This is a genomic window from Paenibacillus vulneris, from assembly GCF_039543185.1.
Taxonomy (GTDB): Bacteria; Bacillota; Bacilli; order Paenibacillales; family NBRC-103111; genus Paenibacillus_S; species Paenibacillus_S vulneris.
In genome coordinates this window covers 1-115,343 of sequence record NZ_BAABJG010000026.1, presented here as the reverse complement: position 1 = coordinate 115,343, position 115,343 = coordinate 1, and the positions used below count along the sequence as shown (strand labels likewise).

Annotated in this window: 108 protein-coding genes and 2 riboswitches (1 of these 110 running past the window's edge); of the genes, 88 read left to right on the top strand and 20 right to left on the bottom strand. The window is 49.2% G+C overall.

The annotated features are described in order from the left end of the window. The 9 genes from ABEA66_RS22870 to gyrA form a co-directional block, all read left to right on the top strand. Nucleotides 1-4: the final stretch of a dynamin family protein gene (locus ABEA66_RS22870; protein ID WP_345591106.1), read on the top strand. 3,668 nt of this gene lie to the left of the window's left edge; only the last 4 of its 3,672 coding nucleotides appear in the window; its start codon lies beyond the left edge, outside the window; the stop codon is at nucleotides 2-4. Between the two features lie 336 nt (nucleotides 5-340). Next, nucleotides 341-2,188, top strand: a complete 1,848-nt coding sequence (locus ABEA66_RS22865; protein WP_345591104.1) for an ABC transporter ATP-binding protein — start codon at nucleotides 341-343, stop codon at nucleotides 2,186-2,188. Then, on the top strand, nucleotides 2,185-4,029 hold the full coding sequence (locus ABEA66_RS22860) for an ABC transporter ATP-binding protein (protein WP_345591102.1): 1,845 nt from the start codon (nucleotides 2,185-2,187) through the stop codon (nucleotides 4,027-4,029). Before ABEA66_RS22865 ends, ABEA66_RS22860 begins: the two co-directional genes overlap by 4 nt. 334 nt (nucleotides 4,030-4,363) lie before the next feature. Further along, complete coding sequence (locus tag ABEA66_RS22855) at nucleotides 4,364-5,737, top strand: peptidoglycan DD-metalloendopeptidase family protein (RefSeq protein ID WP_345591100.1); 1,374 nt, start codon at nucleotides 4,364-4,366, stop codon at nucleotides 5,735-5,737. A 262-nt stretch (nucleotides 5,738-5,999) separates the two neighbouring features. After that, on the top strand, nucleotides 6,000-6,824 hold the full coding sequence (locus ABEA66_RS22850; RefSeq protein WP_345591098.1) for a GDSL-type esterase/lipase family protein: 825 nt from the start codon (nucleotides 6,000-6,002) through the stop codon (nucleotides 6,822-6,824). A 46-nt stretch (nucleotides 6,825-6,870) separates the two neighbouring features. After that, nucleotides 6,871-7,833 (top strand): ABC transporter ATP-binding protein, encoded by a 963-nt coding sequence (locus ABEA66_RS22845; protein ID WP_345591096.1) that lies wholly within the window; start codon nucleotides 6,871-6,873, stop codon nucleotides 7,831-7,833. Then, nucleotides 7,826-8,818 carry an ABC transporter permease gene (locus tag ABEA66_RS22840; protein ID WP_079909008.1) on the top strand — a complete coding sequence of 331 codons (993 nt, stop codon included), beginning with the start codon at nucleotides 7,826-7,828 and terminating at the stop codon, nucleotides 8,816-8,818. Before ABEA66_RS22845 ends, ABEA66_RS22840 begins: the two co-directional genes overlap by 8 nt. Nucleotides 8,819-8,879: 61 nt before the next feature. Then, entirely contained in the window at nucleotides 8,880-10,853 is a 1,974-nt protein-coding gene (parE, locus tag ABEA66_RS22835) for a DNA topoisomerase IV subunit B (protein ID WP_192701458.1), read from the top strand. Between the two features lie 7 nt (nucleotides 10,854-10,860). Continuing rightward, the gene (gene gyrA / locus ABEA66_RS22830) at nucleotides 10,861-13,296 is read left to right on the top strand and encodes a DNA gyrase subunit A (protein ID WP_079909010.1); all 2,436 of its coding nucleotides are present in this window, start codon (nucleotides 10,861-10,863) and stop codon (nucleotides 13,294-13,296) included. Here gyrA and ABEA66_RS22825 read toward each other — a convergent pair. After that, entirely contained in the window at nucleotides 13,293-13,460 is a 168-nt protein-coding gene (locus ABEA66_RS22825) for a hypothetical protein (protein ID WP_345591090.1), read from the bottom strand. The genes gyrA and ABEA66_RS22825 overlap by 4 nt on opposite strands. Before the next feature lie 260 nt (nucleotides 13,461-13,720). On the opposite strand from ABEA66_RS22825, the gene ABEA66_RS22820 reads away from it, so the two are divergent. From ABEA66_RS22820 to ABEA66_RS22805, 4 genes are all read left to right on the top strand, one after another. Beyond that, entirely contained in the window at nucleotides 13,721-14,128 is a 408-nt protein-coding gene (locus tag ABEA66_RS22820) for a MarR family winged helix-turn-helix transcriptional regulator (RefSeq protein WP_079909011.1), read from the top strand. A gap of 38 nt (nucleotides 14,129-14,166) precedes the next feature. Continuing rightward, nucleotides 14,167-14,248, top strand: a riboswitch (ZMP/ZTP riboswitch). Between the two features lie 63 nt (nucleotides 14,249-14,311). After that, entirely contained in the window at nucleotides 14,312-15,148 is an 837-nt protein-coding gene (locus ABEA66_RS22815) for a bifunctional 5,10-methylenetetrahydrofolate dehydrogenase/5,10-methenyltetrahydrofolate cyclohydrolase (protein ID WP_345591087.1), read from the top strand. Nucleotides 15,149-15,379: 231 nt separating this feature from the next. After that, nucleotides 15,380-16,141: an ABC transporter ATP-binding protein gene (locus ABEA66_RS22810; RefSeq protein WP_345591085.1), complete on the top strand. Its 762-nt coding sequence runs from the start codon at nucleotides 15,380-15,382 to the stop codon at nucleotides 16,139-16,141. Beyond that, entirely contained in the window at nucleotides 16,134-16,883 is a 750-nt protein-coding gene (locus ABEA66_RS22805; RefSeq protein WP_079909013.1) for an ABC transporter permease, read from the top strand. Before ABEA66_RS22810 ends, ABEA66_RS22805 begins: the two co-directional genes overlap by 8 nt. Nucleotides 16,884-17,057: 174 nt before the next feature. Here ABEA66_RS22805 and ABEA66_RS22800 read toward each other — a convergent pair whose 3' ends face one another. From ABEA66_RS22800 to ABEA66_RS22790, 3 genes are all read right to left on the bottom strand, one after another. Then, nucleotides 17,058-17,771 (bottom strand): RluA family pseudouridine synthase, encoded by a 714-nt coding sequence (locus ABEA66_RS22800; RefSeq protein WP_345591083.1) that lies wholly within the window; start codon nucleotides 17,769-17,771, stop codon nucleotides 17,058-17,060. A 3-nt stretch (nucleotides 17,772-17,774) separates the two neighbouring features. Then, the gene (locus ABEA66_RS22795; protein ID WP_345591080.1) at nucleotides 17,775-18,638 is read right to left on the bottom strand and encodes a class I SAM-dependent methyltransferase; all 864 of its coding nucleotides are present in this window, start codon (nucleotides 18,636-18,638) and stop codon (nucleotides 17,775-17,777) included. Between the two features lie 125 nt (nucleotides 18,639-18,763). Further along, entirely contained in the window at nucleotides 18,764-19,888 is a 1,125-nt protein-coding gene (locus ABEA66_RS22790) for a peptidylprolyl isomerase (protein ID WP_345591078.1), read from the bottom strand. Nucleotides 19,889-20,218: 330 nt separating this feature from the next. Between ABEA66_RS22790 and glgB the strand changes: the two genes are divergently transcribed. The 5 genes from glgB (at nucleotide 20,219) to ABEA66_RS22765 (ending at nucleotide 26,854) form a co-directional block, all read left to right on the top strand. Continuing rightward, nucleotides 20,219-22,144, top strand: a complete 1,926-nt coding sequence (glgB, locus tag ABEA66_RS22785; RefSeq protein WP_345591076.1) for a 1,4-alpha-glucan branching protein GlgB — start codon at nucleotides 20,219-20,221, stop codon at nucleotides 22,142-22,144. A 4-nt stretch (nucleotides 22,145-22,148) separates the two neighbouring features. After that, nucleotides 22,149-23,315, top strand: coding sequence for a glucose-1-phosphate adenylyltransferase (locus ABEA66_RS22780; RefSeq protein WP_079909018.1), 1,167 nt, complete (start codon nucleotides 22,149-22,151; stop codon nucleotides 23,313-23,315). A 15-nt stretch (nucleotides 23,316-23,330) separates the two neighbouring features. Further along, nucleotides 23,331-24,431: a glucose-1-phosphate adenylyltransferase subunit GlgD gene (gene glgD / locus ABEA66_RS22775; RefSeq protein WP_225948023.1), complete on the top strand. Its 1,101-nt coding sequence runs from the start codon at nucleotides 23,331-23,333 to the stop codon at nucleotides 24,429-24,431. 63 nt (nucleotides 24,432-24,494) lie between these two features. Then, nucleotides 24,495-25,925: a glycogen synthase GlgA gene (glgA, locus tag ABEA66_RS22770; protein WP_079909019.1), complete on the top strand. Its 1,431-nt coding sequence runs from the start codon at nucleotides 24,495-24,497 to the stop codon at nucleotides 25,923-25,925. An 89-nt stretch (nucleotides 25,926-26,014) separates the two neighbouring features. Further along, nucleotides 26,015-26,854, top strand: a complete 840-nt coding sequence (locus ABEA66_RS22765) for an HAD family hydrolase (RefSeq protein WP_345591071.1) — start codon at nucleotides 26,015-26,017, stop codon at nucleotides 26,852-26,854. Here ABEA66_RS22765 and ABEA66_RS22760 read toward each other — a convergent pair. The 3 genes from ABEA66_RS22760 to ABEA66_RS22750 form a co-directional block, all read right to left on the bottom strand. Beyond that, nucleotides 26,849-27,079: a hypothetical protein gene (locus ABEA66_RS22760; RefSeq protein WP_079909021.1), complete on the bottom strand. Its 231-nt coding sequence runs from the start codon at nucleotides 27,077-27,079 to the stop codon at nucleotides 26,849-26,851. The two genes, ABEA66_RS22765 and ABEA66_RS22760, sit on opposite strands and share 6 nt — an antisense overlap. A gap of 323 nt (nucleotides 27,080-27,402) precedes the next feature. Continuing rightward, nucleotides 27,403-28,017: a nitroreductase family protein gene (locus tag ABEA66_RS22755; RefSeq protein WP_079909022.1), complete on the bottom strand. Its 615-nt coding sequence runs from the start codon at nucleotides 28,015-28,017 to the stop codon at nucleotides 27,403-27,405. 424 nt (nucleotides 28,018-28,441) lie between these two features. Beyond that, nucleotides 28,442-28,696 carry a hypothetical protein gene (locus ABEA66_RS22750; protein ID WP_079909023.1) on the bottom strand — a complete coding sequence of 85 codons (255 nt, stop codon included), beginning with the start codon at nucleotides 28,694-28,696 and terminating at the stop codon, nucleotides 28,442-28,444. A gap of 131 nt (nucleotides 28,697-28,827) precedes the next feature. On the opposite strand from ABEA66_RS22750, the gene ABEA66_RS22745 reads away from it, so the two are divergent. Then, nucleotides 28,828-29,529: a PIG-L deacetylase family protein gene (locus ABEA66_RS22745; protein ID WP_144027761.1), complete on the top strand. Its 702-nt coding sequence runs from the start codon at nucleotides 28,828-28,830 to the stop codon at nucleotides 29,527-29,529. Between the two features lie 32 nt (nucleotides 29,530-29,561). Further along, nucleotides 29,562-29,735: a hypothetical protein gene (locus tag ABEA66_RS22740; protein WP_179135889.1), complete on the top strand. Its 174-nt coding sequence runs from the start codon at nucleotides 29,562-29,564 to the stop codon at nucleotides 29,733-29,735. Between the two features lie 33 nt (nucleotides 29,736-29,768). Here ABEA66_RS22740 and ABEA66_RS22735 read toward each other — a convergent pair whose 3' ends face one another. After that, nucleotides 29,769-29,939 carry a hypothetical protein gene (locus ABEA66_RS22735; RefSeq protein ID WP_179135890.1) on the bottom strand — a complete coding sequence of 57 codons (171 nt, stop codon included), beginning with the start codon at nucleotides 29,937-29,939 and terminating at the stop codon, nucleotides 29,769-29,771. A 131-nt stretch (nucleotides 29,940-30,070) separates the two neighbouring features. Between ABEA66_RS22735 and ABEA66_RS22730 the strand changes: the two genes are divergently transcribed. From ABEA66_RS22730 to ABEA66_RS22680, 11 genes are all read left to right on the top strand, one after another. Beyond that, nucleotides 30,071-30,538: a DUF2306 domain-containing protein gene (locus ABEA66_RS22730; RefSeq protein WP_079909025.1), complete on the top strand. Its 468-nt coding sequence runs from the start codon at nucleotides 30,071-30,073 to the stop codon at nucleotides 30,536-30,538. Between the two features lie 157 nt (nucleotides 30,539-30,695). Then, on the top strand, nucleotides 30,696-31,238 hold the full coding sequence (locus ABEA66_RS22725) for a histidine phosphatase family protein (protein WP_179135891.1): 543 nt from the start codon (nucleotides 30,696-30,698) through the stop codon (nucleotides 31,236-31,238). 115 nt (nucleotides 31,239-31,353) lie between these two features. Continuing rightward, nucleotides 31,354-33,054 (top strand): molecular chaperone HscC, encoded by a 1,701-nt coding sequence (locus ABEA66_RS22720; RefSeq protein WP_345591062.1) that lies wholly within the window; start codon nucleotides 31,354-31,356, stop codon nucleotides 33,052-33,054. Beyond that, nucleotides 33,054-35,027, top strand: a complete 1,974-nt coding sequence (locus ABEA66_RS22715; protein ID WP_345591060.1) for a tetratricopeptide repeat protein — start codon at nucleotides 33,054-33,056, stop codon at nucleotides 35,025-35,027. The genes ABEA66_RS22720 and ABEA66_RS22715 overlap by 1 nt, the downstream gene beginning before the upstream one ends. 23 nt (nucleotides 35,028-35,050) lie before the next feature. Then, a complete protein-coding gene (locus ABEA66_RS22710; protein ID WP_345591057.1) occupies nucleotides 35,051-35,698 on the top strand; it encodes a DUF1266 domain-containing protein in 648 nt (215 codons plus the stop codon). A gap of 414 nt (nucleotides 35,699-36,112) precedes the next feature. After that, complete coding sequence (gene thyX, locus ABEA66_RS22705) at nucleotides 36,113-36,838, top strand: FAD-dependent thymidylate synthase (protein ID WP_345591054.1); 726 nt, start codon at nucleotides 36,113-36,115, stop codon at nucleotides 36,836-36,838. A gap of 6 nt (nucleotides 36,839-36,844) precedes the next feature. Further along, nucleotides 36,845-37,246: a GNAT family N-acetyltransferase gene (locus tag ABEA66_RS22700; protein ID WP_345591052.1), complete on the top strand. Its 402-nt coding sequence runs from the start codon at nucleotides 36,845-36,847 to the stop codon at nucleotides 37,244-37,246. Nucleotides 37,247-37,297: 51 nt separating this feature from the next. Further along, complete coding sequence (locus ABEA66_RS22695; protein WP_192701480.1) at nucleotides 37,298-37,648, top strand: VOC family protein; 351 nt, start codon at nucleotides 37,298-37,300, stop codon at nucleotides 37,646-37,648. Nucleotides 37,649-37,752: 104 nt separating this feature from the next. Continuing rightward, the gene (locus ABEA66_RS22690) at nucleotides 37,753-38,148 is read left to right on the top strand and encodes a DoxX family protein (protein WP_192701481.1); all 396 of its coding nucleotides are present in this window, start codon (nucleotides 37,753-37,755) and stop codon (nucleotides 38,146-38,148) included. Between the two features lie 469 nt (nucleotides 38,149-38,617). Continuing rightward, nucleotides 38,618-40,807 (top strand): ABC transporter ATP-binding protein, encoded by a 2,190-nt coding sequence (locus tag ABEA66_RS22685; RefSeq protein WP_345591049.1) that lies wholly within the window; start codon nucleotides 38,618-38,620, stop codon nucleotides 40,805-40,807. After that, entirely contained in the window at nucleotides 40,807-41,304 is a 498-nt protein-coding gene (locus ABEA66_RS22680) for a DUF1854 domain-containing protein (protein WP_345591047.1), read from the top strand. The genes ABEA66_RS22685 and ABEA66_RS22680 overlap by 1 nt, the downstream gene beginning before the upstream one ends. Nucleotides 41,305-41,407: 103 nt before the next feature. Here the strand turns inward: ABEA66_RS22680 and ABEA66_RS22675 are convergent, their stop codons facing one another. Further along, the gene (locus ABEA66_RS22675) at nucleotides 41,408-42,139 is read right to left on the bottom strand and encodes a TylF/MycF family methyltransferase (protein ID WP_079909037.1); all 732 of its coding nucleotides are present in this window, start codon (nucleotides 42,137-42,139) and stop codon (nucleotides 41,408-41,410) included. A 336-nt stretch (nucleotides 42,140-42,475) separates the two neighbouring features. Here ABEA66_RS22675 and ABEA66_RS22670 point away from each other — a divergent pair, with 336 nt between their 5' ends. Further along, nucleotides 42,476-42,970 (top strand): P-loop nucleotide/nucleoside kinase family protein, encoded by a 495-nt coding sequence (locus tag ABEA66_RS22670; RefSeq protein WP_144027763.1) that lies wholly within the window; start codon nucleotides 42,476-42,478, stop codon nucleotides 42,968-42,970. 422 nt (nucleotides 42,971-43,392) lie between these two features. Here the strand turns inward: ABEA66_RS22670 and ABEA66_RS22665 are convergent, their stop codons facing one another. Next, the gene (locus ABEA66_RS22665) at nucleotides 43,393-44,379 is read right to left on the bottom strand and encodes an ABC transporter substrate-binding protein (protein WP_345591041.1); all 987 of its coding nucleotides are present in this window, start codon (nucleotides 44,377-44,379) and stop codon (nucleotides 43,393-43,395) included. A gap of 226 nt (nucleotides 44,380-44,605) precedes the next feature. Between ABEA66_RS22665 and ABEA66_RS22660 the strand changes: the two genes are divergently transcribed. The 8 genes from ABEA66_RS22660 to ABEA66_RS22625 all read left to right on the top strand — a co-directional run bounded on the left by ABEA66_RS22660 (nucleotide 44,606) and on the right by ABEA66_RS22625 (nucleotide 52,716). Beyond that, nucleotides 44,606-45,172 carry a TetR/AcrR family transcriptional regulator gene (locus ABEA66_RS22660; RefSeq protein ID WP_345591039.1) on the top strand — a complete coding sequence of 189 codons (567 nt, stop codon included), beginning with the start codon at nucleotides 44,606-44,608 and terminating at the stop codon, nucleotides 45,170-45,172. A gap of 225 nt (nucleotides 45,173-45,397) precedes the next feature. Next, the gene (ybiA, locus tag ABEA66_RS22655; protein WP_345591037.1) at nucleotides 45,398-45,955 is read left to right on the top strand and encodes a riboflavin biosynthesis intermediates N-glycosidase; all 558 of its coding nucleotides are present in this window, start codon (nucleotides 45,398-45,400) and stop codon (nucleotides 45,953-45,955) included. Between the two features lie 167 nt (nucleotides 45,956-46,122). After that, complete coding sequence (locus ABEA66_RS22650; protein ID WP_345591129.1) at nucleotides 46,123-48,261, top strand: ABC transporter transmembrane domain-containing protein; 2,139 nt, start codon at nucleotides 46,123-46,125, stop codon at nucleotides 48,259-48,261. Nucleotides 48,262-48,443: 182 nt separating this feature from the next. Next, nucleotides 48,444-49,319, top strand: a complete 876-nt coding sequence (locus ABEA66_RS22645; RefSeq protein ID WP_345591035.1) for an AraC family transcriptional regulator — start codon at nucleotides 48,444-48,446, stop codon at nucleotides 49,317-49,319. Nucleotides 49,320-49,528: 209 nt separating this feature from the next. After that, nucleotides 49,529-50,656 carry a sensor histidine kinase gene (locus ABEA66_RS22640; RefSeq protein ID WP_079909045.1) on the top strand — a complete coding sequence of 376 codons (1,128 nt, stop codon included), beginning with the start codon at nucleotides 49,529-49,531 and terminating at the stop codon, nucleotides 50,654-50,656. Between the two features lie 93 nt (nucleotides 50,657-50,749). Continuing rightward, on the top strand, nucleotides 50,750-51,331 hold the full coding sequence (locus tag ABEA66_RS22635) for an SUKH-3 domain-containing protein (RefSeq protein WP_345591032.1): 582 nt from the start codon (nucleotides 50,750-50,752) through the stop codon (nucleotides 51,329-51,331). Nucleotides 51,332-51,404: 73 nt separating this feature from the next. Further along, on the top strand, nucleotides 51,405-52,217 hold the full coding sequence (locus tag ABEA66_RS22630; RefSeq protein ID WP_345591030.1) for a DUF6597 domain-containing transcriptional factor: 813 nt from the start codon (nucleotides 51,405-51,407) through the stop codon (nucleotides 52,215-52,217). 76 nt (nucleotides 52,218-52,293) lie between these two features. Further along, entirely contained in the window at nucleotides 52,294-52,716 is a 423-nt protein-coding gene (locus tag ABEA66_RS22625; RefSeq protein WP_345591028.1) for a VOC family protein, read from the top strand. Nucleotides 52,717-52,783: 67 nt separating this feature from the next. On the opposite strand, the gene ABEA66_RS22620 is transcribed toward ABEA66_RS22625, so the two are convergent. Beyond that, the gene (locus tag ABEA66_RS22620; protein ID WP_345591026.1) at nucleotides 52,784-54,100 is read right to left on the bottom strand and encodes an ABC transporter substrate-binding protein; all 1,317 of its coding nucleotides are present in this window, start codon (nucleotides 54,098-54,100) and stop codon (nucleotides 52,784-52,786) included. Between the two features lie 369 nt (nucleotides 54,101-54,469). On the opposite strand from ABEA66_RS22620, the gene ABEA66_RS22615 reads away from it, so the two are divergent. The 5 genes from ABEA66_RS22615 to ABEA66_RS22595 all read left to right on the top strand — a co-directional run bounded on the left by ABEA66_RS22615 (nucleotide 54,470) and on the right by ABEA66_RS22595 (nucleotide 59,670). Next, a complete protein-coding gene (locus tag ABEA66_RS22615) occupies nucleotides 54,470-56,545 on the top strand; it encodes a thioredoxin domain-containing protein (RefSeq protein ID WP_345591024.1) in 2,076 nt (691 codons plus the stop codon). Between the two features lie 111 nt (nucleotides 56,546-56,656). Further along, a riboswitch (cobalamin riboswitch) is annotated at nucleotides 56,657-56,843 on the top strand. Between the two features lie 140 nt (nucleotides 56,844-56,983). Next, the gene (locus ABEA66_RS22610; RefSeq protein ID WP_345591022.1) at nucleotides 56,984-57,751 is read left to right on the top strand and encodes an energy-coupling factor ABC transporter permease; all 768 of its coding nucleotides are present in this window, start codon (nucleotides 56,984-56,986) and stop codon (nucleotides 57,749-57,751) included. Next, nucleotides 57,748-58,032 (top strand): energy-coupling factor ABC transporter substrate-binding protein, encoded by a 285-nt coding sequence (locus ABEA66_RS22605; protein WP_079909052.1) that lies wholly within the window; start codon nucleotides 57,748-57,750, stop codon nucleotides 58,030-58,032. Before ABEA66_RS22610 ends, ABEA66_RS22605 begins: the two co-directional genes overlap by 4 nt. Beyond that, nucleotides 58,025-58,828 carry a cobalt ECF transporter T component CbiQ gene (gene cbiQ, locus ABEA66_RS22600; RefSeq protein ID WP_345591018.1) on the top strand — a complete coding sequence of 268 codons (804 nt, stop codon included), beginning with the start codon at nucleotides 58,025-58,027 and terminating at the stop codon, nucleotides 58,826-58,828. The genes ABEA66_RS22605 and cbiQ overlap by 8 nt, the downstream gene beginning before the upstream one ends. After that, the gene (locus tag ABEA66_RS22595; protein ID WP_345591016.1) at nucleotides 58,825-59,670 is read left to right on the top strand and encodes an energy-coupling factor ABC transporter ATP-binding protein; all 846 of its coding nucleotides are present in this window, start codon (nucleotides 58,825-58,827) and stop codon (nucleotides 59,668-59,670) included. Before cbiQ ends, ABEA66_RS22595 begins: the two co-directional genes overlap by 4 nt. Nucleotides 59,671-59,885: 215 nt before the next feature. Here ABEA66_RS22595 and ABEA66_RS22590 read toward each other — a convergent pair whose 3' ends face one another. The 3 genes from ABEA66_RS22590 to ABEA66_RS22580 form a co-directional block, all read right to left on the bottom strand. Next, on the bottom strand, nucleotides 59,886-61,817 hold the full coding sequence (locus ABEA66_RS22590) for a glycosyl hydrolase family 18 protein (RefSeq protein ID WP_345591014.1): 1,932 nt from the start codon (nucleotides 61,815-61,817) through the stop codon (nucleotides 59,886-59,888). 153 nt (nucleotides 61,818-61,970) lie between these two features. Then, nucleotides 61,971-62,246 carry a YxcD family protein gene (locus tag ABEA66_RS22585; RefSeq protein WP_079909055.1) on the bottom strand — a complete coding sequence of 92 codons (276 nt, stop codon included), beginning with the start codon at nucleotides 62,244-62,246 and terminating at the stop codon, nucleotides 61,971-61,973. Between the two features lie 30 nt (nucleotides 62,247-62,276). Next, entirely contained in the window at nucleotides 62,277-62,714 is a 438-nt protein-coding gene (locus ABEA66_RS22580; RefSeq protein WP_079909056.1) for a hypothetical protein, read from the bottom strand. 155 nt (nucleotides 62,715-62,869) lie between these two features. Here ABEA66_RS22580 and ABEA66_RS22575 point away from each other — a divergent pair, with 155 nt between their 5' ends. From ABEA66_RS22575 to ABEA66_RS22555, 5 genes are all read left to right on the top strand, one after another. Continuing rightward, complete coding sequence (locus ABEA66_RS22575; protein ID WP_345591011.1) at nucleotides 62,870-63,406, top strand: DUF309 domain-containing protein; 537 nt, start codon at nucleotides 62,870-62,872, stop codon at nucleotides 63,404-63,406. Then, nucleotides 63,403-64,143, top strand: coding sequence for a response regulator transcription factor (locus ABEA66_RS22570; RefSeq protein WP_345591009.1), 741 nt, complete (start codon nucleotides 63,403-63,405; stop codon nucleotides 64,141-64,143). The genes ABEA66_RS22575 and ABEA66_RS22570 overlap by 4 nt, the downstream gene beginning before the upstream one ends. Next, the gene (locus ABEA66_RS22565) at nucleotides 64,136-65,572 is read left to right on the top strand and encodes a sensor histidine kinase (protein ID WP_345591007.1); all 1,437 of its coding nucleotides are present in this window, start codon (nucleotides 64,136-64,138) and stop codon (nucleotides 65,570-65,572) included. Before ABEA66_RS22570 ends, ABEA66_RS22565 begins: the two co-directional genes overlap by 8 nt. 265 nt (nucleotides 65,573-65,837) lie before the next feature. Next, on the top strand, nucleotides 65,838-66,443 hold the full coding sequence (locus tag ABEA66_RS22560; protein ID WP_345591005.1) for a SadB/YajI family lipoprotein: 606 nt from the start codon (nucleotides 65,838-65,840) through the stop codon (nucleotides 66,441-66,443). A gap of 126 nt (nucleotides 66,444-66,569) precedes the next feature. Next, the gene (locus tag ABEA66_RS22555) at nucleotides 66,570-67,124 is read left to right on the top strand and encodes a beta-class carbonic anhydrase (RefSeq protein WP_345591003.1); all 555 of its coding nucleotides are present in this window, start codon (nucleotides 66,570-66,572) and stop codon (nucleotides 67,122-67,124) included. Nucleotides 67,125-67,194: 70 nt separating this feature from the next. Here ABEA66_RS22555 and ABEA66_RS22550 read toward each other — a convergent pair whose 3' ends face one another. Continuing rightward, on the bottom strand, nucleotides 67,195-67,521 hold the full coding sequence (locus tag ABEA66_RS22550; RefSeq protein ID WP_345591001.1) for an iron-sulfur cluster biosynthesis family protein: 327 nt from the start codon (nucleotides 67,519-67,521) through the stop codon (nucleotides 67,195-67,197). Between the two features lie 142 nt (nucleotides 67,522-67,663). Between ABEA66_RS22550 and ABEA66_RS22545 the strand changes: the two genes are divergently transcribed. From ABEA66_RS22545 to ABEA66_RS22510, 8 genes are all read left to right on the top strand, one after another. Beyond that, nucleotides 67,664-69,184 (top strand): carboxypeptidase M32, encoded by a 1,521-nt coding sequence (locus tag ABEA66_RS22545; RefSeq protein WP_345590999.1) that lies wholly within the window; start codon nucleotides 67,664-67,666, stop codon nucleotides 69,182-69,184. Between the two features lie 209 nt (nucleotides 69,185-69,393). Further along, nucleotides 69,394-70,401, top strand: coding sequence for a FecCD family ABC transporter permease (locus ABEA66_RS22540; RefSeq protein ID WP_345590997.1), 1,008 nt, complete (start codon nucleotides 69,394-69,396; stop codon nucleotides 70,399-70,401). Nucleotide 70,402: 1 nt separating this feature from the next. Further along, entirely contained in the window at nucleotides 70,403-71,446 is a 1,044-nt protein-coding gene (locus tag ABEA66_RS22535) for a FecCD family ABC transporter permease (RefSeq protein WP_345590995.1), read from the top strand. Nucleotides 71,447-71,468: 22 nt separating this feature from the next. Next, entirely contained in the window at nucleotides 71,469-72,344 is an 876-nt protein-coding gene (locus tag ABEA66_RS22530) for an ABC transporter ATP-binding protein (protein WP_345590993.1), read from the top strand. A gap of 228 nt (nucleotides 72,345-72,572) precedes the next feature. Then, nucleotides 72,573-73,586: an ABC transporter substrate-binding protein gene (locus ABEA66_RS22525; protein ID WP_345590991.1), complete on the top strand. Its 1,014-nt coding sequence runs from the start codon at nucleotides 72,573-72,575 to the stop codon at nucleotides 73,584-73,586. A 45-nt stretch (nucleotides 73,587-73,631) separates the two neighbouring features. Beyond that, nucleotides 73,632-74,423: an ABC transporter ATP-binding protein gene (locus tag ABEA66_RS22520; RefSeq protein WP_345590989.1), complete on the top strand. Its 792-nt coding sequence runs from the start codon at nucleotides 73,632-73,634 to the stop codon at nucleotides 74,421-74,423. Next, the gene (locus ABEA66_RS22515; RefSeq protein ID WP_345590987.1) at nucleotides 74,416-75,276 is read left to right on the top strand and encodes an ABC transporter permease; all 861 of its coding nucleotides are present in this window, start codon (nucleotides 74,416-74,418) and stop codon (nucleotides 75,274-75,276) included. The genes ABEA66_RS22520 and ABEA66_RS22515 overlap by 8 nt, the downstream gene beginning before the upstream one ends. Before the next feature lie 373 nt (nucleotides 75,277-75,649). Continuing rightward, nucleotides 75,650-76,618, top strand: coding sequence for an aromatic acid exporter family protein (locus ABEA66_RS22510; RefSeq protein WP_079909070.1), 969 nt, complete (start codon nucleotides 75,650-75,652; stop codon nucleotides 76,616-76,618). A 78-nt stretch (nucleotides 76,619-76,696) separates the two neighbouring features. Here ABEA66_RS22510 and ABEA66_RS22505 read toward each other — a convergent pair whose 3' ends face one another. Continuing rightward, a complete protein-coding gene (locus ABEA66_RS22505) occupies nucleotides 76,697-77,332 on the bottom strand; it encodes a hypothetical protein (RefSeq protein WP_079909071.1) in 636 nt (211 codons plus the stop codon). A 223-nt stretch (nucleotides 77,333-77,555) separates the two neighbouring features. On the opposite strand from ABEA66_RS22505, the gene ABEA66_RS22500 reads away from it, so the two are divergent. From ABEA66_RS22500 to ABEA66_RS22435, 14 genes are all read left to right on the top strand, one after another. Beyond that, nucleotides 77,556-78,596: a YheC/YheD family endospore coat-associated protein gene (locus ABEA66_RS22500; protein WP_345590983.1), complete on the top strand. Its 1,041-nt coding sequence runs from the start codon at nucleotides 77,556-77,558 to the stop codon at nucleotides 78,594-78,596. Between the two features lie 282 nt (nucleotides 78,597-78,878). Then, nucleotides 78,879-79,445, top strand: a complete 567-nt coding sequence (locus ABEA66_RS22495) for an outer spore coat protein CotE (protein WP_079909073.1) — start codon at nucleotides 78,879-78,881, stop codon at nucleotides 79,443-79,445. Nucleotides 79,446-79,587: 142 nt separating this feature from the next. Continuing rightward, complete coding sequence (locus ABEA66_RS22490) at nucleotides 79,588-81,027, top strand: putative amidoligase domain-containing protein (RefSeq protein WP_345590980.1); 1,440 nt, start codon at nucleotides 79,588-79,590, stop codon at nucleotides 81,025-81,027. A 74-nt stretch (nucleotides 81,028-81,101) separates the two neighbouring features. Beyond that, the gene (mutS, locus tag ABEA66_RS22485) at nucleotides 81,102-83,876 is read left to right on the top strand and encodes a DNA mismatch repair protein MutS (RefSeq protein ID WP_345590978.1); all 2,775 of its coding nucleotides are present in this window, start codon (nucleotides 81,102-81,104) and stop codon (nucleotides 83,874-83,876) included. Nucleotides 83,877-83,918: 42 nt separating this feature from the next. Then, nucleotides 83,919-85,373: a S41 family peptidase gene (locus ABEA66_RS22480; RefSeq protein ID WP_345590976.1), complete on the top strand. Its 1,455-nt coding sequence runs from the start codon at nucleotides 83,919-83,921 to the stop codon at nucleotides 85,371-85,373. A gap of 5 nt (nucleotides 85,374-85,378) precedes the next feature. Next, the gene (mutL, locus tag ABEA66_RS22475; RefSeq protein WP_345590974.1) at nucleotides 85,379-87,454 is read left to right on the top strand and encodes a DNA mismatch repair endonuclease MutL; all 2,076 of its coding nucleotides are present in this window, start codon (nucleotides 85,379-85,381) and stop codon (nucleotides 87,452-87,454) included. Then, entirely contained in the window at nucleotides 87,455-88,252 is a 798-nt protein-coding gene (locus ABEA66_RS22470; protein WP_345590972.1) for a class I SAM-dependent methyltransferase, read from the top strand. Continuing rightward, nucleotides 88,246-89,217, top strand: a complete 972-nt coding sequence (miaA, locus tag ABEA66_RS22465; protein WP_377740741.1) for a tRNA (adenosine(37)-N6)-dimethylallyltransferase MiaA — start codon at nucleotides 88,246-88,248, stop codon at nucleotides 89,215-89,217. Before ABEA66_RS22470 ends, miaA begins: the two co-directional genes overlap by 7 nt. Before the next feature lie 11 nt (nucleotides 89,218-89,228). Further along, entirely contained in the window at nucleotides 89,229-89,468 is a 240-nt protein-coding gene (gene hfq, locus ABEA66_RS22460) for an RNA chaperone Hfq (protein ID WP_028548519.1), read from the top strand. 287 nt (nucleotides 89,469-89,755) lie between these two features. Then, complete coding sequence (locus ABEA66_RS22455; RefSeq protein WP_345590968.1) at nucleotides 89,756-92,587, top strand: transglycosylase domain-containing protein; 2,832 nt, start codon at nucleotides 89,756-89,758, stop codon at nucleotides 92,585-92,587. A 161-nt stretch (nucleotides 92,588-92,748) separates the two neighbouring features. Further along, the gene (locus ABEA66_RS22450) at nucleotides 92,749-93,453 is read left to right on the top strand and encodes a peptidylprolyl isomerase (protein WP_345590966.1); all 705 of its coding nucleotides are present in this window, start codon (nucleotides 92,749-92,751) and stop codon (nucleotides 93,451-93,453) included. A 193-nt stretch (nucleotides 93,454-93,646) separates the two neighbouring features. After that, nucleotides 93,647-94,609 (top strand): ADP-ribosylglycohydrolase family protein, encoded by a 963-nt coding sequence (locus tag ABEA66_RS22445; RefSeq protein WP_345590964.1) that lies wholly within the window; start codon nucleotides 93,647-93,649, stop codon nucleotides 94,607-94,609. Next, a complete protein-coding gene (locus ABEA66_RS22440) occupies nucleotides 94,609-95,004 on the top strand; it encodes a VOC family protein (RefSeq protein ID WP_079909593.1) in 396 nt (131 codons plus the stop codon). Before ABEA66_RS22445 ends, ABEA66_RS22440 begins: the two co-directional genes overlap by 1 nt. After that, the gene (locus tag ABEA66_RS22435) at nucleotides 95,004-95,711 is read left to right on the top strand and encodes a YdcF family protein (RefSeq protein ID WP_345590962.1); all 708 of its coding nucleotides are present in this window, start codon (nucleotides 95,004-95,006) and stop codon (nucleotides 95,709-95,711) included. Before ABEA66_RS22440 ends, ABEA66_RS22435 begins: the two co-directional genes overlap by 1 nt. A gap of 74 nt (nucleotides 95,712-95,785) precedes the next feature. Here ABEA66_RS22435 and ABEA66_RS22430 read toward each other — a convergent pair whose 3' ends face one another. Then, complete coding sequence (locus tag ABEA66_RS22430) at nucleotides 95,786-96,568, bottom strand: GNAT family N-acetyltransferase (RefSeq protein ID WP_345590960.1); 783 nt, start codon at nucleotides 96,566-96,568, stop codon at nucleotides 95,786-95,788. A 303-nt stretch (nucleotides 96,569-96,871) separates the two neighbouring features. On the opposite strand from ABEA66_RS22430, the gene ABEA66_RS22425 reads away from it, so the two are divergent. The 8 genes from ABEA66_RS22425 (at nucleotide 96,872) to ABEA66_RS22390 (ending at nucleotide 104,989) form a co-directional block, all read left to right on the top strand. Next, nucleotides 96,872-97,465 carry a histidine phosphatase family protein gene (locus tag ABEA66_RS22425; protein WP_345590958.1) on the top strand — a complete coding sequence of 198 codons (594 nt, stop codon included), beginning with the start codon at nucleotides 96,872-96,874 and terminating at the stop codon, nucleotides 97,463-97,465. 258 nt (nucleotides 97,466-97,723) lie between these two features. Continuing rightward, nucleotides 97,724-98,722 carry a stage V sporulation protein K gene (gene spoVK / locus ABEA66_RS22420; protein WP_079909082.1) on the top strand — a complete coding sequence of 333 codons (999 nt, stop codon included), beginning with the start codon at nucleotides 97,724-97,726 and terminating at the stop codon, nucleotides 98,720-98,722. Then, nucleotides 98,719-100,041 (top strand): GTPase HflX, encoded by a 1,323-nt coding sequence (gene hflX, locus ABEA66_RS22415; protein WP_079909083.1) that lies wholly within the window; start codon nucleotides 98,719-98,721, stop codon nucleotides 100,039-100,041. The genes spoVK and hflX overlap by 4 nt, the downstream gene beginning before the upstream one ends. Then, on the top strand, nucleotides 100,034-101,281 hold the full coding sequence (locus ABEA66_RS22410) for a methionine gamma-lyase family protein (RefSeq protein ID WP_345590954.1): 1,248 nt from the start codon (nucleotides 100,034-100,036) through the stop codon (nucleotides 101,279-101,281). The genes hflX and ABEA66_RS22410 overlap by 8 nt, the downstream gene beginning before the upstream one ends. A 99-nt stretch (nucleotides 101,282-101,380) precedes the next feature. Then, nucleotides 101,381-101,794, top strand: a complete 414-nt coding sequence (locus ABEA66_RS22405) for a MerR family transcriptional regulator (protein WP_079909085.1) — start codon at nucleotides 101,381-101,383, stop codon at nucleotides 101,792-101,794. Between the two features lie 95 nt (nucleotides 101,795-101,889). Next, nucleotides 101,890-103,227: a type I glutamate--ammonia ligase gene (glnA, locus tag ABEA66_RS22400; protein ID WP_079909086.1), complete on the top strand. Its 1,338-nt coding sequence runs from the start codon at nucleotides 101,890-101,892 to the stop codon at nucleotides 103,225-103,227. Between the two features lie 179 nt (nucleotides 103,228-103,406). Then, the gene (locus ABEA66_RS22395; RefSeq protein ID WP_345590950.1) at nucleotides 103,407-104,021 is read left to right on the top strand and encodes a TetR/AcrR family transcriptional regulator; all 615 of its coding nucleotides are present in this window, start codon (nucleotides 103,407-103,409) and stop codon (nucleotides 104,019-104,021) included. A gap of 56 nt (nucleotides 104,022-104,077) precedes the next feature. Continuing rightward, complete coding sequence (locus ABEA66_RS22390; protein WP_345590948.1) at nucleotides 104,078-104,989, top strand: alpha/beta hydrolase; 912 nt, start codon at nucleotides 104,078-104,080, stop codon at nucleotides 104,987-104,989. A gap of 74 nt (nucleotides 104,990-105,063) precedes the next feature. On the opposite strand, the gene lexA is transcribed toward ABEA66_RS22390, so the two are convergent. Further along, complete coding sequence (gene lexA, locus ABEA66_RS22385; RefSeq protein WP_345590945.1) at nucleotides 105,064-105,687, bottom strand: transcriptional repressor LexA; 624 nt, start codon at nucleotides 105,685-105,687, stop codon at nucleotides 105,064-105,066. A 146-nt stretch (nucleotides 105,688-105,833) separates the two neighbouring features. Here lexA and ABEA66_RS22380 point away from each other — a divergent pair, with 146 nt between their 5' ends. The 4 genes from ABEA66_RS22380 to ABEA66_RS22365 all read left to right on the top strand — a co-directional run bounded on the left by ABEA66_RS22380 (nucleotide 105,834) and on the right by ABEA66_RS22365 (nucleotide 108,147). After that, on the top strand, nucleotides 105,834-106,196 hold the full coding sequence (locus ABEA66_RS22380; RefSeq protein WP_256865240.1) for a LysM peptidoglycan-binding domain-containing protein: 363 nt from the start codon (nucleotides 105,834-105,836) through the stop codon (nucleotides 106,194-106,196). Nucleotides 106,197-106,349: 153 nt separating this feature from the next. Further along, nucleotides 106,350-106,535 carry a DUF896 domain-containing protein gene (locus ABEA66_RS22375; RefSeq protein WP_179135935.1) on the top strand — a complete coding sequence of 62 codons (186 nt, stop codon included), beginning with the start codon at nucleotides 106,350-106,352 and terminating at the stop codon, nucleotides 106,533-106,535. Between the two features lie 249 nt (nucleotides 106,536-106,784). Further along, nucleotides 106,785-107,294 (top strand): hypothetical protein, encoded by a 510-nt coding sequence (locus ABEA66_RS22370; protein WP_079909091.1) that lies wholly within the window; start codon nucleotides 106,785-106,787, stop codon nucleotides 107,292-107,294. 58 nt (nucleotides 107,295-107,352) lie between these two features. After that, a complete protein-coding gene (locus ABEA66_RS22365; RefSeq protein WP_079909092.1) occupies nucleotides 107,353-108,147 on the top strand; it encodes an HAD family hydrolase in 795 nt (264 codons plus the stop codon). A 131-nt stretch (nucleotides 108,148-108,278) separates the two neighbouring features. Here ABEA66_RS22365 and ABEA66_RS22360 read toward each other — a convergent pair whose 3' ends face one another. After that, nucleotides 108,279-108,821, bottom strand: a complete 543-nt coding sequence (locus ABEA66_RS22360; RefSeq protein WP_192701527.1) for a 1,2-dihydroxy-3-keto-5-methylthiopentene dioxygenase — start codon at nucleotides 108,819-108,821, stop codon at nucleotides 108,279-108,281. A 264-nt stretch (nucleotides 108,822-109,085) separates the two neighbouring features. Here ABEA66_RS22360 and metH point away from each other — a divergent pair, with 264 nt between their 5' ends. After that, nucleotides 109,086-112,529 (top strand): methionine synthase, encoded by a 3,444-nt coding sequence (gene metH / locus ABEA66_RS22355; RefSeq protein ID WP_345590934.1) that lies wholly within the window; start codon nucleotides 109,086-109,088, stop codon nucleotides 112,527-112,529. A gap of 81 nt (nucleotides 112,530-112,610) precedes the next feature. Then, complete coding sequence (rnz, locus tag ABEA66_RS22350; protein WP_345590932.1) at nucleotides 112,611-113,576, top strand: ribonuclease Z; 966 nt, start codon at nucleotides 112,611-112,613, stop codon at nucleotides 113,574-113,576. Between the two features lie 283 nt (nucleotides 113,577-113,859). Here rnz and tlp read toward each other — a convergent pair whose 3' ends face one another. After that, the gene (tlp, locus tag ABEA66_RS22345) at nucleotides 113,860-114,087 is read right to left on the bottom strand and encodes a small acid-soluble spore protein Tlp (protein ID WP_345590930.1); all 228 of its coding nucleotides are present in this window, start codon (nucleotides 114,085-114,087) and stop codon (nucleotides 113,860-113,862) included. 118 nt (nucleotides 114,088-114,205) lie between these two features. On the opposite strand from tlp, the gene ABEA66_RS22340 reads away from it, so the two are divergent. Then, entirely contained in the window at nucleotides 114,206-114,562 is a 357-nt protein-coding gene (locus ABEA66_RS22340; protein WP_345590928.1) for a CidA/LrgA family protein, read from the top strand. Beyond that, complete coding sequence (locus ABEA66_RS22335) at nucleotides 114,549-115,241, top strand: LrgB family protein (RefSeq protein ID WP_345590926.1); 693 nt, start codon at nucleotides 114,549-114,551, stop codon at nucleotides 115,239-115,241. Before ABEA66_RS22340 ends, ABEA66_RS22335 begins: the two co-directional genes overlap by 14 nt. Nucleotides 115,242-115,343: the final 102 nt, after the last annotated feature.

The window sequence follows — 115,343 nt, the reverse complement described above, 5'->3', positions numbered from 1 at the left end:
GTAAAAAACGGTTATAATGAAACATTATCTTTTTTCAAAGCGGTGGAAGAAATCGGTTGTCCAAGTCAGGACAGCCGATTTTGCCTGTTTTGTTGAAAGGGTTTTCATTTGGCGAGATATGCCAATAATCCTATGATATAAGTGGATTGTTCTGGCATTTTGTGAGGAAATGCGTTATTTTCTCCCGTTAAGGAGATTTATGACAGCATTGGATGTTGCTGTACCCCAGGGATGATGATAATATTCAAAAAAGCGAACGCTTTCGAACGCAGAAACTAGCTGCCTCGAAAGCAATTTTTGCTTAAAGCGGCCTTTAGTGCTGCTAATGGAGGGGGACACCATGGAAGTCTTTAGGCAGTTAAAGGAGTTTTACTGGTCAGAGAAGAAGTATCTGTTCGCATCGATCTTCTCATTAATGACCGCAACGGCGCTTGGTTTGGTCTATCCGAATCTGCTTCGTTACTTGATTGACGATGTGATTGCGAAGAAAAATTTTTCCGTGGTGCCGTACTTGTCTTTGCTGGTTGTCGGGGTCGTAAGCTGTAAGGCGCTGTTTCAATTTCTTCACGGAATGAGCAGCGGGAAATTAGGGAACAAGACCGCATTTAATCTAAGGAATGCGCTGTACAAGAAGCTGCAGTATTTGTCGTTTCAGTACTACGACAAAGCCCGGACAGGGGATTTGATGTCTCGTCTGACGGCGGATTTGCAAGCGGTAAGGGATTTTGTCGGATTCGGCTTCGTGCAAATTTTAAACGTTTTCATGATGTTTACCTTCGGGACGATTATGATGATGACGATCAACTGGAAGCTGACTCTCGTTACGATGATCTTTATGCCGTTTCTTGTTTTTACCGCGATCCGGTTTGAAGGCAAGATTCATCCGGCGTTTCGTTCGATTCGAAAATCGATGAGTTCCATGACAACCTCCGTTCAGGAAAATATTACTGGGGTTCGTACCGTGAAATCGTTTGCCCGCGAGCCGCATGAGATCGACAAGTTCTCGGAGCGAAACGAGGAATACAAGGTTAACAACGTAACGACTTCGGGAATATGGGCAAAGTACTTTCCTTTGATGGAGCTGTTTGCGAATATGAGCGTCGTCGTCCTGTTAGGGATCGGCGGCATGATGGTCATCAACCATTCAATCTCGCTTGGCGAGCTTGTTGCCTGCTTCAGCTTAATTTGGTACATCATTGGTCCCATGTGGGGAATCGGATTCCATATTAATAACTTTACCCAATCCAAGGCGGCTGGGGAGCGGATACTCGAAATCCTGCACCAATACGTCCACGTGAAGGATAAGGACAACGCTATTGCCTTGACTTCGGAACAAGTAAGCGGACATGTGCATTTTGAGAACGTAACGTTCGCTTATACGGATAAACAGCCGGCGCTGCAAAATTTTGAGCTGGACGCTCCTGCCGGTTCTGTTATCGGTCTGCTGGGGGGGACGGGTTCAGGGAAATCAACGGTCATTCAGCTGCTGCTTCGTGCTTATAACGTCAAGGAAGGGCGCATAACGCTGGACGGACGGGATATCCGCGATGTTACCTTGGAAAGCCTGCGTGACCAGATGGCCATCGTGTTCCAAGAGACATTCCTCTTCTCGTCGACGATTCGTAATAACATCGCTTATGGCGTAAAAAATGTATCGATGGATCAAATCATACACGCCGCCAAGCTGGCAAAGGCCCATGATTTCATTATGGAGCTGCCGCTCGGCTACGATACCATTGTCGGTGAACGCGGACTGGGACTTTCCGGCGGGCAGAAGCAGCGGATCGCTATTGCGAGGGCCCTGCTCAAAAATCCAAAAATTTTGATCCTCGATGACGCCACGAGCGCGGTGGATATGGAGACGGAGCATGAGATCCAGCAAGGCTTCCAGGAAGTGATGAAAGGCCGGACGACATTCATCATTGCCCATCGTATCTCTTCGCTGCGTCATGCGGATGAAATCCTCGTACTGGATCAGGGACGTATCGTGCAGAGAGGCACACATGAACAATTAATGCAGCAGGAAGGTCCTTATCTGGACACGTACCATATCCAATTCGCCGATCATCCCGATGAATCGGAAGAACCAATCGCGGCAAACGATACACAAGGACATCCTGAGCCGCAGCAGGCCGCGAATCAGGTGGCAGCAGCAGGACATGTCAAAATGAGGGGGTACGCACAGTGAGCAAGTCTGCAAAATCGGCGACCGCAAAGGCTAACCCGACTGGGCAGGAAGGTCAAAGGTTTGTCTATCAGGACGACGAGCAGTTAGATAAAGAATTCGACTGGGTCCAGGTGAAGCGGCTCAGTCAGTACATAAAGCCCTATTCGAAGCAAATTCTTCCCGTCATCATTACGATGATGATCGTAGGCGCCCTTACCAAGCTGCTAAATCCGCTGCTGATCGCGTACGCGATCGACCATGCGCTGCGTGAAGGAAACACGAAGCTGCTTCTGCTGTGTGTGAGCGGGATGCTGGCGCTGTATCTGATTCAGTGGGCCGCCAACAATTACCGCATTCGTTACACCAACATGATAGGGCAAAAGGTCATCTATGATTTGAGACATGATTTGTTCAGCCATGTACAGAAGCTCTCCTTCAAATTTTTCGATAAATGGCCGGCAGGCTCGATTCTGGTAAGGATTACGAACTATGTCAACTCCCTGCAGGATTTGTTTACAAACGGGGTTGTCAACCTGCTTATTGACTGTGTTCAGCTCATTGGTATTATCGTGATTCTCCTGTTCTATAACATTAAGCTGGGCACCGCGATCATTGTTACCGTTCCGATCATGTTCGTCATCTCGACGAAGCTTCGCGTCCATATCCGCCGTTCCTGGCAGGTTGTGCAGACGAAGCAATCGAGAATCAACGCGCATTTGAACGAATGTATTCAAGGCATCAAGGTAACGCAAGCCTTTACGCAGGAAAAGGAAAATATCGCATTCTTCGATAACATGAATCTTGACAACCATAAATCCTGGAACCGGGCTTCGACCTTAAACCAGTCGTTCAACCCGATTATTGAAGTGACGGGAGCCATCGGCTATTGTATTTTGTTCTGGTTTGGTGCTCATTTGATTCAACAAGGTGAGATTACGGTAGGCTTGCTGGTAGCTTTTGCAACTTATATCGGGCACTTTTGGGAGCCTATCAACCGGCTTGGACAAATGTATTCCCAAATGCTGATTGCGATGGCCTCCTCCGAGCGGATCTTTGAATTCATCGATGAAAAGCCGAATGTGGAAGAAGCGCAAGAGGCTAAAGTACTACCTCGAGTTCAAGGGGATATTGAGCTTAAAAAAGTCGAATTCGAGTATGAGCCGGGCAGACTTGCGCTCAAAGGCATCGATCTCAGCGTTAAAGCAGGCCAATCCATAGCGCTCGTCGGCCATACCGGATCCGGTAAAAGTACGATTATCAACTTGCTCTGCCGTTTTTACGATGTCACTGGAGGGTCTATTACGATAGACGGCCATGATATCAGGGATGTCGCGATTCCCAGCCTGAGATCCCAGGTGGGGATTGTGCTTCAGGATACCTTTATTTTCTCGGGAACGATTAAAGATAATATTCGTTTCGGACGTTTAGACGCGACGGATGAAGAGATCGAATTCGTGGCTAAAGCCGTCCGGGCGCATGATTTTATCGTTAACCTGCCTCAAGGCTACGATACGGAAGTACAGGAGCGCGGCAACGTGCTGTCAATGGGTCAAAGGCAGTTAATTTCCTTTGCCAGGGCGCTGCTCGCAGATCCCCGCGTGCTGATATTGGATGAGGCGACCGCAAGTATCGACACGGAGACCGAGCTGAAAATCCAGGAGGCACTGAAGACGCTGCTGGCCGGTAGAACCTCCTTCATTATCGCGCATCGGTTATCGACAATCCGCAATGCCGATCATATCGTCGTTCTCGATCATGGGAACATTATGGAGCAGGGCAATCATGAGGAATTGATGAAGCAAAAAGGCATCTACTACGGCTTGATTCAAGCGCAGTATCGTTTTCTGCGCGAGGTTGGATAACGAAGAAGGCACCTTACAAGGTGCCTTGAGTCTGTCGAGAAACCTAGTTTTGTGAAAACTTTGCTAAATATGGAGGTGGGGTATTCCTCGGAAGAGTTTACGTCCGCCTTTGAAACCCGTGAAAATACCACTAAATCTGATCCCTTTCACGGGTTTCAACAGCGGCTGGAGGGGCATACCCCACCGTAGTATATTAGCAATAGTTCAAGCCTTATAGGTTTCTCGACAATCTGAAGGCACCCTACAAGGTGGGTGCCTTTTTTGTGCTATTTGACGAGCGTCAGGAATAGGATAGGGAGGTGGACATTTCAAAACCTGATTGCGGGAGGTACATGTGGATTACATAGTAGGCTGGAAGAATAAATGGTTGGTCGTCGGCTTTAGCTTTATGACGGTGCTCATTATATTTTTGTCCTCTGCTTATGTCTATATGCTGAACCATATGGTAACTCGTTATCAAGTTTTTGTGGGAACGGAAAGAATTGGAGCCGTTGATTCGACGGACGTCGTCCGCGACTGGCTGTTCCGGAAGCAGGAGCAGGCCAGGCTCTCGTTTCCCTCCGTGCAGACGGAGCTTCGTATCGGAGATATTCATTATGTCCGGGAACGCGAATACAAGGCGGCATTTGATAATGCGCAGGTATTGGAGAAGCTCGAACAAAGAGCGACCGTTCGGACAAGCGGCGTTCAGATTCTTATCGACGGCAAGCCTCTTGGCGTTTTAAAGGATGAGGAGGCTGTGAACGCGCTGCTGAACCGGTATAAAACTAAATTTGTGTCCCCTGACTCTGCGTCGAATCTCCAATCCGTAGAGTTTGTTCAACAGGTGGAGCTGGCGAAGCTGGAAATCCGGCCCGAAGAAGTCGCGAACAGTGACGAGCTGCTTGCGGCCATCGAAACGGGAGGTGTCCAGCCGATTCAATATACCGTTCAACGCGGGGACTGTGTGTCTTGCATCGCGTATAAGTTCCATATCAGCCAGAAAGTAATCTATGATAACAACCCATTTATCAAAAATTCAGTTATCCATGTCGGAGACGTGCTGAATCTCACGGTTCTTCAGCCTTTGCTTGCCGTAAAAACGGTTGAGCGGCATGTCGAAACGGTCGATGTGCCTTATGATATAGAGTACATAGAGGATAGCACCATGAAAGCCGGAAACCAGGAGACGATGGAGATTGGTGAAAACGGTTTAATGGAGAAAAGCTACCTGATCACCAAAATTAACGGCGAGCTTGTTGGAGAGAGTCTTTCCGGGGAAAAAACGATTCAGCCGGCCAAGAAAGCCGTGGTGAAGAAAGGTACGAAAATCATTCCGGGAGTTGGCACCGGTACGTTCATATGGCCGGTTTATCGTCCCAAGCTGACCAGCGACTATGGTCAAAGGTGGGGCTCGTTTCACCCGGGCACGGATATGGTATCCGAACAGTCGAACATTATGGCGGCAGACTATGGGACCGTGAGCTTTGCCGGATGGAAGACCGGGTATGGCAACTGCATCATCCTCGATCATCAGAACGGATACAGCACGTTATACGGGCATCTAAGCAAAATAGCGGTTACAGAAGGGGAAAACGTGCAAAAAGGTGAAAAAATCGGAATCATGGGAAGTACGGGGAATGCAACGGGGGTCCATCTGCACTTTGAGGTGCGGAAAGGTGACGTACAGCAAAATCCGTTAAAATATCTCGGGAAACTATCTGATTAACGCAGTTGGAATGGAAAAGAAATGTAGGCAACACGTAGTTTGAAGCGGGAAGCCTGGGGTTATAATAGAATGCAGGAACCGGGATTTGATGGAAATCTCCCGGTTTTTTGCTGTTTCCAGAAACTCTGCAAGGCTTATACCTATTGCGTTCGCATGAATCAACTTTTTACGGGACGCACATTTGCAAATCTGCTCATAAACCGCTACTCTAAAATGAAAGCGACTTTTATATGTCGAATGTTGGTAAAGGGGAGAAGTTGTCTTGCTATCCACTCGATTTTTGTGGCGAACCGTCGGGTTGGCCGCATTATTGTCCACTTTGCTGTGCGTATTTGGCTTTGTTTATGCAATCAACCAGATTATTTATCCAAAGAAGGTAGAGCAGACGGAGGCTGCACCCCCGCAGGAGGCGGCCAAGCCCCAGGACTCGTCGCTTGTTTCGAAGGATAAGATCCAAATCGTCGCCTTAGGCGATTCCTTAAGTGCGGGAACCGGCGATTTATCGGGAAGGGGCTATGTCGGTCAAACAAAGGAAAAGCTGGAGAAGCAGCTCGGTAAGCCGGTGTTTATTCTCAATAACTTTGCCATACCGGGATTTAGAACCGGCGATATTTTGAAGGATATGGCAGAGAAAAAAGACATGAGCACCGCGATCGCTCAAGCCGATCTGATCCTGTTAACGGCGGGAGGCAACGATTTGTTCGAAGGCGGGCAAGGGATTTTCACGGGGCAGAAGGATGAGGGCTTTAACCCTAAAGCCGCGCTGGACAGAATGCCGGAAGCGTTAAAGCGGCTAGAACAGATTCTGGATACGATCGCCAAGCAAAATCCGAATGCTATTGTTTGCTATGTCGGGCTATACCATCCGTTTCTTGATTTGGATGAGAAAAGAGAAGGCTCGCTGCTGATTCAAAAATGGAATCAGGCGGCATTCGAAATCGCGAACCGCTATCCTCATATGGTGGTCGTCCCTACGGCGGATTTGTTCGAGCTGAATCTCAACAAATATTTGTATACGGATCATTTTCACCCTAATCAGGACGGCTATGAACGGATAGCCGATCGAATCGTCCAAATCGTCAAATAGCCAAAAGTGCATCACCGGACCATGAGATAAGGGAGAGAACAGAGCAATGGGAAGCCAACCGGAAGTTGTCCTGTCAGTCAATAATGTCAAAAAAACGATTAAGAAAAAGCAGATTATCAAGGGAATCTCGTTTGAGGTGTACGCAGGCGAAATCTTCGGGTTTCTTGGCCCTAACGGCTCGGGGAAAACGACGACAATCCGCATGCTGGTCGATCTCATCACCCCGACGGAGGGGTCGATAACGATATGCGGGCATGATGTGCATAAAAATCATGACGAAGCGCTCCAATATGTCGGTTGTATCGTTGAAAACCCTGAGCTGTACTCCTATCTAAGCGGATGGGAGAACCTGGAGCACTTTGCCCGGATGCTTCCCGGAATTGATGAACAAAGGATTCAAGAAGTGGTCGATATTGTCGGGATGGATGCGCGGATTCACGATAAGGTGAAAACCTACTCGCTCGGGATGCGTCAACGGCTTGGAATTGCTCAGGCGCTGCTGAACCGTCCGAAGCTGCTGATACTCGACGAGCCCACGAACGGTCTTGATCCTCAGGGGATCAAGGAGATGCGGGAATTTATCAAGAAGCTGGCTCAAACGGGCTTAAGCTTGTTCGTTTCAAGCCACCTGCTGAGTGAAATCCAACAGATGTGTGATCGGGTAGCGATCATTACGCACGGGGAGGTCATCAAGGTCGGCGCGGTAGAGTCACTGATCGATGAGTCGGCAAGCCGTGTGATTTGGCGTGTAGCGCCGGTAGTGAAGGCCGTTCAGCTGCTGGAAGCGAAGCCGGATATTCAGGTGCTGGAAATCGTTCTGAAGCAGGAAGAGACGGGCGGGGGAGATGCGGCTGTACACGATATCATTACGCAGCTGAATCCCGATGACATTCCTGCATTGACACGTGCTATGGTAGAGGCCGGTATCCAGCTGTACGGGGTCGAAACGAAGAGCCCGACGCTCGAGGATTTATTTTTAAGCTTAACGGAGGGGAAACGTATTGGTTAGCGTATATCCGTTAGTGAAAAACGAATGTATCAAAATTATAAAAAAGAAGCGGCTGTTAGTCGTGCTGCTCATCTTGGCCGCCCTCATCCCGATGTTTACTTATGCCCAGCTGAAAGTATCCCAGAATAATCTTAAGCAGTTCGGTACAACCGACTGGCGGGCGGAGCAAAGGCAGAAGATTGTCGACTATACGAGAAGCATCGGCAGTGCGCGTGTTCCGGAAGAATGGAAGCAGTTCCGCAAGGTTGAAGTTATGCTCGCTCAATACTACTTGGATAAAGATGTGAATCCGGCGTCGCCAAACGGGGTAACCTTTACAAGAGAATTTATTAAAAACGCAGTGGGGCTGTTCATTCCGCTCATGGTTATGGTTATCGCCTCAGACCTCGTGTCCTCCGAGCATTCGACGGGTACGATAAAGCTTCTCTTGACAAGGCCCGTCGGAAGATGGAAAATCTTGCTGAGCAAGCTGATCAGTTTAGTTTTATTTACATCGCTGGTTGTTACCTGTACCGCACTGCTTTGTTATTTGATTTCAGGCATTGTGTTTGGCTACGGCGGCTGGGACATGCCTGTATTTTTCGGCTTTAAAATTGTCGGCTCCGAGGTGGACACCTCCTACGTTCGGCCGGTGCAGCAATGGCTGTACTTAATCATGGAGTTCGGCCTGGTGTGGTATGCGGCGATCATTGTAGCTGTCATGTCCTTGATGGTTTCCGTGCTAATCCGCAGCACCGCCGCGGGAATGGGACTTATGCTCGCCGTGCTGATCTCCGGCACCATCTTGACAAATATGGTATCCTCTTGGGAGACGGCAAAATATTTATTTATGGTCAATTTGCGTCTGACCGACTATTTAACGGGCAGTCTGCCGCCGATAAAGGGCATGGATTTACCGTTTTCTTTGATGGTTTTGACCGTTTGGGGAGTCGTATCTATTATCGTATCCTTTACGGTCTTCACGAAAAAAGATATATTGAACTAACACAACGAGATGTTATAATGCACAATAGAACTAGAGCTTCAGGAGTAAAGGGGGGGCTTCGATGACGGAACAGGTAGATTTGTTTACCGACTCCACCACCGAGCGCACGGACTACGGCGCCGATGATATACAAGTACTCGAAGGACTTGTGGCGGTCCGCAAAAGACCGGGAATGTACATAGGCAGTACAAGCACTTCGGGTTTGCACCATCTGATTTGGGAAATTGTCGATAATGCCGTCGATGAGCATCTTGCCAAATTTTGTACAAAAATCGACGTGACGATACATAAGGACCAATCGATAACGGTTCAGGATAATGGCCGCGGGATCCCGACAGGTATGCACAAGATAGGAATCCCTACGCCGCAAGTCGTCTTTACGATTCTGCACGCCGGAGGCAAGTTTGGCGGAGGAGGATACAAAAAATCCGGGGGCCTGCACGGCGTAGGTGCTTCCGTTACGAACGCGTTGTCTGAATGGCTGGAGGTTACGATCTATCGGGAAGGTAAAACTCATCGTCAACGGTTCGAGTATTGGGTTGACGACAAAGGCGTAGAGCATGTCGGCGAACCGACAACCGGTCTTGAGGTCATTGGCAACACCCGGCAGACAGGAACCAAAGTAACGTTCAAACCGGACAAAAGGGTGTTCCAGGGCGGAACGTCTGTTAACTACGATACGCTGCTGGAGCGCTTACAAGAGATTGCCTTTCTTAATTCCGGCTTGCAGGTGACGATTAAGGACGAGCGTTCCGATAAACAGGAGACGTTTCAATACGAGGGCGGCGCCAGCCAGTTCGTCAAGTTTTTGAATGAAGAAAAAAATGTGCTGCATGAAGTGATTCATTTTAGCGCCGAGAAGGACGATATCGAAGTCGAAGTGGCGCTGCAGTACAATGACGGCTATACCGAAACGATCGTTTCCTTCGTGAACTCGATTCCGACCCGCGGAGGCGGTACGCATGAAACGGGCTTCAAAACGGCATATACCCGCGTTATGAACGATTACGCCAGAAAATCGGGCATCTTGAAGGAAAAGGATAAAAACCTTGACGGCCAGGACCTGCGCGAAGGCATGATGTGCGTAATCAACATTAAGATGGGGGAAGTAGAATTCGTCGGCCAGACGAAGGATCAGCTGGGCAGCGCTTCGGCCCGCAGCGTGGTCGATTCCGTCGTATCGGATAAGATGGCGGTTTTCCTGGAGGAAAATCCCCAAGTAGCGCAAATGATTATGAAAAAAGCCGTTCAATCCGCCAAGGCCCGCGAAGCCGCGCGGAAAGCGCGTGAAGAAGTGCGCAGCGGTAAGAAAGGAAAGAGCGAGAGCTCTAATCTGGGCGGCAAGCTGACGCCGGCTCAATCCAAGGATTATTCGCGTAATGAGCTGTTCATCGTGGAAGGTGATTCCGCCGGCGGCTCTGCCAAGCAGGGGCGGGATTCGAAGCATCAGGCGATCCTGCCGCTCAAGGGAAAACCGATGAATCCTGAAAAGGCCAAGCTGCTCGACATCATGAAAAACGACGAGTATAAGGCGATCATTGCCACCATCGGGGCTGGCGTAGGACCGGAATTCGACGCATCGGAAAGCAACTATGCGAAGATCATTATTATGACGGATGCCGATACAGATGGCGCTCATATTCAAGTGCTGCTGCTTACGTTCTTCTATCGCTATATGAAGCCGCTGATCGATTCAGGCAAAGTTTTTATTGCTCAGCCGCCGCTGTATAAGCTGACGAAGAAATCAGGGAAAAATACTACAGTCCGCTACGCGTGGACGGATGAGCAGCTCCATGTACTGACCAAGGAATTGGGCAAAAACGTGGAACTGCAGCGTTACAAAGGCTTAGGGGAGATGAATCCGGATCAATTGTGGGAAACGACGATGGACCCGGCAACCCGGACGCTGCTGCAGGTGAAGATTGAGGACGCGGCTAAAGCGGAACGGCGCGTTTCGACGCTAATGGGGGAAAAAGTAGACCCGCGGAAGCGTTGGATTGTCGAGAATGTCAACTTTACCGAGTTCGAGGAGTAGGTGAATCGTGACGATACTGGAAAATTTTTTACCCGCATTTTTGGAAGAAGTCGTTGGCGACCGGTTCGGTCGCTATTCTAAATATATTATTCAAGACCGTGCGATTCCCGATGTGCGGGACGGCTTGAAGCCGGTGCAAAGACGTATTTTGTATGCGATGTATGATTCGGGCAACACCCCGGATAAACCGTACCGCAAGTCGGCCAAAACGGTCGGTGACGTTATGGGTAACTATCACCCTCACGGAGACGCTGCGATCTATGAAGGTATGGTACGGATGGCGCAGCCGTGGAAGATGGGCCATATGCTGGTCGACGGCCATGGCAACTGGGGCTCGATCGATGATGATCCGGCCGCGGCTATGCGTTATACCGAAGCCCGTCTGTCGGAAATCGCAATGGAGTTATTGCGGGACATCGAGAAGCGTACGGTGCTGTTCAAGGACAACTTCGATAACACAACGAAGGAGCCTGTAGTCCTTCCTGCTCGCTATCCGAACCTGCTTGTCAATGGAGTCAGCGGGATTTCCTCCGGCTTTGCAACGGAAATTCCTCCTCATAACTTACGAGAGGTTATTGATGCGTGCATAGCATTGATGGATCGGCCTGCGATGCCGATCGACGAGCTGATGCAGATTATGAAGGGTCCGGATTTCCCTACAGGCGGCATTATTATGGGCTCCGAGGGAATTCGCGAGGCATTTGAAACGGGCAAAGGGCGCATACATCTAAGATCACGGACCGAGATTGAGACGCTGCGCGGCGGCATCCAGCAGATTGTTATTACGGAGATTCCGTACCAGGTCGTGAAGTCGAGGCTGGTCACCGCGATGGAGAATATCCGTCTGGAGAAAAAAATCGAGGGCATCTCCGTCGTAAGAGACGAGAGCGGCCGCGATGGTCTGCGCATCGTAGTGGAACTGAAGAAGGAGGCCGATGCGCAAGGTATCTTGGCCTACTTGTTCAAAAAGACGGATTTGCAGGTCACCTATAACTTCAATATGGTGGCGATTGTAAACAAAACGCCGAAGCAGCTGGGTGTCAGAGAGATTCTGCAAGCCTATATCGAGCATCAGAAGGAAGTTGTGACTTTTCGCTCCCAATATGAGCTTGAGAAGGCTGAAGACCGCGCGCATGTACTCGAAGGCCTAGCCAAGGCGCTGAACATCCTGGATGAAGTCATTGCGACGATTAAAGCGTCGAAGAACCGTCAAGACGCACAAAACAACTTGGTTTCCCAATTCGGCTTTACCGAGCGCCAGGCGGATTCCATTCTTACCTTGCAGCTGTACCGCTTGACGAATCTGGAGATTCATGCGATTGAAAAGGAATTGAAGGACGTACAGAAGACGATCGCGCAGCTGCGCGGTATTCTGGGCAGCGAGAAGAAGCTCATGGCGGTCATTAAGGATGAAATGACCGAAATTCGTAATAAATACGGCATCGACCGCCGTTCCGACATTCAGAACGAGGTTGAGGAGCTGAAGGTCAATCTGGAGGTCATGGTATCGGCCGAGGATGTTTTTGTTACCCTATCCAACGAAGGCTATATTAAACGGACGAGCAAGCTTTCTTTTACCCGTTCCGGTGGGGAACTGGAGAAGACCGGCTTGAAGGAAGGCGATTATGTACGTTATTTGCTGGAAGTGAACACACTGGATAACCTGTTGATCTTTACGCAGAGAGGCCAGTATTACCTCCTGCCGGTGCATCAGGTCCCTGAGTATAAATGGAAGGAAAACGGAACGGCCATAGTCAATGTCATTCCTACGCCTAAAGAGGATCGGATCGTCAACGTCATTCCGGTACGGGATTTTGACGAACCGGGCAAATCGCTTGTATTCGTAAGCAAGCGGGGACAGGTGAAGCGTACGGAGCTGAAGGAATACATGACGAATCGCTCGATCGGCATCGTAGCCAGCAAGGTAGGAGAGAACGATGCGATCCTGGACGTTCGCGTCAGTACGAATGATCAAGATATTCTTCTTGTAACGAAGCAAGGAATGGCTATCCGTTTCAGAGAGGATGAAGTGAACCCGATGGGACGCGCCGCAGCCGGGGTTCGCGGAATTCAGTTAAAGGATGATGACGAAGTCATCAGCGCTGAGTGGATTGATGGGGAGGAGGGAGAACTGCTTGTCGTCACCGATCTCGGGTATGCCAAGCGTTCACTGATCCTGGATTATCCGGTTCAAGGCCGGGGCGGTAAAGGAATAATCACGTTCGAATTCAAGGACGGCAAACGGGTCAAGCCTAACGGAACAGCATTGGTGAAGGCATATGCCGTGAAAGAAGAGATTCTGCTTACCGCGGTATTGCAAAGCGGTGAACGGGTATCCTTCTCGTCGGAAAGCACGCCGATTGAACAGCGTAAATCAACCGGCCGGCAAGCCGTTCCTATCTCCAAAACGGATATGATTACGGATCTGCTCAAGATCGATTAATCGTAGCTGCTGTAATCGGAGTCCAAACGCTCCAAGCATTTCAACATAAGCTCCAGTACGACCCACACAGGCATGGGCTCATCCAATTTATCCAGCCATTGTGGGTCGTTTATTATTCCTTTTTGCAGCGCCTTTTCTCCAATCAACTGCTTCCACGCTTCCATTCGCATATCACTCCTCCGCATGAATTGACAAGCTCCGCTTCTCTTGAAAAGCCCATGTAGCAATATATGTTGAATAGGGTCTAATGTTCCTCTTTTTTATCGTTTAATGTCTTAAAGTATTTATGCTGTTAACCTTTAAACCGCGCGATGACAATGGTATAATAAGGTTACTAGCCAAGAAAACTCGGATCTAATATAGCAGAGCACGCAGCAATAGAGAGAATCGATTCAAAGAATAGTAGATGCAGGAGTGATGATCAGTGATTACTCAGGAATTTGCTAAGTTGTGGTGGAAATTATCCAAGGATTTGCGTAATCATATGGAAACCGAGCTGTCACCTACCTTGACGGAAGGACAGCTAACGGTTTTGGAGCTATTGTCCGGTCATGAGAGGATGAAGCCGTCGGATTTTATAGAATACCTGGATACGACACCCGCAGCGATCACTACATTGCTGGACCGGATGGAAAAGGCCGGATTAATAAGCAGGGAACGCGACGGCAAGGATCGGCGCATCGTTTGGGTACAGGTGACGGATAAAGGGAAACAGGAGTGCGAGCGCGGAGTTATTATCCGCGAACGGTTTTTACAGAGCTATTTGAGCCGTATTTCCGCTCATAATCAGCAGCTGCTCGTTTATTTGCTCGGAAAAGTGGCTAACGCCTAGTTGCCTTCTAGGGAAATTAAGGGTATTATAGGGATAACTGAGCTATGTGTAACTGGCGGAACATGGGGAACCATGAGGGAGCACATAGGATATTTGTGGCCGTACGCCTGGGCTAAGGTAAGAGGAATGCTCCTCTTGCCTTTTTGCGTTTTTACCACTTCCAAATGGAAAGGATGACGGAACATGAGCATCATTTTGGATGGCGCAAGTGTAGCTGCACGTATCAAGGAGCAGCTGGAATCAAGAATTAGGAGATTGACCGAACGGGGAGTCATCCCGTGCTTGGCGACGATTCTGGTAGGTGACGACCCGGTATCGGAGACCTATGTCCGTATGAAGGGAAATGCCTGTAGAAGACTCGGGATGGAATCAAGACGCATTCACCTTGAACCGGGCACAACTACAGAGCAGTTAGTAGAAGTCATTCGGCAGCTGAATGAGGATTCGACCGTCCACGGCATATTGCTTCAGCATCCGGTACCTCATCATATTGATGAACGGGCGGCATTTGAGGCAATTAGTATCGAGAAGGACGTAGATGGGGTAACGACGCTTGGTTTTGCGCAGACGGCATTCGGGTTCGGCCTGTACCCGTCCTGCACTCCTGCGGCCATTGTGGCGATTCTGGATGCGTATCAGCTTCCAATCGAAGGCAAACATGCCGTTGTAATTGGCCGAAGCCCTATTCTGGGCAAGCCGGTGTCCCTGATGCTGTTGAACCGCAATGCCACAGTTACGATCTGCCATTCGAAGACGAACCAATTATCCGACATCGTCCTATCGGCGGATATCGTCGTTGCAGCGGTAGGAAAGCCGAGGTTCGTCCAAGGCAGCTGGATCAAGCAGGGAGCCGTTGTTCTCGATGCAGGCTACAACCAGGGGAGTGTCGGCGATGTTGATTACGAGGCCTGCCTCGGTATCGCCGGTGCCATAACTCCGGTACCTGCGGGCGTAGGTCCTGTGACCATTGCGACACTGTTGAAGCATACGGTAGACGCGGCGGAGAGATGCGACTTATAAGATGGGTTAAAACCGTTCGGGAGGATGCTCCTGGACGGTTTTTTCAATATCTATAGAGGATTTACATTTCGGGGCTCCACGTTATGTACCTGAATCTACTTCGTGGCCAGGGCACAATTATAAGGGGGCTCGTTAGTTTGGGCTGTGCGAAACTTATGGAAAAAGTTATAATATATAGAGTTTTTGTTATCGGTCAGACATTTATTTTTGGGCGGCAGGAAGGAGTACCTAGTGAATGATTATCCGGTTTTAGAAATAAACGGCTTGAAAAAAAGCATCCAGCAGCAGGAAGGATGGAAATGTTTATTTTCCAATGTGAGCACACGCGTAGCGGAGCCTTCGATAATCTCACTGCTAGGGTTATCGGGTCAAGGAAAAAGCACGCTTCTGAGGATTATTGCGATGCTGGATGCCGCGGAGGAGGGCACGATTCGGTACGAGGGGCGTGCTTCGACGCAGTGGAATCCGCAGGCTTGGCGTAAGAAAATTGGCTTCGTTGCACAGCATGCGGTCATGCTGGAAGGCTCCGTAGAGCATAATCTGAAGACGGTCAGTCTTTTGCACCGGCAGTCCTTCAATACGTCATTAGCCATGGAATTGATGCGGAATGTTGGTCTGGAGGAAATGGATTGGAGCAAGAACGCGCAGGATTTATCCGGAGGAGAGAAACAAAGAGTAGCGTTGGTCCGTTCCTTGCTGATGCAGCCGCAACTACTGCTGCTGGACGAAATTACGGCTTCCCTGGATTTGCACAGCAAACAGGCTGTGGAGAAGCTGCTGCAAGCGTGGCATGAGAAATACGGAACCTCCCTGATCTGGGTTACCCATGATCTGGAGCAGGCGCGTGCAACGAGTCACAGAGTATGGTTTATGGCAGAACACACTTTGCTGGAAGACCGTCCAACCAGTGATTTCTTTGAGAGACCGGATACGGAAATCGGGCAAAAATTTCTCCAGGTCACAAAGAGCGGTGAAGGAGGCACTTATGAATAATGTGGCATTAAGCTTCACGCTTGTATTTATTGCCATAACGATCCTGATTTCGATGTGGCAAAAGCTAGGCTTGGGCAAAGAAATTGCCATCGGTACGGTCCGTTCTGCCGTACAACTGCTGTTCATCGGCTATGTGCTTCAATTCGTATTTAACGCCCGGCAGCCAGTGTTTTTAATTCTCATCTTGTGCATGATGATCGCCGTAGCTTCCTGGAATGCAGGCTCGAGGGGAAAAGGGCTCTCCGGCATCCGATGGCGAATCGCCATTGCGATTTCTACGACGGAAGGGCTAACCATGGCACTGCTGCTTGGTTTGGGAATCATAGAGAAGACCCCTCAATATATTATTCCAATCAGCGGGATCACCATAGGAAGTGCAATGGTCGTATCCGGCCTCTTTATTAATCAAATGAAGCGGGAGGTTCAGGCGTCCAAGGGGGAAATTGAGGTGCTGTTGTCGCTTGGAGCGACGTCGCGCCAGGCGATACACGAACCGCTGAAGCGATCCGTCAAATCCAGTATGATCCCTACGATTGACGGAATGAAAACAGTGGGCCTGGTCCAGCTGCCCGGGATGATGACCGGGATGATAGTCGCGGGAGCGGATCCGGTTCAAGCCGTTAAATATCAAATTCTTATTATGTTTACTCTCGTATCGTCGGCTGCATTAACCAGTATTATACTAAGCTTACTAAGCTATAAGCTTTGGTTTACGAAAGATGATAGACTTCGATCGCTATAAGTCCGGTTGATCCGGCGGCTGTTGAAAGTGGAAAGAACGGCGGCAAATCGCTTCCTGTTTGGACCTTGGAGAGGTTAAAAAAGACAGCGGAGACCGCTGTCTTAGTGATGGCCTTCATGTCATGCAGTAGGAAAGCTCTCATTGAGCTATGAAAAAAGGATGCCGCAATGCGGATCAGATTAGCTCATTACTGGAATCATCGCCCCAAAGAAACCAAGGGTACGCTTTGGGCGGATTCGAGCGAAAGCGCAGCGTTTCCTTCGTAGTAGGGTGCTCGAAGCTAAGCTCGGTTGACCAAAGAGCGATTTGCTGCCCGGGCTTCGTCAGGTGAGCGCCATAGCGCTGGTCACCAACGAGCGGACAGCCTATCGCAGAGAATTGAACCCGGATTTGATGAGGTCTCCCGGTGTGAAGCTCAACCCGGACAAGAGAGAGTCCTTCACTATGATCGACAACCGTATAATCCAATATAGCTTCTTTGGCTCCAGGCTTGTTGGGCGGCACTACGGAAACGGTGTTCGTCTTGGAGTCCTTGAGCAAGTAATGGGTCAAGGTTCCTTGCGGCTGTTTCGGCTTGCCATTCACCACGGCCGAATAGATTTTGCGTATGGAACGGGTTCGAACGGCATCGGATAGCCGCGAGGCGGCTTTGGAGGTTTTGGCAAATACCATAACGCCGCCTACAGGCCGATCCAACCGGTGAACGAGTCCCAAATAGACGTTACCGGGCTTCTGATGCCTGTGTTTCAAGTCCTGCTTAATCATCGTAAGCAAATCCGGATCCTGTGACTGGTCCTCTTGGGTCGGGACATTCACCGGCTTAACGACGACAATTACATGATTGTCTTCATATAATACCGGAATGGAGGGGAGAGAGGCCTGACCCATAGGTTAAGCCTCCCAGCGTCCTAGAATGCCGCACGGGAGCATAAGCTTGGATGCTGTAATCGGGAGTCCGATTTCGCCGCAGGTAATATTGCCTCCGTAGGATCTGCCCATGGACATGGCCAAAATATTTTTCAGCACGGTTGCCGAAATCCCCGTTGTGTAGGAGTTGATCAGCATGAAAAGCGGCTTGTCCGACATAATTTGCATGCAGGACTCTACGAATGGATAGAGGTTGGTTTCGAGCTTCCAAGTTTCTCCGCTAGGACCACGGCCATAGGAAGGCGGGTCCATAATAATGGCGTCGTACCGGCTGCCGCGGCGCTGTTCCCGCTGGACGAATTTGAAGACATCGTCCGTAATAAACCGGACAGGACGGTCGCCGAGCCCGGACAGCTGCAGGTTTTCCTTGGCCCATTGAACTACGCCCTTCGATGCATCCACATGACATACTTCCGCGCCGGCATAAGCGCAGGCTACGCTGGCTCCACCGGTGTAAGCAAATAAATTCAGAACGCGAATGCTGCGTCCGGCCCCCTGAATCTTATCGATCATCCATTTCCAGTTCGCCGCCTGCTCCGGGAAAAGACCGGTATGTTTAAAGCTGGTCGGCTTGATATGAAATTTCAGCTTATCGTAGGAGATGGTCCAGCGCTCCGGAAGATCTCGTTTATATTCCCATTGACCGCCGCCGCTGGAGCTTCTATGATAGTGGGCATCGGCGTTTCGCCATTGACCGGTTTCCTTGCCAATCGGCCAAATGATTTGGGGGTCAGGACGCCGAAGAACGATTTGTCCCCAACGCTCCAGCTTTTCCCCGTTACCCGTATCGATTAATTCATAATCTTTCCAATCGTGTGCTGCAAACATGACGTTACCTTCCTTCTAGGGCTATACCCATGCATATCTTTGATCCTACCACATTTTACACTAATTGCTTGAACAATGCCATGCAAGAAGACCGGGGAGCGTCCCCGGTCTTTTGGAGTGTTTATTTATTTGGGCAAATCTACATGATCAATCAAGGCAGGCAGCTCTTTTGTCATGAATTGATTGTAGTTCTTATCGATGAGCTGGTTTTTGATGGTTTCCTTCACATCGTCATAAGAACGCGTGGTGCGAGACTCTACGCGGATGATGTGGTACCCATACTCGGTTTCTACCGGATCGCTGATTTTGTTCAGCTCGAGAGAGATGGTCGCTTTCTTGAAGGCATCCGTCCATTTGACTACAGGCTCGTTCGTGTACAAGCCTCCGTTGTCGCTGGAGCCGGGGTCTTCGGAGTACTGTTTGGCCAATGCAGCGAAATCCCCGCCATTTTTCAGCTTATCCTGAACCTCCTTAAGCTTCTGGGAAATTTCGGCCTCCGTGCGTGCCTTTCCGTTGTCATCTTCCTTCATAATCAGAATATGACGTACCGAGGCGCTGATAATGGACTCGTCATTATTTGCCACCGCCTGGTCGTAAGCCGCTTTGACAGTAGGCTCGTCCGCTGTCGAATCGAGCCATGTCTGGGTAGCTACCACACCCTGAACATAGTTACGGATATCCGACTCGGTAATTCCTTGTTTACTCATGTCAGCCGCACGAGCGTCAAGAAATGATTTGGCTTCCGCGACTTGCTTATCCGCGGACTCGAGAGCTTCCGCGCGGTCCGTTTCATTTAATTTACTGTTGATGATGCGGGAAGCGATAATCTGGTTAATAACATATTGTTTGAATGCATCGTCAGGTTCTTTGGCACCGTATTGCGGATTGGTCATACGAAGAATGTAGGCGAATTTCTCGTAATCCCCGCGGGTTACCTGGCCTCCTTCATAGGTAGCCACAACGGCAGCCATATCGACTTTTTTGCCCACCCATACGGTTTGGGTATCGCCGTCCCATTGGACTTCCTTGCCGAGGGCTTCGCTGACGAAACGGAGCGGCACATACGTAGTCCCGTTATAAATAAACCCTTGACCCTGTTCTTCGGTCGGCGTTTTCACGATTCCGTCAAACATATATTTGATGTTTTGAAAATATACTTCAATCTGTGTCCCGCTCGCATAAGCGACCGATCCGGTCAGCATGACGCCAAGGGATAGTCCAAGCACGAGCCCTTTAAACTTGTCGTTCATTGGGGGAATTCATCCTCTCTTTTACTAACTCATGATATAGTCCAGTAGAAGATATTCAAGCTCAAGCAGCAATTTCCTGCATACCTGTTAGAAAAAGGTCAACTAATGTCAATTTTATAGAGATCCGATCGCTTTTTAGCGGAGCTTGTAAAATAAAGATTTTCTTCGAGAATACATAGGAAATGAAATAAAAATTTACCATGTAGTGGAAAATAAGGATGTTTTCAGAATTGCTGTAGAATTTGAAAAGTACGGAAAGGAATTTGCAGCCCGATGTAGTATTTGATTAATAGAGGCCGCAAAATTGAACAAAAAGGGGATGTATGACCTATGATGAGCGTAATCCCCGGTCCGGAAGATCTTTACCTCTTTCATGAGGGGAGCTTATTCCGCAGTTACCGGGTGCTGGGAGCGCATTTTACGGAACATGAAGGCACCCTTGGCGTTCGGTTTACCGTCTGGGCGCCGCATGCCCGTGAAGTCCGAGTCATTGGGGATTTTAACTTTTGGAACGGAAGCAGTCACGTTCTCCGTAAGGTGAGTACCTGGGGAGTATGGAGCTTATTCGTTCCGGGGGTCAAGGAAGGCGAGTACTACAAGTACGAAATCGTTACCGCCCAGGGCACATTGGTATGGAAGGCGGACCCGTATGCTTTTTACTCTGAGCTGAAACCGGGTACGGCCTCGCGTGTGACGTCGTTGGAGGGCTATGAGTGGCATGACCAGGAGTGGCAGCACAAGCAGCAGTCCCCCTATGCACAGCCTATGAACATTTATGAAGTCCATTTGGGAACATGGAAAAAGAAGCCTGAAGACCAGTATTACTCCTACCGGGAGCTGGCTGATGAGCTGATCGACTATGTCGTGCATATGGGATACACGCATGTGGAGCTGCTTCCCTTGGCCGAGCATCCGTATGATCGCTCATGGGGATATCAGGCTACCGGGTACTATTCGGTCACGAGCCGATTCGGAACTCCGAAGGACTTCATGTATTTCGTGGACCGATGCCATCAGTGCGGAATCGGCGTTATTATGGACTGGGTTCCGGGTCATTTTGTCAAGGATGATCACGGACTGCGCCATTTTGACGGCCAACCTCTCTATGAGCACAAGGATCCTTCGAGAGCGGAGAAGCCTCAGTGGGGGACGATGTCGTTTGACTTTTCCAAGCCTGAGGTGGTTAGCTTCCTTATTTCCAACGCCCTCTTTTGGATGGATATGTTCCATATTGACGGATTGCGCGTCGATGCGGTAGCCAGCCTGCTGTACTTGAATTTTGGCAAGCCGCGCAATGAATGGATTAAGAATGAGCAGGGCGGGGATGAAAATCTGGAGGCGATCGCTTTTTTGAAAAAGCTGAACCAGACCGTGTTTGCCCACTACCCTAACGCGCTCATGATGGCTGAGGATTCCAGCGATTGGCCGCTTGTAACTGCTCCGGTTCATTCCGGGGGTCTTGGCTTTAATTACAAATGGAATATGGGATGGATGAACGATATGCTCCGCTATATGGAGACTGACCCGTATTTCCGCAAAGGCAAGCATAATATGCTTACCTTCTCGTTTATGTACACTTACTCCGAAAATTACGTGCTGCCTCTATCGCATGATGAGGTGGTTCACGGCAAAAAATCACTACTCAACAAGATGCCTGGTGACTATTGGCAAAAATTCGCTAACCTCAGGGTGCTGTTCGGCTACATGATGGCGCACCCCGGCAAAAAGCTGCTGTTTATGGGCGGCGAATTCGGTCAGTTCGATGAGTGGAAGGATCTCGAGGATTTGGATTGGGAGATGCTCACCTATGACAGCCACCGCAGTATGCATCAATACGTCCACGATTTAAACCACCTTTACTTGCAGGAGAAAGCGCTATGGGAGCTGGACCATAGGCCCGAGGGCTTTACCTGGATCGACCCGCATGACCGCGACCAAAGCATCGTTACCTTTATCAGACATTCCAACGACCCGGATGATTTCTTAGTTGCCGTTTGTAACTTTACACCGGTAACCCACGCCAGATACCGAATCGGCGTACCTTATGCAGGAGAATATAGGGAGCTCTTTAACAGTGATACCCCTGTCTATGGCGGGTCCGGACAGTTGAATACGGGCAAGCTGAAAACCGAGAAGGTGGAGTGGCATTCACAGCCCTTTAGTTTGCATATCACGATTCCACCGTTAGCAACCGTCTTTATAGAGCCTGTCAAGATTCGACGTAAAGCAATCGCTGGTAAAAGAGAAAGGGGATAGGTTGATGCGAAAAAAAGAGTGCGTGGCCATGCTGCTTGCAGGGGGAGAAGGACGTCGTTTAGGCGTATTGACCAGTAAATTGGCTAAGCCTGCCGTTCATTTTGGAGGGAAGTACCGGATCATCGATTTTACGCTTAGCAACTGCACGAATTCAGGGATCGACACCGTTGGTGTACTAACACAATATCAACCATTGGTTTTAAATACATATATCGGCATTGGAACCCCTTGGGACCTTGACCGCAAAAACGGCGGCGTTACGGTGCTGCCTCCCTATATGGAGCAGCAAGGCGGGGATTGGTATAAAGGAACGGCCAATGCCATTTACCGGAACATATCGTTTATCGAACAATACGATCCGGAGTATGTGCTGGTGATATCAGGCGATCACATCTATAAGATGGACTACGATATGATGCTTGATTTCCACAAACGAAAAGGCGCCGACGCAACGATCGCCGTTATCGAGGTGAAGTGGGAGGAAGCCAGCCGCTTCGGGATTATGAGTACGGACGATGATGACCGGATCATCGAATTTGCCGAAAAACCGAAGGAGCCCAAGAGCAACCTGGCTTCAATGGGCATTTACATATTTAACTGGCAGGTGCTCAAATCGTATTTGGGCAAGGATGAGATGAATCCTGATTCCAGCAAAGACTTCGGCAAGGATGTCATTCCGCTCATGCTGCGGGAGCGGTTAAATATGTTCGCCTATCCATTCGAAGGGTACTGGAAAGATGTGGGTACGATAGAAAGCCTGTGGGAAGCCAATATGGATTTATTGGAGAATCAGCCGTTATTTAATCTGAATGATCCCGAATGGCGTATCTATTCCGTCAACCCGTGCCAGCCCGGGCAGTATGTGGCTCCAACCGCACAAATCCGCCGCAGCCTGATTAATGAAGGATGCAGCGTGCTCGGAGAAGTAGACCATTCCGTCTTGTTCTATGGCGTGCAGGTCGGGGAAGGAAGCTTTATAAAAGATTCTGTCATCATGCCGAATGTACGCATCGGGAGTAACGTAAAAATATACAAGGCTATCATTGGCGAAAACACGACGATAGAGGACGGCTGCGTTATTGGCGAGCCTGACGAGCAATCCAATATTATTTTGATCGGCAGTAACGAGACTATCACAATGGCAGCAACGATGGCCAACTTGAAAGGGTGAGTTCTTATGAAGCGTATGATGGGCGTAATCAATCTGGTGAACGAGCCGGATGATCTGGAAGAACTGACCTACTCTCGCTGCGTGGCCTCCGTGCCTTTTGGAGCGAGATACCGATTGGTCGATTTTACGTTATCTAATATGGTGAATTCCGGCATCGAGAATGTTGCGGTGTTTACGCAGCATAAATACCGCTCCCTGATGGACCACTTGGGCTCAGGCAAGGAATGGGATCTGGATCGCAAGCGGGGCGGACTTTTCCTGCTGCCTGCGATTCTTCATGAGACGACAGGCATGGCGCGCGGCGATTTATTTCAATTTTATAGCCATCGGGATTATTTCTACCGTGCCCGGGAAGAGTATGTCGTTATTTCACGCAGCCATATCGTGTGTAATATTGACTTGAACGACGTGTTGGATCAGCATCTGGAGAGCAATGCAGATATTACCGTTGTATATAAGCAAGCGGACGATGAGGAATTCGCCAAGTTCCGCCGGCTTGCCGTCAAAGAAGACGGCCAGGTCACTGTAATGGAGGATCAATCTGGCCGCCTGCGTAACGACAGCATTTCTATGGAAATGTATGTCATGAGCAAGGAGCTGCTGCTTGATATGGTAGAATCCTGCCTGGCGCAAGGATACGATCATCTGGTAAGAGACGGTATTATGAAAAATATCGATAAGCTGAGCGTCTACGGCTATATGCATCAAGGGCATACTGGCATAGTGAATACGATTCAAAGTTACTATAAACATAGCATGCAGCTGTTGAATCCGAAGGTATGGCGCGAGCTGTTCTTCCAGAAGCACCTGATATATACAAAGGTTAAGGATGAGCCTCCGGCGCGGTATGCGGAGAATGCTCATGCTCGCAATGCTCTGATTGCCAATGGGTGCACAATTGAAGGCAAGGTAGAGAACAGCATATTGTTCCGGGGCGTAAAAATACGCAAAGGGGCTTATGTAAAGAACAGCATCATCTTGCAAAACTGCGAAATTGAAGAAAATGTCATTATAGAGAATGCGATTCTGGACAAAGATGTGTTTATTAGCAGAGGTCGTGTACTGACTGGAGACAAACAAGCACCGTTTATCGCTTCCAAGACCAAGGTTATATAGAAAAAACAGCGTGTTGGAAGAAGACTTCCAGCACGCACTATAATAAAGGAGTGGTAGGAAGCCATGAAAGTGTTATTCGCTGCGTCGGAAGCCGTACCTTTTGCCAAAACCGGAGGCTTGGCCGATGTTATCGGATCGCTGCCGAAGGAGCTGGCCAAGCAAGGGATTGACGTAAGAGTTATACTGCCGAACTACGAAGATATCCCAGAGGTCTACACCAAAGCCATGGAGACCGTGGCGACCTTTACTCTGGAGATGGGATGGCGGCAGCTGTACTGCGGGATTCTGAAGCTGGAGCATGACGGCATTATCTTTTATTTTGTCGATAACGAATATTATTTCAAGCGCCGTGGCTGTTACGGATATGGCGATGATGCAGAGCGTTATGCCTACTTCTGCAGGGCGGTTATGGATTCGATGCAGCACATCGATTTCATTCCGGATATTCTTCACTGCCATGACTGGCAAACGGGGATGGTTCCTGTGCTGCACAGAGTTCACTTCAGCTATCAGCCTGAATATGCGAACATCAAGACGATCATGACCGTTCATAATTTAAAATATCAAGGGGTGTTCGCCAAGGAGCAGTTCAAAGACTTTTTTGCTCTAGGGGACGAGCATTTCACCGGGTATGCGTTAGAGCAGTATGGAGGCGCTAGCTTTATGAAGGGCGGGCTGTTATACTCCGACTTTATTACTACCGTTAGCCCTACCTACGCTCAGGAGATACAGACACCGTTCTATGGAGAATATTTGGACAGTCTTATGCGAAGCCAGAGCGGAAGACTTCTTGGCATCATAAACGGAATCGACTACGAAGAATTCGATCCGATGACCGATCCGCATCTGGAGGTCAATTACCGTGACTCCCTTCCGAAGAAGCAAATGAACAAACTCAAGCTGCAGGAGAGGCTGGGATTGCCGGTTAATAAGGATGTGCCGTTGATCGCTCTGGTAACGCGTCTGGTGGAGCAAAAGGGCCTTGCGCTTATCGACCGCGTCATTGAAGAATTAATCCAGCTGGATGCGCAATGGGTTATTCTGGGTACCGGCGAACATCGTTATGAGCAGCTGTTCCGGTGGGCAGCCGACCGTTATCCGGACAAGCTGTCGGCGAATATTCTGTTCGATGAAGGATTAGCTCGTCAAATGTATGCCGGCTCAGATTTGTTTCTGATGCCGTCCCAGTTCGAGCCCTGCGGGATTGGACAGCTTATAGCCATGCGCTATCGCTCTGTTCCTATAGTCCGTGAAACCGGCGGGTTGAAGGATACCGTGCAGCCCTATAATGAATCTACAGGGGAAGGAACCGGGTTCAGCTTCGCGCATTATAACGCTCATGATATGCTGTATACGGTGGAAAGAGCTGTACAGCTGTACCATGACGAAGAGGCTTGGACCCGAATCATGGCGAACATTAAGAAGAAGGATTTCAGCTGGCGCAAGTCTGCGCAGCAATACGCTGCCCTGTACGACCAGCTGGTAGAGGCATAAGCGAGACGAGGAATATGCAACGACCTTAAACCAACGCCGTCACGGCGTTGGTTTACTTATTCCTGCACAAACCGGAGAGGGGATTCCGATTGAAAACCAAATATGTAGTCACCGACTTGGATGGTACACTGCTTCGTTCGGACGGCGTGCTGTCTTCCTTTGCCACGAACGCCCTGAATCAGGCGTTGGATCATGGCATTATCATTACCTATGCAACAGCCAGAAGCTATAAGAGCTCTACAACCGTAGCAGGGAATGTGGATTGGAAATATCCGTTAATCTTATACAATGGGGCCCTCTTATTCGATCCTGTCGGCATGAAACAGCTGGATGGAGCGTTTCTTAGTCCAAGCTTGACCGGGCAAGTGATCCGGTTAGGCAAGTCGTTTGATTTAAGTCCTCTTTGGTTCGCCTTAGACGAACCGTTCGAGGAGCGGGTGTTTCATGAACGGCTGAAGCGCAAGGGTGAATTGCAGTTCGTCTCCAGCCGTCCTAACGATCCGAGATTCCAGGAGCTTCCGGAGCTTCTTCATTCAGATCGGTATTCTACGCTAACTCTTACCTATATTGGGTATAAAGAAGAGCTCGAGCCTTTGATGAATGCAATCCGCCAACAGTTTGGGAACACTATTCATCTTCATTTCATGCCGGATGCCTATATTGCAGATCATTATTTTCTTGAAGTCAGCCACCCCAAAGCTAATAAAAAGGAGGGGCTGCTGAAGTGGGCGCAACGGATTGGATGTGACCCGGGGGACATCATTGTGTTCGGCGATAATTGGAACGATATCGGATTATTTGAAGCAGCCGGAACCGCCATTGCCGTTGCGAATGCCCAGAAGGAGCTTAAAGCGATTGCGGATCAGATTATTGAATTGAATGAGGAAGACGGTGTAGCTAACTATGTGCTGAACTTGATTCCGTCATGAATGATCAGCAGCCAGGTCATCATAATACATCGTTTCATTATTAAATGAACGATTGATAGACAAGAACGTATGGATGAGCTCGAAGAGCTCGGATTGATCCAATTGCAAAGACACGGTTTCTTCACTCGACGGATGGGCCGAAACGTTAAGCAGGATGGATTTGTGATCCTGATCGACTTGAATTTCCCATTGGTCTTTTTTTAGTACGCTTTCCCACACGTGCAATCACGCTCCCCTTTTTTTGCTATAGGCTCATGCTTGTTCCATAATTGGACATGATATTCATTATATGATTTCTTTTTCACAAATATGTCTTCGTGATAGAGCAACCCTTGTTTGGAAGCTTCAAGTTTTTTCTTTGTGTTGTGTGATAGACAAACACTCAAAAAAGAGAGCAGTTGAAAGATAAATTGCCGTAATGAATTGAAAAAAGCGGAGCAGCCTATGCTCCGCTTTCGTATACCATGATAGAATTCATTATTTTCGGGGCTCGCGCAAAGTGCCTGTATCAGCTTCGATGCTAAGGCAATCGCTTTTGCGGGAATATATTATTTAGACACGCTTCCTTCAAAAATAACCTCTTGAAGCGGCCGGCGGTTATTAGGTACCTCGCGCTCCTGGAGAGGCTCTGGCAGTATACCTACATCGCCCTGGTAGCCCAGCGTTACTACGGCGTGCAGTTCGAATTCTTCCGGAACGTTCAGTAAAGAACGCGCCAATGTCTTATCGAAGCCGCCGATAGCATGAGTAGCCAGACCGAGTAATTTGGCTTGCAGCGCCAAGTACCCCCAGGCTGTGCCGGCATCGAAAGTGTGAGCCGGATTCGCATCTCCATTAGCTCTTGTTTTGTCGGAAGCAACCAATATCAGGACTGGGGCTTTATCGGCCCATGAACGGTTGAATTCATTTAGAAATTGGTGGAATACGGCCAATTGCTCCTCTGTTTTAGCTACGATAAACCGCCAAGGCTGATCGTTGTAGGATGACGGAGCCCAGTGAGCAGCTTCCAAAACGGTGAAAAGGTCGGCATCCGAAACTTGTTGATTGGAATAGGCACGAGGCGACCATCGATTCAGAAACACCGGGTTAATAGGATACTCGGATTGCCGATGGGCTTGAACCTCTTCTTGAACCTGATTAAGAACCAAACTGGATTGACTCATATAATAATACCACCTTTCCAATAGGAATTATATGTAATATAACATACTTATCATTAGTAAGCAACCGCACTATAATAACTTCTTATAGTAAACTATACCTTACAGCGAGAACCATTTGTCATGATTTACAGATATTTCACAAAAATCTGCATGATTATCATATTTTCTTCATAAAAGTATGTGTAAATGGAAGTGATAAAGAAAAAAAGAGGTGCGGCCATGTATTATTGTATCTGTTGCAAATATTTGCATTCCTTTCACCATACAAAGGAAGAAGTTGTATTTAAAAGCGGGTTTCACTATGTACAATCCAACCTGTATCCTGCAGGATTATGCGGATTAGGTAAGCTTTACACGAAAGAGGATCAGCCTGCAACGGCTTAAGAATCAAAAAAGCCCCTCATGGAAGAGGGACTTCGTGCTATTAATAGATAGGGCCAAAACGGGGTCTGTCCAATAAAGCGATAACCAGCAAATCAAATAGAACCAATGGAATGATGAACGGGAAAAAGGAAATGGTAGCTTGGTTGCGTCCGCTCGGACGAATGGCTTGAATATACACTTTATCGTGCGTTACTTTCATGATTTTTCCTTCATAGGTATCTCCTTGTACGGTTGTGATCCTGACGTTTCGATGCATATATTTTTTGCATTGGTTATAGGGATGGGAATGGGACATAATAACCCTCCTTTCTAGCGGGACATGATATACTATATGCGATTCTATTAATGAAGGTTCGGGATTCATATAGCTCTACTACCCTTATTTCTATCGCGCAGAATTGATATAATAAGTGGGAGGAGATGATGATGATGGGGCGAACGGCCGCTTTTATTTTTGCGCATCCGGATGATGAGTCTTTTTTGTGCGCTTGTTTAATTAAACAGCTTGCAGAGAACGGGGAGAATCCTGTACTTCTGCTGGCTACCCGAGGCGATGCCGGAAAAAAGAATGGCGATGTAGCCCATTTGACGAATGAGGAGCTTGGAACGCTTCGGGAGCAGGAGATGGCTGCTGCGGCTAACATTATTGGTATAAGCAAAGTCGAGCACCTGGGATACCCTGACGGGAAATTAAAGGAGGTAGAGGAGAACGAATTCGTGGGGCGTGTGGTTGATTTTATTCAAGAGCATCAGCCTCAAGTGGTCGTCACCTTTCCGGAGGACGGAGGCAACTTTCACCCCGACCATATGACGATTTCCAAAATAGCGACTTCGGCCGTTCTAAGCGGGCGGTGCCCATCGGTTCAGAAGCTTTATTACATAGCCTCCAGCACGCTGCAAGAGAGCGGCCATCATCCTTCTATTACGTTGGATACGGAACCATATTGGTCCATGAAAGCAGAAGCGCTGCGAGCGCATCAATCGCAAATTTATGCGATTCAGAGATATTTCGGCGATCTGGAGTCGTTTCCGGAGAATCGCCGGTATGAATCCTTTGTTCTTGCGTGGGAAAGAGGTGCTTGGTACCCTGCAAGATTAGAGCAGTCGATTTATGATGGGATCATCTGATAGAGGCTGAACCAAAAGGGGAGAAGATTCAATTGACAAGACAATATGCTATCGATATGGCAAAAAAGTTATTTAGAGAAACCGAGAAGTCCCATTACGTCATATGGTTTCCGGATTCGAACGAATATGTTGTTATGGATCAAGACGAATTTGCCAGAAATAAAGACGAACTGAATAGATCGGTTGTATTCAGCATTGAAAATTGATGGAAGTACAGGAGAGGAGGGGTTCCCCTCCTGCTATTCCCATCCCTTGGGTTCCGTCTTCGGCTTCTTGAACAGCGATATTTTTTGCCACCATTTTTGGTGCTGATTCTCGTTCAGAATGCACCTTACCTGCTGCATCAACAGCTTGGCCCTGTCCTCACCGCGATAAAGCTTCAGTTCTTCGTAAAATTTTTCCGAATCCATTGATTTCACCTGATGTATGTAATTTGCGTAGAGCACTATCGTAGCAATTAATTGCAGCCAATTCAAGAATAGAACTGGGAGGTCAAGGGAATACCAGCGAACCGACATAAGAAATGAGGAAGTTATTAGACGTGAATACCTATGGTTTGATCCTGACGCTCCATATCGTTGCAGGCACAATATGCCTTATAACGGGCGCGATATCTGCTTTCGCCCAAAAAAGAAAAGGGCTGCATACTGCCGTGGGTGAGCTTTATCACGCTTGCTACGTCGTTATTCTTCTAAGCTCCGTTATCATGGCTGTCATGCATTGGGCGGAGAGCGTCTATTTGTTTTACATCGCCATTTTTTCATACGGGCTGGCCTTTTACGGGTATATCGCCAAAAAAAGACGCCGTCCCGGATGGATAGGACAACATATCGGCGGGATGCTCGGTTCATATATCGGGATCATAACCGCTGTACTAGTCGTTAACGGACATCACATTCCTGTGCTGAATCAGCTGCCTATTCTGGCCATCTGGTTCCTGCCCACCATTATAGGAACCCCGCTTATTGTTATGGTGGGGAGACGATATAAACGAAGGAAGAAGGCTTGAGGAATCAAGCTTTTTTTTCGTTTCGGGGTCTCCCGCAAAGCAGCCGAATCGGCTTTGAGGCCAATCCCACCTTGCAGTATTGTCACTGCTGGATATTACGACCAATTCTGGTATGTGTTATGATAGAGTGTATAGGCCTAATAAGGGGGAACGAGCTATGGCTGTTTTTTATCTCGTCAGACATGGAGAGCCGGATTGGGGCTTGAAAGAGGAGAAGCAATTGCAAGGAGCGATGAGAGACTTCGTTCCGTTGACCGCGACGGGAGTGCTTCAAGCTGAGAAGGTGATGAACTGTCATCCGTATTTACGGGAGTGCGATCTGATCCTATCTTCACCGTATACGCGAGCGCTTCAGACAGCTGCCATCATGAACCGAACGTTAGGCAAACCTTTGCAGGTAGAATTTGACCTTTATGAATGGACTCCGGATCAGTGGGAGGCAGCTTCGGCCGATGAAATTCACGAGCTGTGGAAGGATTATATGCTTCACGACGGTTGCTGGCCGGAGGGAGAAACGCGGCTATGGGAGACCAAGGCAAGCTTATGGAGTCGAATTAATGGGGTTCTTGCCCGATACGAGAGTTATTCCAACGTCGTCGTCGTCTGCCACGGGATGGTTATTTCCACTCTATTGGGGCTTGCTTCGACGGAAATCGAGCTTTGCGGGGTTTATGAGTACTGTCATAGCCGAATGCCTTAAAACAGGCTCCCCAGGTAGGCAGACTTTAAAAACAAGCTTCAAATTCCGATAAATATCTTTATGGAAACGAGAGAGTTTTCCTAATACAACAAAATTTTGAAACGGGGTAACAGGCATGACAATGATTGGTATTGATTTGGGAACTACGAACAGTCTGGTTGCCTATTGGACTGAAGAAGGGCCCAAGATTATACCGAATGTGCTCGGGGAAAATCTGACCCCTTCCATAGTCAGTGTAGATGAAAACGGAGAAATTCTGGTCGGGCAAATCGCGAAGGAAAGGCTAATCACACATCCGGAACTTACAGCAGCCGCCTTTAAGCGGTACATGGGGACGGAGAAAATATTTCGTCTTGGCCGGTACTCCTTTACCCCTGAGGAGCTGTCTTCGTTCGTCGTCAAATCTTTGAAATCCGACGCGGAAGCGTTCCTCGGCCAAGAGGTGACAGAGGCGGTCATCAGTGTTCCCGCTTACTTTAATGATACGCAGCGGAAGGCGACCAAGAAAGCGGCGGAGATTGCCGGTCTTAAGGTAGAGCGGCTTATCAGCGAGCCGACAGCGGCGGCCATTGCCTACGGACTGCACCAGGAACGGTCGGATACAAAGTTCCTTGTCTTTGATTTAGGCGGAGGCACCTTCGATGTATCGATATTGGAGTTTTTCGAAGGGGTTATGGAGGTGCAGTCCATTGCCGGGGATAACTATTTGGGAGGCGAGGATTTTACTCAGCTCCTCGTTTCCTATTTTTACGAAACCAAGGGTATCGACTACCAGGAGCTGGATTTCAAGGCGCGTTCCGCGCTATTCAAGCAGGCGGAGCTGTGCAAGCGTGCATTGGGCAGCAATCCAACGGGACAAATGAGCTTTACCTGGCAGGATCAGGAGTACGAGCTGACTTTGGATCGTGCCGGTTTTGAGAGAATTGCCGGCCAGCTCATATTTCGTCTGCGGCATCCCATCGAACGCGCGCTGCGTGACGCTTCCCTCTCGCCGGATGAGTTGGATGCGGTCATTCTTATTGGCGGAGCAACGAGAATGCCAGTTATCAAATCGGTTGTCAGCAAAATATTCGGCAGGCTGCCGTTCAGCCAGATCAATCCGGACGAAGCGGTAGCTCTCGGGGCTGCCATTCAGGTTGCGCTTAAGGAAAGAAACGAGGCGCTGAAGGAAGTCGTTCTGACAGACGTGTGCCCTTATACATTAGGCATCGAAATAACGAAGCGATTGGGGAACGGCCACTTTGACGACGGTCACTTCAGTCCGATCATTGAACGCAACACACCTATTCCCGTGAGCAAGGTGGAAAGGTTCTACACTATACACGATCAGCAAAAAGCGATCCAAGTCGTTGTATTCCAAGGGGAGAGCCGTAAGGTAGACCAAAATATTAAGCTTGGCGGGCTGTCTGTTCAAGTACCTCCGGATGAAGCGGGCAGGCAAGCGATCGATGTCAGATTCACCTATGATATTAACGGGATTTTGGAGGTGGAGGTGACTTCGGTTAGCACCGGGGTCAAGCAGAAGACCATCATAGAGAAAAACCCGGGCAAGCTGACGCAGCAGGAAATCGAGAACAGATTGAAGGAGCTGCAGGATATCAAGATTCACCCCCGTGAACGAACGGAGAACAGGCTGCTTCTTGCCATGGGAGAAAGGCTGTATGAGGAAGCGTTGGGAGAGAAACGGGCGGAAATTGCCTTTTTGCTGGAGCAATTCGAAAGGGTTCTGGCTTCTCAAAACGAGCAGGAGGTTAAAAAGGCTGCCTCAACACTCAAGAAGCAGTTAGAGCATTTGGAGAGGTGGCGTGACTTTTAATGCAATTGTGGGACATACTCGGGATGGAACCGACGGACGATGTAGCTGCCATCAAGAGAGCGTATGCTGCCAAGCTGAAGCTGCATCATCCCGAAGAGGACCCGGAGGGCTATCAAAGGCTCAGGGAGGCTTATGATCAAGCCGTAAAATGGGCTAAAAAGCGAAGCAAGGAGCGCAGTTCCGAACAGGAACAACATAAGCTCGAGGCCTCCGCAGCCTTGGATCCGGAGCAAGCAGAAGCCTATGGAGGGAACGAAGAGCCTGAGGAGGACGAATGGGAAGAGGACGACGATGAGGATGAGGAATATGAGGAGGAATCGGATCAGCCTTTTCATGTTCGTAGGCTATTATCCTATATTGAACGGAACGAACCTCTGGATACCAAAAGTCCGGTAGATTCGTTTCTGTCGCAGGTAGAGGCATTGTACCGGAATTTTAACTCGCGGGTGGATACGAATGCTTGGATAGACCTGTTGAATGCGGATGTCGTATGGAACGTGAATTTACAAAGCAGCCTGTCCCAAAGCATGCTTGACTTTTTGGAGGAAGAGCATTATTTCTTGCCGGAGGCCGTATGGAGGCTCCTCGAACAGGCGTTTCATTGGAAGGAGCAGGCCGCCCAAGATCCGGATTGGTTTCAGGAGCATTACCCCAAAGTATATGCCTACGCTGTAGCACATGAACAGCCATTGCACAGGGGATATTCGGTTCTTCTCCAAGCTTCGGATCTGGATTATGATGCTTTTCTAGCTTATAGGGAAAAAGGTCTGCTTGCTTTTCTGGAGCAAAACTATCATTTGGCGGCAAGCCTGCTACAACAAGCGGAAGAACGGTTCGACTCTGATCCCGATGTCATTCGGCTGCAAATGGAATGTTCGATACGGTTAGGTCATTGGGAAAATGCGTTGTATGCATGCAACCAATTAATGAAGGTAATACCGGATTCGCTGGAAGCGTATTTGAGCCGGGCGCGGGTTAGGCTTGAAGAGGGACATGCCAGGGAGGCATTGCAGGATCTCTCCAGGGTTCTCGAGCAAGCTCCAAGCCACACACTCGCTCTTTCCCTTGCCGGGAATTCATACAAAAAGCTTGGGGAGTCTGACAAGGCGCTGGAATTATATCAACGTCTTCTGCAAGCGGACCCTAATGATATCGAAGCTATGCTTTCCATAGCGGAAATTCAGGCGCAAAAAACAGAGGAGCTGCAAAGGCGGGGAGGAAGCGGGAAGAGAGCGGAGCTGAAGCGGCTTAAGGTGGAGCTTGGAAGGACTCCGCTAGGATTTAGATTGAAGCGAAGCGCCTACTTGCTCATTGGAGGAAAGTGGTTCACTTTGATTGCGATCCTTGCACTTCATATTTTCATTTCTTCTTCCTTTGTGAAGCATACGGGGGAATCTCCCCTGGGTTATATAGCCAATCTCGTAAAGCCTGTGGAGCTAGAGAAGATTACCTCAGCAGCCGACCTGGAGCTTCTACCTCCGAAAGTCAATGCCGTGAAGATGCAGCTGTCCAACGCAGCTTACATGGGGATTAATGAAGTGGTGACGAAAGACGCTAACGGGAAGCCCCAAACATTGTATCTTTCAACAGCCGAGGTAGAAAAACAGGGGCTGTCATCCCAGGTGGAAGGCTACCTGAACATCGGTTATTTGAATGGAGACCCTATTCTTATCGTCAGCAATTATAAGCAGGCCAAAGACATCTATGATAACAAATCGATTGAAATCAGTGGAACCGTTCGTCCGCTGGAATCGGAAGAAATGCTGGGAGAATACGATAAGTGGAAAAAGAAATTCCCTAAAGCGGTACAGAATCCGTTATATGAAAAATATTTGGATTCAAAAAAGAAGCCCGTTCCTGCCCGGACCAGCCTTCCGTTCCGCATCTACGTATATACTTTTATTTTGTTTCTGTATTACATTTCATTATTTAGAGAAGTGAGAAGAGTGTGGAGGTTCCTCCGCTATACTTAATGAATAAAAAGAGAGGATCAACAATGAACCCTGGTGCTGAGCAAATCAAATTAGCTTCCCAGCCTTATGTAGAGGCTTTGACAGCCATGTGCATTGTAGGGCGGGACGGAGACTACCATGTACAGAACCCAGAATGGATTTATTCGAAAAGAAGCTTTATGCGCAACATGTTCGCCCACTGGGGGGTCGGAAGCTCGGACGAGCTTAAGCAGAATATAGAATGGTCCATAGCAACGGGTCAAAGAAAAGAATTTGATGATATGACCCTGCTGCTGTCTTCCCTTTCGGAACAGGACAGAATGCGGTATTTGGAATCGCAAAAAGGGGATACGGCTCAAAGCTTTAAGCTGTCCATCGTAAACAGCTATCTTGGGAGAATGCCCGCTGGAGGTATAGCGGCGAACGACTATACGTGGGCTGTCTTTAAATGCTGCGCGGGACATAAGATGGATTATTTAACCGAGGATGAAAAATGGACTTATATAGGAGACATTATCCAATTGGTCAAAAGTCAGTATTCGAATTGGAAAGACTATCTGATCAGCTTTACTGTTGGCGGCGCTTTTAATTCCACGCTTCAAAGCAGCGATTATATCAGCGAAAACCGGGCAATTATCACTAAGCTGCTGGTGTCTGATTACAGTCCCTTGCGGCAGGCGATTTTAAAGTAGCGGGGGAACAAAGGAGGCGGGTTACCTTCTGGGTTTGTTGAAAAAACTGTGGGGCTTGAAAAATTGCGTCGGTACCCCGGTAGGGTATCCCCCTCCGGTCGCTGTTGTTCTCGGGAAATTTTGATTATATTCGCCATATAGCGGGAATTTCCCGAGAACAAAGGCGAACGCTATCGCTCCTACAGTGGACACCCCACCTATAACCTTTTGCATTTTTCGTATGATAAAGTTCCTCAACAACCAGGGAGGCGGATTGCCGCCTCTCTTTGTTTTTTGGGAAAATAGGAAAGGAAAGACAAGATGGAGATAAAAGAAAGCATGGACACAAAGCAAGAAGAGTATGGTATAATCTCCCTGTTCTGACATCGATTATTCATGACTTATCAACCCTTCTAGAAGGAGATGCATATTTTCATGTCGTTTATTCAAGTGCTGGATAAAGGTTACGTAAGGCTTGTTAATCATATGGGATCGGATTTATCGGTCGTGAACGCAGCGCGCGTGTCGTATGCCAAAGAATCGAAGGAGCTGGAGCCTAAGGATATCCGGTTACTTCAATTTTTGGCAAGAGAGGGCCACACGTCGCCTTTCAGACATGTAATGCTGCAGTTTGAGGTCTACGCCCCGTTAATGGTGGCTAGACAATGGTGGAAGTATGTTGTCGGTTCCGCTCATATGGAAGGGACGGGTGACAGCCTGGAAGGCTGGAATGAATCCAGTCGAAGATATATTACGGAGGAGCCGACCTTCTATATTCCCGGGGATGAAGAATGGAGAAGCAAGCCGGCTAATTCCAAGCAAGGAAGCGGCGAACCGATAGATAAAGAAATCGGCATGAAGCTGACACAGCAATTAATCGATATTATCGAGCTGGGCATTCAAAAATATGAAGAGGCGCTCAATAACGGAGTATGTGCAGAGCAGGCACGGTTATTTTTGCCATCGTACGGTATGTATGTTCGTTGGTATTGGACGGCTTCTTTGCAATCCGTGTGTCATTTTCTGAATCAAAGGCTGGAGCATGACGCTCAGAAGGAAATACAGGAATATGCAAAAGCTATTTTGGAGCTGAGTAAGCCGTTATTTCCTTATTCCGTAGCAGAACTAATGCAGCAACATACTGATACCGGCCAGGAGTGATCAGGGATGGAGCTAAGCTTCCAAGATAATGAGGAATGTTCCGCTGTAGAGGTCGCGGAGCTATTCAGGAGTTCCGGTATTCGCAGGCCGATTGATGATTTGGAACGGATTCAACGGATGATAGCTCATGCGGATGAAATATTGACCGTAAGGGATGGCAAGCTAGTCGGTATAGTTAGAGCGGTAACTGACTATGCGTACTGCTGCTATATTTCGGACTTGGCTGTAGACCGCGACTATCAGGGAATGGGGATCGGCAGACAGCTTATCGAGAGGTTAAAAAAGAAGCTGGGGGAAGAAGAAATTCAGTATGTGCTGACCTCGGCTCCCAAGGCAGTCGGATTTTATGAAAAAATAGGCTTTGAACGGGCCGACAAGGCCTTTGTAATAAAAAGGAAGAAAAACTAGAGTGCCCTAGGTTCATACGAAGTTGCCATTGAATGGAGGCTGGTGATGGGAATGATCGTCAAACGTATTGTAGCCAATATAGCTGCTCAGGATATTGCTGCGGCCAAGAGCTTTTATCACGACATTCTTGGTCTTGATTTATGGATGGATCATGGCTGGATTGCGACCTATGGATCCAATCAGGAGATGAATGTTCAGATTAGTGTTGCATCCTCAGGGGGCTCCTCGACACCAACGCCTGATTTATCCATTGAGGTCGATGATGTTGATGCTGCTTATGGCCTGATGAAGGAAGCGGGATTTCGTATTGAATACGGGCCTGCCAATGAACCTTGGGGTGTCCGCCGCTTTTATGTCAGGGATCCGTTCGGCAAACTGATTAATATACTCACTCATACTTAAGTGGACTTTTGCCCTGATTCTTAAAAACCGCAATCCATAAGAAATACGGACGATAGTTGCATGCTATGATGGGTTTATCAAAATTGTAAGAGAGGTTGATGACCATGAATGTAACGATCTCAAAAGGCCGGCTGTGGACGGGAAGAATCTTGAGCTGGGTAACGATTCTGTTTATGCTGTTTGACGGTGTGTTCAAATTGATCAAGCCAGCTCCGGTTATTGAAGGAACCGTCACGCTGGGCTATGCCGAGCATCATATTATGGTAATAGGAATTTTGGGGCTGATTCCGACTATTTTATACGCGATCCCGCGCACATCGGTTTTGGGTGCATTGCTGCTGACCGCTTATTTTGGCGGTGTGGTTGCGACACATATACGGATGGATGCGCCTCTGTTCACCCATACTTTATTCCCTATCTATCTGGCAGTTCTGACCTGGGGCGGCATTTGGTTAAGGGATGACAAAGTGCGAAAGCTTCTTCCTTTCATTCAAGCATAAAAAGCTTAAGGACCCTCCTTTGGAGAGGTCCTTTTTGCAGATAGTTACCATTAACAAAGGGGAGCTTGCCATGAACGAGCATTATTTATATCACTATTACGAAGCGGATAGGGGGGCTCTCCCTAATGCATTTTTATCCTCCCGACAGTTAGACATATTTCCCTTATTATTCCATAAGGCGTGGGTCATGCATAGGGCTTCATGATGCACTAATTAAGAAGATAAGGAAAATAATGGTTTACAACCCTAAGGCGTTTTGTTAAAATACTCGATGGGGAACGTATGTTTGTTATTTGCTTGGGATATTTTGTTATAAGCGATCTTTCCCTTGGTATTTTGCAAGCCGGCATCATAAGATAAGTAAGGTCAGAGGAGTCAATGACTCTCAGCGATTCGAAGATTAGCTCCCCGCAGAGACATCAGAATCGGTTTCAAACCAGATGCGCTCAGGTAAAGGAGAGAAGAATTCATGTCCATTTTGGAAAAGCTTCCGCAGGCCATTGAAGCCAGTCTGCCGGCACAGCCCTTATTCGCCGCGTTGGCTGATGTGGATGAGGAAGGTCATTACGGTGAGCGTTGGCTCATTGTTATGGATGATGAAGTAAGGGTTTTCAATGCGCAAGGAGTGGGTCTTAAGGAGTTGCCCATCTCGGGGATAACCGAGTGCCGTCTTGTGTCGGCGATAGGAGGTGGCACCTTAATTGCCGATACGGCAAAAGGGCCGGCAGCCCTTATCCGTTATACCTCCAGCCATGCGGGAAAATTCGGATTCGCAGCGAAGCTGATTAAAGCGCTGTCAAACCAAGAGGAGCTTCCAGTGGCATCCGTGAAGGATTTGCCCAGAAGATGCTCCCAATGCGGAACGCCTTTGCTCGAGGGAACGCAGGTATGCTCCGTCTGTACCGATAAAGGCAAGGTGGCTGCGAGGCTTCTCAGCTATGCGAAGCCTTACCGCGTACAGATGACAACGGCTGCGCTAATGCTGGTTGCGGCGACTCTAATGGAGCTAATACCGCCATTTCTTACCAAGATCATAGTGGACGATGTGCTGCAGCCCAAGAGCTTCGGACTCGCGCTTCTCTGGTTTGTGCTTGGACTTGCAGGAGCCAGAGTCATGCTGTCCTTGATGCAAACCCTCAGGGGCTATATGGGAGTATGGGTCGGAGGCAAGCTGATGGGGGATATCCGCAAAGATATTTATTCCTCGCTCATGCGGCTGTCTCTTGGGTTCTTCGATCGCAGACAAACCTCGCAGTTTATCGGCCGGGTTAACAGCGATGCAGAGGCCATGCGGCAATTTTTAACGGACGGAGTCATGTGGATTACAGGCCAGGTGCTGATGCTCGCCGCGATCATTACGATGATGGCCAGCCTGGATTGGAAGCTTGCCATTTATGCGATTATTCCTACTCCACTGATCGTCATAACCTCCATGATCATTTGGCCGACGATCCGCGCACGTTGGTATAGGCATTGGAGAGCCATTAATCGGCTAAATATGCTGGTGGGTGATGCGCTTCAGGGGATTCGCGTCGTGAAAGCGTTTGGTCAAGAGCCGACGGAGATGAGACGATACGGTGATGCCAATAAGGATTTGGTCGAGCAAAATATTCGTGCCGACGGCATGTGGCAGGGGGTATTTCCTTTATTTGCCCTGATCTCGACCTCTGGCGCTATATTGGTGTGGTATTTTGGAGGCTGGATGGTGCTCCGCGATGAGATTTCGCTCGGTACCTTGATGGCTTTTACCGCTTATCTCGGCATGCTGTTCGGACCGCTTCAATGGTTCAGTCAAGCGTTGAACTGGACCAGCAGAGCAATGGCTGCCGCAGACCGCGTTTTCGAGATTATGGATACGCCGTCGGATGTACCGGACGATATAGAGCCGGTTCTGATGGATTGGGTAGAGGGGCGAGTGGTGCTTCATCAAGTATCTTACGGCTACGAGGCTCATCATCCGGTATTGAAAAATATCGACCTGAACGTAGCCCCCGGCGAGATGATCGGTTTGGTCGGTCATTCCGGTGCAGGGAAATCAACGTTAATCAATATGATCTGCCGCTTCTATGATCCGAACCAGGGACATATTACAATAGATGGGATTCCGCTTAAGAAGATTAAGCAGGAGGATCTGCGGAAAAAAATCGGCGTGGTCCTGCAGGAGACCTTTCTGTTCGATGGGACCATCACGGAGAACATTGCCTATTCCAAGCCGGATGCTACGCCGGAAGAGATCATGAGAGCGGCCAAAATCGCCAATGCCCACGATTTTATCGTCCGGCTGCCCGATGGCTACGATACGAAGGTAGGGGAGCGGGGGCATCGTCTTTCCGGTGGTGAAAAGCAGCGTATCGCCATTGCGAGAGCCATTGTGCATGATCCGCGGATCCTTATTCTGGACGAAGCGACAGCTTCGGTCGATACCGAGACCGAAAGGCAGATTCAGGAAGCCATTTCCCGCCTTGTAAAGGGTCGCACCACGTTTGCGATTGCCCACAGGCTTTCTACGTTAAGAAACGCTGACAGGCTTGTTGTACTGGATAAAGGACAAATTGTCGAGATAGGTACCCATGAGCAATTGATTGAAAAAAAGGGAGCCTATTACAAGCTGGTAGAAGCCCAGAGAGAGCTGTCCAAAATTAAGGGGGTGCAGAGCTGATGCGTGATCCATATGAAATTGTTCTGCTGGATTCCCGTAACGTCTGGCTCGGAAGAAGCGCGGGAGGCGTCCTGCAGGCTGTTATCGATGGGGTAGAATATCCGGAAGTTCTCTTATACCGCGCCTACCCGTTCTCAAGGCCGACTGAATACATCTCCGTACGCACCCCCAAAGAGGAAGAAATCGGCATCATTCATAAGCTTAGCGAGCTTGAAGCGGGCAGTAGGGAAGAGGCAGAGAGGGAGTTGAATCTGCGGTATTTGATTCCCCGAATTACTCATATTGAGAAAATAGCCCAGAAGCCGGCATTATGGATTTGGAAGGTGGAGACCACGCTAGGACCGATGACACTGGCTCTGCGCAATCTTCATGAGCATCTCCAATCACCTGCACCGGGACGCTATTTAATCTCCGACATTGAGGGCCGCCGCTGCGAGATTGAGGATATCAACGCATTGGACTCGCATAGCCGTAAGCAGTGGAGCAAAATATTGTAGGTCAGGTTCAAATGCCAAAAAGCTATTGCTCTTTTTAAGGAGGCAATAGCTTTTACATTTTGCATTCTTTCACGTTGATTATCCTTCCATTTCCTGGTAGGTGTTATCTCGATTTTCTCCAATACACGCCATAATAATCAATAGGGACAATAGGTTCGACGATGTTATACTGTGCCCTAAAGTCGTGAACGGCTGCCGCGCAGTTGGGTAAGCCGTAATCATCAATAATAAGGTAGCCGCCGACAGACAGTTTTGGATAGAGGCTAGTTAGGCTTTGCATCGTAGACGAATACATATCTCCGTCCAATCTGGCAATAGCCAGCTTTTCGATGGGTGCAGTAGGTAAGGTGTCTTTAAACCATCCTTTGAGGAAGCGAACCTGCTGGTCGAGGAGATCATATTTGTGGAAGTTGCTGGAAACCTCATAAAGGGATACCTTCAGGTAGTCAATGGTATGGAAGATGGCGCCTTCATCTACAGGATAATTTACGAGGTCCGGGGCAGGCAGACCTTCGAAGGAATCGGCAACCCATACGGTTCGGTCTGTAATACCGTAGGCTTTGAGGAACCCCCTCATAAAGATACAGGAGCCGCCTCGCCAGACACCCGTTTCAATAAAATCTCCCTCAATGTTATCAGCGATGACCGACTTCATGCATTCATGCAATTGGTCCATCCGGATTCGGCCTATCATACTGTGAGCTATAGCAGGCCAATCAAGCCCTTGTCTTCGGTTCTCCGGGGTAGCCCCTTGTTCATGCTCGATCCATATTTCATATAAAATGGTTTTCTTTAATAATTCCAAGTAAAGCTCTTGTGCTGAAACAGCGGTCATGCAGGCAACATCCTCTCCACATTTCGCTACGATAAAACCAATATATTCGTTATTTCCAAATGTGTATAAGCTATTGCCGTATAAAGTCACAAAAAGCTATGCTGATTGACGGGAAACGATACCAAACATAAAAAGGCTTGCCGGAGAACTTGTCATAATCCGGAGAGCCTCTGCAAGGAGAAATGAAATATTGTCAGCAGTTGTTAAGCCGATTGGTATATTTGGAGAGCATCACCCAAGCATAGGGAATGGAATGAATAGCTTAAATCAAACCTTACCTTTCAGAAGATAGACTATGGATATAATATATATTTATGTAATTATTAGGGGGGGCATATGATGAATAAAATTCCATTGTTTATTGTCACTGGAGCGAGTGGTGTTGGAAAAACAACGGTTATGCAAGAGCTGCGCACTATAATGCCAGAGTTTGACGTATTTAGCACGGATCTTGATAATTTCGGAACAACAGCCTCCAAGCTGGGACACCAGGATAGGTTTAACATTTTGTTTCATTTTGCCAATGCGGTTGCAAAATCCGGAAGAGGAACAATCATTTGCGGCACGCTGCTGCCTTGGGCAGCTGAGAAGTGTGATACTTACAGTAAATTCAGTGAAGTATGCTTTATTAACTTACATTGTGACGATGCTACCCGTAACCACCGTTTGCGTAACCGGGCTGATAAAGCAATTTGGACTGAGGATAAGCTAAAGGAGCATGAAGAATTTGCTCAGTGGCTAATTCATAACGCAGAAACAGCATACAACCCGCCCATGCCCACGATTGATACTACATCAACCCCCCCCCTCACAAGTGGCAGAGCAAATTAAACGATACGTCTTAAGTAAATGGGATGATCGCAAAAGGGATACAGAGGATAAGGTTGAGGGATAAGATAGTTAATCAAACCTCCTTGTTAAAAAAAACGGTCAGGCTGTCGAGAAACCCTATCGTACAGAAAAATGCGAAAGGCAATAGGTGGGGTATCTCCTGGAGGAGCGATAGCGTTCGCTTTTGTGCTCGGAAATCACCGCTGTATAGCGATTATAATCAACATTTCCCGAGAACAACAATGTCCGGAGGGGACACCCTACTGGAGTACCGAAGCCATTTTTCAGGTTTCTCGACAAACTCAGCCGCCTTGTTAAAAAAAGGCAGTTTTATTTTGTTTTTAACCGACAACATTGCCAAGAAAAAAAGCTTTCTTCGATGAGAAGAATATTCCCACGAAGAAAGCCTGGGTTGTAGGAAATCAAAGGCTCAGCTTTTCGAATCTGGTTGTAATATCCTTTATTAACAGCTTCGCTGCCAGGATGCCGCCGGATGTGTTCCATATAGGCTCATTGACATTGAAGGCCCGCTGCTTTTTGACGACGTTCAGGTTTTTGCCGAGAGGACTATTCAGCCATTCTTCAGCTGTCTTGGTTGCCCCGGTTTCTCCTTCACGATCGGAAGTGAAATAGAAGAATACATCACCATCCAGCACCGACATTTGCTCCGTAGTAATATCGGCGGAGAAATCATTTTTATCTTGCGACTCAGGGCGCGCAAAGCCCAGCTGTTCCAATATGACGCCGGCAAAATTATTTTTGTAATAGACGCGAACCTTTCCAGGCTGGAAACGCGCCAATGAAATGCGCATTTTTGTTTTATCGCCAAGCGCCGCTTTGGCCTGCTGGATCGCTTGGTTATAGCTGTCGAGGCTTGCTTTGCCTTCCGCTTCCTTATTTAAGGCTTGAGCATACAGCTTGAAATTCTCAACCATGCTGTCGCCGAGATTTTCTGTAAACACGGTAGGAGCTATGCTGGATAGCTGAGGGTACACCTTTTCCTGACGAACCTTGGTTCCGAGGATGAGGTCCGGCTTGAGACTTGCAATAAGCTCCAGATTCGGCTGGGTTTCGTCCCCTACAACCTGAACCCCGGTCATTTGGTCCTTGATATGGTCGAACCACGGATCACCAATCCACGATTTAACAGCCCCGACTGGCTTGATCCCAAGCTCGAGCAAGGATTCCGTTCCCTGGTTCGTCAACACGACTATGCGCTGGGGGGTACCGGTAATGGCCGTTTCTCCCATAGCATGCTTGACCGTACGTGTAACCGGCGTGGATGATGCAGCTTTGTTGTCTTCAGGTGCTTTGGTTGCTGTCGGACTTGATGGGGTGCCGCAGGCTGAAAGCAGCAAGGACAAGACAAGAATGATGGTTAGCGACACCCATTTTTTTGATCGTAACAACTGAAAAATCCCCTTTCATTTCCTTTTAATTTATAATGATAATCATTATCATTTAAAAATACGCAGACGAAGCCCTTGGATTAACGGAACAGTCGTTTACGAAAAAGCACAAGGTTACACGTGTAACTTATGGTATAGTTGTAACATTAATATAAAAATAATGATCACGCAATGCTTGCTGCATGGATTTTTATCAAAATGGACAGATAAGGGGAAGTGTCACACTTTGAATGAACAAACCGGCAAACAGGCTTTACGGTCACAGGAATGGATGCAAACGGCTTTATTCCAGCTTATGGAGAAGAAGCCCTATTCCATGATATCGGTAACAGAAATTACAGAAAGAGCCGGGCTTGCCAGACAAACCTTTTACCGGAACTACCAGGACAAGGATGAGATTCTCCTTCAATACCTGCATGGATTATGGAAGGAAATGCGGGATAACGCAGCAAAGCCGGCTGCTTTCGACGAGGAGATGTTCGTCACTCTGTTCCGTCATTGGAAAGCCAATGCTCCTTCCTCGCTGCTGCATAACATTGAATTAAAGGACCGCAAAATCAGACAGCTTATGTATAAAAGCATATGCGATTTTTTTGACGAGTTGTACGAACAAACGATACAGGGGAACACCGAGGTCACTGAAGGTGCCTACCGGTTCTATGCCCATAAGTCGCTATCCTCTGTGGTTCATATGATGCTGATGGAGTGGACATTGAATCAATTTCACCTGGCGCCGGAGGAAATCGGACGGATGGTAAGTCATTTCACCGATTCGATTCGGAAGCATCTATAGATCTAAGGTGATTATGTTTGGATTTATTGAGCCAATGGAAAAATGCGGTGTAAACCTGTTGACAAAACTCGCCAAATCCTATATTTTGATATTAACAATATGATAATAACAATTTAGAAATAATAAATTTCCATAAATTGAATAGAACTGTTTCATTAGTGCTAGTGTTTGTTGAGAAATAGGGACAGCAGGTCGATCGAGTTATGGCAAGGGAGTGGAGATTTGATGATCTACAATATGGAGGATTTACAAAAGGCTTGGCAAGCAGGGGAAAAGCCAAAGTTCGTGTTCTTCTGGGGGCATACTCCGGCGGCAAACGGCACTGTGAATGCAAGCTGCTTTAGCCAGTGGTGGAGCAGCCATTTTACTGTGGAAGATGTGACCTACTGCTGTACAGAGCAGTATATGATGGCGGAGAAGGCGCGATTATTCGGAGACAATAACATGCTAGAAGCCATAATGAACACAATCTATCCGAAGGAGATGAAAGCGTACGGCCGGGCAGTCAAATCTTTTGATTCCAGGGTTTGGGACAGTCGATGCTATGAGATTGTTAAGCGCGGGAATATGGCGAAGTTTGAGCAAAATCCGGAGCTTTGGAATTATATGAAAACAACAGGCAATCGAATCTTGGTGGAAGCAAGCCCCGTCGACCGGATCTGGGGAATCGGGCTAGCCAAGGATGATCCCCGTGCGCATAATCCAATGAATTGGCAAGGCAAAAATTTGCTCGGATTTGCATTAACCGAGGTGCGGGACCAATTGTCTAAGCAATTAGTGTAAATCATGGCCATCAAACCCGATCTTTGTGCTAGTCTGCAAAGATCTTTTTCTTTTTCATACAGTAATTCCGGCAGCCATCGTCCTATCATTACCTGTAATACCGTTTACAGCCAGTTTAAACTGCGGTAATCTAGTATAACGGGGAGGCGCGATCCAGATTGAACGTTATGTCCACATTACTGCAGTATGTAATGAAATATAAGCTGCTGAGCGTAATCTTTATTCTCAGTATAATCATAGAAGTCGCCTATGCAGTAGCGGCGCCTCTGAGTCTTAAATATATGGTAGATGATGCATTTATTCCCAAAAATCCTCGTGTATTTCTTATCATTTTGGGTATTTTGGTTGGCGGGGGCTTGTTGAACATTGCAGCAGGGTTAAGCGGGGATCTATCCTTGGGCAGGCTGAGCGGAGAGATGATTCGCGGCCTGAGAATGAAGCTGTTCCACCATGTGCAGCTGCAATCGCTGCCCTTTTATCAGAAGTACCGTGTCGGTGACTTGGTAACCCGCTTTGCTTCGGATATGGGTTCTATAGAACGGGTCATCCGCGGGGTGATGCCGCTGCTATTAAGGGAAGCTATGAGTGTAATGCTCGGAATTGTTTTGCTGTTATCAATTGAATGGAAACTGACGCTTGCTGTTCTTGTTGGCTCTATGCTCATGATTGTTGGTCCCAGATGGATGCAGCACAGGGCGGAGCATGCGAATATCCGCTTTAAGGAAGCACAGGAGCGATTCTCTAACACTATTGATGAGATGGTTAAAGGCCATAAAACGATAAAAGGGCTGCACTTGCACAATCGGTTCAAGGCACTGGCGGCCAAGCAGATTCAAGAGCTGCTTACCTTGGGGTTCAAACTGCACCTAACCAATTCCATCATGGAACGTCTGCCTTTAACGACGCTGCTTATTTTGAACGGCACTATGATTGGCTTCGGCGGTTATTTGATCTTCCATGACGAGATGACAGTTGGGGGCTTTATGGCCTTTTTCACCTTATTTATGAATGTCGGGCAATCCATGTCCAACCTGACTTATTTGCTCCCTAACTGGATTGAATCGCAGATCAGCTTCCGGCGTATCGGTGACCTGTTCAACGAACGTGCCGAAGTCATCGAAGCAGCCAAGCCGATAGACCTTCCTATAACTGTACCATCCGTTCGTATGGATCGGGTTACCTTTGGCTACGATGATCACAGCCTTCAATTAAAAGAGATAAGCCTGCATATCGAGGCGGGGGCCTACGTCGCTTTTGTCGGGTCGAGCGGGTCCGGTAAGAGCACGGCCTTACAACTCCTATCACGTTACTTCGATCCTAAGCAAGGAATCATCTCTATTGATGGTCATGATATAAGATTGGTGAGCGAGAGTTCTTTACGCAAGCTGTCTACGCTTGTATCCCAGGATACGTTTTTATTTCATACAACGGTTCGTGATAATCTGGTGCTGGACGGCGAGAATGTTTCCGGTGAAGAAATGATGGAAGCCGCTCGAAGGGCCAAAATTCACGACGTCATTTCCGCATGGCCAGAGGGATATGATACATGGATTCATCAAGAAGGCGGGACCTTGTCCGGCGGTGAGCGGCAGCGTATGGCTGTTGCAAGGGCACTACTTAGGCGGCCGAAGCTGCTTCTGCTTGATGAGGTCACGTCCGCGCTGGACCCGGCCACGGAAGCAGACATCAATCAGCTGATTCAGCAGCTGCGCGGGGAGATGACCATCGTCTCGGTTACCCATCGGCTCGCATCCGTCATCCATGCCGATCGGATCTATGTATTCGAGCGGGGACAGATTGTTGAATCCGGGACTCACCAGGAGCTTCTCCAGCTTCAGGGGACCTATCTGACGTTGTGGGAGAAGCAGCATGGCTTCCATTTGTCGCAGGATGGACTTAGCGTTACGGTGGATGCGGAAAGACTGTCCAAGCTTCCGTTCTTCGAAGGAATTGGGGTGGAGCTGCTCCAAAGCATAGCTCCATTATTTATAACCGAAAGAATCCCGGAAGGGGAGACGATCATTCGTCAAGGCGAAGAGGGAGCCAAGTGTTACATCATCGTTCGAGGCTCGGTGGAGATCTTGAAGCATGTGGACGGCGAAGGGAACAAGCGGGTTGCGGTTCTCCAGGATGGCGATCATTTCGGCGAAATTGCATTGCTTACTAACAGTCCCCGTAATGCGACCGTTCGCTCCATAAGTCCTGCCGTCTTACTATCCGTACGACGTGAAGAGTTTCATCAGTTAACCAAGCTCTACCCGCAAATGCTTCAAACATTGGAGAGGACCCTTCTGCAGCGCATGTGATCTAAAGCAAAGCCATCAAGATAACCCCATCTTTTGCAAGGTGGGGTCTCTTATTTATCCGTTGAAGGGGCATGGTTCAATTGGAATGGAGATCATAAAAAGCCCGCCGATGATGTTGTGCATGAAATGTCGGATGGTTGAAGAAAGCATCTGCTAATCTAGATGTGAAGGAGGGGAAGCCGATGAACGTGCTAGACCATATGAACAAAGCGTTGAGCTATATTGAGGAGCATCTTGCAGATGAGATTGACTTTCAGGAAGTATGCAGGCTGGCGTATTGCTCAGAATATCATTTTCGAAGAATGTTCTCATTCCTTGCCGGTGTATCGCTGTCTGAGTATATCCGGCGCAGACGGCTTACTCTTGCCGCATTGGAGCTCACGAACAGCCAGGCCAGAGTCATCGATATCGCCATTCAATATGGATACGATTCAGCGGATTCATTTGCAAGAGCCTTTCAAAGTCTGCATGGCATTACGCCGTCGGAAGCAAGAAATAAAGGCCAGTCGTTAAAGGCGTTTCCCCGCATGTCCTTTCAACTTACTGTTCAAGGAGGAAGCGAAATGAACTACCGTCTGGAAGAGAAAGAGGCTTTTCGTATTGTCGGGCTGAAGAAGAGAGTTCCCATCCAATTTCATGGGGTTAACCCGGAGATTGCATCTATGTGGAAGAGCTTGACCCTGGAGTCCATTGCCGAGCTGAAACGGCTTTCCAATGTAACGCCATCGGGCTTGATTAGCGCGTCCGTGAACTTTGCCGAAGGCCGGATGGAAGAGAAGGGGGAGCTGGACCATTATATCGGCGTGGCAACGACACAGCAATGTCCGGCTCATTGGGAGGCGCTCGAGGTGTCTGCAACGACCTGGGCGGTTTTTGAAGCTGTCGGCCCGTTCCCACAAACGCTCCAGCAAATCTGGGGCCGCATCTATTCCGAATGGTTTCCATCCTCCAGCTATGAGCTGACCGAGGGTCCGGAAATTCTGTGGAACGAGCATAAAGATACCTCTTCCCCGAATTATAAAAGTGAAATCTGGATTCCCGTCGTCAAAAGAGCCTAAACGATAGCAGCTTCACCCCATCATGAAGGATATGGAGTTTCCTATTGAGGAAAACTTATCCATATCCTCTTTTTGTTGCGGTTCTTCATTGAAGTGTCTTTTTTGCTGCCAATTCGATACAATAAGCATAACCACGATTTTTTAGAAAATGCGGAAGGAATAGGCTTCATCCATTTTCGGTTCCGCTTGGGGAGTGAACCTTTGATTTCATGGCTGAAATGATTCGCAGCTTCCGCTCGAAAATGATCCTGCTGTTTGGCCTGAGCATGTTATTTTCCGGAAGTATAACTTATTTGCTCTATAAAATTCTACAAATGTATTACCACACGACCAAGTATGAAGATCCTTTGACAAAGGTTCGTTTTTTCATGAGAGAGGTAGGCGATATAAACTGCTTCTTGCTTATTTTTGTCCCCCTTTCGGTCTTATTTTTCTTTCTTCTGACCAAACGATACGCCATGTATTTTCACGAAATTTCGAACGGTATTTACCAGCTGGCTAATGGTGACTTTAACAGTCGAATTTATATTCCGACCAATGATGAGTTCGGGGATATTGCCAGAGACATCAATCTGGCGAGCGAAAAGCTAAAGCAGGCGGTGGAGAGAGGAGATTTCGCGGAAACGAGCAAGGAGCAGTTAATCCTGAATCTGGCCCACGATTTGCGTACGCCTCTTACCTCCGTGCTAGGGTATCTGGATTTTATTCTGAAGGATGATCAGCTGAGCCAGGAACAAGTGCAGCATTATACGAGCATTGCTTTCACCAAGTCGCAGCGGCTAGAGAAGCTGATTGACGAGCTGTTCGAGGTGACCAGAATGAACTACGGCAAGCTGACGATCGAGATGAATCCGCTTGATCTAAGTGAGCTGCTCAGCCAAATGAACGAGGAGCTGTACCCTCTCTTTGAGAAAAACAACCTGATCACCCGTTTGGAAGTGGCTCCGGGTCTCAACATTAGGGGGGACGGTGACATGCTCGCGCGAGTGTTCGAGAATCTACTGACGAATGCCGTACGGTACGGGAAAGACGGAAAGTTCATCGATATTATAGGCCATAAGGAAGAGAAGGAAGTGGTTGTTCAAGTCGTAAATTACGGTGATCCTGTCCCGTCAGACGAGCTGCCACATATCTTTGATATGTTTTATACCGGAGACAAAGCAAGAACCCATCAAGAAGGAAGTACAGGGCTTGGCTTATTCATTGCAAAAAACATCGTCGTTAAGCATCATGGAACCATTTCAGCCCAAAGCAGCCTGATCCGTACGTTATTTGAGGTGCGATTGCCTGCGGAAGGCTCAGCATCAGGGCCCAAGGCCAATTCTCGTCAGGAATGAATTAAAAGGGCAAATCCTTGATGAAGGTAACCCGGTGAAAGTCGGCTTTGAAAAGTCTAGCAATGCTTTTCATAGAGTCGGGGAGGAGGACAGATGGAACAAGGCATGAAGAAACCGAACAAGAGGGAGCAAATGATATTGCTGCTGAAAAAAGCGGGTTGGCATGAAGGCAGGCACGTAGATATTTCGGGCTTTGAACGCCGCTGCAACGAACAAGGCATTGAATTATTTGATAGCGCCAAGGCTTTTCTGCAAGAGTTTGCCGGCATTGATGACACCGTCTATTTCAAATATCATCATAACCAAGATTCTTCATTCTCCGATTCCTGGTACGATTATACGTTTGATTTCACGCCGGATGCTCTTGAGGAGCTAACTTCAACGTTAGATTATCATGACATAGTGAAATTTGCTCAAGAGGACTGCTTCTGTTTAGGCGAATCGGGCTATTACTATCCTGCCGTTGCAGCCATCGGGCGATCGGGCAAATTGTATTTCAAGCATGATTATGAAGACGTGGTCCGTGTTTTTGACGATCTGCTAGAAAGCATGGAGCATGAATTAAACGGGCATGAGCTCGTCCTTTCTTCGCTGTTCGAAGAAAATAGGGTCATAGTTTCCACTCTGTGGGGAAAACGCGTTTCTCCCGAAAAACGGCCGAATCCTTTCCAATAACGTTAATGCCACGGAGTATACAAATCGAGGAATGAAACAAACCTTACCAATCAAAAATAAGGTGGGGAATGCTATGCGACGGTTTTACCCTATCCAGCCGCCGGTCCTTCAACGCAGATTCTCGGAATCTTCTCCTTACCAGTATCGCGAATATATGCCGGGCAATGGCTTAGAGTCTTATGTGGCTTGTTATTGGACTTTGCACACTTGCGCAGCGAATGGTAATGCCTTGCACCGTATCATACCGGACGGATGCGTAGACATTATTATGGATCTCCAGGCCACCTCTACGTCAAAAGGTGCCTTCGTGGTAGGAATCATGACCAACTATGAAACGATGACCTTATCTGCACCGACATCCATGTTCGGGATCCGATTTTATTCCGATAAAGTATCTCGGTTGCTGAGATATCCGGTTTCTGAGCTGACAGGAAATCCCGTACCACTGACAGATCTATGGGGAAGGAAAGGAGAAATATGGGTAGATGAAGTACATTCATCGGAGGGTATTTCCGAGATAATCGAACAGGTTGAGTCCATTTTGCAGACATGGCTGCTGAACCTAGACGACTCTTCCCATTCGCTGCTGCCAACCTTCATGCAGTACATCTATGCTCATCGGGGCAGCACGACGGTTCAAGCTTTGGCGGATCAATTTTGTTACAGCGAACGGACGGTTAGAAGAATCTTTCAGGAAGGGCTGGGGATCAGTCCGAAAGAAATGCTAGATATCATTCGGTTTCAATATCTATTACGGGAATGGTATGGCGGCAACCGTATCCCTTTCAGTGAAATGGCTTTATCCTACGGCTACTATGATCAACCGCATTTTATCCGCCAGTTCAAACGCTTCTATGGAATGACTCCCGGAGAAGTACTTGTGTAGTTGTCCGTTTTTTACAATCAAACCAGGTTGGCCTGTGAAATAATAGAAACATAACTATGGAATGGAGGATAACGAAATGAAGCCGAGTATATCTGTGCTTACACTAGGAGTAGATGATTTAGAGAGGTCGTTGACCTTTTACCGGGATGGTCTGGGATTGCCCACACAGGGGATCATAGGCAGGGAATTTGAGCACGGGGCGGTTGCCTTTTTCAATTTGCAGGCGGGTGTAAAATTAGCCATCTGGAATCGCCGCGACCTTTCCCACGAAGCCAAGGTTCCATTGTCAGCGCCGAGCTCTACCGAAATGACGATCGGGCATAATGTAGGCAGTAAGGAAGAAGTGGACCGAATTATGGAACTGGCCCATAAGGCCGGAGCTGTTATAACCGATCCTGCGCATGATACGTTCTGGGGAGGTTATTCCGGTCATTTCATGGACCCGGACCATCATTTGTGGGAAATCGTTTGGAACCCGGCATGGGAATTTGAAGTCTGATCTTCGGATGATCCGCTCAGGACTAGGATGCGGCTGCAGACACGAGTCGGCAGCCGCGCTGCGTTCTCTATAAGTGAGGATTCCCCATGCCCTGCTTTTCCATATCCTTGGCTTCTTGAATCGCTTTGTTCATCTGATCCTGAACCATCCGCAGCGCCGTCTGGCTGTCCTTCGACTCCTTAAAGATCAGAGGCTCGAATACCGAGGAAGTTTTGGGATCGATAAAAGTCAGACCCGGTTTGCGCGGAGCAGGCATGGCGCTCTTTAAGGCAAACAACGACTGCAGATTTTTACCTTTCAGCTCCGGCAAGCCTTGCCCGTACGCCTGTTGAACGGCCGGGCTGAGTAAGGGAGAACTGATGCCTTGCTTGGCGCGTTCGATTTGAACTTCTTCCGAAAGAAGATAAGCAATAACCTGAAAGGCATGATCCTTCTTTTTGGATTGGTTCGTAATAAAAGCACCTACCGAATAGGGCTGGTACTTAGCTTCTGGCGCCTCCGCGAACACGGGAACGGAAGTGACGTCGAAATTCAAATTCTTAGTCTGCATCCAGCCTACGAGGCTCTCTTCCACATCCACCGCCATAGCCATATGGCCTCGGGGAAAGTCCTTCACCGTAGTGAACTGGTTGCCGGGAATATCGTAAAACCGCCTGAGATTGTCTACAATCTTTACCCATTTGTCCGAGACCATGGAAGCCTTATCTTCCTCTGGATCCAGCGCGGGCTCGGAAAGCTGGTTATAAGTCATGTAGTAGGCAGGGTGCTGCTGAAAGCCTTTATAGGTAATTTCGCCTTCCTGACGAGTCAGCTTCTTCGCCAATTCATAGATCTCGTCATACGTCATCCCCGGTTTAGGGTAATCCACCCCGAACTTATCAAAGATATCCTTGTTGTAATAAAGCAAATAATCGCTTCCTTCAAAGGGTAGAGAATACAGCTTTCCGTCCGACGAATTGACCGATTGACGGAGCCAGGCCGGATCCAATTTGCCGGTATCGAAATTGTACTTTTTGACCAGCTCGGTCATATCCCATTCTAGATTGTTCTTGCGGATAGACCGGTACGTGTTCCGCCGGGCATCCTCCAGAATAATGTCGGGGATCGTTCCCGCAGCAATCAAATCCTCGTACCGCCTGCCCGGATTATCCCATTGAACATGCTTAATCTTGATCTCGGGAAAGCGCTTTCGAATAAAATGTCCGATAAGCTTGTCAAAGTTTTTTTCCTTGGTGTAGCGTTTGTTAAACAATTGATCACCTGTAAAAATAAACAGTTCGTTATCCGCGGATTCGGATATTTTGTTCGTTTGTGGGCTTAGTTCGGAAACCGCTGGAACATCCTTACAGCCGGACAGGACGCCGATGGTGAGGTCGATCAACAAAGGTAGGGAAAGCCTCCTGCTATACATGACAAAACTCCTTTCATTTTCGATTTGTGGGATCACAGGATTCCTAGTTAGCTCACCTCCGAAAATTAGTTGGACATACAACCACTTACTGTAACTTTTTCTAACTTTAATATGGAACAAAATACAAATCATGCAGAAGGAGCTATTAAATCTGAGGTGGGTCTTGAAAAAGCTGTTCCTTGCAGGGCTTGGGATTGAATTTCGTCGGGCAGACAAAGAGAAATCACCGTGCTTGCCGCAGCCATACCTCCGCTCCCTATGGAAGGTTTTTTCTTTTCAAGGTGGTATGCTAAACTGGAATCAATAACAAAAATATTCCAGCAACCAAGGAGGTGAGGCCCCATGACAACAAACGGCAAATCCAATAGATTAGCCAAGGAGAAGTCGCCATACCTGCTTCAGCACGCGCACAACCCGGTAGACTGGTTCCCTTGGTCAGAGGAAGCTTTCGAAATCGCCAAGCGTGAGAACAAGCCTATCTTCTTATCCATCGGGTACTCGACTTGCCACTGGTGCCACGTTATGGCGCACGAATCGTTCGAGGACGAGGAAGTCGCGGCAATTCTTAATGAGCATTACATATCGATCAAGGTGGATCGTGAAGAAAGACCCGATGTGGATCATCTCTACATGACTGTATGTCAAGCGATGACCGGGCAGGGCGGATGGCCGCTGACGATTGTGATGACGCCGGAGAAAAAGCCGTTTTTTGCCGGGACGTATTATCCCAAAAACCGTCGCTACGGGCGTCACGGAATGATGGATATATTGCCGCGGCTCGCGGGAAAGTGGAAGGAAGACCGGGAGCGGGTGGTCGAGACCAGCGATCAGATTGTGACGGAAGTGGAGCAGCGGATGCTATCGAACCTGAAGGGCGAGATCTCGGAGAACACGCTGGATCAGGCGTATGCCCAGTATGAGGAGCTATTTGACTCCACGTATGGCGGTTTTGGCGATAAACCCAAATTCCCTACCTCACATAATCTTTCGTTTCTTATGCGGTATTACCATCGCACCGGCAAAGAGCTTGCGCTGCAGATGGCAGAGAAGTCACTGGATGCGATGCAGCGGGGCGGTATGTACGATCATGTCGGCTTTGGATTTGCAAGATACTCTGTAGACGAGAAGTGGCTGGTGCCGCATTTTGAGAAAATGCTCTATGATAACGCGCTGCTGGCCTGGACCTACCTGGAAGCCTACCAGTTGACCGGCAAGACGAAATATTCCCGTACGGCCGAAGAGATATTCGCTTATGTGCTTAGGGATATGACCGACCCGGCAGGCGGCTTCTACTCTGCGGAGGATGCCGACTCGGAAGGGCACGAGGGGAAGTTCTACGTATGGGAGCAGGATGAGATCCTGAAGGTATTGGGCCTCGAGGACGGCGAGCTTTATTGCGACCTTTATGACATTACCAAGGAAGGCAATTTTGAAGGTCAAAATATTCCTAACTTAATCCAGCATGATGTGGAGACTTTTGCCCGGCTCAAAGGATTGGATCCCGATCTATTATCTGAAACCATCGGGAGATGCCGACAAACCTTGTTTGCATACCGTGAGCAGCGTGTACATCCGGGTAAGGACGATAAAGTGCTGACCTCCTGGAACGGACTTATGATCATGGCTTTGTCCAAAGGCTATAAAGTGCTGGAACGGCCTGAATATTTGGAAGCGGCTGCCAAGGCGGCTCGTTTTATTGTCTCCCGATTAAGGCGTCCGGATGGAAGGCTGCTCGCCAGATACAGGGATGGAGAAGCGGCATTCGCCGCATACCTGGATGACTATGCGTTCCTGGTATGGGGGCTAATTGAGCTGTATGAAGCGTCCTTTGAGCTCGAATTCCTGCAGCTGGCTGTGGAGCTTAACGGGCAGATGATCGAATTATTCTGGGATGAGGAACATGGCGGCTTGTTTTTCTACGGAAGCGACAGCGAGCAGCTGTTTTCCCGGAACAAGGAGATATACGACGGTGCGCTGCCTTCCGGCAATGCGGTGGCGGCCATGAATTTCTTAAAGCTCTCCAAGCTGACTTATGACGCCAGGCTGTCGCAGATTGCCAAGAGGCAATTGCAAGCCTTCGCAGGCTCGGTTGAACGGTATCCGACAGGGCATTCGATGCTCCTGATCGCTCTGGATTATGCGTACAGTCCTTCCAGCGAGATTGTCATTGCCGGCGATCCGGAATCCGGGACAACCAGGGAGATGCTTGCCACGGTGCGCCAAGGCTTCAGACCCCACTCCTCCGTATTCTTGGTCCCGCCGGGGGAAGAAGGCGAGAAGGTTCGTCAATTCCTCCCTGTAGTTCAGGACAAACAGGCAATCGGCGGCAGGCCGACGGCGTATGTTTGTGAGAATTTTGCATGTCATTCCCCGATTACGGATTTGGAAGAGCTGGAAGAAGTGCTGCATTCTTCTTAAGAACGGCCTCCTTAATGGAAAGCCTCCTTTTTTATCAAGGAGGTTTTTTGTATTCCAAGAAGGAATTCGATGACATACCACGAATATGGAATAGCTGTACTAATATTATTGGATCATGAATATCCATTAGGTGCCTTTGTGAAGACAAAGGGTAACAGGGAATCGGGTGCAAATCCCGAGCGGTCCCGCCACTGTAAACGGGGAGTTTCTTTCATAATGTCACTCGGTGTAACGCCGGGGAAGGCGAAAGAAGCAACGATCCGTAAGCCAGGAGACCTACCTGATGGTATGCACCCAGATCCCTTCGCGGAAAGGAGAGGTGTACGAGAATGAATCGGCAAACATTAGAGGTGTTGTCGTATTTTCACGCGTACCCGTGACCTATCCTGCTGGATAGGTCTTTTTGTTTCATCACATTTATTATGGAGGATGTATCGGATGAGTAGAAGAAAATGGGCCAGCAGCCTGCTGCTTGTGTTAGGGTTCGTCTTGTACCTGATGGTTAATGAGCCGCAATCGGCTTATGCCATGCATATTATGGAGGGCTTTTTGCCGCTCGGCTGGGCTGTGTTTTGGTGGGTCGTCTTCATTCCTTTCTTTATTCTAGGATTGAGAGCTTTAATCCGCATTACGAGAGAAACCCCTGAGCTCAAAATTATGCTGGGCTTGGCCGGAGCGTTCACCTTCGTATTATCTGCCCTGAAGATTCCTTCGGTCACTGGCAGCAGCTCGCATCCGACCGGAACCGGTCTCGGAGCCGTGATGTTCGGCCCTCTGCCGATGAGCGTATTAGGCTCCATTGTATTGTTGTTTCAAGCCTTGCTATTGGCACATGGCGGATTAACGACGCTGGGAGCCAACGCGTTCTCAATGGCTGTGGCCGGACCGGTCGTAGGTTATTTTGTCTACAGATGGATGATGCAGGCGACAGGGAAACAAAAATGGTCCATTTTCATAGCAGCGGCTTTGGCAGATTTATCTACCTATGTAGTCACTTCCATGCAGCTGGCGCTGGCATTCCCGGCGGAGCAGGGGGGTATCGCGGCTTCCTTCGTGAAATTCGGTGGTATTTTTGCCATTACCCAAATCCCTCTGGCTATCAGTGAAGGCCTTCTGACGGTATTGATCTGGAACTGGCTTCAAGCTTACAGCCCGAATGAATTGTCCCTGCTTCAACGCAAAATGAAAGGAGCCCGCGAATCATGAAAACCAGCTCGAAAAATATGCTGATACTGGCTGCCGTAGTCTTATTGGCCGCTTTACCATTGCTGCTTGTCAAAGGGGATTTCGGAGGCGCGGATGATGCGGCCGAGGAAGTGATCAAATCACTGCATCCGTCCTACGAACCTTGGTTCTCTTCCTTCATAGAGCCTCCTCCGGAAACGGAAAGCATGCTGTTTGCCCTGCAGGCCGCCCTGGGAGCCGGGTTTATCGGATACACGATCGGTTTATTCAAAGGAAGAGCGACCAAGCGTAACCATGATTAAACAAATCGACGTCATTTCTTATAGCAATAAGCTGCGAGCCGTTTCTCCCATGTGGAAAAGCGGTTTCGCTGCTCTTTTGCTCCTGCTGTCCTATCTGTCTCATCCTGTTGTTCAGCTTCTGATGTTCATCTGGATTTCGGCATGGATTGCAGGTTATGCCAAGGTTCCGCTCAGGTTATATAGTACACTTCTGTTCAGTTCGCTTCTATTGTTTGCAGCAAGCTTGCCCGCTTTATTGTTGGAAATTCATTCGTTTGAACAAGGGCAGTTCCGGGCAGAAGGCCTGACGCTGCTCGCTTATTCTCATTGGTCTCTGAGTTTGAATCCATCGGGCGTAGAGCTGACGGTGAAGCTGCTGTGCCGAATTATGGCTTGCGTAGCCGCATCCATGCTGTTGATTCTGACTACTCCCATGCCGGAGCTGTTCCAAGTCATGAAAAAGCTGCGGGTGCCTTCTCTGGTGCTCGAATTGATGCTGATCACTTATCGCTTCTTATTTCTTCTGCTGGATACGGCTCATGACATGTATACCGCTCAACGAGCCAGAGGAGGGCAGCAGGGCTTCACAGGAAGACTGAGAGACACGGCTCTGCTAATCGTCCGGATGTTTGCCAAAACCATGCAGCGCTATCAAGGGCTGGCGAACGGAATGGTATCCCGGGGCTTCACCGAAGAGATTCGAATGCCCCCTTACCAAGGCGGGGAGGTACCGGCAAGGTATAAGTGGGAAGGCAGCATCGGTTGGATTTTGCTGGCAGGGTTGGAATGCTGGTTTAGATGGAGGGAAATCGGATGAAATCGATATTGGAAGCACGTGGTCTAAGCTACAGCTACCCGGGGACAGCCTCTCAGGCGCTTCAGAATCTGAACATGAATATACCTGAGGGGAAAAAAACGGCGATCTGCGGCCATAACGGCTCGGGGAAGTCTACCTTTTTTTTACAGGCCATTGGCATTCATCGTCCGGTGGAAGGAGAGCTGGTCTGGAAGGGGAAGCCGCTTACCTATAATCGTGGTTCACTCAAGCAGCTCAGGCAGCAGATCGGCCTCGTATTCCAGGACCCCGAACAGCAGCTGATATTGAATAATCCCGCAGAGGATATCTCTTACGGATTGCGTAATGCCGGTATGAGGGAAGAGGAGATTGCCCGCCGAACGAATCAGATGCTCGTCGCTATGGAGCTGGAGCAGCTGGCGGATCAACCGATGCATCACTTGAGCCTGGGGCAAAAGAAAAGGGTTGCGCTGGCCGGTGTATTGGCGCTGGAACCGGAGCTGCTGCTGCTGGACGAGCCGACCGCCTATTTGGACCGGCGTTCCGAGCAGCAGCTGATAGAAGAGCTCGACCGCATACACCTGCAAGGCATTACGGTCGTCATGGCTACGCACGATATGAATTTGGCCTATGCCTGGGCTGATTGGGTATTGGTCATGGATAAAGGCCGGTGCGTGAGGGAAGGGACACCTTATGAAATATTTCGCCAAGAAGAGGAGCTGAGGCTGCTCGGCTTGGAGCAGCCCATACTTCTGGAATTATGGAGCGCGCTGCCTGAATCCTTGAGACAAGGGAAGGAAGCTCCCCGTGACGTGAAATCATTTAAACGGTTCATGCAAACCAGCGGTGCATACCTAATTTAAATTGCAACAGGGGGGGCATGAGATTGTAGCCCGGCCGTTTGCTTGGTAACCTACCTGCTAGAAAGAAAAAAGCTCCAAACGGATAGCGAGAACGAGTCGCTGTATCGTTTGGAGCTCTTTTTTACAAAGAAAATGATAAGTTCGGGGCTCCCGCAAAGTGCCTGAAGCTGATTCGAAGGCAAAGTTAACTTTTTTGAGGGATCTTTAAGCCACCATTATTTTTCCTGAATCATTGTTTTCCACAGATCAGCTGTATCATAGCCTAGACGCCAAGCGGCAACGCCGGCCAAATTGTATTTCTTTGCCAATTCCAGACGGGCTTTGACCGTATCCTCATTTTCCAGCCAGAATACGTAGGTATCCCCATCCTGAGTATACTGCACCCGATACTGCTGGAACTTGTCATCCCATGTTTTCGTCGCATTTTTGCTTGCCATCAGGGCAGGCAAATCTTTCATTAATAGCGCGCGGTTATTAACAAGATTGCCGGAGCTGTCAATCTGCCATTCACGAACATAGAACGGAATGCCGATGATCAGCTTGTCCCGCGGGATGCCGTAAGCGAGAAATTCCTGAATTCCTTCCTCTACCCACTGCAAGCCTGCAACGGAGCCGGCTTCCGTACTTCCTTTCCAATGCTGGTCATACGTCATGGTGATAATATAGTCGACAATGCCGCCGAGCTTTTCATGGTCGAATGCGGTTTGGGCATTCCATTTGGCGCTGCCGCGAGGCAGGTCGATGGAAATCAGGAGCCCTTTCTGGTGGGCGGTGTCGGTCAATTTTTGAATGAAGCCGGTGTATGCGGCCCGATCTTTGCCCGATAAGCTCTCAAAATCGATATTCAAGCCGTTGACGCCAAGAGCGGACGCTTTGTTAACTATAGCATTAATGAATTTAGTCTGTGCGTCTGCACTGGACAGGAATTGAGTAGTCAGCGCGGAATCGAACTGATTGCTCACTAGCGGCTGAACCGAGTAGCCCTGGGCTTTAAGCCACGCAACCGTATCCTTGTTCGACGTATCCGTTAAAGCGCCTGAAGCATCCGCTAATGTAAAGTAGGTCGGTGAAACGACATCCAGCCCGGCAGTGTTGCTGACCTGACTCCGGATCGTATCATTGCTGGAGCTTCCGTTCCAGCCCCAAAATTGCAGCTTGCTGAAATTATCCCAGATCTTGGTGCCGTCATCCAGAAGGCGAATGGATGCGTTGCTGTAGCCCATCGCATAGCTGACCGCATTCGTAATGCTGGAGGAGTCCGAGATCCAGTTATCGCTCTGATATACCTGATAATACGGATAATTAGACCATATGACCGGCTTGGAGCCTGGCTGTCCCGGATCCTCATTCACAATATTCGTATGGGCATACTGCTGTGCGTAACGGATAGCATCCTCTACGTTCAGGAAGGAGTCCAAATACTGGTTGTATTGATACACCTTATACGTCTTGACGTTGGAAAATACAATTTGATTCCCCTTCGAGGTGTTCACAACGGTCGAGTTGGACCATTTCAAAGATTCCTGGATAGCGTCTTCCAGGTAAGCGAACGACCATGCGTCGCTGGTATTCGTTCCTTGGTAGACGCGATAGATTCGATCTCCGGAACGGAGCGCAGCCTTGGTATCGGCGGATAGGTTATCCCATACCCACTGGTGATTGGTCAAATCAATAATGTGGGAATTGCTCCATTTGGCCGCTTCCGCCTTAGCCTCGTTTAACGTCGCGAACTGCCAGGAGGACATGGTGTTATCCCCTTGATATACCTGATATTTAGGGTAATTATTCCATACCCAGCCATCCGATTGCAGGTCTCTTATGCTGGCATGCGTCCAGTTGGCCGCTTCCCGTTTGGCCTGGTCCAACGTTGCGAATTCCCAGGAAGAGCGGCTGTAGCCGTTTTGATATACTTTATAACGGGGGTAGTTGTTCCATAGCCATTTGCGGGAAGCAATATCTTCCACGTGACTGCTGGCAAATTGCTTAGCATAGTTCTCCGCAGTCTTGTAATCGGAGGTTTCGAGCAAAATCCGGTCGTCCTGATAGACCCGGTACTTGGACGTCTTGTCCGCAGCCATAGCATGTCCAGCGGAAGAAAGGAACAAAGCCATGACAGATACGATCAGTACGGTCTTGCGATTCAACATGCATCAGCCTCTTTCTACTAAATCTATCCTATTAAACGCTCAACCACCCCAAGAAGTTGCGATGGTAATTAGTAGAAAGTAAGATTCGCAGCTTTTGCAATACAAAAAACCCCCAGGCAGGAGCTGAATGGCTCTTGCTTGGGGGCGTGACAGCTAGGCTATATCCGCAACGATCTCATCTTCAAGCTTCAGCTGGATTTGATCGCGGAATACCCGGATGTTCATCTGAGTCAGCAAATACCGCTCGATCGCCTCCAGGATGTTGGCGGCGATAATAATTTGACTTCTGCCTTCCGAGAACACTTCGGCGGAAAAGCCGTAATCATCGTCAAACATTAGCTCCACTTCAACCTGATTAGGCTGAATTTGCTTGCGCTCCGCAAAATGAACGCAAATCGCATTAATAATATCCTGTTCCGATAATCTCATAATACTAGGACCTCGCCGTTTCTTTCAGAATTAATAGCGTTTAGGCTGGTTGTTGAATTTGCGCTTATCCCGGAAGTATTGTACCAGCTTGACCACGATGGCAATCAGAGCGAAGATCGCCAAGATGTTGACCAGCAATCCGAGAATATTGCCTAGCATTCCCATGTTGCCGAACAATCCGCCGAACAGCATGCCGGCCAGACCGCCGATGAGCATCCCCTTGAAGAAGCCGCCGCCGCTAAAAAATCCAGGCTTGGTAGCTGTCGTAGGATTCGTCGTTCCGTTGGTCGTCTGCTTCGAAGCAGCAGGATCGTTCTTGTTCACACCGCTATTCGGTGTTTGCGTCGTGTTGCTCGGGCTGTAGCTCTTCTTCGGCGACTTGTACTTAGCCGCATCTGCAACGCCAACCGCACTGAACGAGAAAGCTACGGCACAAGCCATCATGATGATTGATAATCGTTTCCACATAGTCTTGACCCTCCAAGTCATTTTGTAAAAATAGAGCGTTTCTAAAAGTTACTACGAATAATCTGGGCAAAGGTTTCAGTTTTTATCCCTTCTTGGTACAATGGTACTAGTAAAATATAAAAAACTATTATTCAACCATAAGAGGTGGTTGCTTTATGTCACAATATCCTCAAGCTTATATCGATTATTTAATTTATTTCCACGCGGAACGCGATTATTTCGAATGCCATGAGGTTATGGAAGCTTACTGGAAGGAGCATCCGGGAGACCCGCTGGCTTCTTGCTATGTCGGTCTTATTCAAATTGCCGTTGCACTCTACCATCAACGGAGAAATAACCTGAACGGAGCGCGAAAAATGATGGTCAGCGCTATGACGAATCTGACTGACGAAGGAATGCAAGCGCTTGGCATCGATCCGAAATCGCTCAGGTCAATGCTTCAGGAACGGCTAACCCAGCTAGCTGCCGAAGCTCCCGTTTTCGAAGATATCAATCTGCCTTTAACGGATGTACAGCTTGTAGAGGCTTGCAGAAAGCGCTGCGAGGAAAGCAGCCTGCATTGGCAATGCGTCAGCGACTTCTCCAATGGAAGGCTGATTCATAAGCATAAGCTTCGTGACCGGAGCTCTGTCATTGCAGAAAGGGAGCAAAGCCGTTTGAATAAAGCGCAGCAGCGGGGTAGATCCTCATGACAAGTCTGACGAAGCTTGGCAAAGTCGTCGTCGTAGACGATGAACCGAATATTGTAGAAGTGATCCGATTATATCTGGAGCATGCAGGCTACGAGCCTTTTATCGTGTATAGAGGCAATGATGTGATGCAGATGATTCGGGAGCAGGCGCCGGATATCGTTCTGCTGGACGTCATGCTGCCAGACAAGTCGGGCTTCGAGCTGTGCAGTGACATCCGCAATGAACCGGGGCCGCTGTCAGCTACGCCTATTATTTTCCTGACGGCCAAGGGGGAATCGATCGATAAGCTGAGGGCGTTTAACCTCGGTGTAGACGACTATATTGTCAAACCGTTCGATCCTAACGAGCTCATCGCCCGAATCAAGGCCGTGCTTCGCAGGACGCAGGCCCAGACCGCTTCTGCGATGTCATCCTCGGCGAAACCTCTCAAAACCATACTTCGGATTGGAACACTCATGGTGGACCCGGAGCAGTATAAAGTGACGATCGGAGGGGAGCGGATAGATCTGACGCCCAAAGAAATTGAACTGCTGCATTTCCTGGCCTCCAACCCGGGCCGTGTCTACTCGAGGGAAGATTTGCTCGGGTATGTATGGAATTTTGACTTTAGCGGCGGCACGCGAACAGTCGATGCCCATGTCAAAAATTTGCGCAAGAAGCTCGGCACGAATCCCGACTGGGCCATTCAAACTTTATGGGGCATAGGATACTCCTTCGAGGTCTCCCGTCATGCTTAAACGCTGGTACCGAAGCTTTTATATCAAGATCTTTTTATCGTTTCTGGCGACATGTATCCTGTTTTTTATCGGACTGGCGCTCTTTTGGAACAGCTATTTTACAGATCTTTTATATAAGGACAAGAAGGATTTGCTTGCTTCCCGGATGGCCGAAGTGACCAAGCTGCTGCCTTCCGTTGCGGACGGGACGATCTCAACTCGGGAGCTTCGCTTCGGCATCCGAATTATCGCTAGAAGCATTAACGGCCAGGTGTGGCTTATCGATGCCAAAGGAAATGTGCTGAACGGATCGTCGGAGCGGGAGGGCACGGTCATACCGAGTGCGATGGACAGCTTGTTTATCGAAGGACTGAAGGGCCAGACCGGCTTCGTTGCGGGACAATACAAGTTTGAGCACCGGCCGCGGGAAGGGATATTGACGTATTATGCCCCTGCGCAAATGAACGGACAGCCGATCGTTGTGTTTTTGAATGTTCCGATACTGGAGGTTAGCGAGGCGCTGGCTACCGTGCGCTGGAATATCATTGTCCCGCTGGTTTTCTCGTTGATTGCCGTTGCTATCATTCTGTTTATTTTATCCCGCAAGCTGGCCGGACCGCTCCAGCAGATGAACCGTGCGGCGCTCGAGGTGGCCGGAGGGGATTTCTCGACGCGCGTGCCTGTCACTTCGGAGGACGAGGTCGGCGAGTTGGCGAAGAGCTTTAACTTCATGGTGGACCAGCTGGTTCAATGGGAGGATGCGCGGCAGGAGTTCCTGGCTAATGTATCCCATGAGCTGAGATCCCCGCTGACGACCTTACGCGGCTTCATTATTGCGATGAATGACAAGGTCATTCCCGTAGAGAAATACGATCATTATTTGAAAATATGCGACAATGAGGTACAGCGGCTGCAGCGTCTTGTGAACGACCTCCTGGACCTGGCAAGAATTCAAAACGGCAGCGATGTATTTCAGACGAGGCCGATCTCGTTAAATGAAGTGCTGGGCCACGTTCTTACGCTCATGAAATCCCCGATTCACGAGAAGCAGCTGGTGCTTCACGAGTTGATTCCTTATAAGGAAGAACCCGTTATGGTCGAGCTGGACACGGACAGGTTTATTCAAGTCATGCAAAATTTAATCTATAATGCGATTCAATTTACGCCGACAGGCGGGATCATCACGGTAGAAATGTACAAGGAAGGCGATCAGGCCGTCATCTGGGTCAGGGATACAGGTATCGGGATGGAGCAGGAGGAGCTTCATCGAATCTGGGATCGTTTCTATAAGGTGGAGCATTCCCGTACATCGGTATCGGGCGGAACTGGTCTTGGCCTTACCATAGTCAAGCATCTGGTCAGCGGTATGAAAGGGAGCATCAGCGTGACCAGCAGACCCGGCGCCGGGACCGATTTCAAGCTGACGTTCCCATTGAGTGAGGAGATGTGATTTTTACATAATTTTCACAAATCACTCATAATTTCATCAAAGTTAGCAAGTATCCTGTCTCTATACGAATAGAGCGGGATTTTTTTTCGCATGGGGAAGTGAGGCCATACATGAGCGGGCCTTGCAAACGATTGCTTCCTTTACGATCATTATTCCGCCGCTACGCGGTTATGTTTCCATGGCAAAAGACGTCGGCAGAGAATAATCACATGGAGAACCGCTTGTTCGAAATGGACGGCAGCGTCCTTGATACAGGGGGTGGCTTATGTTCACTTGTTTCACCCGGTTGGGAATATGGATATGTATCGCCGCAGCCCTGTTGGCCGGATGTGTCAGGAAAGAACCGGTCAAGCCGTCGCATCAGTCCGCCTCAACGATGAAACAGGAAGATGTCCAGAGCGACAAGGAAAGGGAAATGGTGATTTTGTTTCAAGGTCTGGTTCAAATGGATAAACAGGATCATCTTGCGATTAATAGAAAACAAGCCGAAGAGCTGCTTCCTGCGGTCAGACGCAATAGCAGTGTGGGAGAGCTGTCCATGGCCGAACAGCAGATCATCGTAGGCATTCTGACTGTCGAGCAGAGGCGGTTTGTTACGGATTATCAAAACAGTGTTCATGATCATATTCAGGCGATGAAGGACAGGAAGGATATGGATGAGCTGAATAAGGAGGAAAGGGAACGTATGGTTCGGGAGTTCCAGCTTCGCCGTCAAGAGCAGGGTCATCAGGAGCACAACGCTCAGGAAAGCAGCAATGCGGACTCTGATGCTCCATTGCCCCCATCGGATCCTGCAAGAAAGTCATCAAACAACGTAGAGCAAAGGCTGATTCGCCTGTTAGAAAATAAATTGGAGGAAGAGAAAAAGTGACTAAAGTTTGCAAATAAAGGAGTATTTTTTCTTGAAAATAACGCTGAAAAGCGATAAAGTAATTCTCACAGGACAATCTGTTGAGACAGTTTCTGTAAACGGCTATCAGAAGAGGTGTGAAGTTCTATGAGTAAATTACTACAGGAAATTCTTGAGTACAATCGGTCCTTTGTCGAGGAGAAGAAATACGAGCCTTACTTGACGTCCAAGTTCCCGGACAAGAAGTTCGTTATTCTAACCTGCATGGATACCCGGTTAATCGAGCTTCTGCCGGCTAGCATGAATATTAAGAACGGTGACGTGAAAATGATCAAGGCGGCCGGCGGCGTTGTATCAACTCCATTCGGAGGCATCATGCGCAGCTTGATCGTAGCCATTTATGAATTGGGCGCTGACGAAGTGTTTGTTATCGGACACTACGATTGCGGTATGAGCCACTTGAATCCGGAAGCAACCAAGAAGAAATTTGTTGAGCGCGGCATCAAGGAAGAAACGCTCCAAACTCTTGAGTATTCGGGTCTGAACATCGAGAGATGGTTGAGAGGATTTGACGATGTAGCTGAAAGTGTTAAAAACAGCGTGAATCTCATTAAGCATCATCCGCTCGTACCAGATATTCCGGTTCACGGTCTGATCATTGATCCGGCTACAGGCAAGCTGGACGTCGTATCGGCTGACTAACTGCTGAGGGCAGTGCACGGCCAGCTTCGATACATGTCGAAGTGCTGGTCGCGCCTCTCTTGCCCGGCAGTTAGTGGGTTCTCTTATCAATCAGGCGCATGTAGGCGTTGTAGATTTGGCCGCTGCTTTTTAGAATATAGCCTCCATTGTCGCTGTAACCCAGAGTCATTCGCTCTTCGAAATAGACCTCATGCTTTTTCTCATACAAAACCTCGTAAGGGGTACCCTCCGCAGTCAGGTCACGATCATCCGCCTTATCGACAATCCATAAAGTAGGAACGCCGCTCACCGCGCATCCGCATCCTTCCGAATCGTACACCAGCTTCAGCTTCTCTTGCCCATTGATTTGATGTTTTTGCAGTTGTTCGATAGCTTGCTCTGTAAAAGTAATATGCATAAGTAGTCCTCTCCTTTTTTGTACCCATTATTGTAGCATATATGGCCATTGGATGTCTTCGAGCTTATAGCAGGGAGTCGAGTTGCTTCTCTTTTCCAGACGAAGTATCATTTAGATATCGCTTTGAAAGGGGTGCTGTCCAATGAGTAAGCCAGGATTTGAACAGAAGCTGACAGATTTCAAGGAATATTTGAAAAAAATGAAGAGCTACGAGGAAGCCATTGGCCTCTTGTATTGGGACATGAGGACAGGAGCGCCCAAGAAAGGCATTGCGACCCGTTCGGAAGTTGTCGGTATGCTGTCAGGGGAATATTTCGCCTTGTCCGTGTCTGAGCAAATGGGAGAGATGCTGGAATATTTCAAAGAACCGGATACCTATGCGCAGCTCAGCCGAACCGATCGCACAATCGTCGATGAATGCAAAAAGGAATATGACCGAAGCAAAAAAATTCCGCAAAAGCTGCATCAGGAATACGTCGTATTGACCTCTCAGGCCGAATCCGTGTGGGAGGAAGCGAAGGAAGCATCCGATTATAAGATGTTCCAGCCGTACTTAGAGAAGATCGTGGCGACCAATCTGGAATTCATTAAGCTATGGGGCTATGAGGGACATAAATACAATACGCTGCTGGATATGTACGAGCCGGGGATGACTGTATCCAAGCTGGATCAGGTATTCGGCGCCCTGCGGGAGAAGGTGGTTCCGCTTCTGGCTGCTATCCAGCAGTCGAATCACAAGCCGACGACCGGATTTCTTCAGCAAACGTTTGAGAAGGAGAAGCAAAAGCAGTTCAGCTTGTTCATTCTGAAGCAGATGGGATATGATTTTGAAGCGGGACGGCTGGATGAAACGGTGCATCCGTTTGCTACGGGGCTGAACCCGGGGGACGTAAGAATCACCACGCGGTATTTGCTCGATGACGTGAACAGCGCACTTTTCGGAACCATTCATGAAGGCGGCCATGCGTTGTATGAGCAGAATATTTCGCCGAAGCTCATTGGAACACCGCTCTGTACGGGCACGTCGATGGGCATTCATGAGTCGCAGTCCCGCTTCTGGGAAAATATGATCGGCCGCAGCCGTCCGTTCTGGAGACGTTATTTCGGCGATTTGCAGCAAAATTACCCGGGGCAATTCGCTTCGGTCTCCGTGGAGGATTATTACCGCGCGACGAACGAAGTGAAGCCTTCGTTGATTCGTATTGAAGCGGATGAGCTCACGTATAACTTACATATCATGGTTCGCTATGAGATTGAGAAGGCGCTGTTCAGCGAAAGCGTAAGCGTAGCGGATCTGCCGGAAGTTTGGAATGAGAAGTATAAGGAATATCTCGGCGTCGTTCCTAACAACGATGGAGAAGGAGTTCTGCAGGATGTTCATTGGGCAGGAGGCTCGTTCGGCTACTTCCCGTCTTACGCTCTTGGGAACATGTACGCGGCGCAAATTGGGAGGACGCTTCGTAAGGAGCTGCCTGATTTTGACCAGCTTATAGAAGAGGGCAAGCTGCTTCCGATCAAGGACTGGCTCACCGATAAGATTTATCAATATGGCAAAGAGCTGTCACCGAACGAAATCATCCTGCAAGTAACCGGGGAAGAATTGAACCCAGATTACCTGGTGGATTATTTGACAGAGAAATACTCGGACATCTATAAGCTGTAAAGCATCCGCTCCCATATAAAGGGATACGTTATATTTATAGGAAAAAGCCCGGCGCAAGAGCTTAGATAAGAGCTCCGCCGGGTTTCTTTTTTGCATAAAATCATGATAATGATTTTCAAATTCATTGACAATTGATAACGATTCTCATAGAATGAAAAAGAACCATTTATTCCTTCATCATATTACTAGAGAGACAAAAGAGGATCTGCATGAAAGCTTTATTTCGAAGTACCCGGGCCAAAGTCACCGGACTCATCTTTTTTATGATCCTGTGTGCCGTTTCCTGCGCATGCAGCGTTATGTTCGGGGTCAACAACTATTCCTGGAATACAATAGTGGAGGCCTATACGGCCTTTAACAATTCTAACGATCATCTGATTATTCAAACCGCAAGAGTACCGAGGGCGCTTATCGCCATAGCGGTTGGTGCCAGTCTGGCGGTTGCCGGAGCGTATATGCAAGCTCTAACCAGAAATCCGCTGGCTTCGCCAAGCCTTTTCGGCGTCAACTCGGGAGCCGCTTTTTTTATCGTGCTGCTGGTTGGGTTCGGACCTTCGGCTTCGATGATGACGCTGACTTGGGTCGCTTTCCTGGGTGCCGCGATAAGCGCGGGTATTGTGTATATGCTCGGTTCATTAGGAAGAGACGGACTGACCCCTGTGAAGGTTACATTGGCTGGTTCGGCCGTCACAGCCTTCTTCTCTTCTTTAACGCAGGGCGTCCTGCTGACGAACGGAAAAGCATTCGATCAGGTGCTCATTTGGCTCGTCGGCTCGGTTGCAGGAAGAGAACTGAGGATGCTGGGTGCTGTAGCGCCATACCTTGTTATCGCTCTGGTGGGAGCCTTGATTCTTGCCCGCCATATTAATATTTTGGCCATGGGTGACGATGTCGCCAAAGGCCTTGGCCAAAGAACGGCTTACATAAAGCTTGCCGCAGCCGTCATTATCGTCATATTGGCAGGGGGCTCGGTGGCCGTAGCGGGGCCTGTCGTCTTCGTAGGCATCATCATCCCGCATATTGCTCGTTATTTGGTAGGCAATGACTACCGCTGGCTTGTGCCCTATAGTGCGGTTCTCGGAGCCATCTTGATTCTTGCCGCCGATGTGGGCTCCAGATTTATTGCGATGCCGAAGGAAGTCCCTGTAGGGGTTGTCACCGCATTGCTCGGCGTTCCTTTCTTCGTGTATATTGCACGCAAAGGAGGGAGATCGTAGAATGGGCAAGTATTTGACAGTACGCAGTAAAAAAGCGGCCTTCTCTTTTCTTATAAGCAAGAGAATGCTATGGGTCATATTAGGCTTGATCATCGTAAACGCGATTGTATTTGTTATTGGAACCGGTGTAGGCTCCGTAAAAATTGCGCCGCTCGAAGTTATCAAAGTGTTATTCGGAGTCGGCTCGGATACCGAGACATTGATTGTGAATTCGCTCCGACTGCCGCGAATGATTATCGCCGTATTAGTCGGCGCTTCGTTGGCGGTATCCGGGGCAATCCTCCAGGGATTGATCCGGAACCCGCTGGCTTCTCCCGATATTGTTGGCATTACAGGGGGCGCTTCACTTGGCGCGGTCTGCTTCTTCTTTTTCCTGGGCAGCACGATGAGCATTCAGTGGCTTCCGCTAAGTGCCATTATAGGCGCTTTTGTCTCTACGTTTCTTATTTATATACTGGCCTGGAAGAAGGGCGTATCACCGCTTCGTATGGTCATGATCGGAATCGGTATGTCCTCGGCCTACAGCTCCATTTCCTACATGCTTATGATTTCCGGCCCTGTCATTCTGGCCAATAAGTCGATGACCTTCATGACGGGCAGCATTTACGGGGTTTCCTGGGAGAAGGATGTCTGGGTCATGCTTCCCTGGGTCGTCGTGCTTCTGCCTATCGTGCTGCTCCTGGCTAGGGAAGTGAACGTGCAGGAGCTTGGGCAGGATATTGCCGCAGGAGTGGGCAGCGCCGTACAGGCCAAACGGGCTTTGCTTATTCTGCTCAGCGTTGCGTTAGCTGGAGCGGCAGTAGCCATTGGAGGCACGATCGGCTTTATCGGCTTGATGGCGCCGCATATAGCGCGCAAGCTCGTTGGCCCGGCCTTCGGCGGAGTACTGCCTGTGTCGGCGTTGGTCGGCGCATTCATATTACTAATAGCGGATTTGGCGGCAAGAACGCTGTTCTCGCCCCTTGATATACCTGCAGGAGTATTTACGGCGGTAATCGGCGCACCTTTCTTCGTCTATTTGTTGTATAAAAACCGCCATTCATGAAGATTAAAGGAGATGACTTCGGATGCACGCTTTGGAAGCCAATGGCTTGAGCTTATCCTATGGAACCGTACCTATATTTCAAGATTTGAGTGTGAACATTCCAAAAGGAGAAATCACCGTGCTCATCGGCAGCAACGGATGCGGAAAGTCGACGCTGCTCCGTTCTTTGGCCCGCCTGCTAAACCCGCAGAAAGGGACGATTGTTCTTGACGGGCATGAGCTGGCTAAGCTTCCTACCAAGGAGATTGCCAAACGGTTAGCGATATTGCCCCAAGGCCCGACGGCTCCGGAAGGACTTACCGTATTGCAGCTGGTAAAACAGGGGAGATACCCCTACCAAAGCTGGCTTCAACAATGGTCGCATGAAGACGAGCGGATGGTGCGCATGGCGCTGGAAAAGACCGGCATGACGGAATACAGCGAGCGAACGGTAGACTCGTTGTCCGGCGGTCAGCGTCAAAGAGCGTGGATTGCCATGACTTTGGCCCAAGGAACCGATACGGTTCTGCTGGATGAGCCTACCACTTATTTGGATTTGACGCACCAGGTCGAGGTGCTGGATCTGCTGTATGAGCTGAATGAGAAGGAACGCCGTTCCGTCATCATGGTGCTTCATGATATTAATTTGGCTTGCCGGTATGCACATCATATGATTGCCGTGAAGAATGGGGCTATCTGGGCGCAAGGGAAGCCGGAGGATATCGTCACGGAGGCCATGATCAAAGGGGTATTCGAACTGGAGTGTCAAGTATTGAAGGACCCGTTCTATGGCACGCCGTTGTGCATTCCCTACGGGAAGGGCAGAACTGTCGGTCTGGAACCGGAAGCACCCGAGGCATCCGCCAAACAGCCAGCAGCGAATCAACGAACAGAAGCTCGTGTACCTACGACTGCTTAGGGTCGAAGTCTTTTAAGCAAATTAGAGAAACCGTCTTACTCTCTTCTAATGAGGGTACAGGCGGTTTTTTTTGTACATTAAAGAGTTTATGAATCTAGGGTTTCTCTGATCAAAGCACTTGAATCGGCCTTGAAGGCAAGCCCAACTTAGCAGGGTTATGGTTTTAACCTTTTTATGGGCTAGTGCATAGACTATCACATCAAAGAAAACAGATGGAGGGACTTGCCTATGAACAGGAAAAGATGGAGTGCGGCCATAGCCATCCTTCTTGCGGCCGCTATGACATTGACCGCCTGCGGGCCCAAGAAGACCGAAGAGGTGACGAAGGTGCGGATCGGAGAAGTTACAAGGTCCATATTCTACGCACCGGAGTATGTAGCGATCGCAAAAGGATTTTTCAAGGAGCAGGGGCTGGAAGTAGACCTGACCACAACGTCCGGCGGGGATAAGACTATGACGACGCTTCTTTCCGGGGGGATTGATGTGGCGTTGGTCGGTTCAGAAACGTCGATTTACGTACAGCAGCAGGGCAGTGGCGACCCGGTTATCAACTTTGCCCAATTGACTCAGACGGACGGTACGTTCCTTGTGGCGCGCAAACCGCAAAGCGGCGCCTTTGACTGGAACACATTGAAAGGCAAGACGTTTCTGGGTCAGCGTAAAGGCGGTATGCCGCAAATGGCGGGTGAATTTACTTTGAAGAAGCATGGCATTAACCCGCTGAAGGATCTGAATCTCATCCAGAACGTGGATTTTGCCAATATCCCTTCCGCTTTTGCTTCGGGTACGGGAGAGTATGTGCAGCTGTTTGAGCCCCAGGCCACAGTGATAGAAAAGGAAGGAAAAGGGTATGTTATTGCTTCCTTCGGTGTAGAAAGCGGCAAATTGCCGTACACCGTCTTCATGGCGAAGAAAAGCTTTATCGATAAAAACAGCAATACGATTCAAAAGTTCACCAATGCGATTCAAAAAGCGCAAAATTGGGTGCAATCGGCCAGCGTCGATGAGATTACCGACACGATAACTCCGTTTTTCCAGGATACCGATAAGCAAATTATAAGCGGGGTCGTCAAGCGCTATAAAGATCAGGGCTCATTCGCTACTGACGGCATTATCGACGAGCAGGAATGGAACAATTTGCAGGATGTGATGCAGGCTGCCGGAGAATTGAAGCAGCGTGCGGATTATAAAACACTGGTCAACAATCAATTCGCTGAGAAGGCGAAGCAGTCGGTGAAGTAATGATGCTGGTAAGACCAACTTGCGATTCGGGAGGAGGGGTATCATATGCAAGCCGTTGTGGAGCTGGATGGGCTATCTCATGTATATGTAAACGGCCGCGGAGCGACAATGGCTCTTAAGGAAATCAGTCTGCATGTGAATCAGGGGGAATTCGTCAGCATAATAGGCCCCAGCGGCTGCGGGAAGACAACGCTGCTCTCTCTGATCAGCGGGCTGTTGACGCCGACAGAGGGGAGTGTGCGCATATCCGGGGAGTGGATCGAGCAGCCGTCCCCCAAAGTAGGCTACATGCTGCAGCAGGACTACTTGTTTCCATGGCGCACCATTTATGAGAATGCATCCATTGGGCTCGAACTAATGGGAAAGCGTGGAGCCGACTCCAAAGCAATCGTCATGGAGCTGCTGGATGACATGGGGTTATCGGACTATGCGGACAGCTACCCTCAGCAGTTATCCGGGGGCATGCGGCAGCGGGTGGCTTTGGTACGGACATTGGCGACGGAACCGGACATCCTGCTGCTCGACGAGCCGTTCTCCGCCCTGGATTATCAGACCAAGCTGCAGCTGGAGGATCTTGTTGCCGTTACGCTGAGATCGCGCAATAAGACAGCTGTGCTTGTCACTCACGATATTTCCGAAGCGATAGCGATGAGCGACCGGATCATCGTGATGCAGCCTCGTCCAGGGAGAATTCGCGCCGCGGTGGAGGTTCCAGGGCCGATACGGACGGCTTTGCCGCTGAAGGCAAGAGAGGAAGCCGGATTCCACGATCTGTTCCATCAGCTGTGGGGGCAATTCGAAGAAATGGATGCGGACAGGAGGGATTCGAATGAGTGAGATAACTCCATTGAACCCGTCTTCCGGCAGTGTCAACGATGAGCAGTTGACCCGGCGGGAATATAAACGTTATCAAGCACGGGCACGCAAAACAACTAGGCAGGTTCGGCTTACCCAATGGACCTTATTGCTGCTATTTATGGGATGGTGGGAAGCCGCCGGACGATTGCAGTGGATCGATACGCTGCTGTTCAGTTATCCGAGCCGGATCGGCGCGCTTCTTTACACCAAGCTGTTGGATGGTTCCTTGCTGCTGCATGTTGGGGTAACCCTGTGGGAGACGATTGCCGGCTTTCTGTTAGGAACCTTGTTCGGTACAGCCATCGCTACCTTGATCTGGTGGTCTCCTTTTCTTTCGCGGGTTTTGGATCCCTATATCGTTGTTTTGAACAGCTTGCCGAAGGTAGCTCTAGGTCCCTTATTTATCGTAGCATTGGGACCCGGAGTACTATCTATTATAGCGACCACCTTGTCTATAACCGTTATTATTACGATTTTGACGGTGTATGGAAGCTTCAAGGAGGTTGATCCCAACTATACGAAGGTGATCCGGATCTTCGGGGGCAATAAGCGGAAAGTGTTTCAGCATGTCATCCTGCCGGCTTCCTATCCGACCATCGTTTCCACGCTGAAGGTGAACGTCGGTCTGTCATGGGTCGGGGTGATCGTCGGCGAGTTTTTGGTATCGAAGGAAGGCCTCGGTTACTTGATCATATATGGCTTTCAGGTGTTCAATTTCACCTTGGTTATCGGCAGCGTCATTATTATTGCGCTTGCGGCAACCGTGATGTATCAGGGCGTTGCCTACCTGGAAGGCAAGCTGATAGGGAATAAGCGGCGTAATCTTCTTTAAAGCTTCGAAGGAGCTTGGTTGTTGAAAAAACTATCGGAAAAATGGTGAAAGGTGAAAGGTGGAGGTATCCCCTGTAAGAGCGATAGCGATCGCCTTTGTTCTCGGAAAATCACCGCTATAAAGCGAATATAATCAAAGTTTTCCGAGAACAACAGCGACCGTAAGGGGATACCCCACCGGAGTACCGACGCAATTTTTTCAGAACATCAGGTTTTTCAACGGGATCAAGCTTCGAAAGAAGCTTTTTTTCCTCCAGTTCCTTGGACAAGCGCTGCTCACGAATCATTGGCGGGTATTTTTGCCGGAGATGGGGAAAACGATAAGAAGAGCCATATTCGATCAGAATGGCAAACGATTGAAGAGAGGTTGTTCTATGGGTATCCGCGTCATCAAAACGGCCGTAGCCGTTCTTGCCTCGATCTATATCGCCCAGTGGTTCGGGGTTCGATCTCCGTTATCCGCCGGTTTGCTGGCGATTCTGGGTGTCGATGTGACCAAGAAGAAGGGCTTGCGAACATCCTTTCAACGCATTGCCGCCTCTCTTGTCAGTGTAACCTTATCATCCATCCTTTTTGGCGTGTTAGGATTCGAGATATGGGTCATCAGCTTATGTATCTTAATATTATATCCGATACTTGTCCGATTAAAGTTAAAGGAAGGGGCTGTAACAAGCTCTGTCGTTATGTTTCACATCTTTATGGCAAAGCCGATCACGATTGATCTCATATTAAATGAAGTCGCCTTGCTTCTGGTCGGGCTGGGTACGGCAACCCTGATCAATATTGTGTACATGCCACGGGAGGACAAGCAGCTGCACGCAATCAGGAAAAGGCTGGAGGTATGCTTGTCCGGCATTCTTATGCAAATCTCTATGCATTTAAAAGATACTGATTATATCTGGAGCGGAAGCGAGCTATTGGAAGCGCAGGAATTGCTGGAGCAGGGGCTTGAAGCTGCTCGTCGTTCCATGGAGAATTCTTTGTTACAAGAGGAGTCGTTGTGGACGTCTTATTTTATTATGAGAAATGAACAAATGGATTCCATAGACCGCATGATTCAGCTGGTAGCTCAAGTATACAAAACCTTGCCGCATGGAGAGCTATTGGCCGCTGTGTTTGAACGGTTAAGCGAAGACGTCAAGGTAGACTATTACACCGGGCGATCCGAAAAGGCCATGGAGTCATTAATCGGAAGCTATAGACAAATGCCTCTCCCGCTCAGCCGCGAGGAATTCGAGGTGCGATCAGCGCTGCTGCAGCTCATGATGGAGCTGAAAGCGTTCCTCGGCGTGGCCAAACGGGAGAAGAAGCAAATAACCGCTGAAACTATGAAGAAGGCGTAGATTACATCTAGAAGGAGTTGAATAAGGGGAGGATGGTTATCCGGTCTCTCTCCCCCAAATTAGCTCTATAGAAGCCTGTTAAGCTAGTTTTTCGATAACAATAGATGCACTTACAACAGGCGTGCCGCCGCCGATGGTGCTTTCCAGTGTCAAGGCGCCCATGTTATCAATCCGATTCAACGTTAAGGTTCCGCCGGCAGTTAAGCGTGCAACGACCTGACCTTGATAAGGCTGATTGCCTGCGCTAGTACCGTAATTGCTGCATGGAACCAAGGTTGCTGGAGCAGGTCCTGCTCCGTCCGGGTCAAAAAATAAACCGAATGCATTATTTCCTGGTGTAGGAAATACTTCCCAGCTAATGTTATAAGTCCCGGTTTCAACGATGTTGATGGTTGACGGCGAGGTGAAGGTAACTGCAGTACCCCCGATAACGGAGTTGTTAAACGTTACGGCTCCTCCTTCGCCACCCGGGGTTGGTGCTGCGGCAACAATCTGATCCACGGTGCTGCACAGGAACGCAAACGATGCTATTCCTCCGGCAGGCCCTGGAGGTCCTGCTGGTCCAGTCTCACCTGTCGGTCCCGTCGGCCCAGTTGGTCCGGTCTCGCCAGTTAGTCCCGTCGGCCCTATGGGTCCTGGAGGCCCTGGAGGTCCTGCTGGTCCTTGAGGTCCTTGGGGCCCTGGAGGTCCGGGAGGTCCCGGTAATCTACCCATACTAATCACACTCCTCAATTATTTCCAAGCGGCGACTATCAAGGCAGGGCGAAGATTCCCTAGCATCTATCTAGTCTAAGAACAACGTATTCAGCAGGAATGGATTTGGTGCGAAATCTATGTAAACGCATATTTTCTCACCCATTGTATTGTTGTCCATACCTTTCCTCTCCGGCGACATACATTAATTTACGACTCTCTTGGGACAATGAGGAGGAAAGTGATGAATAAGACAACCGGTTACGTCGGAATTCTGGTTGCAAGCCGTAAGCAAAGAAAGTATATGCTGAAGCAATATCTTGACAACAATGCTTCTAATATGAAGCTTTATTGTTTCACACCTACTTCCATTAACTGGGGACAAAAGAGAATCGTTGGGCTTCATCGGTTGAATGGCCAGTGGGTTGAGTCCCTCTTTCCATTTCCTCAAGTCGTTTATAACCGCTGCTACAACAGGGATTCCAAGCTCATCGAACGTCTGGAAGCCGTCATAGGACGCAACAAATGCTTTAATCATATCAATCGGTTCAATAAGCATATCGTTTCTAAGAAGCTAAGCCGTTGGCTTGCTCCCCATTTGCCGGAAACGGTTCTATATGATAAGGAATTGGCCGTACATTTTTTGGGGACCCACAGACATATGTATTTTAAACCTTGCTTCGGAAACAAAGGGAAGGGGGTTTATCGTGTAGAGCTGAAGGATTCAGGGGAAATCGAGATCGGATACCATCATTATACACCGCATATTATAGTAGGGGATATGGCGCAGTTTCAAGAAAGAATCCAGCAGCTCCTTGGGTCAACGCCGTATGTTATGCAAAAAGGGATTCATGTAAAACCGTTAGGAGAGCAGACCTTTGATATCCGCGTGCTTGTCCAGAAAAATAAATCGGGTCAATGGGCTGTTACGAATGTGGTCAGCAGAATCGCGCATAAGGGCTATTTTAATACAAGTATTTGTGAGAACGTATGTTTATCGCAGGACATACTTACACAGCTATACTCTCCTGAAGAGATGAATGCTATTCTATGTTCTATCTACGATACCAGCTTGAGAGCAGCGGAAATTCTGGAGATTGACGGCAGGCATCATCTAGCGGAGCTTAGTGTGGATTTCGTGTTGGACAACGAGGGACATGGCTGGATCATTGAAGTGAACGGCAAGCCATCCAAAGATTTGTACGATGGGATTCATAAGCGGTATCGAGTATATAAACGGCCTATGGAATATGCAAAATATTTGTCCAAACATAGGTCCAATTGAAGAGAGTAATCCACTTCCCTTTTCTATAAAAGGGTTTCTTTGTTTTTAGGGGAGTGGCAGTTAGCAAAAAGAATGTCCCTTGAGACAGAAGCATAGGGGAATATCCTTATGATGGAAGAAGGAGGGCAAGACGGGGGATTTTGTTGAAGAGATTTCAAGCTTTGAAAGGCATTTCATAATGAATTTACGAATAATATTAATTCACGTGAATTTGTTTTATCAACATTTGCCTATGTCCTGCATACAATTGTAATGAATGATTGTATGGAGGAGGTTGAAAAGATGTCAATAGATAAAGATTTGCATTACAGAGAGATCTATACGAAGGCTGTCTGCGGCAAAGGTCGTAAATTTTCGCAAGTAACGAACACGGTCACACCACCTCATGCTCCGACGAGTATTTTGGGTGCTTGGATCATCAACAACCAGTATGATGCGGTGAAGTCCGGAGATCACGTGGAAGTAGTGGGTACTTACGACATCAACATTTGGTATTCGTATGATAAAAATACCAAAACCGATGTTGCGAAAGAAACGATTTCTTATGTGGAAGCAGTGGGTCTTTCTTATCTCGACAAAAAGCACAGACCGTCAACGGCCGAAGTCACGGCAATGGCCACTCAAGAGCCGAATTGCGTGGAGGCGAGCATTTCCTCAAGCGGCGACAGTGTCATCATTCGCGTGGAGCGCGAATTCAAGGTCGAAATGATCGCGGAGACCAAGATTTGGGTTGTGGTGAACCCTCATGGCAGCGATGATTACGAGGACAAAGCCGTAGACTTCGACGATGCGGAGGATGGGGATTTCGAGGATCTGGATCCTGATTTCTTAGATGACGATTTGAACTGATTCCTGATTTCATTATATGTAGCTGAAGTTCATTTCGGGAGAGGGCGTCAGCCCTCTTTTTTGTTTCAAAGGTTGTTCGCCTAAAAAATAGGCATCAGTACAGCGGGATGGCATAGGAATCCCCCAAAGGAGGCTGCTAATCATGGGTGTATATATCCTGCATTCTAATGAACCGACCTTGCATTTGCTTCTGGAACGAGTCGAGGTTCCGCACGGAACGAGATTGGCAGCTTCTTCGGAATCCGCCTGTGTCATCCACTGGGGCTGTTTTCACGCGGAAAAATCAGGCCGAAGCGTTCTGCAATCGGTCAAGTATATATTACGTGCTTCCAATCCGAGGAGGGCGGCAGACATTCTGCAGCTTCACGGAATTCGTATGGCCGACGGGGAGGAAGCCGGGCAGCTGCGGTTTACCTATGAATTTCTTATCCCTGTCTTCCATCTTCAGGCGCTTGCGCTGTTTCAAAAGTCGAAGGGCGTGTTCATCGGCATGCCCCATCCGCTGAATCAGCAGCGCGAGACGGAGTTTGAAGAGGTGGGGAGCGAGACCTCCTCTTACCACGGGATGAGAGCGAAGCGGGAGGCCATCAAGAGCATCTATGCATTGGGTCTGGATTATGGCGTTGTAAAAGTAGGAGTTCGTCCTGGAGGCGAACTAATCATATTGGAAGTTTCGGCTGTGCCCGAGCTAACGGAGAGGCTTGCCGAGCTGTTTGCCGATGCCATTAACCGGTATGCCAAGGAATTGGAGACCGGCTCCGATAAGCATGCCGATGAGGTCATGGTAGGGGCGGACCCGGAGTTTTTGCTGCTCAATGCTCAAGGTAAGGTCATTTTTGCCGACAAATTCATGGACAAAGAAGGTCCCATCGGCTGCGATGCGATCGTTCTTCCGAACTTTCGTAAAATCTATCCTTTGGCAGAGCTTCGTCCTGAGCCGAGCAAGGATATTAGGCAGGTCGTCATGAATTTGCGCCGTACGATGCAGCTGGCGGCAAGAAGCATCAACGACGGCAATTTGCATTGGGTCGCGGGAGGGATGCCGGTGAAGGGCTTCCCTCTTGGAGGGCATATCCATTTCAGCGGCGTTAGATTGAGCAGCGAGCTGTTGAGGGTGCTGGATAATTATTTGGCTCTGCCGATTGTCCTGTTAGAAGGAGAAACGACGGGAGGAAGAAGGCCAAAGTACGGATTTTTAGGGGATTTTCGCAGGCAGCGCCACGGCGGCTTCGAATACAGGGTTCTGCCAAGCTGGGTCATATCTCCGACGGTGACCAAGGGGGTATTGGCGCTTGCCAAGCTCATTGCGGATCATTACCAGATGCTTCAGGCAAGACCGCTTTCCGAGACGGATGTGCAGGAGGCCTATTACAAAGGCGATAAAACGCGGATTCGCCCCTTAATCCCGGCATTGTGGAGCGATCTTATGAGACTGCCGGGTTATCGCAGGCACGAGTCGTATATTGCTCCTCTCAAATCACATTTATTGAAAATGAAAGCATGGAACGAGCAGGAGGATATCCGCCCCAAATGGAAAATCGGGCCTTTTCAGAGAAAAGAAGAATCGTCTATTAATTCGTGATATAATAGGGAGCAAGCTAGTAGAAGCAGCTTACATAAAGCAAGTCAGAGATGAAGTAGCATGGAGGAACGAGCATGGCCAAATATACGCCGATGATCGAGCAATACCTCAGCGTCAAGGCCGAGGTGCAGGATGCTTTTTTGTTTTTTCGCCTAGGCGACTTTTATGAAATGTTTTTTGAAGATGCGGTGAATGCCTCCAGGGAACTAGAAATTACACTGACCGGAAGGGAAGGGGGAGCCGAGGAACGCATTCCCATGTGCGGCATTCCCTATCATTCGGCAGATAACTATATAGCCCGGTTGATAGAAAAGGGGTACAAGGTAGCGATTTGCGAGCAGGTGGAGGATCCTTCCCAGGCGAAAGGCGTTGTGAAGCGGGAGATCGTTCGCATTGTGACTCCGGGAACAGTGATGGATTCAAGGCTTCTGGGAGAGTCAAGCAACAATTACATGGTGTCGGTGACGGAAACCGGACACGGCATGTACGGCTTCGCGGCTTGTGACATTTCAACGGGCGAGCTGTTCGTGACCCGCTTGGAAGGGACGCTCTCTCTTGTTGCCGATGAGATGAATGTATATCATCCCTCGGAGCTGCTCGGAACGCCGGAGCTGCTGGAGCGGCTCAAGGAGCACATGTCCGCCTCAGCGGGACAATCGCTGGTCATCACTCCTAGACCTGGCGGCAAGGTACATAACGGCATTCAGCTTAGTGATTTTTTTGCGGCCGAGGAGCTGTCTGCCCTTCATAGAGAAGGCCAAGCCTGCGTGGAGCAGCTCATGCTGTATCTTACAGAAACGCAAAAGAGATCTCTTGTGCATATCAAGCACATCCGGGTCTATGAGCCGAATCAATATATGATTATGGACCCGTTCACAAGACGGAATCTGGAGCTTGTGGAGACGGTTAGAGACCGGACCAAGAAGGGGACGCTGCTGTGGCTCCTTGATAAAACGATCACGGCTATGGGCGGCCGTCTGCTGCGCAGATGGATCGAGAAGCCGCTCATGAGCGAATCGGCGATTCAGGAAAGGCTTGAGGCGGTGGACAGACTCTATCATCAGCTGATTGTCCGCGATGAGCTGAAGCAGTCCTTGAAGGAAGTATATGATCTGGAGCGACTGGTGGCGCGCATTTCCTACGGCAGCGCGAACGCAAGGGATCTGCTCGCGTTGAAGTCATCGCTGCAGCAGGTTCCGAGGCTTAAGCAGGTGTGTGAAATGTCAGGCTCCGAGACGCTGAAGAAGCTCACCTCAAGAATGGACCCCTGCCAGGATGTCATGTCCTGGATTGAAGAGGCTATAGCGGAGGAGCCGCCGGTATCCGTTAGAGACGGCGGTATGATTAAGCCGGGCTACCATGCCTACCTGGATCAGCTTCGCGAAGCCAGCACGAACGGGAAACGCTGGATTGCGGAGCTGGAGAAGCAGGAGAGGGAGCGCACCGGCGTCAAGTCGCTTAAGATCGGTTATAACAAAGTGTTCGGATACTACATTGAGGTTACGAAAGCGAACTTGTCCTCCCTGGAGGAGGGGCGCTATGAACGCAAGCAGACCCTCGCTAATGCGGAGAGGTTCGTCACCCCGGAGCTGAAGGAAAAAGAAGGACTTATTCTCGAAGCACAGGAAAAAATGGTGGATCTCGAATACGAGCTTTTCATGCAGCTGCGGGACAAGCTATCCGCTCACATTACAAGGCTTCAGCAGCTTGCCGAGCTGATTGCGACGGTAGACGTATACCAGTCGCTGGCAGCGGTAAGCGCGGCGAACCGTTATACGCGTCCTCAGATCGGAGAATTTTACGAGCTTCAAATCCAAGAAGGACGGCACCCCGTCGTAGAAGCCGTCATGCAGGACGGCGTGTTCATTTCCAATGATACGAAGCTTAGCACGGATGAAGGGCATATGCTGCTGATTACCGGACCGAATATGGCAGGAAAAAGCACCTATATGCGTCAGGTTGCCATCATCTGCCTTATGGCCCAAATCGGCTGCTTCGTGCCCGCCGAGTCCGCTAAAGTCCCGATCCTGGACCGAATCTTTACAAGAATCGGTGCGGCTGACGATTTGATAGGCGGTCAGAGCACCTTTATGGTCGAGATGATGGACATTCAGGTGATGACGGAGAAAGCGACGGACAAAAGCCTGGTCATCATCGACGAGCTAGGCAGAGGCACCTCGACAGGGGAAGGAATGTCCATTGCTCAGGCAGTCATCGAATACCTGCATGATCGCATAGGCTGCAAAACGCTGGTGTCCACCCACTTTCACGAGCTCGCTCATCTTGAAGACACACTGAAGGGCCTGCGGAACTGCTGCATGGCCGTTAAGGAAAGCGGACGGCAGGTCACCTTCCTGCGCAAGCTGATTCCGGGCGCCGCGAGCACTAGCTACGGTATCTACTGCGCCCAAATTGCCGGGCTGCCTAACGGCATCATTGACCGTTCCTACGAGCTGCTTCACGCTTTTGAAGCGCGTGCTGACCTGGTACAAGGCCATGCACAGGCGGCTGCAGCCATGGAGGATGCAAGGGATAAGGCACCGGTAACGCAGGGGGATAGCGATCACTCTTCACATGAACCGGCAGCTGCGCAGGAATCGCAAGGCGTTGGCGAAAAGGCGGATTCATCTGTGATACCTGCACTGACTCCGGCCGAGCAGGTTAAAGAGACCTCCTACGTTCAATTAAGCCTGTTTCAAGAAGCGCAGCCGGTGTCGGACAAGTCGAAGAAAAAGACGGACCCGCGAATGGAGCAGGTTGCAGAGCAGCTGAAAACGGCGGATTTAATGAATATGACACCAATGATGGCCATGAACTTTTTATATGAATTGAAAAGACAATTATCATAAAGCTCTAAATTCCAGTTTCCTATCTTGAAAGGATGAATGTCTATGAACAGGATCGGCAACCGATCCATGGTACGGCGCACCGCTGCTGCCCTAATCTCTCTTTCCTTATTATTTCCAACGGTTCCTACGGTATTTGCCGCCGACAAATCGGATGCCGATACGACACGCCTGACCGAAGTGCTGGATCTGATCGAGCAAAATCATGTCAGCGCCCCGAGCAAGCAAAAGCTGACCGATATCGCGATTCAATCGATGGTGGAGTCCTTGAATGACCCATACACTATTTATTTCACACCGGAGGAACTGAAGCAGTTTCAAAATTCGTTGGAAAATAATTACGTAGGCGTCGGAATCCGCGTTCGGGCGGAGGACAATAATGCCTATGTAACCGAGGTGTTCGACGGGCCTGCGCAGAAAGCAGGGATGCTTCCCGGGGACAGAATAACCGCTGTTAACGGCGAGTCGGCCGAAGGGCTAAAGCTGGATGATGTCACCAAGAAAATTTTGGGACCGGAAGGTACAGCTGTATCTGTTACGGTGGAGCGCAATAAGCAGTCTCTGGTCCTTCAGATGACCAGACAAACGATTCAGGTGCCTGTCGTCACCCATAAACGGTTCGATCCGGGGGTCGGATATATTCGTGTCTCCGGATTTTCAAGCGAAGCCGACGAGCAGACCGCTGCCCAGTTGGCCGAGCTAAAGCAGCAGGGAATCCAGAGTCTGATCCTGGATTTGCGAGATAATCCGGGCGGCCTGGTCGAGTCCGCTCAAAATATGGCCAGACTGTTTGTAAAGGAAGGCGTGCTGATTCATACCAAAGATAAAAACAATGTGGATACTCCGGTCAAGTTCTCCAATGGGACAACCCAGCCGTTCCCTCTGTATATCCTGGTCAACGAATACAGCGCCAGCGCTTCGGAGGTTCTGACAGGAGCCTTGCAGGATTACAATGTGGTGGCCAAAGTCATCGGCAAAAAGACGTTCGGCAAGGGAAGCGTTCAGTCCGTTTATCCGCTCTCTAGCGGGGGCGCGTTGAAGGTGACGATAGAAGAATACTTGACGCCGAAGCTGCGCAAAGTGAACAAAGTCGGACTGAATCCCGATGTTGAAGTCGATGGAGAAGTGCCGCAGCTCATTACGGCGCTGCATGAGGCAGGCGTTAGCAGCGTGAATGTGGAGCTGAGCAAAAAAGGTGTATCCATCAACAAGATTGACGTAGAGGACAGCTTTAACGTTGTTCGTGACAACGGAGAACTGTATGTTCCTTCCAGATTGCTTAGCTCACTGTTGAACGCATCGATCCAATGGAATGCCGAGCAGCAGGCGGTTGAGGTGTCCGTGAATGATTCGAAGCATACTTACAGCACCGCAGACGGTTCGCTTCTGCTTCAGAACGGGTCCAGCTATTTGAATGTGAACCGCTTTAAGCAGGACTTTCCAGAACTGAATTGGTCCGATACGGACGGTCAAGTGGAGTTAAGCGTTACTAAGGGGTAATAGCTATGGGTAAAATAAAAATTTTGGATGAGCATATTGCCAATCAGATAGCAGCCGGCGAGGTTGTGGAGCGGCCCTCCTCCGTAGTTAAAGAGCTGGTGGAAAATGCCATTGATGCGGGAAGCACCCGGATTGATGTCGCGATCGAAGAAGGCGGACTTGAGCTCATTCGCGTTACGGATAATGGCACCGGCATGGAGAGGGACGACTGTGAGGTTGCCTTCTTCCGGCATGCGACTAGCAAGATTGCGAGCTCGCAGGATTTGTTCTCGATACGGACGCTGGGCTTTAGGGGGGAGGCGCTGCCAAGTATCGCGGCGGTGTCGAAAGTAACCTGCGTGACTTCTACGGAATCGAACGGCCTGGGCTATAGGATGGTTATCGAGGGAGGCACGGTCAAGGAATTTACGGACGCCGCTTCCCCGAGGGGCACGGATATACAGGTGCGCGAGCTGTTTTATAACACTCCGGCCCGGCTCAAATATATGAAGACGATACAGACTGAGCTTGGCCATGTTTCGGACTTTATCTACCGGTTAAGTCTGGCCCATCCGGAGATTGCTTTCACTTTGAAGCATAACGGGGGCCAGCTGATTCAAACGCTGGGTAACGGAGATATGCTGCAGGTGATCGCGGCCATCTATGGAACGGCTGTGGCCAAGAATATGCTGCTGATCGAAGGGGAGCATCTCGATTATTCTATTCGGGGATATATCGGCAAGCCCGAGACGACGCGGGCCAACCGTAACGGCATCTCGACGGTTATCAATGGAAGATATATCCGCAATTACACCCTGATTCACGCCCTAATGCAGGGCTATCATACCTTGCTGCCCATTAACCGCTATCCGATAGCCGCTTTTCATATTGAGACGGATCCGACGCTCGTCGATGTTAACGTCCATCCGGCGAAGCTGGAGGTGCGGTTCAGCAAAGAGCAGGAGCTGATTCAGTTCGTTGAGGAGCAGGTTCGGCAGGTCCTGAATAAGCAGGTGCTTATTCCTTCCGCGGCCACGGCAGGCAAGACGAAGAAAGAAGCATTCGTGCAGGAGCAGATGGAGCTGTACCGGGCTTCCGGCCTGCCTCCGGTTCCGCCTGAACCGGTAAGCGGGCAGGCAGCTTCTGTTGAAACCAGCGAAGCGTTTCGGTCTGGAGCACCAGGAGCATGGGGAGCCGGCACGGCCGGCAGTATTCGCGAAATGCACCCTTCGGGTCCAGCGGATCCGTCCATTACACAAGCAAAATCAGCAAGAAGCAATGAACCGAAGGAAAGCTATGGCGGCCGTTATGACAGTTTCAGCGGATCATCGGCGGCTGGATCCTACAGCTTTGACCCATCGAAGACTCAAAGCAATGGATATGCCCCGAGCCAGTCAAGCCTTCGGTCGGGAACAGGTTCTTATGGGGATCGTACCCAGGCCGAGCAAGCGGCGGCGAGCAGTGCTCTGCTTCGTTCCATTACGGTGGATCAGGAGCAGGAAGCCCCCGCGCTTCCGGCCTTTCCGAAGCTGTACCCGATCGGGCAGATGCATGGGACCTATATTGTTGCGCAAAATGAGGAAGGTTTATTTTTAATCGACCAGCATGCCGCGCATGAACGGATCAATTATGAGTATTACTATGAAAAGTTTGGAAAGCCTGCAGAAGCCAGTCAAGAGCTTCTTGTGCCCATTACATTGGAATTTACGCCCTCCGAGGCAGAGAGGCTGAAGGAAAAACTGCCTATGCTGGAGCAAGCTGGGGTTTATTTGGAGCCGTTTGGTGGAAATGATTATTTGGTAAGAGCCTATCCTCATTGGTTCCCTTCAGGCGAGGAACGCGCTCTGGTTGAGGAAATGACCGAATGGCTGTTATCCGAACGTAAAACCATTGATCTAGGAAAGCTGAGGGAGAAGGCGGCGATTATGTGCTCCTGCAAAGCGTCGATCAAAGCGAATCAAAGCTTGAGCACGCTCGAAATCGAAGGCTTGCTCGATCGGCTGGCAGCTTGCAGAAATCCCTATACTTGTCCGCACGGACGTCCTATCGTCATCAGCTTCTCCACATACGAGCTGGAAAAAATGTTTAAGCGGGTGATGTAGTTGCTGATTACAACCTCGTATGATCCACGACAAGAGCAGCTTGCGCTCGCACAACGGCTTTTGGAGCAGCTGAAGCAGATGGAAGGAGTTACAGGACCGCTGCGGATCGTACCAAGAGCCCGGCTCTCTCTGCCCCAGATGAGGGAGCGTTATAAAGAAATGGACATCGTGCTTGTATCCAGAGAGCGAATAGAGTATTATCATGAACAGCAGCCTGCAATGTTTTTTCATCCCAGCACGGCAGCGATTCGGATCAAACGGCTGCTGAATGGTGAACAGGATACTTTGCTGCACTTGGCTCAAGTCCAGCCGGGGGATACCGTATTGGATTGCACCGCTGGTTTAGGGTCAGACTCCATCGTGTTTTCATTTGGAGCCGGTGAAGCCGGAGCGGTAACGGCATTGGAAAGCAGTCCGTTACAATGCTTGCTGCTGCAGCACGGGCTGGGCTCTTATGATTCCGACATTCCCGGAATGATAGAAGCTATGCGGCGAATCCGAACGGTTCAGACGGATCACCTGGACTTTTTGCGTCAGCAGAAGGACCGGTCGTTCGATGTCGTATACTTCGATCCGATGTTCCGCAAGCCGATTCATGAATCAAGCTCCATTCGCTCCATTCGGGGGATTGCCGATTCAAGAGCGCTCTCGGAGGAAGCTGTTGCCGAAGCGCTACGGGTTGCCCGGAGGACGGTTGTCATGAAAGAACATCGGGATAGTGGTGAATTCGCCAGACTGGGCTTCACAGAATTGCACCGCTCAACAACGAAAATTGCTTACGGAGTGATAAGATTGTGACTGAGGCTTTGAGAAAGCCTGGGCTTCTTGTCCTTGTCGGACCTACTGCGGTTGGCAAGACGAAGCTGAGTATCAGGCTGGCATCCGAGTACGGAGCCGAGATTATTTCGGGCGATTCCATGCAAGTGTATCGCGGAATGGATATCGGTACGGCGAAAGTAACGCCGGAGGAGCAAATGGGAGTGCCTCATCACCTGATCGACATTCATGACCCGGATTATCCTTTTTCCGTTGCGGAGTTTCAAGAAAGGTCCCGTAAGCTGATTACGGAGATTCACGATCGGGGCAGACTTCCTTTTATGGTAGGAGGCACCGGTTTATATGTTGAATCGGTCTGCTACGACTATCAATTCAGCGAAAGCGGCTCGGATGAAGAATACCGGGAAGAACAGCGCCTGTATGCCGAGAAGCATGGGAATGAAGCGTTGTGGGAAAGGCTGCGCGAGGTGGATCCGGAGACGGCCGAAAGGCTGCATCCCAACGATCAGCGTCGAATAATAAGAGCTCTGGAAGTATTTCACTTAACAGGAGAACGGCTTTCGGAGCAGCTAAAGGTACAAAAAAAACAGTCTCCCTACGAACTATGTATCATCGGGTTGACAATGGACAGAGCTTTACTATATAAACGTATTGAAGAGCGTATCGATCTCATGCTGGAGCAAGGTCTGGTGGAAGAGGTGCGGCGTCTTCGAGACCAGGGTTACGGAACACAACACATTTCGATGCAGGGACTTGGCTACAAGGAGATTTTGGGCTATTTGGAAGGGGCAGCGACCCTGGAAGAGGCGGTTGTTCAGCTGAAGCAGGATACCCGAAGATTCGCCAAGCGCCAGCTCTCGTGGTTTCGCCACATGAAAGATATCGAGTGGGTTGATGTGAGTAATCTGGAAAATTTTACTGCCCACTTGGATCAGATTCATGCTATAATAGCAGATAAGCTAAAAATCGAACGTCAATTTATTTGAGGGGGCCCATGATGAACAAATCGATCAATATTCAAGACACATTTTTGAACCAGCTGCGCAAGGAAAATATCCCGGTTACCGTCTATTTGACTAATGGGTTTCAAATTCGCGGTATCATCCGTGCGTTCGATAATTTCACCATCATCATTGATAGCGAAGGCCGCCAGCAGATGGTTTATAAGCATGCCATATCAACCTTTACTCCACAGCGTTCCGTTTCATTGATGCAGGATAACAACGCCGAAGGCTAAGACCCTGCTGCATTGGAAGCCAGGACGTTAACGCAACATTTCGGCTCTTTGAACCGTCTAATTTCATAACGTCCATAAGAGCAACCCATGCAGTAAGGGTTGTTCTTTTATTACCACATCCAAATGTCTAAGTTCTATACAGCGCTAAGCGCGAAGTAACGGCATTTGGATTGGCGAATAAACTTACATCTAAACGTGGTCGCTCATCTTCAAATGACCTCGATAGATGTTTATTTCACCACATCCAAAGACCAGCTTGATAGAGACAAAAGAGGTGACGGAGAGAGATGACTGCTGCGAAGAAACCACCATCGGGGAAACCGAAGAAAAAGAAGAAAAAAAGCAAGTTTAGTGCAGGAAAAGCTTTGATGTTTACGTTTATCGCCGCCGTATTAGCTCTGATATGCGCTTTAGGCGTCTATATTTTTATCATCATTAATGGCGACAAACTGCTGAAGGAAAATATCGACAAGCTGGATATGGACGAAGCTTCTCACATCTATGATGTTAGCGGAAATGAAATAGCGACATTGTCGAGGGAGAATCGCGAGGTTGTACAGCCCGAAGATATTCCCCTCAAGTTGAAGGAAGCCTTTATAGCGACGGAGGACAGACGCTTCGGTCAGCATTCCGGGATCGATTTCCTGGGGATCGGCCGTGCCTTGGTGAAGGACATTGTGGCAAGGAGCGCGGTCGAGGGCGGCAGTACGATCACACAGCAGCTGGCCAAGAACGTGTTCTTATCCAGCAACAAAACGTTTTTCCGTAAAGCTACGGAAATGTCGATCGCGGTTGCGCTTGAGAATAATTTTAGCAAGGATGAAATTTTGACCAAATATTTAAACCGTATTTTCTTTGGGAACCGTGCTTTCGGCGTGAAAGTGGCGGCCAAAAAGTATTTTAACGTTTCAGATCTAAATCAGCTGCAATTATGGCAGATGGCGACTCTGGCGGCTATTCCGAAAGCGCCTAGCACTTATAATCCTATATCCAATCCGGAAAAGTCAAAGGAACGCCGGTCGGTCGTATTGAAGCTGATGCAGGATCAAGGTTATATTACAGAGGCTGAGCGGGCCCAGGCGGAGGCAGTCGAATATGTACCTCCCAAAACGGCTGCAAACAACAGCAATGACTATTTGGCCTTTACCGATTACGTGCTGAATGAAGCGAACGATGTGTATGGGCTCACCGAGGACGATGTGCTGACCAATGGTTACAATATTTATACGACCATGGATTCTACGGCGCAAAAAATTATGGAACAAACCTTTGCGAACGATAAGTTTTTCCAGAAGGACGGTCCGGAACAAAAGATGCAGGGAGCCATGGCCATCGTCAATAATGAGGACGGCGGACTCGTTGGTATCATCGGGGGAAGAGATTATGTGGCCCGCGGCTTGAACAGGGCTACAATACCTCAACAGCCGGGATCCTCGATCAAGCCGATTATTGCGTACGCTCCGGCTATCGAAAGCGGCAAATATACGCCTTACAGCATGCTGCAGGATAAGGAAGTGTCGTATAGCGGTTATTCTCCTCGAAATTACGATGGAGTCTACCGCGGGCAGGTCTCGATGTTTGACGCCGTCAAGCTTTCCATTAATGCTCCAGCGATATGGCTTCTGAACGAGATCACCGTGAAGAAAGGGATGGATTTTGCCGTTAATATGGGCATTCCGCTCGATCCGGTGAAGGATCGAAACCTGGCTATCGCTTTGGGCGGATTGACCAAGGGGGCAACTCCGGTTCAGATGGCAACGGCGTATGCCGCATTTGGTAACAATGGCTATTTGAACAAGACCCATTCGATTATCAAAATTCAAAACGATAAAGGCGAAGATCTGTATACATTCAAGCAAGAACGGAAATCCGTCATGAGTCCGAAAACGGCTTACTATATGACGCAGCTTATGGAGGGCGTAGTAGGTCCCGGAGGTACAGGGGCGGCAGCTAAATTCAACCGTCCGTTGGCCGGGAAGACCGGATCTACGCAAAACGTCATCAAAGGGCTCGAGAAATACAATCGTGACCTGTGGTTCACGGGGTATACTCCGGAATGGAGCGCAGCAGTATGGATCGGCTTCGATAAAGCAGACGCGAAGCATTACGTTACGATGAGCAGCGGTGCGCCGGCCGTTATCTTCAAGGAAGTTATGCAAAAGGCGCTGGCGAATAAGCCGATGACGCAGTTTAAAAAGCCGGATAATGTTCCGGAACTGGGTGCGCCGCCTAAAGCTATAGGTGATTTGAAGGCGGAGTATGACAAAGATACCCGGTCGGTCATGCTGAGCTGGACCGGCGTAGGGGACAACGTGTCCTATCAAATCTTCCGCAAGGAAGATAAGGATAAGGATTTCCCTGCCGAACCGGTGCTGATGACCCCAGGAACTCAAGTGAAGGACATTGCCATTCCGGGAACCACGTTTCAATATGTAGTGGTGCCGCTCAATCCGGACAGCGGATCCGCTGGCGCGCAATCTAACGTGGCTACCGTAGTCGTCCCAGGCGATACCAATGCGGATGGCTTGGGTCAAGGACAGCCGAATGGCCAAGGACAGGGTCACGGCCCGAACGGCAACCAGGGCCAAAATGGGAATCAGGGACCGAACGGCAACCAAGGTCAGAATGGAAATCAAGGCCAAAACGGCAAGCCCGGACAATCCGGCACTTCTACGGATGGCAAAGGGCAGAACGGCGGAGCTGCCGGCGGCAGCGGATTGCCTGGCCAAACAGGCAATAACGGTCAAAGCCAAGGGCAAGGGAACAATCACGGTACTGGAAGCAATACCGGGAACACGAACCAGGGCTCCGGCCAAGGAACCACTGGCGGATCCCAAGGCACTCCGCAGCCGGGCGGGACGCCCAAGCCCGGCGGCAGTACCGGCGGCACCGGGGGAACCGGCGCCGGCGCAACCCCTGGCACCGGGTCGCAAGGCTCCGGTGCCGGAAGCACCGCTGCCCCGGGCACGGGCAGCGGCAGCGGAGGCGCAGCAGGGGGCACAGCCCCTGTAACGCCTCCGCCGGGGGCGGGCGCGCAAGGCGCTACCCCGCCGCAGGGCAGCACCGAAGCGGCAGTGGCTTCGCCGCCGCCGAGCGGTGCTGCGACAGGCACGCGCTGACCGTGCGTGCCGTATCCACAGAGCCGGTTCATACGGCTCTGCAAGAGCAAAGCCTCCAAGAGTCCATCTTGGAGGTTTTGTTAATTTTTGGCCAGTCGTAGTATAATAGGTGATGTGGACTTGTCCATAAAAATCACATGTATGGAGTTGAAGGATGGAACATGAAAGCATCACTAGCAGCCAAGATTTCTAAATGGGCTTCCCTTGCCGTGGTATGCGCGTTATTGCTGTCCGCTTGCGGCACCAAGCCGGCCCCGGACCAAGGAAAGACGAGCGCAGGACAACCAACGGCGAGCCAACCGCCTGCAACCCAGGCATCGCCGCAGCCTCAGACCAAGAAAAGCTGGTCTTCTCCACCTGAAATGAAAATCGACCAGAACAAAACCTATCAAGCAACGGTGACGACATCCAAAGGGACATTCAAGATCGACTTGTTTGCCAAAGAAGCGCCTAAAACCGTGAATAACTTTGTCTTCTTGTCCAAAGAGGGCTTCTATAACAATGTCGTGTTTCACCGCATTATCCAATCGTTTATGGTTCAAACGGGTGATCCTGAAGGCACCGGACGCGGAGGCCCCGGATATAAATTTGAAGATGAGCTGAAAACGAGTCATCAATATGAGCCGGGAATTGTAGCGATGGCGAATGCAGGACCGAATACGAACGGCAGCCAATTCTTCATTTGTACCGGCGAGGACAGCAAGAACCTGAACAAAACGCCGAACTATACGATCTTCGGAAAAGTGTCCGAAGGAATGGATGTCGTACAACAAATTGCCGCGACACCGGTGGAATCGAACGGAATGGAAAAGAGCAAGCCGACTGAGAAAGTAACCATACAGTCCATTGACATTACCGAAAAGTAAACCGCAAAGACATTAAAAGAACGAGCGGGATCGATTTGTACAAAGGATTTAATGATACCCGGTCCTCGGCTTGCATACACATAGGAATGAACATGAGCAGCGTGGAAGAGGTTCCGCGCTGTTTTCCTTCTGACGGCGATTCGTGCCTGCACACCAATAGCGAAGGGTCAATGGACGAAAGGAGAGGAAGTCTGTGACATCATTCATAACCAAATCGGAGAGATATCAAGGCTGCTTGCTTGGACTGGCCGCCGGGGATGCCTTAGGTACGACACTTGAGTTTCGTCCGCCCGGCAGCTTCGAGGCTATAACCGACATGATCGGAGGAGGCCTGTTTCAATTGGAGGCAGGACAGTGGACGGATGATACTTCCATGGCTTTATGCTTGGCGGAAAGCCTGCTCCACTGCCGGATGTTTCATCCGGCGGATCAAATGGAGCGCTACGTTCGCTGGTACAGGGAGGGGTACTTAAGCTCCACCGGGACCTGCTTTGATATCGGGAATACGGTGAGAGCAGCATTGGAGCGGTATGAGGAGACGCTGGAGCCCTTCAGCGGCTCGATCAAGCGGATGGCGGCAGGGAACGGGGCATTGATGCGCTTGGCTCCGGTTCCAATGTTTTTTGCCAGTCATCCGGAGGAAGCGCTAATCCGTTCCGGAGACAGCTCCCTGACTACGCACGGGACGGTTCTGTCCGTAGATGCATGCCGCTACTTCGGCGGGCTCATTGTTGGGGCTCTGCAGGGCAGGAATAAGGAAGAGCTGCTATCGGCCGGTTTTTCACCGGTAGAGGGTTACTGGGAGCAGCGTAGTTTGGTGCCGGAAGTCGATCAGGTCGCCAACGGCTCCTTTAAATCCAAGCAGCCTCCGGAAATTAAAGGAACGGGTTATGTTATCGATTCACTGGAGGCGGCATTGTGGGCGTTTTATCGCAGCAGCAGCTTTGAGGACGGCTGCCTCATGGCCGTAAATCTAGGGGACGATGCGGATACCACAGGAGCCATCTACGGGCAGCTGGCAGGCGCCTATTATGGGGTCCGTGCCATTCCTCCCGATTGGCTGAACAAGCTGATGATGAGGTCCTACCTGGAAGAAACGGCTGTCGCATTGATGCAAGCCTCCGAGGATTCTGCCCGACGGGAGCGTGTTCTATGATTCCCGTAACGGGGTTCAATCATGTTACGCTGAAAGTGAACGATCTTGCGCAGTCTCTGCCGTTCTACCTGGATGTCCTGGGAATGAAGCTGGTCCACCGGGGACTAAGCGACGTTTATTTGGAATGGGGGACTGCCTGGATATGCTTGCTGCAGCGTCCGAATGATCCATCGGGAGCAAAGTCATGTACAAGCGGCATGGATCATCTGGCATTTTCTATTGCAGAGGCTGATTTTCCTGCTGCAGTCGTGAGATTGCAAGAAGAAGGTGTCCCTATCGTCAGAGGACCAATCTGCCGGGGCGGAGGCTGGAGCATCAATTTCCTCGATCCCGATGGCATAGAGCTGGAGCTGTTTACAGGCACATTGGCGGAGCGGATGAAGGTGTGGACATAGTGCGGTTAAAGGGAAAGAAGAAGACCAGTATATTTTCAAGATGGATTATCATCCTAAGCCGGTTGCTTCGTTTGCTGCTTGCCTTGTGTATTCTCGGGCTGGCATGGGCTGTGTTTTTACTTTGGAAAATGGAGTCATTCCCCGATAACCCGCAGGCGCGCGGCGATGTAGGCATCGTGCTTGGCGCGGCATTATGGAAGGACACGCCCAGCCCGGCTTTGAAGGAAAGACTTGACAGAGCGGTGGAGCTGTACCGGTCCGGCCGTATTCCCCGAATTATCGTCTCGGGCGGTCTGGATTCTGTCTACTCCAAGCTTACGGAAGCCGAAGGAATGAGGAATTATTTGCTCACACAAGGTATTCCAGCTGGCGTGATCACCATGGAGACTCAATCTACCAGCACTTATGAAAATTTATTGTTTTGTCAACAGCTGCTCAAGCAGCAGGGCTGGACTTCCGCCGTGATTATAACCCACAGGTACCATGCCGTTCGGGCCATGGATATCGCTGCATTTCTTGGGTATGAACAGTTTGAAGCCTCCCCAGTGGATAGCAAGGTTCTGATGATGTATTGGCACAAAAGCCGAGAGACGTTAGCCTGGACCAAGTGGGAATTGGATAAGCTACTTATCCGGATAGGATTGGAGTCAAAGCCGATGGATTCTTCCGCTATCAAAGCGGGGTTCATCGGCTCTTCTTATTTCTAGACATATTATTCGGGGGTTACTCCGACGTTGTATAAATTTTCTTTTAAAGGATTATCTCGACGAGGTCTCGCATGCTAGGCAAGGATTTCTCGCCGGTAATGATACTTGTACAGTGGACGGAAGCCAGCGCTTTGGTACAGCCGGACTGCGGCCGTGTTGCTCTCGACCACTTGCAAATACATGCGGACAGCCCCTTGGTCCAGGCTCCAGCATGCTAACTGATGGAGCAGGGAACGGCCTAGGCCTTGTCTGCGCATGGAAGGGTGAACGACTACGTTGAGGAGAGCCGCCCAATCGCCTTGAATTACGGATGTGCCTAAGGCAGCAGTACGCTGGTCACGGTGCATGCTGACGAATCCTTTGGGGGACTGGATTCCGGCTAAAACCCGATTATAGAAGGCGTATGTATGAGCACCGTAATCCTCTGCTTCCAAAAAATCGGTCAGCCATATCCGGTTATGTTCATCTTGAACGGTATATTGGAGCGGGAGCTCTTTTGCAGGAGAAGTAAGTTCCATCATTTGCTCTATATCGGCTATCATGACGGTGCTCTCGCCCTCTTTGACAAAGGAAAGACCTTCCAGCAGTGAATCCAGCCCGTCCGGAGAAGCTTCACTAATCTGGATAATTAGCGGTAAGTCTTGTTGAATATAAAAATTTCGAACCTCTTCGAGCCATGCTGGATTGTTGGGGATGGTCCCAAAGGTTGATGTCCATACGCTATTGGCTCTTTTGGTCGTACCCTCGGAGACACGGACTAGCCAGTCTGCATAAGGATGAGCGGTTAGAGCAGGCCAGGTGTGAACAGCCAAACGTTCTAAGGAAGCTATGAGGCTTTGATGTTCCGTCTTGCTCAAGATATCCCTCCTTGGTTAGTGTGAGATAGAATAAAAACACAAATTTGTGTATAAATATACACTCGTATTAGCGTGTAAGTCAATTAGATATTGGAGAGTCGAAGCTTCAAAATAAGAATCCCTGTTACGCGGGGTATGGTATAATATGGATCATGGATTTCAAGAGGAACCAGTTTCTTTTCAGATTATGAATGGTATTAATCATTAACATCATTAACTATTAAATTATTTCCTTGAATACAGTGTATCGGTAAGCCTGATTCGATTCGGAAACTGCATTTTTATCCCAAAGGAGGGAGCAGGATGATGTCTTACGATTCGGAGGACATGCAGCAAATGGGACATCACAGTGACAAGCAAACCATTTTTTTGATTCGGCACTGCAAAGCGGAAGGGCAGGCGTACGATGCTCCGTTGACAGCAGAGGGCGTTCTTCAAGCTGAACGGTTATCCGCTTGGCTTGCAGCGTATCCTATCCAATATGTAGCGTCGAGTCCCTTTACCAGAGCAGTTCAAAGCGTGAAACCTTATGCAGAAAAAATGAATAAACCTCTGATGACGGATGTGAGATTCTCCGAAAGGAAGCTAAGCGAAGAGAACAGGGAGGATTGGCTGCAGTGCCTGGCACGCACCTTTGAGGAACCGGATTTATGCTTTCCCGGAGGGGAATCCAATAGAGAGGCTGCGGGACGTGCGGTTGAGGCTATAACCGGGCTGCTTGAGCTGGGGTACAGCACCTATGCGGTTGCCTCGCACGGCAATCTTATTGCGATCTTATTAAACTACTATGATAGCCGGATAGGGTTTGAGCAATGGAAGCAGCTATCGAATCCCGATGTGTTTCGGCTAACCTTCCGGCATCGTCAGTTTGAAGAGCTGCAGCGGGTATGGGACTAGAATCGTCCCGACGATAGTTCTGAGATTATTTGGGTAGTAACGATTTTCTACCACAAAAGATCAGGCGGTTTGTTTTATAATCAGAATCAGAAACGCTCCCATGCTTAAGAGAGGGGGAGGGACCCCATGAAGGAAACGGTCCGCTTTCCGGCCGGATTTTGAATTTTTGCAAATTGGCCTTACAATAAGAAAAGAAAATGGGCACATTCACCTGGGCTTCTGCGTATACTGCTAACACCAAGTAAAGAGGTGATACGCATGAGTGGACGTGTCGTACCGACGGATCAGATCCAGATTACGAAGAATGCCCATCAAATCAATGTGGTATTGCGTAATCCTGAACCGGTAAGTATGAGCGCCGAGTCAGAGCCTCACTTTCATGGCAAACCGTTGTCCCAGCAAGGGCAGTTCGGGGAGATCATGAAGGAGCTCGATCGGATGGTCGGTTTGGACAACGTAAAGGAGCTCGTCTTCGAGATTTATGCGCTGCTGCGCATTGCGGGTTTTCGGGCTGAAGTCGGGCTCATGGCCAATAGCCAGGTGTATCATATGATATTCAAGGGGAACCCGGGAACCGGCAAGACGACGGTTGCGCGTATTATCGCCAAGCTGCTGCAAACTATGGGTGTGTTGAATAAAGGGCATCTGATTGAGGTGGAACGCGCCGATCTGGTAGGCGAATACATAGGGCATACAGCCTTGAAAACTAGAGAATTGGTCAAGAAAGCGCTGGGAGGCGTTCTATTTATTGATGAAGCCTACAGCTTGGCACGCGGTGGAGAAAAGGATTTTGGCAAAGAAGCGATAGATACGCTGGTCAAAGCAATGGAGGATCATAAAAACCAGTTTATTCTCATACTGGCGGGGTACTCGGTGGAAATGGAGCAATTTTTGCAAACAAATCCAGGACTCCCGTCCCGATTCCCCATCCAGCTGGATTTTCCGGATTACACGGTGGATCAGCTGATGCAGATTGCAGAGATGATGGTGAAGGAAAGAGAGTATGCGCTGACCCCTCAGACTGAAATGAAAATACGTCAGCAAATCGTCAATGAGAAGCAGCAGAGCGATAGCGAAGTGGCGTTCAGCAACGCAAGGTATGTTCGCAACCTGATTGAAAAAGCCATGCGAAATCATGCGGTTCGATTGCTGAATCAGCATACGCAGCAGCCAAGCAAGCAGGATCTGATGACGATACGGCCTGAAGATGTTAAGCTGGAGCGAAAACCTGCAAAGGAGAACTATAAATTTATATGAAACCAACAACACATACGATTGAACACGAGCAAGAGAGAGCTGTATTAGTCAGCCTTGTTACTCCGGATTTGAAAAGGCAGGAGGCCTATTCACCCGAATATTCCTTGAATGAACTGGTGAGTCTTGCGGAGACGGCCGGAGTGATTGTCCTTGATACATTGTCGCAGAACCGCGAGACGGTGGATACCAAATGGTTCATAGGGAAAGGAAAGGCCGAGGAGCTGAAGCAGCTATTGGATGAACATAATGCGAACACGGCGATCTTCGATCAGGAGCTCTCCGGCGCGCAGGTTCGCAATCTGGAGCAGTTTCTCGACGTTAAGATCATCGACCGCACCCAGCTGATTCTTGATATTTTCGCCGGCCGGGCCAAAACGCGGGAAGGCATTATTCAGGTGGAGCTTGCACAGCTCAGCTATTTGCTGCCGCGGCTTTCCGGACAGGGCGCCAACCTGTCCCGGCTTGGCGGCGGTATTGGTACGAGAGGACCGGGGGAAACGAAGCTGGAGACGGACCGCCGTCATATCCGCAACCGGATCAGCGAGCTGAAGCAGCAGCTGCAGGAGGTTGTACGGCACCGGACCTTGCACAGAGAGCGCCGTAAGAAGACGGGAGTTTTTCAGGTAGCTCTGGTAGGCTATACCAACGCGGGGAAATCCACGCTGTTAAAGCAGCTGACTCAAGCTGATGTATATGTGGAGAATCAGCTTTTTGCTACCTTGGACCCGACCTCACGCACTTTCGAGCTGCCGGGAGGCAAAGAAATCGTGCTGACGGATACGGTAGGGTTTATTCAAAATTTGCCGCATGATCTTGTAGCCGCATTCCGCGCGACTCTGGAAGAGGCCTGCGAAGCCGATCTGATTCTTCATGTCGTGGATGCTTCCTCGGAAATGATGGATACTCAAATGAAGGTCGTGGATCAGGTTCTAAGAGAGCTTGGCGCTCACGGCAAGGAACGGATCACCCTGTTCAACAAAGTGGATTTATGTACACCGGAACAGGTGGAGATGCTGACGACGGAAGGGGAATTTTTGCGGATTTCCGCTTACCGTGAGGAAGATTTGCAGCGGATCGGCGAGCTGATTGAAGCGCGGCTTATGGGAGAATGCAAGACGTTCCGTATCCCTGCGGAAAAAGGCGACATGATCTCTCTGGTCTATCGTGTAGGCGAAGTGCTGGAGAATGAGGTAGATGGCGGCGACATGCTGCTGCAGGTAAGAGTGAACAATAAAGAATATGATAAGCTGGGGTATTTATTGGCTGCATACGCCATGGATCAGGCACAGAATGAGGGAGAGAATTCGGAGCATGTTTAACGAACGCATTACGGCATGGATGGAGCGTGCCGAGCAGGTTATTGAAGAGAAGGTCAAAGAAATCGACCGTATTGTGGATCAAAATCAGTGGAAAGTAATTCGCGCCTTCCAAAACCATAAGGTCAGTGATTACCATTTCTCCGGTTCTACGGGGTATGGTTATAATGATCGCGGGCGCGAAGTGCTGGATTTGGTCTATGCGGAGGTGTTTGGAGCGGAGGCCGCCTTGGTGCGGCCGCATTTTGTGTCCGGGACTCATACGATAGGAACGGCGCTGTTCGGAGTTCTAAGACCGGGGGACGAGCTTCTGATGATTACGGGCCGTCCTTACGATACTCTGCATAAAGTGATTGGGAATCCTGGCGACGGGAAAGGCTCCTTGCAGGATTGGGGCATTGCATATGGTGAAGTGGCGCTTCTAGAGGACGGCTCGCCTAATTATGATGAAATCCGTACACGGGTTACAGAACAAACGAAAGTGATCGGCATTCAACGGTCCCGCGGCTATTCGTGGAGACCGTCTTTTACGGTGCAGAAAATCGGTGAGATGGTGCGTTTTGTCAAGCAGCTGAAACCGGACGTAATCGTATTCGTAGATAATTGCTATGGCGAGTTTACCGAGCTGATGGAGCCAACTCAAGTGGGTGTAGATCTGATGGCGGGCTCGTTGATCAAAAATCCCGGCGGAGGTCTTGCCGCTACGGGAGGATATATCGCCGGTAAAAGCGAATACGTAGAGCTGGCTTCCTACCGATTGACGGCTCCCGGTATTGGCGGCGAGGTTGGAGCTATGCTGGGCACGATTCGCAGTATGTACCAGGGCTTCTTTCTGGCGCCCCATTTGGTCGGACAGGCCGTGAAGGGGTCGATCTTTGCGGCAGCCGTGTTTGAACAGCTTGGTTTCACCACGCATCCTCACTGGAATGATCCTAGAACCGATTTGATTCAAGCGATTCAATTTACAAGCGACCGGCACCTGATTGCCTTCGTACAAGGGATTCAGCAGGCGGCCGCCGTGGATGCGCATGTCGTTCCGGAGCCTTGGGATATGCCAGGCTATGAGCACCCGGTCATCATGGCTGCAGGCACCTTCATTCAAGGGGGAAGCCTGGAGCTGTCCGCCGATGCGCCTATCCGCGAGCCTTATATTGCCTACATGCAGGGCGGGCTAACCTATTCCCACTGCAAGCTGGGTGTGCTTACCGCATTGCAAAATATGATAGACCGCGGCCTACTGTAATTAATGCTGACACATTTCATAAACCTAACATAACTTGACACATTTATGTAGTGAGGTTACAATGAAGCTAGGTTTTTAGATTACAGGGGTGAACAGGTCATGAGTGATGATATTCGCCGTAATATGGCGCTTTTTCCGATTGGAATCGTAATGAAATTGACCGATCTGACCGCTAGGCAGATCCGGTATTATGAACAGCATGAGCTTGTCATTCCGGCAAGAACCGGAGGCAACCAGCGGCTATATTCCTTTAATGATGTAGAGCGTTTATTGGAAATCAAGGACTTGATCGAAAAAGGGGTCAACATTGCTGGCATTAAGCAAGTGCTCCTGCCTGTCTCCAAGGATTCGGAGGAAGCAACTGTACTGAACGAACAGTCCGAAGTGAAGCGAAGAGAATTAACGGATACCCAGCTGCACCGCATGCTGAAGCAGCAGCTGTTAGGCGGCGGCAAGCGGCCGGGTCAAGTATCCTTGATCCAAGGCGAGCTATCGCGCTTCTTCAAGAAATAAAAGCTTCTCTAGAGCATGTTCTTTCGATTGTGTAAGAGTTCGTCTTACGAACATGCTCTGTTAGTTTACATAATCTCAAGGAGGAGAAATGGACCGTGACTGAGAAAACATACACAAAAGAGGATATTTTGCGCATAGCAAAGGAAGAAAACGTTCGGTTTATCCGCTTGCAATTTACCGATTTGCTGGGGACGATCAAGAATGTGGAGATTCCGGTAAGCCAGCTTGAGAAGGCATTGGACAATAAAATGATGTTCGACGGCTCCTCTATCGAAGGCTATGTTCGTATTGAGGAATCCGATATGTACCTGTATCCAGATCTAAGTACATGGGTCATTTTCCCATGGGTAACGGAAGATCGGGTCGCCCGCTTGATTTGCGATATTTATTTGCCGGATGGCCGGCCATTCCCTGGAGACCCTCGCGGTATTCTAAAGGCTGCGCTGAAGGAAGCCGAGGAAATGGGCTACACTGCTATGAATGTAGGACCTGAACCGGAATTTTTCCTGTTCAAAACCGACGATAACGGCAATCCGACCATGGAATTGAACGATCAAGGCGGATATTTTGACCTGGCTCCAATGGACCTGGGTGAAAACTGCCGCCGCGAGATCGTATTGACCTTGGAGGAAATGGGCTTTGAAATTGAAGCCTCCCACCATGAAGTGGCTCCAGGCCAGCACGAAATCGACTTTAAATATGCCGATGCTATTAAAGCGGCGGATCAGATTCAAACCTTCAAGCTGGTTGTTAAGACGGTAGCAAGACAGCATGGTTTGCACGCCAGCTTTATGCCGAAGCCGCTGTTCGGCGTCAATGGCTCGGGTATGCACTGCCATCAATCGCTGTTTAACGGCAAAAGAAATGTGTTCTACGATGAGAGCGATAGACTGGGTTTAAGTGCTGAAGCCCGACATTACATGGCAGGCATTTTGCATCACGCTCGCGCCTTTGCGGCCATCACGAATCCTACGGTGAACTCTTATAAGCGTCTTGTGCCCGGCTATGAAGCTCCTTGCTATGTAGCATGGTCCGCAAGCAACCGCAGCCCGATGATCCGTATTCCGGCTTCCCGCGGCTTAAGCACTCGCGTGGAGGTTCGTAACCCGGACCCTGCTGCCAACCCGTATTTGGCGCTAGCTGTCATGCTTAGAGCCGGTTTGGACGGCATTAAGAACAAAATGCAGCTTCCTCCTCCGACAGACCGCAACATTTATGTCATGTCCGAAGAGGAACGCGAGGAGCAGGGCATTCCTAGCCTTCCGGTTGATTTGAAGCAGGCTCTGGATGAGCTGCTTCGGGATGATGTCATCTGTGATGCCCTAGGCGATCACGCATTGGCGCATTTTGTAGAATTGAAAGAGATTGAATGGGATATTTATCGTACTCAAGTGCATGCTTGGGAGCGGGAGCAGTATTTGACGCTATACTAAGTTAAGATAAATCTCGCTGAGTATTCACTATGGCCCGGGACCTTCAGGTTCCGGGCTTTTATGATGTGCTGGCGGGCAGAGGCGATTCGCAGCAACGTGATTTCAAACCATATATTTACAAATGCAAAATAAAGTTATATACTAGTACTGAACAATCAGTACTAAATGAGGGTGAACAAATGACACGAACGAACACACCCGATGCGAGGAAACGGATTTTACAAGCCGCCGCCCGGGTATTTGCAGAGAAAAGCTTTGAAGGAGCCAGAATCGATCAAATAGCGGAGGAAGCGCATGTTCCCAAATCCTTGATTTACTACCATTTTAATAGCAAAGACCAAATACTGGAAGTGTTGTACGAGGATTTCATCCGGGAATATCGTGAGCTGCTTCAGATAGCGAAGACCGATACTCATGATTCTAAAGCAAACACTATGCAAAGCAGGCTGCAGACGATTTATAGGGAGTTTGCGGTACAAAATTCCGATGTGATCCGTATCATGTTTATCGATTCGCTCAAGAAATCCAACGAACAGCCTGTCATCTATAAAGTAGTGGAAACGATGATCCAGGCTGAGCAATCCCGGATGGGTCTTGCCGAGACAGATCAAGCGTATGATCCTGACGAAAGACGGATCGCGGAATTTTTTACGGGGATTATCCCTCTGTTCGCGTATTTATGCTATTCGGAATCGTGGATTCGTTATTTTGATATTGAGAAGAAGCGGTTTGATGAATTATTCCTTTCCATTTTCATGTCTTCACATGGAGCTTACCATAAGGATCATCAGTAATTTTTTTTAATTTATTAATACTGAATATTCAGTACTAAAATGTGGGGGGAAATGACATGAAATCATCCAGCAAGGAAACTCTAGCGGCCATTAAGCAGCATCTCAGGCAATCGTTTACCTTTACCCGAAAAACCGTAGAACAAATTCGCTCGGAGGAAAGGGAGGCAGTTCAAGCGCTGCCCAAGCTATCTGGTGTGAAGACGGAACGAGTTATGGTCGGCCATATCCAAGGGGAATGGGTTTTGGCCGGAGAGGCGGCCGAAGATGGTAATGACGCCATCTTGTACTTTCATGGAGGCGCGTTTATTTCGGGCTCATGCGATACCCATAGGGATCTGGCGGCCCGAATCTCCGAACAGAGCCGTACCCGAGTGCTTGTCATTGAGTACCGTCTTGCTCCTGAGCATCGTTATCCTGCAGCTAATGAAGATTGTTTAGCAGCCTACCGTTGGCTGATGCAGCAGGGAATACCCAGCAAGCAAATCATGCTTGGGGGAGACTCTGTCGGCGGCTGCCTGGCATTGATGACTTTATTGACTTTACGTGATGCAGGGGACCCGCTGCCGGCTGGAGCTTTCCTGCTGTCGCCCCATACGGACTTCATATACTTTGATAGTGAATCCTATATCAGCCATGCGAGCTCGGACCCGCTAGGTAGCCTGGAAAGCTCCAGGTTGTGTGCGGAGTATTATTTGGGCTCCTTATCGCCCAAGCCGCCGTTAATGTCGCCATTAAACCAGAATCTGCAAGGACTGCCTCCCTTACTTATTCAAGTAGGGGATCAAGAGGTGCTGCTCGACGAATGTACCCGATTGGCAGACAAAGCAAGGGCTTCCGGGGTTGATGTCACGTTGGAGGTTTGGGATCAGATGTGGTGCGTTTTTCAGCAATTGGCAGGCATCTTGCCGGAAGGAGAGGAGGCTATACGGCATATCGGCGGGTTCGTTACAGGCCGTTTGCATAAATAGAAGGAATATAAAAGAAGCCAAGGTACAGGTGCCGCCTGCATCTTGGCTTCCTTCCGTTATACTTGGGAATCATCTTAGTGAATGTCGCGAAATACGCCTACAACACGGCCAAGAATGGTCACATGCTTGAGTCGAAGGGGCTCCATGGTGGAATTCTCCGGCTGAAGGCGGATATGATCCTTCTCCTTGAAGAAGCGCTTGACCGTGGCTTCGTCATCCTCCGTCATGGCAACGACGATATCTCCATTATTAGCCGATTGCTGCTGGCGAACAATGACGTAGTCCCCGTTATGAATCCCTGCATCAATCATACTGTCGCCAATTACGCTGAGCATAAACACGTTATGATCTCCGACATAATGCGAAGGCAGAGGGAAGTAGTCTTCAATGTTCTCCGTAGCCGTAATAGGTACACCAGCTGTTACGCGTCCGATCAAAGGTACCCTGGAAACGGAAAGAGCGAATTGGCTTCCTTCCGTCGATGAGCCATCCGTAATTTCAATAGCGCGAGGCTTGGTAGGGTCTCTGCGGATCAGACCCTTCTTCTCCAAACGCTCCAAATGTCCGTGAACAGTCGAACTGGAGGCTAGTCCAACGGCTTCTCCAATTTCACGTACGGATGGAGGATAGCCTTTATCTTTCACTTCGTTCTTAATAAATTCCAATATCGCCAGCTGCCGATTGGATAGTTTGCTCATCAAGTATCACTCCAGTATTGGTAATAATTAACCAAATTATATCACAGAACCGGAGTTCGTACAAACATAAGTTCGAAAAATAGCATTGACACAAACAAATGTTCGCGTTATTATAAAAACAGAACAAATGTTTGGGGGTCGTGATCATGTATATGAATGAACAATTACTTACAAACTCGGTTGTCTCGGTGCAAGGAAACAGACGGAGAGGGGAAAATCCCAACGGTACCAAGAGGAGAATGAGGGGGCTGTTTGTCATTGCGTTAGTGATCCTGATAGCCAGCATTTGCCTTTCCTTTATTGGCGGGAATTCGGACGCATTTGCGGCTGACACCGGAAGCCATCTGGAGCAAACCGTCGAAGTCGTCAAAGGAGATACGCTATGGGGGATTGCGAGCAAGTACGCGGGAAAGGGACGCAATGTCCGTGACTATATGTACGAAGTGAAGAAAGTGAATGACTTGAAGTCTAATGTACTTCAAGTAGGTCAAGTCCTGGTTCTGCCTTAAGCCTTGTTGTTCTTACTTCTGTTTCGACTGCACTTGACAATCGAATCCTGTAATGTCAAAGTATAATTTGATGCATTTTTAGCTGTGCTTGAGAAAGAGCCGGAATGCGCCTGAATCAAGCCTGACATGACCAGGAGGATTACAATGAACGAAATGGAACACGATCAGTACATTAAACGGATTAATGAGTTGGCACGCAAAGCGAAATCAGTGGGGCTGACAGACGAAGAGCTCGAAGAACGCAACGAACTTAGAAAGCGTTATATTAACGCATTTAAGAGCAATTTGCGCAACCAGCTGGAGAACATCAAATTCGTTGATGATGACAACAAGCAATAATTAGGGGGACTTCATTTCATGCAGTTTGGAGCAGTGGAGCAGAGCAATATGGCATTTTCCAAGCAAGTCTTGGGTATGACGATAATACAAGATCCGGTTTATACACCGGGATATCGCACTGGCTCATGTTTCGATAACTGAATAGATGATTCCTATGTTGGATGGTTTGGTAGTATCTGCCTTCTTGATACTCCGGGTACTCCAACTTTTTGGCGTATTCATACAGTACTTTTATAAGGAGATTGAGATATGTCTCGTAAATGGGAACGGATGGTTCTTAAAAACTCTAAGAAGGTCAATAAGGCCCGGGCCAAGCAAGGCAAGCCTTTATTGAGCGAATCCTCCTCGGACGGAGCGGTTACGTTACGCGGGAGAAGCTGGTTCATGCCTTTACTGCTGGTTTGCGTCGGCATTTTCTGCTTTATCGCTTTTCGCAATAACTACCAGAACGATAGTTTGTATTGGGTGACCGGCGGGAGCTATATGGTCTTAGGTTTATTTATTTTCCTGGTACGCCGGCCCTTCCTCAAGGTCGGTAAGGACTACCTCGTTTCGCGGCGTTTTGGAGGCGATCGGCGGGTAGAGCCTGCGCAGATCCAGGAAATCGTTATTCAAAAAGACGCTGTAGCGATAGCTTTGACTACGGGCAAAAACAAATGGGTATTTACGAAATTGTTCCACCAATTTAATATGGAAGAGTTGTCGGAGCAGCTTAAGCAATTTGCGGCTCGGAATCATGTAGAGCTGAAGAACGAATAATCAATGGCTTCGACGGGAACCACTACAGATTTTATGGGGAAAAGGATGGAAGACTAGGATGAGCATTCAAGCGGTTTTATTTGATTTGGACGATACGCTGTTGTGGGATGACCGGAGCGTAAAGGAAGCTTTCCAGGCGACTTGCGAGGAAGCGGCCAAGCATTATTCTCTGGACCCTGCGGCTTTGGAGGAAGCGGTTCGTAAGGAAGCGCGTGCTTTATATGAATCTTACGAAACATTTCCATTTACGAAAATGATCGGAATTAATCCGTTTGAGGGACTCTGGGCTAATTTTACCGAAGGCGAGAACGAGAACTTCCGCAAGCTGCAGAAGCTCGCTCCGACCTACCGGACGGAATCCTGGACACGCGGACTTAAAGCATTGGGCATCGATGACCCTGAGCTGGGCTACCGCTTGGGCGAGCTGTTTCCAGCTGAGCGTCGTAACCGGCCGATTGTCTATGAAGAAACCTTTGAAGTGCTGAAGCAGTTAAAAGAGAAGTACAAGCTGCTGCTGCTCACTAACGGCTCGCCGGATTTGCAAAATGAAAAGCTGGCAGGAGTACCGGATCTGGCCCCATATTTTGACCATATCATTATTTCCGGGAATTTTGGTGAAGGAAAGCCTGCTGTCTCTATATTTAACCATGCAATGGAGCTTCTTGGGATTACAGCAGATCAAGGAGTTATGATTGGGGATAAATTGACTACAGATATTTTGGGCTCCGGACGTGTAGGCATGCGAAACATGTGGATTAACCGTCATGGAATTAGCCGTACGGATGAAATCATTCCTGCTTACGAAATCAAAAGCTTGCGTGAAATTCAGGGCATTATTCAATCTATTGGTTAATTGTTATAACGACAAAGACCCTCAGTTCGAGGGTCTTTTCTAATCATTACAGCCATTTTATAATATCGGGGTTCCCCGCAAATTGTCTGAATCGGCTTCGAACCAATACCCTACTGAGTGGGGTTATTTGGTTAGGCCTTTTGGAAGGTAGGATCGTCGAACGGATGAGCAATCCAGCCCTCAGTTTCAATAAATAAACGAACGGCTACGATTTGGCGATTGTCCATCAAGGTGAAGAAATGAGGTTTGTGCTCAGGAACGGAGATAACGTCGCCGGCTTCCAGCTCAACGTCGAAGTAGCCTACATCATCAGTGCCTTTGATAATGAAGATCCCTTTACCTGCCGTAATGGCGCGAACTTCATCTTCTGTGTGCGTGTGAACCTGCTCGAACTTTTTCAGCAATTCGTCCAGATTCGGAGTCGCATCGGAGAGTGCGATGATGTCCCAAGTCAAGTAGCCGCGGCGGCTTGCAAGGTCTTTGATCTCAGGCTCAAAAGTAGATAAGATCTCTGCCTTTTCTTCATCGCTAAGAATAAATTTTTCCTGCAGGTGGGCCGGAAGCTTGCCTGGATTCCAATGCTCATACAATACTTCTTGCTTATCCAAAAATGCTTTAACATTTTCTTCGCCGGAGATGCGTTCATTAGTGCTGCGAATGCGAATTTCTGCCATGCTCATCCCTCTTTCAAATCATAAATTAGTTCTTTACTTATTATAGTGCAATTTTTGATATCTGTCGATCGGATATTCACGATTATCCCAATAGGAATTATAAGAAATACAGATGGACACCTGTTCGGAATCCCTTTTCATTGACGAACGTTTCTGTTAAACTTAGGGTTACATTATTCGCCTTTTTGTGATATACATGATGGATATAGAATAGACATGCAAGGAAGAAGTTGTCGGAAGGACGCAGGTGAAAGGAAGAGAGCAATGAATAAACCATCCTTGAAAGAGCAGCTCCAAAAGAAAATTATGATTCTGGACGGCGCGATGGGCACGATGATTCAACAGGAAAATCTGACCGAGGCTGATTTTGGCGGGGAGGATTTAGATGGCTGTAACGAGTACTTGGTCGTTACCCGTCCGGACGTCATTTCCAAAATTCATGAAGCTTATTTGGCCGCTGGTGCGGATATTATTGAAACCAATACTTTCGGTGCTACCAGCGTAGTACTGGCTGAATATAATTTGCAGGACCGTGCACGTGAGCTTAACCTGCGGGCCGCTGGGTTGGCGGTTGAGGCAGCACGGAAATTCAGCACGCCGGAATGGCCGCGCTATGTTGCCGGAGCGCTTGGACCAACGACCAAGACCCTGTCGGTAACGGGCGGCGTTACTTTTGATGAGCTGGTAGACAGCTACTATGAGCAAGCCTTGGCATTAATCGAATCAGGCGTCGACGCCCTTTTGCTTGAGACATCCCAAGATACATTGAATGTAAAAGCAGGAAGTATCGGCGTTCGCAAAGCCATGGAGACGACGGGGATTGAATTGCCGATTATGATTTCCGGGACGATCGAGCCGATGGGGACTACGTTGGCCGGTCAGAATATCGAATCCTTCTATATTTCCCTGGAGCATCTGAAGCCGGTCTCTATCGGACTTAACTGTGCTACAGGACCTGAATTCATGAGAGACCATATTCGGACTCTGTCCGATTTGGCAACGACCGCTGTCAGCTGTTATCCGAATGCCGGCTTGCCGGATGAGAACGGGAAGTATCACGAATCTCCGGAGTCGCTTGCGAAGAAGCTGGCCGGCTTTGCCGAGCAGGGGTGGCTTAATATTGCAGGCGGATGCTGCGGTACTACGCCGGATCACATCCGTGCGATGGCTGAGCTTCTGTCCCAATATAAACCAAGAGAGAGTGCCAAAGGGCATCTCCCCGCTGTGTCCGGGATTGAGACCGTTTATCTTGAGGATGCAAACCGCCCTTACATGGTTGGAGAGCGTACGAACATTTCCGGATCCCGTATGTTTAAACGCCTCATGAAAGAAGGCAAATTCGAGGAAGGCGCGGAAATCGCGCGTGCACAGGTGAAGAATGGTGCGCAGGTCATCGACATTAACGTACAGGATACCGATATCGACGAAGCTTATACCATGGAAAACTTCTTGAAGGAAGTCGTCAAAAAGGTAAAGGTTCCTTTGATGATTGACTCGACATATGACCATATCATTGAATTGGGCTTGAAATATTCGCAGGGGAAAGCGATTATTAACTCCATTAACCTTGAGGATGGCGAAACCAAGTTCCAAAATATCGTTCCGCTCATTCATAAATATGGCGCTGCGGTTGTTATGATTCTTATTGATGAACGCGGTCAAGCCGTATCCCGTCAAGCTAAGATGGAAGTTGCGGATCGGGCTTACGAGCTTCTGACCAAAAAATACGGCTTGAACCCGTCCGATATCATCTTTGACCCGAACATGTTCCCTATCGGTTCCGGAGATCCTCAATATATCGGCTCCGCCGTGGAGACTATCGAAGGTATTCGGATGATCAAGGAAAAGTATCCTGAATGCAAAACGATTCTCGGGTTGAGTAATATTTCCTTTGGGCTGCCGCCAGCTGGCCGCGAGGTGTTGAACTCCGTCTATTTGTACCATTGTACAAAGGTCGGATTGGACTACGCCATTGTAAATACGCAGAACCTGGAACGCTATGCTTCGATTCCGGAGCATGAGAGAGAACTGGCGGAGCGGTTGATTTTTGATACGAATGACGAAACATTGGCTGAATTCGTTGCGCATTTCCGTGAGAAGAAGGTCGAGAAGAAGGAAAAGATCTCGAATCTGACGTTGGAAGAGCGTCTCGGTTCTTACGTTGTGGAAGGAACCAAGGAAGGCTTAATTCAAGATTTGAATGAGGCTATGACGAAATATACACCTCTTGAAATCATTAACGGACCTTTGATGAAAGGGATGGAAGAGGTTGGCCGCCTGTTCAATAACAACGAGCTGATTGTTGCGGAAGTGCTTCAAAGCGCAGAAGTTATGAAAGCTTCGGTTGCCCACTTGGAACCGTTTATGGAGAAAACGGAAAGTGCCGTGAAAGGTAAAATTTTGCTGGCCACGGTAAAAGGCGATGTCCATGATATCGGGAAGAACCTTGTAGAAATAATCTTGTCCAATAACGGATACCAGATTATTAACCTGGGAATCAAAGTACCGCCGGAGCAGCTGATCGAAGCTTACCGTAAGGAAAAGCCGGATGCGATCGGTCTGTCTGGTCTGTTGGTAAAATCAGCGCAGCAAATGGTCATTACCGCGCAGGATTTGAAGAATGCAGGGATTGACGTACCGATTCTGGTCGGCGGCGCTGCGTTAACCAGGAAGTTTACCAAAACCCGAATTGCTCCGGAATACGAAGGCCTGGTCCTGTATGCGAAGGACGCGATGGATGGACTGGATATCGCCAATAAACTAAGCGATCCTAAGCAGAGAGAAGAATTGGTCCGAGAACTTAGAGAAAGCATGGAATCCGATGTGAAGGAAGCGGGGAAAAAGCCGGATACCATGCCGGAACTAACCCGGGTCAGAACATCGAGCGTAGACCGTACCTTGCCCGTTCAAGTACCGCCGGATCTGGAGCGCCGCGTCTTGCGGGATTACCCGATCAGCCATATCATGCCTTACATCAATATGCAGATGCTGTTGGGGCATCATCTGGGTCTGAAAGGCAAAGTTGATAAGCTGCTGGCAGAAAAAGATCCGAAAGCTATGCAGCTGAAGGAAACGGTAGATGGGATTTTAGCCGAGGCACAGAAAGAAAATATTATCCGTGCGCATGGGATGTATCAATTCTTCCCTGCTCAATCGTCCGGGAACGATATTTTGGTTTACGACCCTAACGATTTCACGAAGGTGCTGCAGAAATTCAGCTTCCCGCGGCAGGAGACGGAGCCGTATCTCTGCCTGGCTGATTATTTGAAATCTACGGACAGCGGAGAAATGGATTACATCGGTTTCCTCGTGGTTACAGCGGGTCACGGCATTAACGAAAAAGCCGCTGAATGGCGTGAGAAGGGGGATTATTTGCGCTCCCACGCTCTGCAATCGACCGCGCTGGAAATAGCGGAAGCCTTGGCGGAACGGGTACATGAAATGATAAGAGACACCTGGGGCTTCCCGGATCCGGCTGAGATGACGATGCAGGAGCGATTCGGCGCCAAGTACCGCGGACAACGCTTCTCCTTTGGCTATCCGGCGTGTCCGAACCTGGACGACCAGCAGCAGTTGTTTGCGCTTTTGAAGCCGGAGGACATTGGAGTCCATTTAACCGAGGGCAGTATGATGGAGCCGGAAGCTTCGGTTTCGGCGATTGTTTTTGCACATCCTCAGGCCCGTTATTTTAATGTAGAGAAAGTTTAGGCATGATAAATGGAGTGGGGTTCGCTAAAGTGGACTCCGCTCTTTCCCTATAATCCAACATAATGAAACGGAGCAGCTTACGTGGAAATTTATTTTTTGGGCACAGGGGCCGGAATGCCTTCCAAAGAAAGAAATGTGACTTCCATCATCCTGAATTTGCTTGCGGAACGCAATGTTTATTGGATGTTTGATTGCGGTGAAGGTACACAGCATCAGGTGCTTCATTCCCCGGTCCGGATCGGAAAGGTAGAGAAGCTGTTTATCACCCATCTGCACGGAGACCATTTATACGGATTACCGGGGTTATTGACGAGCCGATCATACCAAGGGGGAGATTCGGGCAGCCCATTCACTATTTACGGACCGAAGGGAACGGAAGCATTTGTACGAACCGCCCTGGACGTCAGCCAAGCGCATTTGGGCTATGAGCTGGAGATTAAGGAATTCACCGTATCTGAGGAGACCGTGCTGTTTGAAGACGAGCAGTTCATCGTCAGTGCTGGGCCCCTCGTACATAGAATTGACAGCTATGGCTACCGTATCGTTGAGAAATTACAGAAAGGCCGGCTGCTGGTTGAGAAATTAAAGGAGCTGGGCCTTACGTCCGGTCCATTGTTTGGGCAAATCAAGAAAGGCATGGATGTCGTGCTTGAAGACGGTAAGCAGTTGAAGGCAGCGGATTTCATCGGCCCTTCTTATCCCGGACGGGTCGTAACTATTCTGGGAGATACGCAGCCCTGCGAGTACTCCTTGAAGCTGGCCAGAGGAGCGGATGTTCTGGTGCATGAGGCAACCTTTGCGGAGCAGAAGAAGGACCTGGCCGTTGCTTATGATCATTCCACTGCCATGGACGCGGCAAGAACGGCCAAAGAAGCAGGGGCGGGCATGCTCATATTAACCCACATCAGCTCACGGTATCAAAAGGATGAGGCTGAGGTGCTTACAGAGGAAGCGCGCCAGATCCATCCCAATACGCATTTGGCGAGAGACCACGCATCCTATGAAGTGTTGCGCAAAAACAAAAGAGAACCTGAGAATTTGCCGTAAAAAATGGAAGTGCCCCATCGAGGATGGGGCCACAGGTTTTTGAAAAAACCTATTCTGTGTGAACTATGCTAGATATAGAGATGGGGTAGACCTCGGAGGAGTTTACGTCCGCCTTTGAAACCCGTGAAAATACCGCTAACTATAATCCCTTTCACGGGTTTCAATAGCGGCTGGAGGGGGATACCCCATCGGAGTATATTGGCCGTAGTTCAAGCCCTATAGATTTTTTCAACAGAATGGCCCCATCGAAGATGGGGCTATTTGTGAATCCGGCATATTGATGTTATTGCGACTCTTGATGAGCGGTTTCGTCTCTCATTTCTTCGCGGTATGCGTCGAGACTTTGTTCTCTGCGCTCATTTTTAGCTTGCAGGGTTTCTTTCTCTTGAGGACTGATTTCCTCGGCATGTTCCGCTAAATATTCTTCGGTTTGCTCCATATTTTCAATAGTGTTGTTGATGCTTTTTTGCAAATGTGCCGCATTGTCGGCACGATTATCCGGTTTTGCCATGAGTACATTCAGCTCCCTTATCATATTCATATGGGTATACGGGATTGCATACCAAAAATACGATTCCACGTTAGGGCAAAAATTATTCATCATGCTTCGGATACGAAAGGAGACAGCTATGCTAGGGATTACCATTCTGGTCGGATTTTATTTCCTGGGGTATGTTTTGCATGGGGCCGCACATATTCCTCTGCCCGCTAATGTGATTGGACTTATTCTATTCACACTTTGCCTGTTTCTTAAGGTCGTTAAATTGGAGTGGGTAGAGGATGCGGGTCAATTTTTAATCAAGCATATGCTGCTGTTCTTCGTTCCTTTTGTGGTGGGGACGATGGTCTTTTTTCAATACATAGGGATTTATGCGGTTCAACTGTTGGTCAGTTTATTCGCGAGCACAGCGGGAGTACTTCTCATAACGGGATGGACCGTTAAATGGATGAACCGTAAGGGGGAGAAGCAGCATGAGTCTCGATGAATTTGCCTGGCAACCTTTGTTCGGGATAGCGCTGTCTTTGATCTGTTATACCGTTTCGTTATGCTTGAACCGCAGGTATGCATGGCTTCATCCTCTATTTTTGAGCTCGGGCTTGATTATTGCTTTTTTATTGGTAACGCAAATTCCTTATGAAGCCTATCAGAAGGGGGGCGACATGCTGGTCTTTTTCCTGGGTCCGGCGACAGTAGCACTCGGCATCCCGCTGTACAAAAATGCGCTGCGCATCCGCGAGCATCTTCGGGCGATTATGGGAGGCATCACCGCAGGAGCGATCAGTGCACTTGTTCTGGCGGCCGGATTCGTTTGGAGCCTTGGCGGCTCAAAGGAGCTTATGGTGACCATGATGCCCAAATCGGTAACCTCCCCGATTGCATTGGAAATATCAAGGCAAGCCGGGGGAATCCCGGAGCTTACGGCGGTTCTGACTGTCTTGACCGGATTAATAGGAAGTATGTTCGGTCCATACCTGTTAAGGAAATGCGGGGTCCGTGATGATATTTCTCTAGGAACCGCTATGGGCACGGCTGCTCACGGGATTGGTACGGCGAGGATTATAAGAGACTCGGAGCTTCAGGGCAGCATCAGCGGTTTTGCTATGGGGATTGCCGCTATTATTACGTCCATCCTTTTTATTCCGCTATATTCCTGGCTTCATTAAAGGTAAACAGAGTGCTTTCCAGCGCTCTGTTTTTTTGTGTACGCCCAGCATGGGCGTCATCTCTAGGGTGAAAGTCCCGAACGGGGGCTGGCGAACGCCTAC

What these genes read in the sequence shown, in the direction of transcription:
- ABEA66_RS22865 (WP_345591104.1), top strand. Translation starts at nt 341, where the DNA reads ATGGAAGTCTTTAGGCAGTTAAAGGAGTTTTACTGGTCAGAGAAGAAG.
- ABEA66_RS22845 (WP_345591096.1), top strand. Translation starts at nt 6,871, where the DNA reads ATGGGAAGCCAACCGGAAGTTGTCCTGTCAGTCAATAATGTCAAAAAA.
- parE (WP_192701458.1), top strand. Translation starts at nt 8,880, where the DNA reads ATGACGGAACAGGTAGATTTGTTTACCGACTCCACCACCGAGCGCACG.
- ABEA66_RS22825 (WP_345591090.1), bottom strand. Translation starts at nt 13,460, where the DNA reads ATGGAAGCGTGGAAGCAGTTGATTGGAGAAAAGGCGCTGCAAAAAGGA.
- ABEA66_RS22815 (WP_345591087.1), top strand. Translation starts at nt 14,312, where the DNA reads ATGAGCATCATTTTGGATGGCGCAAGTGTAGCTGCACGTATCAAGGAG.
- ABEA66_RS22805 (WP_079909013.1), top strand. Translation starts at nt 16,134, where the DNA reads ATGAATAATGTGGCATTAAGCTTCACGCTTGTATTTATTGCCATAACG.
- ABEA66_RS22800 (WP_345591083.1), bottom strand. Translation starts at nt 17,771, where the DNA reads ATGGGTCAGGCCTCTCTCCCCTCCATTCCGGTATTATATGAAGACAAT.
- ABEA66_RS22795 (WP_345591080.1), bottom strand. Translation starts at nt 18,638, where the DNA reads ATGTTTGCAGCACACGATTGGAAAGATTATGAATTAATCGATACGGGT.
- ABEA66_RS22790 (WP_345591078.1), bottom strand. Translation starts at nt 19,888, where the DNA reads ATGAACGACAAGTTTAAAGGGCTCGTGCTTGGACTATCCCTTGGCGTC.
- glgB (WP_345591076.1), top strand. Translation starts at nt 20,219, where the DNA reads ATGATGAGCGTAATCCCCGGTCCGGAAGATCTTTACCTCTTTCATGAG.
- ABEA66_RS22780 (WP_079909018.1), top strand. Translation starts at nt 22,149, where the DNA reads ATGCGAAAAAAAGAGTGCGTGGCCATGCTGCTTGCAGGGGGAGAAGGA.
- glgD (WP_225948023.1), top strand. Translation starts at nt 23,331, where the DNA reads ATGATGGGCGTAATCAATCTGGTGAACGAGCCGGATGATCTGGAAGAA.
- glgA (WP_079909019.1), top strand. Translation starts at nt 24,495, where the DNA reads ATGAAAGTGTTATTCGCTGCGTCGGAAGCCGTACCTTTTGCCAAAACC.
- ABEA66_RS22755 (WP_079909022.1), bottom strand. Translation starts at nt 28,017, where the DNA reads ATGAGTCAATCCAGTTTGGTTCTTAATCAGGTTCAAGAAGAGGTTCAA.
- ABEA66_RS22750 (WP_079909023.1), bottom strand. Translation starts at nt 28,696, where the DNA reads ATGTCCCATTCCCATCCCTATAACCAATGCAAAAAATATATGCATCGA.
- ABEA66_RS22745 (WP_144027761.1), top strand. Translation starts at nt 28,828, where the DNA reads ATGATGGGGCGAACGGCCGCTTTTATTTTTGCGCATCCGGATGATGAG.
- ABEA66_RS22735 (WP_179135890.1), bottom strand. Translation starts at nt 29,939, where the DNA reads ATGGATTCGGAAAAATTTTACGAAGAACTGAAGCTTTATCGCGGTGAG.
- ABEA66_RS22725 (WP_179135891.1), top strand. Translation starts at nt 30,696, where the DNA reads ATGGCTGTTTTTTATCTCGTCAGACATGGAGAGCCGGATTGGGGCTTG.
- ABEA66_RS22720 (WP_345591062.1), top strand. Translation starts at nt 31,354, where the DNA reads ATGACAATGATTGGTATTGATTTGGGAACTACGAACAGTCTGGTTGCC.
- ABEA66_RS22715 (WP_345591060.1), top strand. Translation starts at nt 33,054, where the DNA reads ATGCAATTGTGGGACATACTCGGGATGGAACCGACGGACGATGTAGCT.
- ABEA66_RS22710 (WP_345591057.1), top strand. Translation starts at nt 35,051, where the DNA reads ATGAACCCTGGTGCTGAGCAAATCAAATTAGCTTCCCAGCCTTATGTA.
- thyX (WP_345591054.1), top strand. Translation starts at nt 36,113, where the DNA reads ATGTCGTTTATTCAAGTGCTGGATAAAGGTTACGTAAGGCTTGTTAAT.
- ABEA66_RS22700 (WP_345591052.1), top strand. Translation starts at nt 36,845, where the DNA reads ATGGAGCTAAGCTTCCAAGATAATGAGGAATGTTCCGCTGTAGAGGTC.
- ABEA66_RS22695 (WP_192701480.1), top strand. Translation starts at nt 37,298, where the DNA reads ATGATCGTCAAACGTATTGTAGCCAATATAGCTGCTCAGGATATTGCT.
- ABEA66_RS22690 (WP_192701481.1), top strand. Translation starts at nt 37,753, where the DNA reads ATGAATGTAACGATCTCAAAAGGCCGGCTGTGGACGGGAAGAATCTTG.
- ABEA66_RS22685 (WP_345591049.1), top strand. Translation starts at nt 38,618, where the DNA reads ATGTCCATTTTGGAAAAGCTTCCGCAGGCCATTGAAGCCAGTCTGCCG.
- ABEA66_RS22680 (WP_345591047.1), top strand. Translation starts at nt 40,807, where the DNA reads ATGCGTGATCCATATGAAATTGTTCTGCTGGATTCCCGTAACGTCTGG.
- ABEA66_RS22675 (WP_079909037.1), bottom strand. Translation starts at nt 42,139, where the DNA reads ATGACCGCTGTTTCAGCACAAGAGCTTTACTTGGAATTATTAAAGAAA.
- ABEA66_RS22670 (WP_144027763.1), top strand. Translation starts at nt 42,476, where the DNA reads ATGATGAATAAAATTCCATTGTTTATTGTCACTGGAGCGAGTGGTGTT.
- ybiA (WP_345591037.1), top strand. Translation starts at nt 45,398, where the DNA reads ATGATCTACAATATGGAGGATTTACAAAAGGCTTGGCAAGCAGGGGAA.
- ABEA66_RS22650 (WP_345591129.1), top strand. Translation starts at nt 46,123, where the DNA reads ATGTCCACATTACTGCAGTATGTAATGAAATATAAGCTGCTGAGCGTA.
- ABEA66_RS22645 (WP_345591035.1), top strand. Translation starts at nt 48,444, where the DNA reads ATGAACGTGCTAGACCATATGAACAAAGCGTTGAGCTATATTGAGGAG.
- ABEA66_RS22640 (WP_079909045.1), top strand. Translation starts at nt 49,529, where the DNA reads ATGGCTGAAATGATTCGCAGCTTCCGCTCGAAAATGATCCTGCTGTTT.
- ABEA66_RS22635 (WP_345591032.1), top strand. Translation starts at nt 50,750, where the DNA reads ATGGAACAAGGCATGAAGAAACCGAACAAGAGGGAGCAAATGATATTG.
- ABEA66_RS22630 (WP_345591030.1), top strand. Translation starts at nt 51,405, where the DNA reads ATGCGACGGTTTTACCCTATCCAGCCGCCGGTCCTTCAACGCAGATTC.
- ABEA66_RS22625 (WP_345591028.1), top strand. Translation starts at nt 52,294, where the DNA reads ATGAAGCCGAGTATATCTGTGCTTACACTAGGAGTAGATGATTTAGAG.
- ABEA66_RS22615 (WP_345591024.1), top strand. Translation starts at nt 54,470, where the DNA reads ATGACAACAAACGGCAAATCCAATAGATTAGCCAAGGAGAAGTCGCCA.
- ABEA66_RS22610 (WP_345591022.1), top strand. Translation starts at nt 56,984, where the DNA reads ATGAGTAGAAGAAAATGGGCCAGCAGCCTGCTGCTTGTGTTAGGGTTC.
- ABEA66_RS22605 (WP_079909052.1), top strand. Translation starts at nt 57,748, where the DNA reads ATGAAAACCAGCTCGAAAAATATGCTGATACTGGCTGCCGTAGTCTTA.
- cbiQ (WP_345591018.1), top strand. Translation starts at nt 58,025, where the DNA reads ATGATTAAACAAATCGACGTCATTTCTTATAGCAATAAGCTGCGAGCC.
- ABEA66_RS22595 (WP_345591016.1), top strand. Translation starts at nt 58,825, where the DNA reads ATGAAATCGATATTGGAAGCACGTGGTCTAAGCTACAGCTACCCGGGG.
- ABEA66_RS22590 (WP_345591014.1), bottom strand. Translation starts at nt 61,817, where the DNA reads ATGTTGAATCGCAAGACCGTACTGATCGTATCTGTCATGGCTTTGTTC.
- ABEA66_RS22585 (WP_079909055.1), bottom strand. Translation starts at nt 62,246, where the DNA reads ATGAGATTATCGGAACAGGATATTATTAATGCGATTTGCGTTCATTTT.
- ABEA66_RS22580 (WP_079909056.1), bottom strand. Translation starts at nt 62,714, where the DNA reads ATGTGGAAACGATTATCAATCATCATGATGGCTTGTGCCGTAGCTTTC.
- ABEA66_RS22575 (WP_345591011.1), top strand. Translation starts at nt 62,870, where the DNA reads ATGTCACAATATCCTCAAGCTTATATCGATTATTTAATTTATTTCCAC.
- ABEA66_RS22570 (WP_345591009.1), top strand. Translation starts at nt 63,403, where the DNA reads ATGACAAGTCTGACGAAGCTTGGCAAAGTCGTCGTCGTAGACGATGAA.
- ABEA66_RS22565 (WP_345591007.1), top strand. Translation starts at nt 64,136, where the DNA reads ATGCTTAAACGCTGGTACCGAAGCTTTTATATCAAGATCTTTTTATCG.
- ABEA66_RS22560 (WP_345591005.1), top strand. Translation starts at nt 65,838, where the DNA reads ATGTTCACTTGTTTCACCCGGTTGGGAATATGGATATGTATCGCCGCA.
- ABEA66_RS22555 (WP_345591003.1), top strand. Translation starts at nt 66,570, where the DNA reads ATGAGTAAATTACTACAGGAAATTCTTGAGTACAATCGGTCCTTTGTC.
- ABEA66_RS22550 (WP_345591001.1), bottom strand. Translation starts at nt 67,521, where the DNA reads ATGCATATTACTTTTACAGAGCAAGCTATCGAACAACTGCAAAAACAT.
- ABEA66_RS22545 (WP_345590999.1), top strand. Translation starts at nt 67,664, where the DNA reads ATGAGTAAGCCAGGATTTGAACAGAAGCTGACAGATTTCAAGGAATAT.
- ABEA66_RS22540 (WP_345590997.1), top strand. Translation starts at nt 69,394, where the DNA reads ATGAAAGCTTTATTTCGAAGTACCCGGGCCAAAGTCACCGGACTCATC.
- ABEA66_RS22535 (WP_345590995.1), top strand. Translation starts at nt 70,403, where the DNA reads ATGGGCAAGTATTTGACAGTACGCAGTAAAAAAGCGGCCTTCTCTTTT.
- ABEA66_RS22530 (WP_345590993.1), top strand. Translation starts at nt 71,469, where the DNA reads ATGCACGCTTTGGAAGCCAATGGCTTGAGCTTATCCTATGGAACCGTA.
- ABEA66_RS22525 (WP_345590991.1), top strand. Translation starts at nt 72,573, where the DNA reads ATGAACAGGAAAAGATGGAGTGCGGCCATAGCCATCCTTCTTGCGGCC.
- ABEA66_RS22520 (WP_345590989.1), top strand. Translation starts at nt 73,632, where the DNA reads ATGCAAGCCGTTGTGGAGCTGGATGGGCTATCTCATGTATATGTAAAC.
- ABEA66_RS22515 (WP_345590987.1), top strand. Translation starts at nt 74,416, where the DNA reads ATGAGTGAGATAACTCCATTGAACCCGTCTTCCGGCAGTGTCAACGAT.
- ABEA66_RS22510 (WP_079909070.1), top strand. Translation starts at nt 75,650, where the DNA reads ATGGGTATCCGCGTCATCAAAACGGCCGTAGCCGTTCTTGCCTCGATC.
- ABEA66_RS22505 (WP_079909071.1), bottom strand. Translation starts at nt 77,332, where the DNA reads ATGGGTAGATTACCGGGACCTCCCGGACCTCCAGGGCCCCAAGGACCT.
- ABEA66_RS22500 (WP_345590983.1), top strand. Translation starts at nt 77,556, where the DNA reads ATGAATAAGACAACCGGTTACGTCGGAATTCTGGTTGCAAGCCGTAAG.
- ABEA66_RS22495 (WP_079909073.1), top strand. Translation starts at nt 78,879, where the DNA reads ATGTCAATAGATAAAGATTTGCATTACAGAGAGATCTATACGAAGGCT.
- ABEA66_RS22490 (WP_345590980.1), top strand. Translation starts at nt 79,588, where the DNA reads ATGGGTGTATATATCCTGCATTCTAATGAACCGACCTTGCATTTGCTT.
- mutS (WP_345590978.1), top strand. Translation starts at nt 81,102, where the DNA reads ATGGCCAAATATACGCCGATGATCGAGCAATACCTCAGCGTCAAGGCC.
- ABEA66_RS22480 (WP_345590976.1), top strand. Translation starts at nt 83,919, where the DNA reads ATGAACAGGATCGGCAACCGATCCATGGTACGGCGCACCGCTGCTGCC.
- mutL (WP_345590974.1), top strand. Translation starts at nt 85,379, where the DNA reads ATGGGTAAAATAAAAATTTTGGATGAGCATATTGCCAATCAGATAGCA.
- hfq (WP_028548519.1), top strand. Translation starts at nt 89,229, where the DNA reads ATGAACAAATCGATCAATATTCAAGACACATTTTTGAACCAGCTGCGC.
- ABEA66_RS22455 (WP_345590968.1), top strand. Translation starts at nt 89,756, where the DNA reads ATGACTGCTGCGAAGAAACCACCATCGGGGAAACCGAAGAAAAAGAAG.
- ABEA66_RS22450 (WP_345590966.1), top strand. Translation starts at nt 92,749, where the DNA reads ATGAAAGCATCACTAGCAGCCAAGATTTCTAAATGGGCTTCCCTTGCC.
- ABEA66_RS22425 (WP_345590958.1), top strand. Translation starts at nt 96,872, where the DNA reads ATGATGTCTTACGATTCGGAGGACATGCAGCAAATGGGACATCACAGT.
- spoVK (WP_079909082.1), top strand. Translation starts at nt 97,724, where the DNA reads ATGAGTGGACGTGTCGTACCGACGGATCAGATCCAGATTACGAAGAAT.
- hflX (WP_079909083.1), top strand. Translation starts at nt 98,719, where the DNA reads ATGAAACCAACAACACATACGATTGAACACGAGCAAGAGAGAGCTGTA.
- ABEA66_RS22410 (WP_345590954.1), top strand. Translation starts at nt 100,034, where the DNA reads ATGTTTAACGAACGCATTACGGCATGGATGGAGCGTGCCGAGCAGGTT.
- ABEA66_RS22405 (WP_079909085.1), top strand. Translation starts at nt 101,381, where the DNA reads ATGAGTGATGATATTCGCCGTAATATGGCGCTTTTTCCGATTGGAATC.
- ABEA66_RS22395 (WP_345590950.1), top strand. Translation starts at nt 103,407, where the DNA reads ATGACACGAACGAACACACCCGATGCGAGGAAACGGATTTTACAAGCC.
- ABEA66_RS22390 (WP_345590948.1), top strand. Translation starts at nt 104,078, where the DNA reads ATGAAATCATCCAGCAAGGAAACTCTAGCGGCCATTAAGCAGCATCTC.
- lexA (WP_345590945.1), bottom strand. Translation starts at nt 105,687, where the DNA reads ATGAGCAAACTATCCAATCGGCAGCTGGCGATATTGGAATTTATTAAG.
- ABEA66_RS22380 (WP_256865240.1), top strand. Translation starts at nt 105,834, where the DNA reads ATGTATATGAATGAACAATTACTTACAAACTCGGTTGTCTCGGTGCAA.
- ABEA66_RS22375 (WP_179135935.1), top strand. Translation starts at nt 106,350, where the DNA reads ATGGAACACGATCAGTACATTAAACGGATTAATGAGTTGGCACGCAAA.
- ABEA66_RS22370 (WP_079909091.1), top strand. Translation starts at nt 106,785, where the DNA reads ATGTCTCGTAAATGGGAACGGATGGTTCTTAAAAACTCTAAGAAGGTC.
- ABEA66_RS22365 (WP_079909092.1), top strand. Translation starts at nt 107,353, where the DNA reads ATGAGCATTCAAGCGGTTTTATTTGATTTGGACGATACGCTGTTGTGG.
- ABEA66_RS22360 (WP_192701527.1), bottom strand. Translation starts at nt 108,821, where the DNA reads ATGGCAGAAATTCGCATTCGCAGCACTAATGAACGCATCTCCGGCGAA.
- metH (WP_345590934.1), top strand. Translation starts at nt 109,086, where the DNA reads ATGAATAAACCATCCTTGAAAGAGCAGCTCCAAAAGAAAATTATGATT.
- tlp (WP_345590930.1), bottom strand. Translation starts at nt 114,087, where the DNA reads ATGGCAAAACCGGATAATCGTGCCGACAATGCGGCACATTTGCAAAAA.
- ABEA66_RS22340 (WP_345590928.1), top strand. Translation starts at nt 114,206, where the DNA reads ATGCTAGGGATTACCATTCTGGTCGGATTTTATTTCCTGGGGTATGTT.
- ABEA66_RS22335 (WP_345590926.1), top strand. Translation starts at nt 114,549, where the DNA reads ATGAGTCTCGATGAATTTGCCTGGCAACCTTTGTTCGGGATAGCGCTG.